Genomic DNA, 115,080 nt, shown 5'->3' with positions numbered 1-115,080 from the left:
GCGGAATACCGGCTTGTCCGCCGCGAGCAGCGCCGAGGCGAGCATCTCGCCGGGCAAGGCGATAACCTCCGCGCCATCCACGAGGATCAGGATCGGCCCGGGATGCTGCGATGCGACGCGGCGGCTCATCCCATGAACCCGTTGAGATGATCGAACCGATCGGGACTGAACAGGGCAAGGCCGCTGTCGCCGTCGCGCTCGCCCGCCATTTCGGCAGCAAGCAATCGCGCGAAGGTCGGCCCCAGCGTGAAGCCCGATCCGCCTGCCGCGACATAGAGGCCAGGCGCACGGCTCACCGCGCCGACGAGCGGCAGCTGATCCGCAGTCAATGCGACGATTCCGGTCCAGCTGCGGATGATGTTGAGCGCGGCAACGCCGGGCACCGTATCGGCTGCCGCGCGCAAATTGGCCTGGAGTGCATCCGGATCGATGGTGGCCGGGCAGGAAAGGTCGAAGCTGGTCGCGCCGCGCTGGAGCTTCGACGCCCATCCGCCTCCGATCAGGATATTGCCGCTTTCGGTCTGTTTCATCGACAGCCGCCGCCCGACATGCTGCACCAGATGGCCGATCATCGGTGCGGTCCGCTCGGTCGCGGTCATCGTCAGGCCTGCGGGGAAGACCGGAAGGTGCAGGTTGAACAGCACACCGGTCGCCATGGTCGCGGCTCCTGTGGCGAGCAGCACGCGGTCTGCACGGATTTGTTCGCGCGCCTCGCCGCTCTCCAGCGTCAGGTGAAAGCCCCTGGCCGAGCGGCTGACATCGGCCAGCCGGGTGCGCGAGCGCACTGTCGCCCCGGATTCGATGGCACGCGCAGCCAGCAATCGGGTGATGGTGCGCGGGTTGGCATGGCCCTCATCTGCCAGCCATGCGGCAGCGCGGATGTCCGGCGAAAGATAGGGTGCGATCTTCGCAACGCCGGTAGCATCGAGCAATTCGGTCGGCACGCCGAACTCGGCCTCGCGCGCAGCCTTGCGCTCGAGCAGCGCAACCTCGGCATCGCTGTGCGCGACCATCAGGCCGCCATGCATCACGATTTCCATCGCCGGGCCGAACTGCTGGTCGAGGATGCGCCAGTCTTCGATCGCAAGCCGGTTGAGCGCAAGCACCCGGCTGGCCTGATCGGCAAGAGCAGGGCCGTTTTCGAGAAACCGCCGTTCGATCTGAAAATGCAGCGAGCCTGCATTCTGGCCCGATGCGCCGCCATTGAGTTCGCCCGCCTCGATCAGCAGCACCCTTGCGCCGCGTTCGGCGAGGTGCCAGGCGGTGGCACAGCCGGTCAATCCGCCGCCGACGATGAGAACATCGACTGCGTTCATCCGCTCACAGCTTGCCTATCTGGCGCAGGGTGGCTTCGACCTGAGCGCGTCCATGCGCATCGACATCGATCAGCGGCGCGCGCACGCCGCCCAGCGGCATCCCGAGCACGTCGAATGCGGCCTTCAGCACCGCAGGACCGGACCCGAACCGTCCGACCAGATCGGGCGTGTACCACTGGTCCAGGATCATCCGGTCCTTCGCGCCGCAAGCACGCGCGGCATCGAGATTTCCGGCCCAGAGATGGTTGTAGAAATCGGGCTGGTCACGGCCCAGAACGCCGCCCGCCCCCATCGTGCCATCGCCGCCGGCGCCGTTCAGCAGGGTGAGTCCATGTTCGTCCATCGCAAAGCCGAAGATACGCACAGTTTCGCGCAACATGAAGAAGGTCTTCACGAAAAGATCGAGCCTGCCGGTGGACTGCTTCAACGCCACTACGCCGTCCAGCACGGCAATGCGCGCCAGCAGTTCGGGCGGCATGTCGATGCCCGTACCGGGCGGCCAGTTATAGACACAGACCGGCAGCACATTGGCATCCGACACGGACTTGTAGAAGCGGAACAGTTCCTCTTCCGACGGGCGCACATAAGGCGGCGGGGTCAGCAATATGCCATCGAAGCCGCAGTCACGCGCGTGACGTGCAAGGTCGATGCTCTCGTGCGGCGTGAAGCTGGTGCAGCCGGCGATGATGGGCAGCCGCCCCTTCATCTGCGCGCCCACCATCGAGAACAGATCGCGCCGCTCGGCAGGCGAAAGGCTGGTCCACTCGCCCGTGGTGCCGCCGATCACCAGACCGTGCATGCCTGCGGCCAGCAGCCATTCGAGATAGGTTCCCAGGCGCTGCGGATCGAGCGCACCGTCATCGCTGAACGGCGTCACGATGGCGGGCAGATACCCGCGCCAGTTCACCCTTGACCGCTTGTCTGCCACGTCCGGCAACTCCCCCTGCACTATTGAGCATTTCACCCTGCGCCGATGTCTTGTGCTTCATCAATAGCAACGCAGGCCAATTGTCATTGCGTAATAGGCAACACTAAGCGACAAGCCCTGTTATACGCGCGACCCGTATGGAGGTGTCCATGTCCGATATAGCTCTGCGCTACCTTTATGAGACCGTGCAGGCCGGTTCGATGCGCGCCGCTGGCGATCGCCTGGGGATTGCCGCCTCGTCGATCAGTCGCCAGGTCGCCCAGCTCGAGCAGGAATATGGCATGCCGCTGTTCGAGCGGGGTCGCCGCACGATCCAGCTCACCCAGGCAGGTGAGCTGGCCATCGAGCATTATCGCTCGCTGATGGCCAATCGCGAGTCGCTGGCGATGCGCATGGAGGAGCTGCGCGAGGCGCGAACCGGTACCGTCAGCCTTGGTGTCGGCGAGGGTTTTCTGGGTCCGTTCTTCAACCAGCTGATCGATCGCTTCCACCTCGAGCATCCGCAGGTGCAGGTGCTCAGCACGGTGACCTCTTCCACCGCGATCGTGCGCAGCGTGCTGGCCGACGAGGCGCATTTCGGCCTGGTGCTGTATACGCCGGCCGAGCCGAATATCCGCGTTCGCATATCGGTGAACGAACCGCTGCGCGTGATGGTCGCTCCGGGGCATCCGCTCGCCGACAAGACCCGGGTCTCGCTCGCCGATCTGGTCGAGCATCCCATATGCCTGGGGCCCGAAGAGTTCCTGATCCGCCAGCTGATGCGGACGGCCGAGGCGCGGCAGCGGCTGTTTCTGGAGCCGGTGATCGTCATCAATTCGATCCAGGCAATGCGCGATCTCGCCGCTTCCGGAAGCGTCACGACGGTTCTGCCGGAGTTTTCCGCGCGGCCCGAAATTGCCGATGGCAGGCTGGTCGCCATTCCGTTCGACGAGACCATCGAAACGGTGACCGTCAGCCTGATCACCCGCATCGGGCGACAACTGGAAAGCGCGCCGCGCCGTCTGCTGACCGCATTCGAATCAGGCATGGCCCGCTGGGCGGCAACGACCAGCCGCTAGGGCACTTGCCGACCATGCGGCGGCGGCGCCTTACGCCTCAGGCTCGTCCACGAGATTGCCGTGCAACTGGCCGAGCAGCACCAGCAGCGTGTTGAAATCCGCTTCGGACAGGCCCCGGATCACCTGATGATAGACCGGTGAGGTCGCCTTTCGCGCCTGCACCAGCTTGTCCTCGCCCGCCTGAGCCAGCAGCACCTCGGTCACCCTGCCGTCGGCTGCGCTCGGGCGGGAGAAAACGAGACCCGCCTGCGCCATGCGCTGGATGATCCGGGTCATGGTGGAAAGCGGGATGACGGCCGCGTCGGCAATGTCGCGCACGCCGCGCGGGCTGCGTTCGCCCAGGATCATCAGCACCCGCCAGCTCGGAATATCGATCCCGATCGCGCGCAGATGCGTCTCGATCACCGCATTATACCGGCTGACCAGACGGTTGAGCTGAAAGAAAGGGTAGCGCTCCAACTGGAAGGCGGGCGTCCCCGGATCGCCCAGGATGCGATTGTCGGTGCTGTCCATGTCCAGCCGCATAAGGCCAACCGATCGGCTCGGCAACGCATCGCGCAATATTAGTTGCATATGCACGTTTTTTCAGGCAGCTTTCGATTCGTCTCCCGCTCCAGCCTGAAAGGAAGGGCATGTCCAGCACGCTTCTCGAACAGTTTGCCTCGGCGATCGCCGCTGGCACCATCCGGACGATCGATCTCACGCAGACTCTGTCGGAAGACACGCCGCTGCTGGTGCTGCCACCCGAATTCGGTCAGACTGCTGGCTTCAGCCGCCAGGAAATCTCCCGCTATGACGATCGCGGCGTAGCCTGGTACTGGAACAACTTCACCGTGGGTGAGCATACCGGAACGCATTTCGATGCACCGGTGCACTGGGTGACGGGCAAGGATCTCGCCGACAACACGGTCGACGCCGTGCCCCCAGCCGATTTCATCGCACCCGCCGTGGTGATCGACATTTCCGCGCAATGTGCCGCCGATGCCGATTATCTGCTGACCGTCGCCGATATCGAGGCCTTCGAAGCCGAGCATGGCCGCATTCCGCCCCGCAGTTGGGTGATGCTGCGGACCGACTGGTCGAAGCGCGATACCGATGCCTATACCAACCGCCGCGAGGATGGAGCGCACACGCCGGGACCATCGGCGGAAGCCGTCCGGTTTCTGGTCGATGATCGTCAGGCGCATGGCCTGGGTGTGGAGACCATCGGCACCGATGCCGGACAGGCGCATCTGCTGGATCCTGCCTATCCGGCCCATACCCTGTTCCATGGAGCCGGTCGCTATGGCCTGCAGTGCCTGACCAATCTCGACCAGCTGCCACCGACCGGTGTCGTGATCGTTGCGGCGCCGCTCAAGATCGAGGGCGGTTCGGGCAGTCCGCTGCGCGTGCTGGCGCTCGTGGCGGACTGACACGATGGCCGAGCGTTCGTTCAAGAAGGAAGTCGAGCAATTGCGTCTGGGCGAAGGCGCAGTGTTCAGCGGCGAAGGCATCCTCGCCGTCACCAAGGCGCTGCTTCAGGCGGGCGTTGCCTATGTCGGCGGCTATCAGGGTTCCCCCATCAGCCATTTGATGGACGTGTTCGCCGATGCCGATCCGCTGCTGCGCGAACTGGGCGTCCATTTTGAATCGAACGCCAGCGAAGCGGCGGCAGGTGCCATGCTGGCCGCATCGGTCAATTATCCGCTGCGCGGTGCCGTTGCGTGGAAGTCGGTGGTCGGCACCAACGTCGCTTCGGACGCGCTTTCCAATCTGGCCAGCGGCGGGGTTACCGGTGGTGCGCTGATCATCATCGGCGAGGATTACGGCGAAGGCTCCTCGATCATGCAGGAGCGGACGCACGCCTTTGCCATGAAATCGCAGATGTGGCTGCTCGATCCGCGGCCGCATCTGCCGACCATCGTCGACATGGTGGAAGCAGGCTTCGACCTGTCCGAGGCGTCGCAGACCCCGGTGATGCTCGAACTGCGGGTGCGCAGCTGCCACATGACCGGCCAGTTCGTCGCCCGCGAGAACAAGAGGCCGGCGATGACGGTGGGGGAAGCCGCTGCCAGCCCTCGCCGCGACGTCAACCGCATTGTCCTGCCGCCAGCCAATTTCGTGCACGAGATCGAAAAGGTCGAGCACCGCTGGCCCGCTGCGCTCAAGTTCATCGCCGAACGCCGGCTTAACGAACATTTCGGGCCGGAGCAGGACCGCATCGGCATCATCGTCCAGGGCGGGCTGTTCAACACGCTCAATCGCGCACTGGAAATGGCGGGTCTGTCGGATGTTCACGGGGCGACACGGATCCCGGTCTATTGCCTCAACGTCACCTATCCGCTGATCCCGGAAGAGATCACCCGGTTCTGTGCAGGCAAGGACGCGGTGCTGGTCGTCGAGGAAGGTCAGCCCGAATTCATCGAGCATGAACTCAACACGCTGATGCGCCGGGCGGATCTGAACACCCGCATCATCGGCAAGGACATCCTGCCGCGCGCCGGCGAATATTCGGGCACAGTGCTGCGCGACGGGCTGGCGGCGTTCCTGCGCATCCACGCTCCCGAACGCGCGCCCACGCAGATGGTGTCGGTTGCGCCAGAGCCGGACCTGGCCACGACCGTGCCACCGCGCCCCGCAGGCTTTTGCACCGGCTGCCCCGAGCGACCGATCTTTTCGGCGATGAAGCTGGTACAGCGCGAACTGGGCGAATTGCACGTCTCGGCCGATATCGGCTGCCATCTGTTCTCGATCCTGCCGCCCTTTCATATCGGCAACACCACCATGGGCTATGGTCTGGGCACGGCGGGTGCATCCGCCTTCAAGCCCGAAGGCAAGCGCGCGGTCGCGATGATGGGTGATGGCGGATTCTGGCACAATGGCCTGACGTCGGGCATCGGCAGTGCGGTATTCAACCAGGACGATACCGTGACCATCGTCGTCGACAACGGCTATTCCGCGGCAACCGGGGGCCAGGACATTCTCTCCTCCCGTGCGGAGAATGCAACGCGCCGAACCAACAATCCCATCGAAAAGGCGGCGCGGGGCCTGGGCATCACCTGGGCGCGGACGCTGACCCGCACCTATGACGTCGCCCGCATGCGCGATACGCTCAAGGAGGCGCTGACCAGTCCGGAAACGGGCCCGAAACTGATTGTCGCCCAGTCCGAATGCATGCTCAACCGCCAGCGCCGGATCAAGCCGCTGATGGCCCAGGCGGTGCGCGAGGGCAAGCGTGTCGAACGCGAACGCTTCGGCGTCGACCCCGATACCTGCACCGGCGACCACGCATGCATCCGCCTATCGGGATGCCCGTCGCTCAGCATCCGTCCCAATCCCGATCCGCTGCGCAGCCACCCCGTGACGCATATCGACAACAGCTGTGTCGGCTGCGGCAATTGCGGTGAAGTGGCCCATGCGGCGATCCTGTGCCCATCCTTCTACAAGGTGCGCGTGGTCACCCATCCCACGCGCTGGGAACGCCTGCGCACATCGTTCCGGCGGCGCGTCATCGGCTGGTTCCAGCAGCGCCACGCGCGCGCACTCGCAGCAAGGGCATTCTGACCATGGCAACGCACAACCCCCTTGCCGCAAGCAGCCTTCCCGATGAGCGCGGGCGGATCACCATCGCTATCCTCGCGCTCGGCGGCGAAGGCGGCGGCGTGCTGGCCGACTGGATCGTCACCATGGCCGAGGAGCAGGGCTATGTCGCCCAGGGCACATCGGTGCCCGGCGTCGCACAGCGCACCGGATCGACCATCTATTATGTCGAAATGGTGCCCCGCAACGCACCCGGCCAGAACCGGCCCGAACCCGTGCTGGCGCAAATGCCCGTGCCGGGTGATGTCGATATCGTCATCGCATCCGAACTGATGGAAGCAGGCCGCGCCATCCTTCGCGGGTTCGTCAGCGAGGACCGGACGACACTGATCGGCTCGACCCATCGCGTCTATGCCATTTCCGAAAAATCGATGCTCGGCGATGGCCGCGCCGCCAGCCAGCGCATTCTGGACGCTGCAGAACGGCGGGCGAAGCGCTTCATCGGGTTCGACATGGCCCAGGCCGCAGGCGAGGCTGGCAGCGTGATCAGCGCGATCATGCTCGGCGCGCTGGCAGGCAGCCAGGCATTGCCTTTCCCTCGCGAAGCATTCGAGGCCACCATCCGTCGCGGCGGCAAGGCAGTGCCGAGCAACCTTGCAGGCTTTGCCCTGGGCGAGAGCCAAGCCCAGGGCCTCGCCGCCAGCGCCCCGGAAATACAGCCTGCAAGCGGACCGACCACGGCCGCAGGCCGCGCGCTGCATCAGCGCATCACGGATCGCCTGCCGGCGCCCGCCCATGCGATGGCGCTGGAAGGGGTGCGCCGGCTGATGGACTATCAGGACCGTGCGCTGGCCGAACTCTATCTGGACCGGCTCGAGACGATGGCCGCCCTGGACGATGCGGAGCATGGATGGACGCTGACCAGCGAGACCGCCCGGCATCTTGCCCTGTGGATGGCGTATGAGGACATCATCCGCGTCGCCGATCTGAAGGTGCGCGCCACGCGCGTGGCCCGTGTCGAGCAGGAGATACGGCCCGGCAGCGCCGATATCTACAGCGTCACTGAATATATGCATCCACGGCTGCAGGAACTGTGCGAGATCATGCCGACAGCGCTGGGCAGGCGCGTGCTGGCCAGTCCCGGCCTGCAACGCCGCCTTTCACCGCTGTTCCGCCGTGGCCGGCTGGTCGAGACGACCAGATTGCGCTGGTTCGTGCTGTTGCGCGCGCTCGCAGGAATGCGGCGCTTCCGGCGATCGACGCTACGATGGGGGCATGAGCAGCAACGGATTGCTGACTGGCTGGCGCTGGCGATCGAGGTGGCCCGCACCGACCTGGCCGCCGCGACCGAAATCATCCGCTGCCAAGGCGTGCTCAAGGGCTATTCGGACACCTGGGAGCGCAGTTGCACCAATTTCGCGACCCTGATGGAAGCCGCGCGTTCGCTCGCCGGAAAGCCTGGCGCCGCGCAGCGTATTGCCGAACTGCGCGAAGCAGCCCTGGCCGATGAAAAGGGTGACGCGCTGGCCTGCGCGGTTAAGGCGGTGGCCTGACGGCGCGCCTGCGCGCTATTCCACCGTCACCGATTTGGCGAGATTGCGCGGCTGATCGACATCGGTGCCCTTGGCAACCGCGACATGATAGGCGAGCAGCTGGACCGGCACGGCATAGACCAGCGGTGCGATCAGCGGGTGGACCTGCGGCATCTCGATCGTCGCGAGGCACCCCTCGCCCGCTTCGGCGAGGCCCTCGGTATCCGAGATCAGCACCACCTTGCCGCCGCGTGCACGCACCTCCTGCATGTTGCTTACCGTCTTCTCGAACAGCGGACCTGAGGGTGCGATGACGATGATGGGCACCGCCTCGTCGATCAGCGCGATGGGGCCGTGCTTCATCTCGCCGGCGGCATAGCCTTCGGCATGAATATAGCTGATTTCCTTGAGCTTGAGCGCGCCTTCCAGCGCCAGGGCATAATCGGGGCCGCGACCCAGATAGAGCACGTCGCGCGCCTGGGCGATGGTATGCGCCATCGCCTCGATCTCGGCATCGTGCGCCAGCGCGGCATTGATGGCGGCCGGAGCCTCGATCAGGTGACGGACGATTTCGGCCTCTTCCGACGCATCGAGCCGCCCCTTGGCGCGGGCGAGATTGACCGCGAGCGCAGCCATCACCGCGAGCTGGCAGGTGAATGCCTTGGTCGAGGCGACCCCGATCTCCGGCCCGGCATGGGTGGGTAGCAGCAGATCGACCTCGCGCGCCATCGAGCTGGTGGGCACGTTGATGATCCCGGCGGTGGTCACCCCGCCCGCCTTCATATGGCGCAGCGCGGCGAGCGTGTCCGCCGTCTCGCCCGATTGCGAGACGACCACGCCCAGCATGTTCGGCGTCAGCACGGGGTCGCGATAGCGGAACTCGGAGGCCACATCGACCTCGACCGGCACCCGCGCCAGCTGCTCGATCCAGTATTTGCCGATCAGCCCGACATAGGAAGCGGTGCCGCAAGCGATGATCGTCACCCGCTCGATCACCGAAAGCGCGAAGTCCATCTGCGGCAGCGCGACCTGCTGCTCGACCGAGCGGATATAGCTTTGCAACGTCTGCGCCACGACCACCGGCTGCTCGAAGATTTCCTTCTGCATGAAGTGCCGGTGATTGCCCTTGTCGATCAGCGCGCCGGTGACGCCCGACAGCGTGATTTCGCGCGTCACAGGCTGGTTGTCGGCATCATAGACCTGCGCGCCTTCGCGGGTCAGCACCACCCAGTCGCCCTCTTCCAGATAGGCTATGCGCTGGGTCAGCGGCGCGAGCGCCAGCGCATCCGAGCCGAGATAGGTCTCATCGTCGCCATAGCCCAGCACCAGCGGCGAACCCAGCCGCGCACCGATCAGCAGATCAGGATGCTGGCGAAAGGCAATGGCGAGCGCGAACGCGCCGCGCAGCTGCGGGAGGACGGCTTTCACCGCGTCCTCGGGGCTGTCCCCGGCCTCGATCCGCTCACTGACCAGATGCGCGACCACCTCGCTGTCGGTCTCGCTCTCGAACCGGCGGCCGCGTGCGATCAGCGCGTCACGAAGCGTCTTGAAATTCTCGATGATGCCGTTGTGGACCAGCGCGACTTCGGCCGTGGCATGCGGGTGGGCATTAGCGGTGGTCGGGGCGCCGTGCGTCGCCCAGCGGGTGTGCGCGATGCCGACATGGCCAGGCGCGGGATCACGCGCCAACACCTCGGTCAGGTTGCGCAGCTTGCCTTCTGCGCGGCGGCGGACCAGCTGGCCGTCGTGCACGGTGCAGACCCCGGCCGAGTCATAGCCGCGATATTCCATTCGCTTCAGCCCATCGACCAGATCGCCCACGACATCGCGACGGGCGAGAATTCCAACGATACCGCACATTTACGGGGGGCCTTTCAAAGCAGATAGGGAACGCGGATGCCCGGCATCTCTGCCGGAAAATCCTTGGTATTTCGTGTAATCAGGATCGCCCCGTTCACCTGCGCGGTGGCCAGGATATAGGCGTCCATCAGCTTCATCCTGGTGCGAAAGCGGATATCGGCTGCGGCCGAGGCGATGCGCTGGTCGATTTCGACCACGTCGAACGGCGACAGAAGGTGACGAACGGTATCGCGCTTTTCCAGCGGTTCGCCAGCAAGCACTTCGGTCCAGACGATCCTGCTGATCCGGTGATGGCGATAACGCGACAGCTCCGAAATGGCTGGCGCTCGGTCCTTCAACCAGTCGATCAGGATGTTCGTGTCGAAAAAGGGATCGGACACGGATCAGATATCATCGTAGCTGCGGCGGTCCTCGCGCATGGCGCGCTGATATTCGACGGCGTCCCCGATATCATCGCGATCCTTCCAATAGCCCGCACCGCGCTGAATCCAGCTGCGGTCGTCGCCGTTCTGGACCAGATACAGCTTCACGGCTTCGCGAATGGTTGCGGCCCGCGATGTGTTGCTCTTCGCCGCGATGGCATCGAGCTTCTCGATATCTTCATCCGGGATTTCGGTCAGTATGCGCATGATGTCATCATCCTGAGTGGCGATGATATACTGATATCATATCATGATATCATGTCAAGTTCGAGTGCGTCTCACTTCCCCTCGCGCTTCTTCTTGCGCATTGCGTCGTGGAATCGGTCGGCCCAACCGGGCTTGACCAGCTGCTCGGCGCGCACCAGGCGGAGTTCGCCATCGGCGACATCGCGTGACACCGCGCTGCCTGCTGCCACGATCGCGTCCCGGCCGATCCTCACCGGGGCAATCAGCGCGCTGTTCGATCCGATAAAGGCGTTGTCTCCGATGACCGTCTGGTATTTGAAATAGCCGTCATAATTGCAGGTAATCGTGCCCGCGCCGATATTGGCGTTTGCCCCGACCGTGGCATCGCCCAGATAGGTCAGGTGGTTGGCCTTGGCCCCCGGCCCCAGCACTGCCTTTTTCATCTCGACGAAATTGCCGACCTTGGCGCCTTCCTTCATTTCAGCACCGGGCCGCAGCCGCGCGAACGGCCCGACCGAACAGCCGCTTGCGATCGTGGCGCCCTCGACATGACTGAACGCATGGATGACCACATTGTCGGCGATGGTGACGCCGGGACCGAAAACGACATTGGGCTCGATCACCACATCGCGGCCGACCACCGTGTCATGCGCAAACCACACCGTTTCCGGCGCGACCAACGTCGCGCCATCGGCCATGGCCTGCGCCCGGCGGCGCTGTTGCCAGATATGTTCGGCCTCGGCGAGTTCGGCGCGGCTGTTGATGCCGATCAGTTCGTCGGCATCCGTTTCCACGACCACGGCCTTGTCGCCATCGGCCAGGGCCAGCATGATGATGTCCGGCAGATAATATTCGCCCGCCGCATTGTCGTTGCCGACGCGCTCGAGCAGCGGCCACAGATCGGCGGTGCGAACGGCGGTCACGCCCGAATTGCACAGCCTGACGGCACGTTCGGCCTCGCTGGCATCCTTGTATTCGACCATCTTTGCGATCGAGCCGGCGGCGTCGGCGATGATCCGGCCATAGGCCTTGGCATCATCAGGCACGAAACCCAGCACCGAGACACGCGGCGCGTCTTCAGCCATCAGCCGGTCGCGCAGTCGTGCGATGGTGTCGGGCTTCAGGAACGGCGTATCGCCAAAGCACACGATCGCGATGCCGTCGAACCCGGCCAGCGCATCCCTGGCCTGCAGGGCAGCATGCGCCGTCCCGAGCTGTTCCGCCTGGTGCGCGATTGTCACGCCGCGCGGCGCTACCGAGGCCTCCACCTGTTCGCGACGCGCTCCTGCCACGACCACCTGGCGTGCGGCCCCCGCCGCCTCCAGGCTGCCCAGCAGATGATGCAGCATGGGCAGGCCCGCCACCGGATGGAGCACCTTGTGCAGTTCCGATTTCATGCGCGTGCCCTGGCCCGCTGCCAGAATGATTGCTGCCAGCGGCTGCTCAGCCATTTCGTAACGTTCTCCGCGTTTCCCAAAGCAGATCGTAAACACCATTGGCACGAACTGCTTGCATCCGCCACCTTTTTCGGGCGATGCCTTGGTTCATGACAGGCTTTCCCTACCAAATCATTGGCTTCGATCTTGATGGCACGCTGCTCGACACCAGCCCGGAACTGACCGCCTCGGTCAACCATACGCTGGGCCTGGCGGGCCTGCCGCCGCTGACCCAGGAAGAGATCAAGCCCATGGTGGGCCTTGGCGCCAAGCACATGCTGCAGGTCGGCCTGGAACGCGCCGGGAACACCGATCCGCAGGCACTGCGCGAGTACCTCCCGATCCTGCTTGACCATTATGGCGACAATCTGGGAAGCGGCTCGCCGCCCTATCCGGGCCTGCTCGATGCGATGGCGCGCTTCGACTCGATGGGCGTGAAACTCGCCATCGTCACCAACAAGTACGAGCGGTTCGCCATCAAGCTGCTCACCGAGGTGGGGCTGATCGACCGGTTCGCCTGCGTCATCGGCGGCGACACCATGGGCAAGGGCAAGTCCAAGCCGGATCGCGCGCCGATCGACGAGATGATCCGCCGCTGCGGCGGCCAACCGGGGACGACGCCGGCGGCGTTCATCGGCGACAGCATCTATGACGTGATGGCCGCGCACAATGCCGGCATCCCGTGCGTCGCCGTGAGCTTCGGGTTCCTGCACCAGCCGGTAGACGAACTCGGTGCCGATGCGATCATCGACCATTATGACGAGTTCATCCCCACGCTGGAACGGATTGCGGCGAAGTAGGCCACAGGGGATTTGATAGTTCCCGTGTGTCCCGAGCGAAGTCGAGGGACGTAATCGCAACCGTTCGGACATGGGTCCCTCGACTTCGCTCGGGACAAGCGGAGATTTTTGCCTACTCGCGGAGGCGCAGTCTACCCCCGATGCCCCTTGCGCCACTTTGTCCACAAATGGCGCGCCAGCATTGCAGGCGGCATGCGCAGCAGGTGCGATCGGATATAGAAACCCTGGCGCGTCAGCTTGCGCGTCTTGCGGCCCCAGCCGTCGATGGCCGTGATACGGCGCAGGTACAGGGCATCGCTCACAGCCGGACGGATCGGCCAGATGGCGGGCGTACCGAACAGGCGATAGCACAGCCGCAACGCCCGCTCGACAGGCTCGCCCAGCCCGTGCAGTGCCGCCCGCTCCGCCAGCCTGTCGGGAAAGCCAGCATCTTCGGCGACGAACTGCCGCACCAGCCGGTCGATGTCCCACAGGTTGCGCATGCCGCCTGACAGGTCGCCATCAGCGATCAGATGCGCCGCAGCGTGACAGATCATGTCCGCAGGCGACAGGACATGCAGGCCCGACGGCAGTGCCCGTGCATCGGCGATCAGGGCAGCAGCGTCGGGCTTCGGCCGAGCCGTCAGAGGCAGGATCGTGTGGTGCACGTCGATCATGCGGTCGCGCTCGGCATGGATCATCGGCGGCAGCTCGTGCATCCATTGTCGGTAATAGGCGTCGTCATAGGGATCGGGCTTCACCCATTCCCAGCCTGCCTTCAGCAGCAGCGCCTCGACCTGATCGAGCCCCTCGCGTGCGACCAGTATATCCAGATCGCCGATCGATCGCCCCTGCGCCGCGTCCAGTCCTGCTGCAGCAAAGGCCGTGCCCTTGAGCAGAACGACCTTGCCAGCATAGTCCGCGAGAGCCAACCGCGCGCATTCTGCCTCCCACAAGGCCTGGCGCAGGCCTGTCTGATTGGAAAGGCGCACATCCGCCAGAACGCGGGCTGCAGGATATGGAACGGGCCGATCGGCCATCAGCTCGGCCAGGGTCCCGATAAGCGATGCAGCGCGCGCCGCAGACAGCAATTGCGTCCATGCGCCTGCATCCAGCCTGGTTACCGATGCAGGATCGGTCAGTGCGCGTGCAACCGACCAGCCGTCGATCATGCCGCTGCGGCCCTGTCTCCTGCGCCGGCACCCGTTTCGGACCAGAGCCGCTCGACCAGTTCGGCGCCCTCGTCGCCTGTGGCATAGTCGATCGCGCAGGCCGGAACCGATCGGACAAAGCCGGTCAACGCATCAAAGCCGCGCTCGCCCAGCGCGACGTAATTGGTCGACGCCTGGGTCAGCCGGACAAAGCTCTCCGCCTCGTCCATGCGCCGCACTGCGCGCGGAAAGCCGAAGCGCGGAAAAAGCAACAGGCCGGGCCGGGTTTCGCGTGCCATCTGCTCGATCCATTCGGTGCGCGGACGCAAATGGCGGATCGTCCCCTTGGGCGTGTCGCGAAGCACCGGGCCGAACCGGGAATCGTCGTCGATTTCGTGCTCCATGGCGGCAACCGCAGCATTCTTGAGACTGATCGGGCGCGGAAAGGGCGCAATGTTGCCGGTTTCCGGGTCCAGCAGCACAAACTCGTCGCCCAGAAAGCGCCAGCCGCGCTCGGCAAGCAATGCCGAAAGCGTCGATTTGCCCGCACCCGAGACCCCGGTCATCACGACCGCGCGGCCCTGGCGCGACACGGCGCTGGCATGCAGCAGCAGGTGCCGCCGCCAGCCCAGCGCCATTTGCAGGTTCATCGCCATTTCGGCCGCGAGCAGACCATGGTGCAGCGGCAAGGGCACTGCATCAGGCAATGTGAAATCGCCCGCGATGGCCACCTGAGGCCGGACGAACCGTCTGAGTGCAGACGTCGCCTGCAGCCGCACGGTGAAATCGGGGACCACCTCGTCCATCGGGTAATCGCTGTAGAGCGCACGCAGTTGATCGATCGGCGCGCGCCAGTCACTGCCGATGCGGAATCGGGCCGGACCAACAGTGAGGAAACAGGCGTGGCGCATGGGTCGCGCCATATCGGCTGCGGGCTTGCGGACAAAATGGAAACAGAGGCTTGGCGAACCCGAAGATGCAGTTTTACATCGCGATGATGCAAGCGTGTCACGCCTGCCCGTGCATCCGGACCAGTCCCAATGCGGCGAGCTCGCAAAGCCGTTCGCAAACCACCCGTTCCGGCGCCTCGTCGGGGCTGTCGGCAAGCAGCTCGAATCGATCCGACATGCCCGAAACGATCTCGGCGGAAGTCGCAAAGCGGCCCGGCGCCAGACGCATCAACGCATCGAGCAGATCGGGAAGAGGTTCGGCCAGCAGATGCGTGATCCCCGATGGCGCGTGATAGGCCGCTTCCAGCCCGCCCAGCGTGACGCGCTTGAGCGCATGGCCAGGCAGGGCGGCGAAGGCAGGCTCTGCCATGCCGGTCGGCCCGCGATCAGCGGCGCGGCATCTGCAGCGAGGCGTAGCAGGTAAAGCCGCTCTGTCCGTTCTGCAGCTTGCGGATATAGTTGAGATAGGCCTGCGATTGTTCGCGCGTGGTGCCGGGAAGATTGCGTCCCTGCAGCGCCTGACGCACCTCTTCGCCGGTAAAGTCGCGTGGCGATGGCGGGAAGGCGCCCGGGGTGTCGGGTGCCACCAGCTTGCCGGCCGGATCGATATACATGCCCTTGCCGCGCTCCGGCACCGGGATCTGGCAGTTGAGCACGGAGCCGGCCGTCTGGGCCAGCGCCGGACGGATGCTTACAACCGCTGATGTTGCCACGGCACCGATCAGCAGCGTGCGACGAGCGGCATTGGCAGGAGTATCGATCGGCCGCGAATCATCGGTGGTGCCACCGTCCATGTTGCTGTCGTCAGCGTTCATTGTTGCATGTCCCTGGCGCGCGCATCTGCTGGCGCTGCTGTCCCACAAACTGACTAAAGAACCTTCAACCCGGCAAGGCAAGCCATTTGATCGTCTGTCCTGCTGCGGGACAGGCGGCAAGGCACCCGTAAAACTGCGCAAGCCCGGCGATGACAGATAGCGTGTCCCGGCCAAGGCTGGTATAGCCCGGCGACAATGGGACAGGCCAGCGGATCGGGACTGAATGGCGGTCGTTTTCTCCTTGCAACCGCCGTGCTCGGCGCAGGGGTAGCGATCAGCCAGTTCGGCACAAACGGCATCGAGCAGGCGATGATCTGCTTTGCCGCAGGCATCGTCGCGATCGTGATCATGGCGGACCTGTCGAGCCCGGCCAAGCACAATCCCCAGGCTGCTGCCCCCATTCGCGAGCCCGAGATCAAGCCGATCAGCCAGCACCGCGATTTCACCAGTTTCATCGATGGCCTGGCCGATCCCGTGCTGGTGCTGACCGGAACCAATGTCCGCCGCGCCAACAGCGCCGCGCGCAAGCTGCTCGGTGAATATTGCGTGGGCGAGGATATCCGTCTGGTCATCCGCCACCCGGCTGCCGCCGACCTGCTGGCCGACCCTGCCACCGCGCATGAAGGCCCGATCCAGCTCGTCGGCATCGGCAGCCGCGACCAGCGCTGGGAAATGCTGGTGCGCGACATGCCCGGCGGCGAGCGCATCCTGCACCTCTGGGACCGATCGGGGGTCTATGCGGTAGAGCGGATGCGCACCGATTTCGTCGCCAATGCCAGCCACGAGCTGCGCACCCCGCTCGCCTCGATCAAGGGCTTTATCGAGACGCTCGAGGACAAGGAGGCAGGCGACGATCCCGAGATTCGCGCGCGCTTCCTGAATGTGATGTTCCGCGAAGCCAACCGCATGCAGAAGCTGATCGACGACCTCATCTCGCTGTCGCGGATCGAGGCCGAAAAGTTCCGCGTACCCGACACGCCGGTCGACCTGCCCGAACTGATGCGCGAGGTGCAATCGGTACTGCGCCAGAGCCAGCCGGAACGCGGCGCGGACATCGTGGTCGATATCGGGCCGGACCTGCCGCCCTTGCGCGGCGACCGGGCCCAGCTGTCGCAGCTGCTGCACAATCTGGTATCGAACAGCATGAAATACGGCCAGGCGGGCACGCCAGTCACGATGCGGCTGCGCACCTCACGCAATGGCGCGCTGCTCAGGCTCTCGGTCAGCGATTGCGGCGAGGGCATTGCGCCGGAACATCTGCCGAGGCTCACCGAGCGCTTCTATCGGGTCGATTCGAGCCGCAGCCGCGCGATCGGAGGCACTGGGCTTGGCCTGTCGATTGTCAAGCACATCGTCGAGCGGCACCGCGGGCGGCTGGAAATCGACAGCGAAGTGCACAAGGGCACGACGATCACCATCACCCTGCCAGCCGATCCGCGTGGTCCCCAGGGCGATGCCGCCGCACCCGCTGGCGAGCCCGCGCTGCCCGCCTGACCGCCAGCCGGCCAGTGCGCCAGGGGCGATGTCATAAAATCGTCACCTGATTGTCATCTTCGGGCAACCGCCCCTGCCTAACGGCCTCAACCAAGGGGGCCGACCACGGACATGCAGCGCGCCAAGCGATTCTTTCCCGTCCACTGCCACCGCCATCTTGGCCGGACATGCGGCTGCAGTTTTCGCCCAGAGAGGGGTTGAAGTGTTGATCAGGAAGCTTGCCTATGCCTGCCTTCCAGCGCTTTTGCTGGCGGGTTGCCAGGACCCGGCATCCACGAACGAGGGCAGCAGCCGCAGCGAGATCCGCATTGTCGGATCGTCCACGGTCTTCCCCTTTGCCAAGAAAGTGGCGGAAGAATTCGTCAATTTCGACCCTGAGCGGCGCTCGCCCATTCTCGAATCCACCGGCACGGGCGGCGGCGTGGAACTGTTCTGCGCAGGCGTCGGGGCAAATACGCCCGATATCGTCAATGCGTCGCGCCGGATGAAGAAGAGCGAGTTCGAACGCTGTCAGGCCAACGGCGTCGATGGCATCATCGAGATCGTGATCGGTTTTGACGGCATCGCGCTGGCCCAGGCCAAGAACGGCCCGAGGATCACCCTCACGGTCGAGGAATTCTACTCGGCCCTCGCTGCACAGCCGTTCGGCAAGGGGCCCAACAAGGCCATCCGCTGGCCCGATATCAACCCGGCTCTGCCCGATACGCGCATCAACATCTTCGGCCCGCCCGCGACCTCCGGCACGCGCGATGCGCTGGAAGAGATCATCATGGAAAAGGGCTGCAAGGCTGATCCGGCGATCAAGGCGCTATCGGACAGCAACAAGGAAAAGTTCGAGGACATCTGCCACTCGATCCGCACCGACCAGGCCTATACCGATACCGGCGAAAACGATAACCTGATCGTGCAGAAGCTCTCGACCAATCCCGATGCTGTCGGCATCTTCAGCTACAGCTATCTGGCCGACAATGCCGATACCGTCCGTGGCGTGCCGATCGGCGGGGTGGAGCCCAGCTATGCGACCATCGAGAGCGGCGAATATCCCGGCGCGCGTACGCTGTATTTCTATGTGAAGAAAAAGCATGTCGATGTGATCCCGGGTCTGCGCGAATATGTTGCGGAGTTTCTGCGCGGCGGCGAACACGAAGGATATCTCACCCGCATCGGCCTGATTGCCGCGCCCGAAAAGGTGCGCGCCGAGATGCTCGGCCGCATCAAGTCGCTCACCGTGCTCGATGGCACGGAACTGAAATAAGCCCGCCATGACCACGACAGCCATCTTCTTTCTGATTGCGGGCCTGGGCCTCATCACCTGGGTGTTCGCCCGTGCGCGTGCTGGCCGGTTCATCCAGTCGGGCGTCGCAAGCGTCCATTCGCTGCCCAGCTATCATGGCTGGTATGCCGCGATGTGGGCCGTTGTTCCTGCTGTCCTGTTCCTGCTGGTATGGAGCACCGTCGCGCCAGCCCTGGGCAGCTACCAGGTGCTGGAAAGCCCGCTGGCAGCGCAGCTGCCGACCGATGCATTCGAACGCGCCGCGATCCTGTCCGAGGCACGCGCGCTGTCACGCAACCCGGACCTGAAGGTATTCAACGACGCCGCAGTGCAGCTTGCGCCGCTCTATTCGGCAGCGGACAGCCGTTATGCGATGATCGGCGCTCTGGCCGCATTCCTGCTCTGCTTTGCCGGTGGCGCCTTTGCCTTCACCCGGATCCGTCCTGATTTTCGCGCCCGTACCCAGGTTGAACGTACCGTTATGCTGGGCCTGCTGCTCGCCTCGCTGATCGCCATTCTGGCAACGCTGGGCATCGTTGCCTCACTGATCTTCGAGACGGTCCGCTTCTTCAACCTCGTCTCCCCGTTCGAGTTCCTTTTCGGCCTGCAATGGAACCCGTCGGACAAGATTGTCGACGGTCAGGCCACTGGCTTTGGCGCGGTGCCGCTGTTCTGGGGCACGGTCTTCATTGGCGCGATCATCGCGATGCTGGTGGCCATCCCGCTCGGGCTGATGAGCGCGGTGTACCTGACCCAATATGCCAGCGCCAATGTCCGCAAGTGGATGAAGCCGATTCTCGAGATTCTCGCGGGCGTGCCGACCGTGGTCTATGGCTATTTTGCCGCACTGACCGTCGCGCCTGCGCTGCGCAGCTTTGCGGTCTCGATCGGCATTACCGACGCTTCCTCGGAATCGGCGCTCGCCGCTGGCCTCGTGATGGGCGTCATGATCATACCGTTCGTGTCCTCGATGGCCGATGACAGCATCGCGGCGGTCCCGGGCAGCATGCGCGACGGGTCGCTCGCCATGGGCGCGACCAAGAGCGAGACGATCAAGCAGGTGCTCATCCCTGCTGCTCTTCCCGGCGTGGTCGGCGGCGTTCTGCTGGCGGTCAGCCGTGCGATCGGCGAGACGATGATCGTAGTGATGGCCGCTGGCCTGGCCGCGAACCTCACCGCCAACCCGTTTGCCAGCGTGACAACCGTCACCACCCAGATCGTGCAACTGCTGACCGGCGATACCGATTTCAACAGCCCGATGACGCTTGCCGCCTTTGCCCTGGGCCTGACTCTGTTCGTCGTGACCCTGCTGCTCAACATCGTCGCGCTGCAGATCGTCAAGAAATATCGGGAAGCGTATGACTGAGGCCGCCATCATGTCCGCAAGCAACCCGCCCGCCGCCACGGCCAGCCGCAAGACCGACTGGATGGGCGATGCCATGCAGAGGCGCATCGCGCGCCGCTATGCTGCCGAACGCCGGTTCAAGTTCTTCGGGCTGGCCGCGGTTGCGATTTCCTCGCTGTTCCTGGCGTTCCTGCTGGTCGTGATGGTCGGCAATGGCGCCAAGGGCTTCATCACCACCGAGGCGACGCTGACCGTCGATCTTCCCGCCGCGACCGGCAGCATCTCGCCCGATCAGCTGACCGGCCCGCGCCTGTCGGCGACCATGGCGTCCATCGACGTGCGCCGCATCTTCGACCAGGCGGTGCAGGCGCAATATGGCAAGGACGGCGCACGCTATTTCGCCACGACCGCCTGGACCGCACTGCGCGACCAGCTGATCGACAATCCCAATCTGGTCATGGGCAAGACCCGCTTCTGGCTGCCCACGTCGAGCGATATCGACCGGGCCGCCAAGGACCGGTCGACGCCTGAGGCCGAAGCCGATTATGCCGTGCTGACGCAAAAGGGCGATGTCCGCCAGAGCTTCAACATGCAGTTCCTGACTGGCTCCGACGGCACCGATCCTGCGCGGGTCGGCATCTGGGGCGCGCTCAAGGGATCGCTGATCACCATGGTCGTGACCCTGTTCCTCGCCTTTCCCGTCGGCGTTCTGGCTGCGGTCTATCTCGAGGAATATGCGCCCAAGAACCGCTTTACCGATCTGATCGAGGTTTCGATCAACAATCTGGCAGCGGTGCCTTCGATCATCTTCGGCCTGCTCGGTCTTGCGGTATTCCTGCAGTTCCTGTCGATGCCGCGATCGGCAGCCCTGGTCGGCGGTCTGACGCTCGCGCTGATGACCATGCCCGTCATCGTGATCGCCGCACGCAATGCCATCAAGGCCGTGCCGCCCTCGATCCGCGAAGCGGCGATGGGCGTCGGCGCAAGCCCTGTCCAGGTCGTGTTCCACCATGTCCTGCCGCTCGCCATTCCCGGCATCATGACCGGCACGATCATCGGTATGGCGCGCGCGCTGGGTGAGACCGCACCACTGCTGATGATCGGCATGCGCGCCTTCACCACCACGCCACCCGATGGCCTGACCGATCCCGCCACCGTGCTGCCGGTACAGATCTTCCTGTGGTCGGACGAGGTCAATCGCGGGTTCGTGGAGAAGACCTCCGCCGCGATCATCGTCCTGCTCGTCTTCCTTCTCTCCATGAACGCGATTGCCGTCTATCTGCGCAACCGCTTCGAAACGCGATGGTAACCCGATCCATGCTCGACAACACGGCCACCACCTCCACGAAATCCAAGATGTCCGCGCGCGACGTCAAGGTCTTCTATGGCGAGAAACAGGCGATCAAGGGTGTGTCTATCGATATCGACATGGACAATGTCGTCGCCTTCATCGGCCCTTCGGGTTGCGGCAAATCGACCTTCCTGCGCACGCTCAACCGGATGAACGACACCATCCCGATCGCGCGGGTGGAAGGCGACATCACGCTGGATGGCGAGAATATCTATTCGAGCAGCATGGACGTGGTGCAGTTGCGCGCTCGCGTCGGAATGGTTTTCCAGAAGCCCAACCCCTTCCCCAAGTCGATATACGACAATGTCGCCTATGGCCCGCGCATCCATGGCCTGGCCCCCAACAAGGCGGAGCTCGACCAGATCGTCGAGAACTCGCTGGTCCGCGCAGGCCTTTGGAACGAGGTCAAGGACCGGCTGCAGGACAGCGGCACCGCGCTGTCCGGCGGCCAGCAGCAGCGCCTGTGCATCGCGCGCGCCATTGCGGTCGACCCTGAGGTGATCCTGATGGACGAGCCGTGCTCGGCGCTCGACCCGATCGCCACCGCCAAGATCGAGGAACTGATCCATGAACTGCGCGGCCGCTATGCCATCGTCATCGTCACGCACAACATGCAGCAGGCCGCTCGCGTCTCGCAGAAGACCGCGTTCTTCCACCTGGGCACCATGGTGGAATATGGCGACACTTCGGATATCTTCACCAATCCGCGCGAGGAACGGACGCGCGACTATATTACTGGCCGTTACGGCTGACGGACACCACATGCTTAAGCGACCCGGTTTGGCGGCAAGGGGATAAGGGCGGCCCCGCCAAGCCAGGCATCGCAAAGATCGGAACAACTTGATGAACCATAGCCTGAACGAACACACCCTGAAGGCCTTTGACGGCGACCTCACTACCCTGCGCGGGCTGATCGCGGAGATCGGCGGACGCGCGGAGAAGGCCGTCGAAGGCGCGATGACCGCGCTGGGCACCAACGATCACGATCTGGCCCGCCAGGTCGTCGAGGGCGACAAGCGCATCGATGCGCTGGAAGAGCAGATCGATCGCATGGTCATCCAGACGATCGCACTGCGCGCACCGATGGCCGACGACCTGCGCGAACTCGTCGCCGCGCTCAAGATTTCCGGCGTGGTCGAACGCATCGGCGATTATGCCAAGAACATCGCCAAACGGGTGCTGCTGATCGATTCAGGCCAGGAGATCGACGCCGCCCGGCTGCTCCCCGCCATGGCCGACGCCACCCGCCAGCTGGTCGACGATGCCTTTACCGCCTTTGCGAGGCGCGATGCCGATCTGGCCGTCGCCGTGTGCGCGCAGGACAAGACCGTAGACGATTTCTACAACAGCATCTTCCGCGCGCTGATCGCCCACATGATCGACAATCCCGAACATGTCGGCGCGGGCACGCACCTGATGTTCATCGCCAAGAATCTGGAAAGGATCGGCGATCACGCGACCAATGTCGCCGAGATGGTCTATTTCGCGGTCATGGGCCAGTCGATGAACGAACGCGAGCGCGGCGATGATGCGCTTGCTCCAGACGGCGAATGATCCGGTACTTTTGAAACAGAAGGCACGAAATCGATGACGACCCCGCATCTGCTTCTGGTTGAGGACGACATGGCACTGGCCGAGCTGGTATCGTGGCATTTCGACAAACAGGGCTTTCGTGTCAGCCAGACCGCCGATGGCGAGGAAGCGATGCTGATCGCGCGCGAGGAAAGGCCCGATATCGTGCTGCTCGACTGGATGATCGAAAATCTATCCGGCATCGAGGTCTGCCGCCGTCTGCGCCGCGACAACGACACATCGAACATCCCGATCATCATGATGTCGGCGCGCGGCGAAGAGGAAGACCGGGTCCGCGGGCTCGATATCGGCGCGGATGATTACGTCACCAAGCCCTTCTCCCCGCGCGAGCTGATCGCGCGGGTCAATGCGGTGCTGCGCCGCGTACGCCCAGCCCTCGCAGGCGAAGCGCTGAGCTTTGCCGATATCGAGATGGACACCGTGGGCTACAAGGTGAAGCGCGCCGGGCAGACCATTCCGCTGGGCCCCACCGAGTTCCGGCTCCTGCGCCATTTCCTCGAGCATCCCGGCTGGGTGTTCTCGCGCGAGCGCCTGCTCGACAGCGTCTGGGGGCATGACAGCGATATCGAGATTCGCACCGTGGACGTGCATATCCGCCGCTTGCGCAAGGCGCTCAACGCCAATGGCCAGCCCGATATCATCCGCACCGTGCGCTCTGCCGGCTATGCGCTGGACAGCGAACTGGCCTGATCGCCGTAGCGTCAGCCCTGGTTGACGGACGCGTAAAGTTGCAAGGGCTCCGCTTGGCGCTTGCCAAGCGCATCAACATGGCTAAAACCCGCGCCATTCCGCGTGGCCAAGCCGCGCATTCAGCAAAAGGGATGCTTGTCATGACCATCAGTTTCAAGGACCGCGTTGCCATCGTCACCGGTGCAGGCGGCGGCCTGGGCCGTGCCTATGCGCTTGATCTTGCCGCCCGCGGCGCCAAGGTTGTCGTCAACGATCTGGGCGGGGCCCGCGACGGCACCGGCACCTCGGACGCGGCTGCGCAGGTCGTCGAGGAGATCAAGGCCGCTGGCGGCGAAGCCATGGCCAATGGCGGATCGGTCACCGAATACGAGCAGATGGTCGAAATGGTCGCCAAGGCCAAGGAGGCCTGGGGCGGCGTGCACGTGCTCATCAACAATGCCGGCATCCTGCGCGACAAGAGCTTCGCCAAGATGGACCCTGCCGATTTCGATCTGGTGGTGAAGGTTCATCTGCTGGGATCGGCCAACTGCACCAAGGCCGTGTGGGAAACGATGCGCGAGCAGAATTACGGCCGAATCCTGATGACCGCGTCGTCGACCGGCCTGTACGGCAATTTCGGCCAGGCCAATTATGGCGCGGCCAAGCTGGGCCTCGCCGGCCTCACCAAGACGCTGTACCTGGAAGGTGCAAAGAACAACATCAAGGTCAACACCCTGGCGCCGGTTGCCGGCACCCGCATGACCGAAGACATCTTCCCGCCTGAAGCCTTTGCCCAGTTCAAGCCCGAGAATGTCGTGCCTGCTGCGATCTATCTGGTGTCGGAAGACGCACCGACCAACATGATCATCGGCGCAGGCGCAGGCGCGTTCCACGCGGCCTATGTCACGATGACCCAGGGCGCGGCGCTGCCCGAGGGCGAGCGGACCGCCGAAGGCGTGGCACGCATCTTCGACAAGATCATCGACCGCACCGGCGAAACAGTGCCGCAGTCGGGCAGCGAACAGGCGATGACGATCATGCGCCTGCTGCAGGGCTGATCCGCAGGGTTCGATAGACTTCACCTCGTCACCCCCGCGAAAGCGGGATTCCCGCGTTCGCGGGAATGACGATTGAAATGCGCGAGAGTAACGAGAAAGGGGCGCGGCGAGCGATCGTCGCGCCCCTTTTCGTGCGCGTCTATTCGGCCCAGTCGCTGCGCGGGATGCCCAGCGCATGCAGCAGCACGGTCCAGTCGCCATGCGCTATATGCGCGTCTGCAGCGGCGATTGCGGCGGGCTTGGCATGATAGGCAATGCCTGAACCCGCCACCTTGAGCATCGGTATGTCGTTTGCGCCATCACCCAGCGCGATGATCTGCGCCGACTCGAGCCCCTGTCCGCCCGCCTGCTCCTGAAGGATCGCCGCCTTGCGCGCGGCGTCGACGATTCCACCTTCCAGCGCACCCGTCATATGGCCATGTTCGATCACCAGCCGGTTGGCATACACGGCATTGAACCCCAGTTCCGCACCGATGACATCGGCAAAGCTGTGAAATCCTCCGGATACCAGCACGCAATCCACCCCGCGCGAGCGAAGGGTCCGCACCAGCCTGCGGGCGCCCGGCATCGGCTGGATGCGATGGCCCAGACAGTCGCCGATCACATGCTCGCTCAGGCCCTTCAGCAGCGCCACGCGCTCGCGCAGGGCCGCCTCGAAATCGAGCTCGCCCTGCATGGCGCGCTCGGTAATCTCGGCCACCTGCGGCTTGACCCCGGCATAGTCGGCGAGCTCGTCGATGCATTCGTTGGCGATCATCGTGCTGTCCATGTCGGATACCAGCAATCTCGCCTCCCGTGCGCCGTCATCCAGCACCAGCACGTCAGCACGGTCCCGCCAGTCCGCGAATGCGGCATCGGCGGCGGCGCGGTTTCCGGCAAAGTGCAATTCGCCAACCTGTCCGGGCTCGACCCATCGGCTTTCCCCGACTACCAGGCCTGCCTGATGCAATCGGTCGGCAGCAGCGTTTAGCTCTCCCGCTGGCAAGGTTTCTGCTGCTATCAGCGTGGCGATGGGCACGAACACTTCCCCCGAGACCGCCGGAGACTCCCGTCCGGCGCTGGCGCTTATTGCCGGACCCACCGCCAGCGGCAAGAGCGGATTGGCGGTGCGCTATGCCCGGTGGCTGGCAGAGCGCGGCCAGCGCGCGGTAATCATCAACGCCGACAGCGCGCAGGTCTATGCCGATCTTGCAGTGCTTTCCGCGCGCCCGACCGAAGACGAGATGGCTGGCATCGAACACCGGCTGTTCGGCTATATCGACGGAGCGGAAGCCTGTTCTGCGGCGCGCTGGGCCGATGATGCCAAGGCGCAGATCGCAGCAGCGCATGCCGCCGGAGCACTCCCCATTCTGGTGGGTGGCACCGGCCTGTACCTGCGTACCCTGCTCGACGGCATTTCGCCCGTGCCCGCCATCGATCCGGCCATCCGCAGCGCGGTGCGGGCGCTGCCTGTTTCTGTTGCCTATGGCGCATTGCAGGCGGAAGATCCGGTCGCTGCCGCCCGGCTCAACGCGGCCGATACGACCCGCGTCGCGCGCGCGCTTGAAGTGGTGCGGTCGACCGGCAAGCCGCTGGGCGAGTGGCATGCGCACAAGCAGGGCGGCATCGGCGAACAGATACGGCTGTGCGCCCTGGTGCTGCTTCCGCCGCGAGAATGGCTGTTCGAGCGGTGCGATCGCAGATTTGCGACGATGCTGGACACCGGCGCCAGGCAGGAGGTGGAAGCGTTGCTGGCGCGGGGGCTGCACCCCGATCTTCCGGTGATGCGCGCCATCGGCGTGCCGGAAATTGCAGGCCTGTTGCGGGGCCAGCTGTCGGCACAGCAAGCCCGTGACGCGGGTCAGCTCGCCACGCGTCAATATGCCAAGCGCCAGTTCACATGGTTCCGGAACCAGCCTCCGGCCAGCTGGAAACGGTATACGGAACCATATAGTGATAACGCGCGATCAGATTTTGATATTTTATTTCGCTTTTAGCTGTTGACACAGCATTTTGTGTCTTTTAGAGCGGCCTCGTCAGGCGTTGCTGCCAGCGCCCCAGTGACACGTCGCATTCAGACCCTGCCCGGCGCGGCCCTTCTGCGCCGGGTTATTTTTTCGCCCTGCGGGGTGATGCGGCACCCCCGGCAGCATATGGTTTTGCAACATCGGCTCGGCTTGTCTAAGCGGGCTGCGGTTTAATGACGAAGTAAGGCTTGCATCATGGCCGAATTGAGCGGCGCGCAGATATTGGTTGAAACGCTGGTTGAACAGGGCGTCGAAGTGATCTTCGGCTATCCTGGCGGGGCGGTGCTGCCGATTTACGACGCGATCTTCGGCCATCCGTCGCTGCGCCATATTCTCGTCCGTCACGAACAGGCCGCCGCGCATGCTGCAGAAGGCTATGCCCGCGCCACCGGCAAGCCGGGTGTCGTACTCGTCACCTCAGGACCCGGCGCGACCAATGCGGTTACCGGCATCACCGATGCGCTGATGGATTCGATCCCGATGGTCGTCATCACCGGCCAGGTCGCGACGACGCTGATCGGCACCGATGCGTTTCAGGAAGCCGATACCATCGGCATCACCCGCCACTGCACCAAGCACAATTATCTGGTGAAGGACCCTGCGCGGCTGGCTTCGACGGTGCGCGAGGCCTTCCATATCGCAACGCAGGGCCGCCCCGGTCCGGTGCTGATCGACATCCCCAAGGACGTCCAGGTCGCCACCGCCGCGCATGACAGCGAGGCCCCTGCCCGCCCGAACATGCGCTATGCGCCGGTCAAGGCGGGCACGGCCTACGATATCGCGACGGCTGCACGGATGATCGCCGAGGCCGAGGCACCGGTCATCTATTCGGGCGGCGGAGTCATCAATGCCGGGCCGGAAGCGAGCAAACTGCTGCGCCAGCTCCAGGCGATGACCGATGCACCGGTGACCTCGACGCTGATGGGCCTGGGAGCCTTTCCGTCCGAGCATCCCGACTGGCTGGGCATGCTGGGGATGCACGGCACCTATGAAGCCAACATGACGATGAACCGCGCGGACCTGATCATCTGTGTCGGCGCGCGGTTCGACGACCGCGTCACCGGCAGGCTCGATGCGTTCGCGCCGAATTCGAAGAAGATTCATATCGATATCGACCGCTCGTCGATCAACAAGACCGTCCGGGTCGATCTCGGCATCGTCGGCGATTGCGCCACCGTGCTGCAGCAGATCATCGACCAGTTGAACGCGATCGGCCATGCCCCGCGCGATTTTTCCGAATGGAAGGCGCGGATCGCGGGATGGCGCACGCGCGAGTGCCTGGCCTATCCTGCCAACAAATCCGAGATCATGCCACAGCTGGCGATCGAGCGGCTCTATGCGCTGACGAAGGACCAGAGCCCGATCATCTCGACCGAGGTCGGCCAGCACCAGATGTGGGCAGCGCAATATTTCCGCTTCGAACAGCCGAACAAATGGCTGACCTCGGGCGGTCTCGGCACCATGGGCTATGGCCTGCCCGCCGCGATCGGCGCGCAGCTCGGCTGCCCGGATGCGCTGTGCATCGACATTGCGGGCGAAGCCTCGATCCAGATGAACATTCAGGAACTGGGCACCGCGACGCAATATCGCCTGCCGGTGAAGATCTTCATCCTCAACAATGAATATATGGGCATGGTGCGCCAGTGGCAGCAGCTGACCTATGAAAGCCGCTATTCGGAAAGCTATTCCGACGCGCTGCCCGATTTCGTTGCGCTCGCCGAGGCCTATGGCTGGAAGGGCATCCGCATTTCGGACGAAAGCGAGCTCGACAGCGGCATCCAGGCGATGATCGATCATCCCGGCCCCGTTATGGTTGATTGCCGCGTCGCCAAGCTCGCCAACTGCCTGCCGATGATCCCATCGGGCGCGGCGCATACCGACATGATCCTCTACGGCGATGAAGTCGCCGGCACGATGGAAGACGAAGCAAAGGCGCTGGTCTGATGCATATCCGTGAAGCCGCGTCCGAGCGGCACGTCCTGACCGTCACGGTCGACAACGAGGCGGGTATCCTCGCCAAGATCGCCGGCATGTTCACCGCCCGCGGCTACAATATCGAAAGCCTCACGGTGGCCGATATCAGCGAGGACCATGCGGTCAGCCGCATTACCATCGTGACGGTGAGCCCGCCTGCGGTGATCGACCAGATCATCGCCCAGCTCGACCGGCTGGTGGCGGTGCACCGCGTCGCGGACCTCACCGAGCTCGGCCCGCATGTCGAGCGCGAGCTGGCGCTGATCAAGGTCGCGGGCGTGGGCGAGCATCGCATCGAGGCGCTGCGGCTGGCGGACATCTTCCGTGCCCGCCCTGTCGATACCAGCACCAACAGCTTCGTCTTCGAGATTTCCGGATCGGTCGAGAAGATCAACCAGTTCATCGCGCTGATGCGCGAGGTCGGGCTGGTCGAAGTCGCCCGCACCGGCGTGGTCGCCATGACCCGGGGGGCCGTGGCGGGGTAGCGAGTTTTTGCAACACATCGTCACCTCCGCGCAGGCGGGGGTCCCGCTTCTGCACTGAACAAGCGGGATTCCCGCTTTCGCGGGAATGACGAGCCAGATTGAAAATGGGGAAAGAATATGCGCGTTTATTATGATTCCGACTGCGATCTGAAGCTGATCCAGGACAAGAAGATCGTCATTGTCGGCTATGGCAGCCAGGGCCATGCCCATGCGCAGAACCTGCGCGACAGCGGCGTCAAGGACGTTGCGATCGCGCTTCGTCCCGGCAGCGCCACCGCCGCCAAGGCCGAAGGCGCGGGCTTCAAGGTGCTGAGCAACGCTGAAGCCGCCGCCTGGGCCGATATCGTCATGATCCTGGCGCCCGACGAGCATCAGGCCGCGATCTATGCCGCCGATTATCACGACAACATGAAGCCCGGTGCGGCACTCGCCTTTGCCCATGGCCTCAACATCCATTTCGGCCTGATCGAGGCACGCGAGGACCTGGACGTGATCATGATCGCGCCCAAGGGCCCCGGCCATACCGTGCGCAGCGAATATGTGCGCGGCGGCGGCGTGCCCTGCCTGATCGCGGTCGATCGCGACGTGTCGGGCAACGCGCATGACATCGCGCTCGCCTATGCAAGCGGCGTCGGCGGCGGCCGCAGCGGCATCATCGAGACCAATTTCCGCGAAGAGTGCGAAACCGATCTGTTCGGCGAGCAGGCGGTGCTGTGCGGCGGCCTGACACACCTGATCCAGGCCGGGTTCGAGACGCTGACCGAAGCCGGCTACGCGCCCGAAATGGCCTATTTCGAGTGCCTGCACGAGGTGAAGCTGATCGTCGACCTGATGTATGAAGGCGGCATCGCCAACATGCGCTATTCGATCAGCAACACCGCCGAATATGGCGACATCACCACCGGCCCGCGCATCATCACCAGCGAGACCAAGGCCGAGATGAAGCGCGTGCTCGAGGACATCCAGCAGGGCCGTTTCGTCAAGAACTTCGTTCTCGACAACCGCGCCGGCCAGCCCGAGCTCAAGGCCGCGCGCAAGCTCGCTGCCGCGCATCCGATCGAGAAGACCGGTGCCCAGCTGCGCGCGATGATGCCATGGATCGGCGCGAACAAGCTGGTGGACAAGGCCAAGAACTGAGCCCTTGCCCATCAACGCGTTTTTCGAGGAACAGGCTGCACAGCTCGACTCGCTGAAAAGGGGGTCGAGGCTGCGCAGCCTTGCGCCGCGTTCGGGCAAGGACTTCGCCTCGAACGATTATCTCGGGCTGGCGGGCTCCACCCTGCTCCACGACGCCCTGCGCGAGGGCATGGCACTCGGCCTGCCGGCAGGATCGGGCGGGTCGCGGTTGCTGCGCGGCAACCATGCGGCGCACGAAGCCCTGGAGGCCGAGGCAGCGGCGCATTACGGCACCGAGGCGGCGCTGTTCATGGCCACGGGCTTTGTCGCCAACACGGCGCTGTTCGCGACGCTGCCACAGCGCGGCGACCTGCTGGTGCACGACGCGCTGATCCATGCATCGGTGCATGACGGAATGAAGCTGGGTCGCGCCGAGACGCGCGCCGCTGCCCATAATGATCCGCAGGCGTTCGATGAAGCCATCACCGCCTGGCGCGCTTGCGGAGGCACCGGCCGCGCCTGGATCGCGGTCGAAAGCCTGTACAGCATGGACGGCGACCGCGCGCCGCTGGCCGATCTGGCGCAGGTTGCCGCACGGCACGATGCCATCCTGCTGATCGACGAGGCGCATGCGACCGGCGTGTTCGGCACCGGCGGGCGCGGGCTGGCCGAGGCTCTGGCGGGCCAGCCCAATGTGATCACGCTGCACACCTGCGGCAAGGCTTTGGGCTGTGAGGGCGCGCTGCTGTGCGGCCCGAAAGTGGCCATCGACTTCATCGTCAATCGGGGCCGCCCCTTCATCTTTTCGACCGCGCCCTCGCCGCTCGTCGCACATATGGTTCGCAAGGCGATCGGCATGCTGGCGAGCCATGACGACTGGCGCGAGGACCTGTTCGATCGAATCGCGCATGCCCGCGCCCTGCTGGCACCCCGGCTGGGCGCGACACCATCGGATACGCAGATCCTGCCCGTTGTCATCGGCGACGATGCACGCACCATGCGCATCGCCTCTGCGCTGCAGCGGCAGGGCTTCGACATTCGGGGCATCCGCCCGCCAACGGTGCCAGCCGGGACTGCGCGCCTGAGAATTTCGATTACCCGAAACGTGACAAAGGGTGATATCGGCGCGCTCTCCGAATCACTCGACAGGATCATGATCCCCGCATGAAACCGCGATTTGTTGTGACAGGCACCGACACCGGAATCGGCAAGTCGGTGTTCAGTGCAGCGCTCACCCAGACGCTTTCCGCCCGTTACTGGAAGCCCGTGCAATCGGGCATCGAGGACGAGACCGACACCCAGTTCGTCGAGCGCATGGCGCCTGGCTCCACCCTGCCCGAAGCCTGGCGGCTGGTGAGCCCGCTCTCCCCGCACCGTTCGGCCGAGATCGACGGCGTGGAGATCGACACCGACGCGCTGAACCCTCCGCAAGTCGATGCGCCTTTGGTGATCGAGGGTGCAGGCGGCGCGCTGGTGCCGGTGACGCGATCGGTGCTTTATGCCGACATTTTTGCGCGCTGGCAGATCCCGGTGATCGTCTGCGCGCGCACGGCATTGGGCACGATCAACCACAGCCTCATGACGGTCGAGGTGCTGAGGGCGCGCGGCGTGCCGATCCACGGCATCGCGTTCATCGGCGAGGCCATGCCCGACAGCGAGGAGACGATCGCGCAAATGTCCGGCATCCGCCGCCTGGGCCGGCTCGATATGCTTCCTAAGATCACGCCCGATGCCTTGCGCACCGCCTTCGCCGCCGGTTTCGACATCGCCGATTTCGCATGAGCAGTTCACCCGTCTGGCACCCCTTCACCCAGCATGGGCTGGGCGAGGAAATTCCGTTGATCGCGCGGGGCGAAGGCGCGGTGCTGCACGGTGCCGATGGCCGCCAGTGGATTGATGCGATCTCGAGCTGGTGGGTGACGACGCACGGCCATGCCCATCCGCGCATCATGGCCGCGATCGCCGCGCAGACGCAGAAGCTTGACCAGATCATCTTTGCCGGATGGACGCACGAACCCGCCGAAACGCTGGCGCGTGGGCTGACCGCGATCATGCCGGAGGCGCTCACCCGGGTATTCTTCAGCGATTCCGGGTCGACCGCCGTCGAAGTCGCGCTGAAGATGGCGCTAGGCTATTTCCATAACCGGAAGGAACCGCGCCAGGGCATCATCGTGATGGAGCACAGCTATCATGGCGATACCATCGGCGCGATGTCGGTGGGGGAACGCGGCGTATTCAACCGGCCCTATGCGCCGCTGCTGTTCGACGTGACCACGGTGCCCTTCCCCGCCGCCGGTGCCGAACAGGCGACGCTCGATGCGCTGGAAGCGGCGTGCAAGGCGGGATCGGCCGCGTTCATCGTCGAGCCGCTGATCCTGGGATCGGGCGGGATGCTGATCTATCCGCCGCACGTGCTGGCCGAGATGGCAGCAATCTGCGCGCGCCATGGCGTGCTGTTCATTGCCGACGAGGTGATGACCGCCTGGGGCCGCACGGGGACGCTGCTCGCCTGCGAACAGGCGAGCGTTGTCCCGGATATCCTCTGCCTGTCCAAGGGCCTGACTGGCGGCGCGGTACCGCTGGCCGTCACCATGGCGCGCGACGAGATTTTCATGGCGCATTGGTCTCAGGACCGTGCCGACTGCTTCTTCCACTCGAGCAGCTATACCGCCAACCCGATCGCCTGCGCGGCGGCTGTCGAAAATCTCGCCATCTGGAGCGACGAGCCGGTCCGGCAGCGCATTGACAGCCTGGCAGCGATGCAGGCGCGCGAACTGGCGGCGATATCCGACCACGCTATCGTCACGAGCACGCGCCAGTGCGGCACGATCGCCGCTTTCGATCTTGAGACCGATGCCGGCGGCTATCTCTCGAACTGGGCGGTGCATCTTAACCGCTTCGGCAAGGCGCGTGGCGTGCTGATCCGGCCGCTGGGCAATACCGTCTATGTCATGCCGCCTTATTGCATCACGCAAGAGCAGCTGGGCCAGGTCTATGCCGTGGTGCGCGATGGCCTGGATGCCAAAACGTAAACGCTGCGTTGCGCGGATCAAAGATTGACTTGGGACGTTGCGGGACACAGTTTCGGCATTCCTCTCCCCCCTCCTCAAGGAGTTCGTCATGCGCAAGACCCTCGCTATCCTCGCCTTTGCCGCCGCAGCCGCCGCCACCCCGCTGATCGGCCAGGGCGTGCAACTGCCCGGTCAGAAGGACGCTTCGCGCGTTACCGCCGGCGTCTACAAGGCCGATCCCGGCCACTCGCTGATCGGCTGGGAAGTCAACCATTTCGGCTTCAACGACTATTACGGCCTGTTCGGTGACGTCGCGGGAACGCTGACCATCGACCCCGCCAATCTGAACGCTGCCAAGGTCGATGTGACCATTCCCGTCGGCAAGGTCACCACCGCCAGTGCCGGCCTGACCAGCCACCTGCTGCGTGCAGGCAAGGATGGCGGCAAGCCCGATTTCTTCGGGCCGAATCCGGCTGATGCGCGCTTCGTGTCGACCAAGGTCGTCGCCAGCGGCACCACCGCCAAGATTACCGGCGACCTGACGCTGAACGGCATCACCAAGCCGGTGACCTTCGACGCTGAATTCACCGGCGCGGGCGCAAACCCGTTCAACAAGAAGCTGACCGTCGGTTTCGAAGCCGAAACCAGCATCAAGCGCAGCGATTTCGGGATCAACTACGCGCTACCGATGGTGAGCGACGAGGTCGAGCTCGACATCAGCGTGGCGTTCGAGAAGCAGTAAGCTCCGAGCTCCGTTCAGCCTGAGCAGCGGGCGAAGCCCGCGTCCGTCGAAGGCCCCGCGCCCGCTCAAACGGGTTTGCGGGGCCTTTGGATTAGCCGTCACCCCCGCGAAGACGGAGGTCCCGCTATCCCCTTCGGCTTGGCAAACAAGCGGGATTCCCGCGTTCGCGGGAGTGACGCAAGGGGTGTTGGCGGGCCCTTAGCCTCCGAATTTCGCGTCATCGGGAAAGCCTGGCCAGTTCTTGTCGGCACTGGCGATGAAGCCGGGAATGTCCTGCAGCCACTTGGCCTTCACCTCGGCGTTGAAGTTGAGATACAGCTTGCCGTCTACCACGCGCGATTGCAGCGGATCGCCGGGCGCGAGATATCCGCGCGCCATCGCCCAGGCGCAATGCCCGCCATATTGCGGCGTGTAATGCGCCGGATCGGCCTGGAATTTCGCGGCATTTTCGGCATTGGCGAAATGATAGACGGCATTGCCGTGGCGCACCGCAAATTCGGGCGAGCCCATGACCGGGGTGCCGTCGCCGGTGAAATAGGACACGGCGTCATAGCCGCCGACCGCGACATCGCCCTGAAGGCCGGTATAGACCGGTCCGGCCAGGGCCGCGCTGCCCATCGCGAGGCCGGTGGCAGAAAGCGCCAGGGCGAGCGCCGTCAACATGTGTTTCATCGCTGGGATACCTTTCGAGGGAGGGAATGGTCTGCGGTTCGACCGCCGCACCCTCCTGGTTTCAGAACATGGCAAATGATTTTTTTATTGCGCAGCGCGGCCAATTGCCGCAATGACGCATCCGAAATGAAGCCCTGCGCCCTCCTTCTCGGACTGCGACTTACGCGCCCTTAGGCGCGGTCGACCTTGTGCGCGCATGACCTGCGTGCCTCGCGCCTAAGGGCTTTTCCACTTCTGAAACACCCGCAAAGCCGGTTGCGCTCATCGCCCGGCCTGCCTATCGCACAGCCATTCAGACAGGGCGCTCTTCTCATGCCGATGCTCACCGATCCTTCGCAAAAATACCGACCGTTCCCGCGCGTCGACCTGCCGAACCGAACCTGGCCCGATGCCATCATCACCGCGCCGCCGCGCTGGCTTTCCACCGACATGCGCGACGGCAACCAGGCGCTGATCGATCCGATGGACGGCGCGAAGAAGCAGCGCTTCTTCGACCTGCTGGTCAAGATCGGCCTCAAGGAGATCGAGGTCGGCTTTCCGTCCGCAGGCGAGACCGAATTCAATTTCATCCGCGGGCTGGTCGATGGCGGAAAAATCCCTGAGGATGTCACCGTGCAGGTGCTCACCCAGTCGCGCCGCGACCTGATCGAGCGCAGCTTCGAGAGCCTGGCGGGCGTCCACCGCGCAATCGTCCACCTTTACAACGCCGTATCGCCTGCATGGCGCGAGATCGTGTTCGGACTGGATCGTGCGGGCGTGAAGGCGATCGCGGTCGAGGGCGCGAACATTCTGAAGGAACAAGCGGCGAAATACCCGCAAACCGACTGGCATTTCGAATACAGCCCCGAAACCTTCTCCACCGCAGAACTCGACTTCAGCCTGGAAGTATGCGAGGCGGTCATGGAGGTGCTGCAGCCGACGCCCGAAAAGCCGCTGATCCTCAACCTGCCCGCGACGGTCGAGGCCGCAGGACCGCATATCTATGCCGACCAGATCGAATGGATGTGCCGCCATATCAGCAAGCGCGATTGCGTGGTCATCAGCCTGCACCCGCATAACGACCGAGGATCGGGCATTGCCGCTGCCGAACTCGGCCTGATGGCGGGCGCAGACCGGATCGAAGGCTGTCTGTTCGGCAATGGCGAGCGCACCGGCAATGTCGATCTCGTGGCCCTGGGCCTCAACATGTACACGCAAGGGTTACACCCGGGCCTCGACTTTTCGGACATGGACGAGATCGTCAAGACGGTCGAATATTGCAACCAGCTGAAGGTGCCCGAGCGGCATCCCTATGCGGGCGAGCTGGTGTTCACAGCATTCTCGGGCAGCCATCAGGACGCGATCAAGAAGGGCTTTGCCGCGCAGGACAAGCGCAACGACCAGATCTGGGCCGTGCCCTATCTGCCGCTCGACCCGGCCGATATCGGTCGATCTTACGAGGCGGTGATCCGGGTCAATTCGCAAAGCGGCAAGGGTGGCGTCGCCTGGGTGCTCGAACAGGACCAGGGGCTGAAGCTGCCCAAGCGGCTCCAGGCCGATTTCAGCAAGACCGTGCAGGCGCTCGCCGATGCGAAGAGCGTCGAGCTGAGCTCGGCCGACATCTGGCAGGCCTTCCAGCAGCGCTATCACCTTGATGGCACCGGCAAGTACCGGTTGGTCGATTATGAGGAGCGCAAGGCAGGGGCCGACCGCCTGTTCGTGGGGCGCATCCTGGCGGATGGCCAGGAAATCCCGGTCAGCGGGCGCGGCAACGGGTTGATCTCGGGCGTGGTAGACGCGCTGTCCGCCGCGCTCGGCATCGCGATCGACATTGCCGATTATCGCGAGCACGCGATCGGTTCGGGCTCCAAGGCGCGCGCGGCGGCCTATGTCGAATGCGCGATCGACGGCCGTTCGCCCTGTTTCGGTGTCGGCGTGGACGAGGATGTCGCCACGGCCTCGATCAAGGCCGTGCTGAGCGCGCTTGAGGAGATTTGAGCAACGTCAAATCCTCCCCGAGCTCGTCTGGGGGAGGATTTTGTCCTTCCAACCCCATCCCCAATCAAAACTTAATTGCCCACTTAATTGCCTCTGGACAGCCTTGGAACGATGGCTAATGTCGCCGCCATGACCATGCCATCTCCGCTTTGCGACAACCTGCGCCTGCCCGTCATCGGGTCGCCGCTGTTCATCATTTCCGGCCCGGAGCTCGTCATTGCCCAGTGCAAGGCGGGCGTGATCGGCTCGTTTCCGGCGCTCAACGCGCGGCCTCAAGCGCAACTCGACGAATGGCTGCACCAGATCACCGAAGAGCTGGCCGAGTATAACCGCGCCAACCCGGACAAGCCCGCCGCACCGTTCGCGGTCAACCAGATCGTCCACAAGTCGAACGACCGGCTGGAAGCCGACCTTGCCACCTGCGCCAAGTGGCAGGTGCCGATGATCATCACGTCGCTCGGCGCGCGCGAGGACCTGAACAAGGCGGTGCACGACTGGGGCGGCATCACCATGCACGACGTGATCGACGACCGCTTCGCGCGCAAGGCGATCGAAAAGGGCGCCGACGGCCTGATCCCCGTTGCTGCCGGCGCAGGCGGCCATGCCGGCACGATCTCGCCCTTCGCGCTGATGCAGGAAATCCGCAGCTGGTTCACTGGCCCCGTTGCCCTGTCGGGCTCGATCGCCTGCGGTGCATCAATTCTGGCGGCCCAGGCCATGGGCGCGGATTTTGCCTATATCGGATCGGCGTTCATCGCCACCGAAGAGGCGCGGGCGACCGACGGCTACAAGAACGGCATTGTCGAAGGCAAGGCGTCGGACATCGTCTATTCCGACCTGTTTACCGGCGTGTCAGGCAATTACCTGCGCCAGTCGATCGTCAATGCAGGGCTCGACCCCGACAATCTGCCCAAGGGCGATTACAGCACGATGAACTTCGGATCGGGCGGCAATACCGAAGCCAAGGCGTGGCGCGATATCTGGGGCAGCGGCCAGGGCATTGGTGCGGTCGACAAGGTCGGGACCGTCGCGGAAATGGTCGCACGCCTGACAACGGAATATCAGGCCGCCAAGGCATCGCTGCTGACCCGCTCGGCCTATTGAGATCGCAGTCCGGCAGGAGCAATCCTGCCGCCGTCAGACCGGCCCGACCAGCGGCATCAACCCGGGGTTGAGTGCCGCGCGGGCATGGCGGCGCATCAGCTGTTCGGCCTCTTCGGCGCGCCCTGACAGGATCGCGTCGGCCACCGCGACATGCTCTTCATGCGCAGCTTGCAGGTGCTTGTGCGCATTGGCGAGATCGTCCCAGTCAAGCGCAAGCGCTGCTGCCGATGCGAGCGGCAGATGATTGTTGCGCGACAGCGCCACGCCGATCGCACGGTTCCCGCTGGCATCGAGCAGCAGGTCGTGAAAGGCGAGATTGTAGCTGTAGAACCGATCGACCTGCTCGGGACCAAAGCCCTCGCCGCCGAACAGGGCATCGCCGTCGGCCAGACAGGCCTTCAGCTTGCGCGCAAAAGCCGATGCGATGGGTCGTGACGCGATCAACCGAACCGCCAGCCCTTCCAGCACGCCGCGCACCTCGATCGCATCGTCGATCTGGCCGGGCGTGACCCCGCGCGCGGCATAACCACGGCGTCCGAGCCTGGCGACCAGTCCTTCCTGCTCCAGAGTACGCAACGCGGTGCGCACCGGCATGCGCGAAACCCCGAATCGCTCGGCGGTCGCTATCTCGGCAATGCGCTCGCCATCGGGAATCTCGCCCGAAACGATCATCTTGCGCAGGGCGAACAGCACGCGCTGGCCGGGCTTCATCGGGGCGGTCATGGGCTCTGTTTAACCTGCGCGTCCTTTCCGGCAAGCCCCCTGATCGAGCTTGCACCCCCCATCAAACTGCATTATTGGATCCAATAATGCCAAAAGGGAGAGATAGTGATGGCCACCGCCCCCGATCTTGAGGACCGCAGCGCCGTACGCGCCACCGCGCCCTGGCCGCGCAACGCCTGGTATGTCGCGTGCACCCCTGATGAGATCGAGGGCAAGCCGCTGGGCCGCAAGATCTGCGGCGAGCCGATGGTGTTCTTTCGCGGGCGCGAGGGCAAGGTCGCCGCGCTCGAGGATTTCTGTCCGCATCGCGGTGCGCCGCTGTCATTGGGTTTCGTGCGCGATGGCGCGCTCGTCTGCGGCTATCATGGCCTCGCCATGGGCTGTCATGGCAAGACCGAGGGCATGCCGGGCCAGCGCGTCGGCGGCTTCCCGCCGATCCGCACCTATCCGGTGATCGAGCGCTATGGCTTTATCTGGGTCTGGCCGGGAGACGCTGATGCGGCCGATCCCGCCAAATTGCGGCACCTGGAATGGGCCGAGGACGAAGGCTGGGCCTATGGCGGCGGGCTGTACCATATCCAGTGCGACTATCGGCTGATGATCGACAATCTGATGGACCTGACGCACGAGACCTATGTCCATTCGACCAGCATCGGCCAGAAGGAGATCGACGAGGCCCCGGTCAAGACCCGGCTGGTCGGCGAGCGCGTGGTGACCAGCCGCTTCATGGACGCGATCGACCCTCCGCCCTTCTGGGCGATGGCGCTGCGCGGCGCGGGGCTGCCCGATAGCGGCCCGGTCGACCGCTGGCAGCTGTGCCATTTCCACCTGCCCAGCAGCGTCGAGATCGAGGTCGGCGTCGCGCCGGTCGGTGAAGGCGGCTACGAGGCGCCGCTCGACCGCAAGGCCTATTCGGTGGTGGTCGATTTCATGACACCGGAGACCGAAGGCTCGCACTGGTATTTCTGGGGCATGGCCCGGCGTTTTGCCGTCGACGATGCCGAGCTCACCACCACCATCCGCGACGGCCAGGGCCGGATCTTCGCAGAGGACATGGAAATGCTCGAGCGCCAGCAGAAGAATCTCGACCTTTATCCCGACCGCCGCCTGTTGCTGCTCAATATCGATGCCGGCGGCGTGCGCTCGCGTCGGCTGATCGAGCAGGCGATCGCGGCGGAGGCCAACTGAAACGGCGACCGACTTTCTACGCCATATCGAGGCCAATTCTGCTCTTCATTTGACCCGGTGCTTCGAAGCGCTGCATGAACGACGAAAGTGTTCGTCGCGATAGAGGCCGGTTCATGAAGCGCACAGTTCGATGCTTGATCGTCAGCCTGGCATTGGCATGGCCGCTGGCGCTACAGGCTGAGCCATTCAGCTTCCCCGGGCTCGATGACCCCAAGCTTGCCAAGGCAATCGAGCAGGCGATGGCGCGCCCCGATCCGCGATACTGTGACGAACTGGCACCGCTCTGGGCCGAGGCGTTCCAGCGCTCGAAAACGCGTCCCACCCCGCTATTGCTGATGTCGGCGAACACCGCTGTGATGTGCGCGCTCGAGCGGGAGCGTTATGAGGACGCATCGAGCCTGATCGTCCGCACCGAGGCCAAGTTCGGGCAGCTTGAGGTGTTCGACCAGCTCGCCCTTGCGCTGCACTCGCACCTGCAAGAACATGATCTCGCCGCCGCGCGGCTCGCCACCATCGCCGGAAGGGGCGAGGACTCGGTGCTGGACGAGATCGATCCCGCCGTGATCTTCCAGCTCAACAACAGCCTGATCCGCGCACAACGCGATGACTTGCGCGAGAAGATGTGGTCGGCAATTCAGGCATCGCCGAAATTTGCTGGGCTCGATCCGGACCTGCGCGGCGGGTCGGCGATCAACCTGCTCGACATCAAGGCGGATTCTGCAAAGCTGAGCGAAGCGGATACAGCGCTGGTCGATCTGGTCACGAATACCAGCGCCTATGCGCGCATGCTTGCCGACCGCCGTTTTGCTTCCCTCTGGCCCTATATGGAGGAACGGGCAGGCGACGGTCTGGTTAGGCTGATCGAAGCCGATCTCAAGCTCAACCGCGAGCGTTATGATGCCGCGCCCGAGGATCCGGAGCGATTGTCCGATCTTGGCTATGCCCTGCTCCAAGCGGGACAGATCGGCCAGTTGCTCGACATGACCGCGCGGTTTCGCGCCAAGGATGCAGATTATGCCGCGCTGAGCGAGGACGGAGCCTGGATCGTCAACTATTTGGCAATTGGCCTGAAGGCGAGCGGACGACAGCAGGAAGGCATTGCGGTGATCGACCGGCTGGCCTCGCTCAAGCCCGAAACCCATCCCTGGGTTGTAAACTATGTCATCAACCATGCGATTGCACTGGCCGAGGACGAACAGCACGCAGCGGCGCTCAAGGCGCTCGACCGTGCCGCGCCCGTTGCAGAAAAGCATGGTTCGCCCTACGCACGCGCGCTGGTCGCGGGGCAGCGCGCCTGTTCGCACCACAAGCTGGGCCATGCCAGGCAGATGGAAGAGCAAATTGCGCTGATGCAAGGGCTGAGGGAAGACGCGCCCGGCCCGGCGGTCGTCTATGCCATGTGTGCGGGTCGCGAGGATCTGGCCATTGCCTGGGCGCGCGAGGCGCTGGCCAGCGACAATTCGCGCGCCACGATGATGAGCGAGTTGCAGCCCGCCTATATGGAAAGCATGCCGACCTCGGTCACCGACCAGGATCCCTATCTGCTGCTCGCCAGGAGCCCCGAACTGGCCGCCGAGTTCGACAAGCTGGCCCGCATCGTGCCGGAACGTTTCGCGCCGCTGGGCGGCCGGATACGCATCGTGCCGACCCAGGGGGCCAAGGCGAAATAGCCCGGTGCGATGAGCCGTCATCCTACCTACAGCATTGTCAGTAGACGCGGACGGATTGGTTGATAAGGTGCGCGCCATGCGTGTGCTCAAACGTCTGGCGCTCAGCCTCCTCGTCCTTGTTGCCGTAACGGCGATCGCCCTGGCCCTATGGGAACCGCTGGTTGCCGAATCGGGCAAGGCCCCGCCTCCCCGCACATATGATGTCGAGATCGTCCGCGACGATTTCGGCGTGCCGCACATCTTCGGCAAGACCGATGCCGATGTGGCCTATGGCGTGGCCTGGGCGCATAGCGAGGACGATTTCTCGACAATCCAGGAAGTCGCTGCGATGACCCGCGCGCGCACCGGGGCGCTGACCGGGCAGGATGGTGCCAAGGTCGATTTCGCCGCGCATCTGCTCGACATTCGAGGCACCGTCGATCGCAAGTACGATACGCTTCCCGCCGATATCCGCGCGCTGCTCGATGCCTATGCGGCGGGCCTCAACCATTATGCCGACAAGCATCCCGAAGAGGTAGCGCTGACCGGCCTGTTCCCGCTGGAAGGGCGGGACATTGCTGCCGGCTTCGTGCTGCGCTCGCCCTTTTTCTTCGGCCTCGATTCGGTGCTCGGCGCGCTGGTCGAGGGCAAGGACCTGCCGATCGAGGGCGGACCGAAGCTCTCCGGTAAAGAAGTCGCGCGCGTCACCCCGATCGGCCCCGAACCCGACATGAACGGATCGAACGCCTTTGCAGTGGCTCCGGCGCGTTCGACCGACAATGTCACGCGGCTGATTTCCAACTCGCACCAGCCCTGGCGCGGCGGGGTCGCCTGGTACGAGCTGGTGGTGCATTCGGAAGAAGGCTGGGATTTTGCGGGCGCGACCTTCCCCGGATCGCCCTATCCGTTCCTGGGCCACAACAAGACGCTCGGCTGGACCAACACGGTCAACCGGCCCGACCTGATCGATGTCTACAAGCTCGAACTCAACGACGACAGGACCCAGTACCGGCTCGACGGAAAGTGGCGCGACCTGGAATCGAAGCGCGTCTGGCTCAAGGTCAAGATGGGTCCGTTTACCCTGCCCGTGCCGCAGACCGTCTATCGTTCGGTCCATGGCCCGGTGATCCTGAACGATAAGGGCGCCTTCGCGATCCGCTATGCCGGGATCGACGAATTGAAGATGCTCGAACAATATTTCCGCATCAACAAGGCGCGCGATTTTGCCGAATGGCAGCAAGCAATGGCGATCCAGGGCGTGCCCGCGACCAATTTCATCTATGCCGATGCCAAGGGCAATATCGCGTTTGCCTATAATGCGCTGTTCCCGGCGCGCAAACCCGGCGCCAACTGGCGCGGCGTGCTGCCCGGCGACCGCAGTGACCTGATCTGGAAGACGCACCTGCCCTGGGACCGGGTGCCGCTGCTGGTCAATCCGGCCTCCGGTTACATCATGAACGCCAACAACACGCCGTTCGTCGCGGCAGGTCCGGGTGACGAGCTTGATCGCGCCAGCTTTTCGGCCCTGATGGGCATCGAAGACGATATGACCAACCGTGCCCGCCAGGCGATCAAGCTGTTCGAGGCGGCGGGGCAGATCGACGCGGCGATGCTGGCGCAGATCAAGTATGATGTCGGTTACGACAAGTCCGATTATGCCACCGGCTGGATCGACGCCCTGCTCGCGGTCGAGGCTGATGGCGACAAGCGCATTCCGCAAGCGCAGAAACTGCTGCGTGCCTGGGACTGGCAGATGGACGGCAAGGGCAAGGGCGATGCGCTCGCGCTGATGCTGATGCGTCCGGCGATGCGGCAGAGCTATCGCCGCCTGCCGCTGCCCGATGCGCGCGAGGAGCTGGTCGCGGCGATCGATCATCTGGAAAAGCATTTCAAGACGCTGAACCCGAAGCTCGGCACCGTGCTGCGGCTGCGCCAGGGCAAGGTCGACCTGCCGATGGATGGCGGATCGGACACGCTGCGCGCCGCGACGCTCTGGGACGTCGACGAGACGGACGGCCGATTTGCCGTGCGCCATGGCGACAGCTTCATCCAGTTCGTCGAATGGGATGCGGATGGCAATGTGAGCTCGCGCTCGATCCAGCCTTTCGGCGCTGCGACGACCCGGCCTGAAAGCCCGCATTATGCCGACCAGGCCAAGCTGTTCGTCGAACACCAGACGAAGCCCGTCTATTTCACGCGGGAACAGCTGATGCCGCATGCCAAGCGGCGCTATCGCCCGTGATTGCGCTTGAAACGGAGCCCGCAACGCTTATGGTTTCAAACAGCAACCAAGACGGCACCGGTACTGCTTCGCCCTACTGGTGACATCCAATAGAACAGACAAACTTGCTCCCAAGAGAGGTTCACTTTCCATGCTGAAACCCTTCCGCTCGCTGATCGCCGTTTCTTCGCTGGCCCTGGCCGTGGCGCTTTCCCCCGCCCAGGCGCAGCAGGCCGCCCCCGTCGCCGATCTCGTCAAGACGGTGAACATTCCCTATCAGCAGTTCACGCTTGCCAATGGCCTCACCGTAATCGTCCATGAAGACCGCAAGGCGCCGATCGTCGCGGTATCGATCTGGTATGATGTCGGCTCCAAGCACGAGCCCAAGGGCAAGACCGGCTATGCCCATCTGTTCGAGCACATCATGTTCAACGGATCGGAAAACGCGCCGGGCGACTATTTCGAATATCTGAAAAAGCTGGGCGCGACCGACTATAACGGCACCACCTGGTTCGATCGCACCAATTATTTCCAGACCGTGCCCAAGGCCGGGCTGGAAGGCGCGCTGTTCCTGGAAAGCGACCGCATGGGCCATCTGCTCAACGGCATCACCCAGGAAAAGCTGACCAATCAGATCGGCGTGGTGCAGAACGAGAAGCGCCAGGGCGACAACCAGCCCTATGGCCTGGTCGAATACAAGCAGATCGAGATGCTCACTCCGCCCGAGCATCCCTATGGCCATTCGACCATCGGTTCGATGGAGGACCTGCAGGCCGCTTCGCTCGACGACATGAAGAAGTGGTTCACCGACCATTATGGCCCCAACAATGCCATTCTGGTGCTGGCCGGCGACATCAATGTCGCCGAAGCCAAGCCGCTGGTGGAGAAATATTTCGGCGACATCGCCAAGGGTCCCGAAGTGGCCAGGCTGAACCCGCCGCTGCCGACGCTCGACAAGGAGAAGGTCGCGGAGATGAAGGACAAGGTGCCGACCGCGCGCCTCTATCGCTTCTGGACCGTGCCGGGCCTCAATGACCCTGATTATGCCGCGCTCGATGTGGCCGCGACCGTTCTGGGCGGCCTTGCCAGCTCGCGGCTCGACAATATCCTGGTGCGCGATGAGCAGACCGCCGTCGCCGTTACCGCATCGGCCCAGCCGTTCGTGCATGGCAGCATTTTCGAGACCTATGTCGATGTGAAGCCCGGCGCGGACGTCGCGGCGGTCTCGAAGCGGCTCGACGAAATCCTCGCCGATTTCATCGCCAAGGGCCCGACCGCCGATGAAGTGCAGCGCGTCGCCACGCGCGAGGCTGCCCAGCGGATCAACGGGCTGGAGCAGGTTGGCGGCTTTACCGGCAAGGCGGTGACGCTGGCCGAGGGCGCGCTCTATTCGGACGATCCGGCCTTTTACAAGAAGCAGCTCGACATGCTGGCCGGCATGACGCCCGCCAAGGTGACCGCTGCAATGCAGAAATGGCTGACGCGCCCCGTCGCCAAGCTGCACGTGCTGCCCGGCGAGCGCGACGCCTATCAGGAAGTCGCAGGCGGCAGCGGCAAGGCAACCGGCAATGGGCCGGCGATGCGCACGGGCGTTCTCAATGCACCCGCGTTCTATTCGAGCATGGCCGAAGACGCGATGGCTGCAGGCGCTGCGAGCAAGCAGCCGCTCGCTGCGGTCGACCGTTCGACCTTCCCCGAGGCTGGCGCGGTGCCCGATTTGGACTTCCCCGATGTCGAGGAAGCGACGCTGTCCAACGGCATCAAGGTGCGCTTCGCGAAGCGGACCGCCGTACCTGTGGTGCGCGTAGCGGTCAGCTTCGATGCGGGCTATGCCAGCGACCCCAAGGACGCACTGGGCACCAACAGCCTGATGATCGCGCTGCTGCAGGAAGGCACGCAGAAGCTCAACTCGGTGCAGCTTGCCGAGGCGCAGGAGCGGCTGGGCACCAATATCAACGCCTCGTCCGATCTTGACCGCACGATCGTTTCGATGAGCGCGATGAAGGCCAATCTGGGCGCGTCGCTCGATCTGCTCGCCGATGTCATCCGCACCCCCGCCTTCGATGCCAAGGAGCTCGAGCGCGTGCGCGTGCAGCAGCTCACCCGCATCCAGGCGGAGTTCACCCAGCCTCAGGGCATCGCGCTGCGCAACCTGCCGCCGCTGCTCTATGGCACTGCCCACCCCTATGGCGTGCCGCTGACCGGCACCGGTGATCCGGCGGTCGTCGCCAAGCTGACCCGCGACCAGCTCGCCGCCTATCACAGCCAGTGGATGCGGCCCGAGCGAGCGTCGATCTTCGTCGTGGGCGATACCAGCCTCAAGGACATCATGCCGATGCTGGAAGAGCGCTTCGGCAAATGGCCGTCGAACCGCATGGCGTTGATGCAGAAGGATTTCAGCGCGGCGATCCCCGAAGGCCAGGGCCGCATCATCCTGATCGACCGGCCCAATTCGCCGCAGTCGCTGATCCTCGCGGGTCAGGTGCTGAAGGCCAAGGGCACTGACAACCTGCTGGCGCTGGAAACCGCCAACGACATTCTGGGCGGCGATTTCCTCTCGCGCATCAACATGGACCTGCGCGAGACCAAGGGCTGGTCGTACGGCACCCGCACGCTGATCCAGCGGCCCAAGAACGACGTGCCGTTCCTGGCCTTTGCGCCTGTGCAGACCAACCAGACCGGCCCCTCGGTTCAGGCGATCATCGACCAGATGAACGATTTCATCGGCAGCAAGGGGGTAACGCCGGAAGAGCTGGACCGCACCGTCAAGGGCAGCAGCCTGGAGCTGGCGGGCACCTATGAGCGCTCCGCCGCCGTATTGTCGCAGATGCAGTCGGACGCGCTTTATGGCCGCCCGACCAACTATGCCGAAAGCCTGGCCGCGCAATATCGCAGCATGGATGCCGAGAAGCTCAACGGAGCGATGCGCAGCGCACTGAACCCCAAGGCGCTGACCTGGGTGATCGTGGGCGATGCCGCCAAGGTCGAAGAGCAGCTCAAGGCGTTGGGCATGCCCGTAGAAGTTCGCCGCGCGGCACCTGCCGCAGGAGACAAATAAGCCACCTACCCTTCAACCAACCACCAAGAGAGGACGAATACCATGTCAGTTGCTGGACAATATGATTGCGTGACCAAATCGCCAATGGGCGACCAGAAGTCGGTGCTGACCGTCAATGTCGACGGCGACAGCTGGACCGGATCGAATGCCGGCCAGATGGGCTCGCTCGACATCACCGACGGCAAGGTCGACGGCAACACGCTGACCTGGACGATGGATATGAAGGTGCCGATGCCGATGAAGCTCGAAGGCACCGCCACCGTCGACGGAGACACCATCACCGGCCAGATCAAGGCAGGTGCGTTCGGCACCATGGCGATGAGCGGCACCCGCAAGGCGTAAGCTTTCGCCGTAATTTCGACAGACCCTCCCCGTGCTCGTGATGGGGAGGGTTTTTTATGGACGATGCGCGGCCACTGGGTCGTTCGGATCGGGCGTTTCGCTGGACGACACATGGTTGAGCGCAATCACCCAGCGACCGCCGACTTTCCGCATCAGCCGCGTGTTGATGCCATATTGTGGGTTTTCGGCGCGATCGAGATGATAGCGGCTGATCAGCTGTGCCGCATCGGGGGCGAGCAATTCCACCTTGATGTCGTAGAAATGCAGGGTCCCCCGCCGCTCGGGCGCCCCGCCATAATCGCGGACATAATGGTCTAACGTCCCCTGCCAGTCGCGCTGGAACTGCCCGCGCGAGACGAACACCACGCCGGGGTTGAGGAAGCCGCGCATATAGCCCTGGAAATCGCTGCGATTCCACGCCGCTTCCATGTCGGCGATGACAGCGCGGATCTCTGCCTCGGGTGCGGGCGTTTCCGCATGCACGGGCGCTGCGGCGATGAATGCAAGGGCAGCCAAAGCCGTTCTCCGGCGAAAGCCGGAGCCCAGAGCGACCTTGTGCGCAACGCCCCTGGATTCCGGCTTTCGCCGGAAAACGGCCCCTGCGATTGATATGTTGCCGCACCCTCCCCCGTCATTCCCGCGAACGCGGGAATCCCGCTTCTGCGCGACGGGTTGAAAAGATAGCGGGACCCCCGCCTTCGCGGGGGTGACGGATGCGTTGCGGCGGGGGAAGCTCACTTCCCCGCCTTGGCGAGCTTCGCCTTTTCGGCCGCGATGAACTCTTCCATCTTCTGCTCCATCACCGGCAGCGGCACCGAGCCCAGCATCAGGAAGGTATCGTGGAAGGGCCGCTGGTCGAACGCCGCGCCAAGTTCGGCTTCCGCCTTCGCGCGCATCTTGCGCAGGCTCAGTTCGCCCAGCTTGTACGCCAGCGCCTGGGCGGGCCAGGAGATATAGCGATCCACCTCGGTCTCGACATCGCGCGGAGCAAGCGCGGTATGGCTGGCGAGATAGTCGATCGCCTGTTGACGGGTCCAGCCCTTGGTGTGCACCCCGGTATCGATCACCAGTCGCGCCGCGCGCCACATCTCGAAGGTCTGGCGGCCGAACTCCTCGTAAGGCGTCTCGTAGATGCCGATCTTCGATCCCAGCCATTCGGTGTACAGCCCCCAGCCCTCGCCATAGCCGGAGAAATAGGTCTGGCGGCGGAAGTCGGGCCGGTCGGGCGCTTCCAGCGCGACCGCTGCCTGGAAGCTGTGGCCGGGATTGCACTCGTGCAGCGCCAGCGCGGGAATGTTGTAGAGCGGTCGCTGCGGCAGGTCATAGGTGTTGAACAGGCAGCTATCGAGCCCGCCGCGCCCCGAGGTGTAGATCGGTGCGATAACATCGGGCACCGGCAACACGGTGAAGCGATAGCGCGGCAGGAAGTTGAACGTGTCCTTGAGCTTGCCGTCCATCTTCTTGACCGTATAGGCCGCAGCGCCCAGCAGCTCGCGCGGGGTCTTGGCGTAGAATTGCGGGTCGGTGCGCAGGAACTGGAGGAATTCGGGGAACGTGCCCTTGAACCCGGTCTCGCGCATCGTCTTCTGCATGTCGGCATCGATCCGCGCGACCTCTTTAAGGCCGATCTCGTGAATCTCCTCGGGCGTCAGGTCGAGCGTGGTGAAGACCTTGATCATGTCCTGATAGAAGGCCTTGCCATCGGGGAGCGCATAGGCGGCGATCGTCGTGCGCGCCTTGGGCATGTACTCGGTCCGCATGAAGCTGAGCAGCTTCGTGTACGCAGGCACGACCGATGTCTCGATCGCCTTCAAGGCCTCGGCGCGCATCGCCGCCTGTTCTGCCGGCGGAATGCTCTGCGGCATCACGCGGAAGGCGTCGTAGAACGGGTTGGCCTCGCCCGGCACGGTATAGGCCTCGATCGTAGTGTCGCGCCCCTCGATGCCGACGCGCGGCACGGTGTAACCGCGCTTGAGCCCTGCGCGCATGTTGACGATATTCTCGTCGAAATAGCGCGGAATATCGCGCATCCGCCCCAGATAGCGCTTGTAGCCCGTCGCGTTGCCAAAGCCCTGGCGCGGGTTCAGCCCGCCCCAGAAAAAGGTGTCGCTGTTGAACGGTGCTTCATAGGTCTTGTATTCCAGCCACTTGGCATTTTCCCAGACCGACTGGCGGAACACCGCGGCATTGACCTGCTCCTCGGGCGAAAGCTGGTCCATCGGGATGGCATCGAGCTGTTTGAGCACATCCTGCCAATAGGCCAGCCTGCGCGCCTGCGCTGCGGCAGTCTCGTCCGAGAAGCGATCGCCCTGCACCCAGCGATTGCCCTCCTTGACCTGGGCATTTTCCTTCTGCCGCCATTCCCATTCGGCATCATAGAGCGCGCGCAGCTTCGCATCAATCGGGCCAGGCGCGGGCTTGGCCGCGGTGGGCGCGGGTGAAGGCGCTGCATCCTGCGCCATGGCGGGAACGCTCGCCACGCCGAGCAGCAGCGTTGCGAGGATGACGGATGCGCGCATGGTAAAGGCCCCTCTGAAATGCCGTAAGCTGTTGTCCGGCATTAGAATGAGGGGCGGCGGGCAGGTCAAGCGATCAGTATACGAAATGCGGCAGGTGCTTGATGTGCCTGCTCTTATCGTCACCCCCGCGAAGGCGGGGGTCCCGCTTGTCCGCGACGGCTGAAGAGAAAGCGGGATTCCCGCGTTCGCGGGAATGACGGGATCAGGTGCCCTTCTTCTTGATCAACGCCGACCTGAGGCACCGGCACACCACCTCGTCGCGCTGGTTGATCAGCTCGTGCGTGAAGGTGACGATCCCGGCATTGGGCCGCGATTTCGACTCCTTGAGCTCCACCACCTCGCTGGTCGCGCGCATGGTATCGCCGATGAACACGGGCTTGGGCATGACGAGCTTGTCATAGCCCAGATTCGCCACCAAAGTGCCCAAGGTCGTATCGCCCACCGACATCCCGACCATCAGCGAGAAAGTGAAGGTGCCGTTGACGAGGATCTGCCCGAACTCACTCGCCTTGGCCGCCTCGACATCAAGATGCAGCGGCTGCGGATTGTGCGTCATCGTGCTGAACAGCAGATTGTCGGTCTCGGTCACCGTCCGGCGGATCTCATGCTCGATCCGGTCACCGATGTTCCACTCGTCGAAATATCGTCCTGCCATTGCACCCTCGTCCTTCTGATGTCCCCCCTCTCCCCCACGAGGGAGAGGGTTGCGAAGACTTGGCAGCTTGCTGCCTAGTCGAAGCTGGGAGAGGGGGCAGCAACGCCAGCGTGGTGCGCACACCGCATCACCCTCATCCAACTGCGCCTAGCCTCGCTGCGCTCCGCAAGGCTCCGTATCCTTCTCCCTGGACAGGGAGAAGGACCGCATCACTCCGCCGCCTCAATCCGCACCAGCAGCGCCTCGACCTGCACCTGCGCGCCCTCGCTGGCGTTCAACTCCGCCACCACGCCATCGAACGGCGCGACGAGCGAATGCTCCATCTTCATCGCTTCCAGCGTCAGCAATTTCTGCCCCTTGGTGACCGACTGCCCCGCAGTCACATCCACCGCAATCACCTTGCCCGGCATGGGGGAGAGGATGGAGCCACTTCCTGCACTATGCGAACCACCACCATCAGCGCGCGGAAGAGATATTTCGAGCAGGTGCCCCGAAATAGAAATGAATTTGGCATCATGCGCAATGCTATCTCGAAAACCGTGCTCGAAATACTGACCCTTCGGTGTTGGACTGTACTGAAATGTCTTTAATTCACCATTCACAGCAAGCTGAAATTCACGCTGGGGCGTTCCATTCAGACGAAACCCCAACAGGGGTTCGGCTTTCTGGTCAAAGTCGGTGCTGTCACGAACGAACCAATTGAGCGCATCGCTCAATGCGCGGTCACTCAGTTCTGGCGACTGGGTCAACGAATCCTGCTTGCGCTCGATGAGCCCGGTATCAATCTCGGCAAGGCGAAATTGCGGATCACGCAACAGGCTCGCGAGGAAACCTAAATTTGTCCTGACAGGCCAAACCGCGGAGGACTCAAGCTCGCCTACGAGCAGATCGATCGCTTCTTGTCGCGATTCCCCATGCGATACCACTTTGGCGATCATCGGATCATAGAATGGCGAGATGTCTGAGCCCTCTTCGACGCCTGTATCGATGCGGGCGTCGCCACAGAAATCCAATAGTTCGAGACGCCCTATACTCGGCAAAAACCCCTTCGCCGGGTCCTCCGCATACAGCCGCGCTTCCATCGCCCAGCCGTTGATGCTGAGCTCTTCCTGCTTGAGCGGGATAGGCTCGCCGCTGGCCACGCGCAGCTGCCATTCGACCAGATCGACCCCGGTAATCTCCTCGGTCACCGGATGTTCGACCTGCAGCCGCGTGTTCATTTCCATGAACCAGATGCGGTCGGCGCGCAGGCCTTCCGACCCATCGGCGATGAACTCGATCGTGCCAGCGCCCTGATAATCCACCGCCTTGGCCGCGCGCACCGCCGCGCCGCACACCGCCGCGCGCGTCACCTCGTCCATGCCGGGCGCAGGCGCTTCCTCGATCACCTTCTGGTGGCGGCGTTGCAGCGAGCAATCGCGCTCGAACAGATGCACGACATTGCCATGGGCATCGCCGAACACCTGCACCTCGATATGGCGCGGGCTTTCGATCCATTTTTCGAGCAGCACGACATCATTGCTGAAGCTCGCCGCCGCCTCACGCTTGCACGAAACCAGCGCGTCGGCAAAACCGGCGGGGTCGTCGACCTTGCGCATCCCCTTGCCGCCGCCGCCCGCGACCGCCTTGATCAGCACCGGATAGCCGATGCGCTCTGCCTCTGCCGCGAGCCGCTCGGGGCTCTGGTCCTCGCCCAGATAGCCGGGCGTGGTGGGGACGCCCGCTGCGTCCATCAGCTTCTTTGCGGCGTCCTTGAGGCCCATGGCGCGGATCGAATCCGGCTTGGGGCCGACCCAGATCAGCCCGGCATCGATCACGGCCTGCGCGAATTCGGCGTTTTCCGAGAGGAAACCATAGCCCGGATGGATCGCCTCCGCGCCGGTCTGCTTCGCGGCGGCAATGATCTTCTCACCCACCAGATAGGATTCGCGCGCCGGCGACGGCCCGATATGCACGGCTTCATCGGCCTGACGCACATGCAGCGCTTTCGCGTCGGCGTCCGAATACACCGCGACGGTGCGGATGCCCAAGGCGCGCGCGGTGCGGATGATCCGGCAGGCGATCTCGCCACGATTGGCGATGAGGAGGGATTTCAGCATGGGAGATAACCTCTTCCGTCACCCTGAACTTGTTTCAGGGTCCATGGTGCGGCATTGCTGGGAGCGTGATGGACCGGGAACCTTGCGTCTACATCCTGGCGAGCGACGCCTATGGGACGTTGTACATCGGCGTCACTTCGAACTTGGTCGGACGGCTGCATCAGCACCGCACCGAAGAAATCAAGAGCTTTACGTCGCGCTATCATGTCCACCGGCTTGTCCGTTTCGAACTGTTCGACACCATGGAGGGGGCAATCGAACGCGAAAAGCAAATCAAGCGTTGGCACCGGCAATGGAAGATCAACCTGATCGAGAGCGACAACCCAAATTGGGCGGACCTGGCGGTGGGTCTGGGTTTTGATCCTCTCCCGCCGCGCGGCAGGAAGAATGGACCCTGAAACAAGTTCAGGGTGACGGGTAAGTGCGCGCTCTCCCTCCCCGAGACAAGCTCGGGGAGGATTTGGGTGACGGGAGTGGTGCGTGGCCTCCCCCCTCACATCCGGAACACCCCGAACCGGGGGGCCTCCTCAACCGGCGCGTTGAGGCACGCCGCGAACGCCAGGCCCAGCACGTCGCGCGTCTGCGCGGGATCGATGATGCCGTCGTCCCACAGCCGCGAGGTCGCGTAATAGGGATTGCCCTCGTCCTCGTATTTCTGGCGGATCGGGGCCTTGAACGCCTCGGCTTCGCGCTCGTCCCACTTGTCCGCGTCGCGGTGGACGGTCGCCAGCACGCTCGCCGCCTGTTCGCCGCCCATCACGCTGATGCGCGCATTGGGCCAGGTGAACAGGAAGCGGGGCGAATAGGCGCGGCCGCACATGCCGTAATTGCCCGCGCCGAAGCTGCCGCCGATCAGCACGGTCACCTTGGGCACGCTCGCCGTGGCGACCGCCGTCACCAGCTTGGCGCCATGCTTGGCAATGCCTTCCGCCTCGTACTTGCCGCCAACCATGAAGCCGCTGATATTCTGCAAGAACAACAGCGGAATGCGCCGCTGGCAGGCGAGCTCGATGAAATGCGCGCCCTTGACCGCGCTCTCGCTGAACAGCACGCCATTGTTGGCCAGAATCGCCACCGGCATGCCCCAGATATGCGCGAAGCCACACACCAAGGAGCTGCCATAGAGCGCCTTGAACTCGTGGAACTCGCTGCCATCGACCAGCCGCGCGATCACCTCGTGCACGTCGTACGGCGCGCGGACGTCCGAGGGGATGATGCCGTAGAGCTCTTCCGCGTCGAATTTCGGCGCGCGCGGAACACGCACGTCGATATTCGGCTTGGGGATCGGCCCGAGGTGCGAGACGATGTCGCGCACGATGGTGAGCGCGTGCTCGTCATTCTCCGCGACATGATCGACCACGCCCGATTTGCGCCCGTGCAGGTCGCCGCCGCCCAGGTCCTCGGCGCTGATTTCCTCGCCCGTCGCGGCCTTGACCAGCGGGGGGCCTGCGAGGAAGATCGTGCCCTGGTTGCGCACGATCACCGTCTCGTCCGACATGGCGGGAACGTACGCGCCGCCTGCGGTGCAGCTGCCCATCACGCAGGCGATCTGCGGAATGCCCTTCGCGGACATGTTCGCCTGGTTGAAGAAAATGCGGCCGAAATGCTCGCGATCGGGGAAGACCTCCGCCTGATGCGGCAGGTTCGCGCCGCCGCTATCGACCAGATAGATGCACGGCAGCCGGTTCGCCTCGGCGATTTCCTGCGCGCGAAGATGCTTCTTCACCGTCATCGGATAATAGGTGCCGCCCTTCACCGTGGCATCGTTGCACACGATCATGCACTGGCGGCCCGAGACGCGGCCAATCCCGGCGATCATGCCCCCGCCGGGGATTTCGCCGTCATATTGATCACAGGCCGCAAGCTGGCCGATCTCGAGAAACGGCGAGCCGGGATCGAGCAACCGCTCGACGCGATCGCGCGGCAGCAGCTTTCCGCGCGCGGTGTGCCGCTCGCGCGACTTGGCATTGCCGCCCAATGCGGCCTCGGCGACCTTCGCCCACAGCTCGTCACGCAGCGCGCTGTTGTGTGCGAAAGCGGCGCGGTAGGCGTCTGAATTCGTGTCGACCTTGGTATCGAGAACGGGAGCGGTCATTGCATAACTCCGTCATGCTGAACTTGTTTCAGCATCCATCGTGCCCGATGAGCCGAAGCCGCGTAGGGAGAAATGGACCCTGAAACAAGTTCAGGGTGACGGCTAAAGCATGAAGCCGACCAAATTCGCATCACCGCGCTCCAATCAATTCACGCGCGATCAGGAAGCGGCGGATTTCGTTCGTCCCGGCACCAATGTCATACAGCTTGGCATCGCGCAGGAAGCGCTCGACCGGCCAGTCGGTCGTGTACCCCGCCCCGCCCAGCGCCTGGATTGCCTCGAGCGAGCATTTCACCGCATTCTCGCTCGCCAGCAAAATCGCCCCCGCCGCATCGAAGCGCGTCGTCTTGCCGGCATCACAGGCGCGCGCCACCGCATAGACATAGGCGCGCGCGCTGTTGAGCGCGACATACATGTCAGCGACCTTCGCCTGCACCATCTGGAACGCGCCGATCGGTTGGCCGAACTGCTTGCGCTCGCGCACATAGGGCAGCACCACGTCGAGACACGCCTGCATGATGCCCAGCGGCCCTGCGGCGAGCACCGCGCGCTCGTAATCCAGCCCGCTCATCAGCACGCCGACCCCGCCGTTCAAGGGACCCATCACGTTTTCATCCGGCACGAAACAGTCGTTGAACACCAGCTCTGCCGTGGGGCTCCCGCGCATCCCCATCTTCTGGATTTTCTGGCCGATGCTGAAACCGGGCATTCCCTTTTCGATGATGAACGCGGTGATCCCGCCCGATCCCTCACCCGTCTTGGCATAGACGATCAGCGTCTCGGCGTAGGCCGAGTTGGTGATCCAGAACTTGGTGCCGTTGAGCCGGTAACCGCCCGATACAGCATCGGCCTTGAGCTTCATCGACACGACGTCTGAGCCTGCGCCGACTTCGGACATGGCCAGCGATCCGACATGCTCGCCCGAGATCAGGCCGGGCAAATATTTCGCCTTCTGCTCAGCATTGCCCCAGCGGCGCAGCTGGTTGACGCACAGGTTGGAATGCGCGCCATAGCTGAGGCCGAGCGACGCGCTCGCGCGGCTCACCTCCTCCATCGCGATGACATGCTCGAGATAGCCAAGGCCGAGCCCGCCATCCTCTTCGCTCACCGTGATGCCGTGCAGCCCGAGCTCGCCCATTTGTGGCCACAGATCGACCGGGAACCAGTCCTCGGCATCGATTCTGGCGGCGATCGGCGCGATCCTGTCGCTGGCAAAGCGCCGCGTGGTGTCGCGGATCATCTCGGCAGCTTCGCCCAGGGCGAAGTCGAAATCGGGCATCATGGACATTATGGCATCCTCTCCTGGATCTCTGATCGCACCGGTTCTAGCTTCCTAAGTCAACCAATGAAAATTGATATTGAAAGGGGTTTATCCTAGACGCTGTCTATGATCGAACGCTATCTGCTGCGCTATTTCCTCGCCGTGGTCGAACATGGCAATTTCACCCGGGCGGCGGAAAGCTGCAACGTCACCCAGCCGACGCTCTCGGTCGGCATCGCGCGGCTGGAGGAAAGCGTCGGCGCACGGCTGTTCCACCGCTCCAACCGGCGAGTGGACTTGACGCCGACGGGAGCGCAATTCGCCGAGCACGCGCGGCGGATCGAGGCGCAGTTCAACCTGGCCGAGGCCGCAATGAAGCACCACCGGCCCGAGGCGATAATGCGGCTGGGCGTGCTCTCCACGCTCCCCACCGCGATCGTCGCCGCGATGGCCGCCGCGCTCGCCGAGCTCGACGGCATCCGCACCGAGTTCGTCGAGGGACGGGCGAGCGAGCTGACCGACCGACTGGAGGCGGCCCGGATCGACCTGGCGATCACGATGGAGCCACAGGGCCGCCTGCGCGCCGATTTCGAGCCGGTGGTGACCGAAGGCTACAGCCTCGCGCTCCCCGCCAGCCACCCGCTGGCGCAGCGCACCGCCATCGCCGCACCCGAGCTGGCGCGCGACGTGATGCTGGTGCGCCGCCATTGCGAACTGCTTGGCCAGACCAGCCAGCATTTCACCGCACGCGGCGTCCGCCCCTTCTTCGCCGCTCGCTCGCGCAGCGACGACCGCATCCTGGCGCTGGTCGCAGCCGGCGTCGGCGTGACGGTAATGCCGGATTGTTTTGCAGCGCCAGGGGTCGCGCGGGTGCGGATGGAGGATTTCGCGCATGTGCGCACGCTGGGATTGCTGGTGCGCGAGAGCGACTCAGTGCCTGACGCGGTTGTTGAACGCGTGCGCGGGGTGCTGAGAGAGAAGATCGGAGGGGATTGGGCAGACCGGTGAACGCGGGTGCGCTTTCCGATCAATCGTCGCGAACCACGCCATAGCCCTGTGCCATCAAATTGGCGATCGTCACTATCGCCATAAGGTCCACTTGCACCGCCGGGTGAAGCTCGTCGCGCGCATAGCCGCGTGCGAGATAGGACTGGCCGCAGATGCGGATCGAAACCCCTGCCGCTGCCAGTTCCTCCAGGAGGGCAAGACTGGGGTTGGGCTTGCCGAACCGCTTCATATGCGCGGCATCGGTCAACAGGTTCGCATCCGGTGCGCCATGTACGACTATCGCGACCGCTCCTGCTTCCGGCTTGACGCCATTGGCCGCCATTGCGTTCAACAGGCTGCCTGCGCGGCGCAATGTCTGGTGCGGCTGATCCTTGTCGCGGTTGGGCTCCGACACGTCGAAGAGGACGCGGTACTGGAGCGACCGGTCAGGCTTTTCCATAGCCGCCGGGATGTCCTGAGGTACTCCGGCCGATGGCACGGCCTTGGGATAGGCCTGCCCCCAGGCAGGAGCGGCGACGAGAAGGGCAAGTGCCCCAACTGCAATGCGCATGGCAGTTCCTTTTACAAAAACGATGACCGCAGATTGGGGAATTCCGAGAACGCTACACCAAATCTCACCCCCTCCAAACCGCGGCGACACTGGTGCGCGTCGTCAGCTGATAGCGCAGGTTGTGCACGGACTGCAGATCCAGATGCCATTCGTCGGGATCGGTCGCGCCTGCGAGCAGGCTCAACTGCGTGTTCACGAACGGCAAGGTCGGTGTCGGCGCCGATTCAGGTATCGCTGTTGTCGACCACCGGCGCTTCGGGGCCGTTCTTCTTGATCGATTCGATCGCGTTCCTGGCCGATGCCTTGCTGGCATAGCCTTCGGTCGAGAACATCGTTTCCGAATTGTACTTGAACCGAACCCGGAATTCGCCGGCCTTGTCCTTGTAGATTTCAAAGCTGTGCGCCATCGACTCGACTCCCCTGTGTTTATGCGTCGAGGATATAAAATCGGCAGCGATGCTGCCAGCGTCGTCAGCCCAGCCGCGCGGGATTATACAATTGCGCGTCCACCTGGCTCAGCATGGCATCGGGGGTCAGGCCGAGCAGCACGCTTGCGGCCAGACGCGCGGCGGCAGGCGCGGTCTGGATTCCGAAACCGCCCTGGCCTGCGAACCAGAAGAACGCCGGTTGATCAGTAGCATAGCCGATCAACGGCAGCCGGTCGGGCGCGAAGCTGCGCTGGCCTGCCCAGCGATGCTCGACCGCCTCGATGGTCCAGTCGACGACCTGCGAGAATCGGTCGATCGCGATCGCCATGTCCATCTCGTCCGGCGCGGTGTCGCCGGGGTCCTCGGGCGTCTCGTCATGCGGGCTGAGCCACAGTTTTCCGGCCTCGGGCTTGAAATAATAGTCACCCTTTATGCCCAGGGTCAGCGGCAGACGCGCGACGGGAGCCGGGCTGGTGCGCAACTGCACAACCGTGCGGCGATAGGGCTGCACGCCGAGCGGTCGAACCCCGCACCGCTCGGCCACCGGATCGGCCCAGGCGCCGGCGGCATCGACCAGCCGTGTCGCGGTTACCTGTTGCCCGCCCAGCTGCAGCGTCCATCGTCCGTCACGATGGTCCGCCCGCTCCAGCGGAGCCTTGAGCGCGATCTGCGCGCCTGCGCGCCTTGCGACGGAAAGAAATGCATGATGCAGGCCGCCGACATCGATGTCCTGGCAATCGGGCTCGTATACCGCTTGCGTGATATCCGGCGCCAGCCCCGGCAACAGTGCGGCGATCCGATCCCGCCCCCAGCGCTCCATGCGCACGCCGGTGCCCGCAAACTCCGCCTCGAACGCATCGAGCAGTGGTTCCTCACCTGTCCGCGCTAATGTGAGCGCGCCGCGCGGGGCGAGGAAGCTGCGCTCGCCATAGCCGCCCGGCGGCGAATGCAGCCAGGGGCCGGACGCGGTCGTCAGCGGCTGGACCTTCGGCCCGCCATAGCTTTCTGCCCAGAAGGCGGCCGAACGCCCGGTCGAATGATAGCCGGGCCGTTCCTCGGCCTCTGCAACGAGAACGCGCGCGTGCGGCGCGACTTCGGCAGCAAGGCTGGCCCCGGCAATCCCTGCGCCGATAATGACAACGTCGTACTCGGCCATCAGGCGGCGGCCCCGGCCTTTTCGGTCTGCGCCGCCGGAGCCTTGCGCGCGAGAAAATCGTCGATGGCAGCGAGAATCCGGTCGCGGATCGGATCAACCTCGCGCAACACCTCGTGCCGCGCCTCGCGCCCGAAGCTGAGCAGCTCCGCACCCGGAATGCGCCCGGCGGCGGCGACCACCGCCTTGTTGTCGACCAGCTGGTCGGCGCTGGTGCCGATCAGCAGCACCGGCACGGTGAGCTTCTCCCACTGGCCGGGCGCGTTCATGCGAATGATCGATTCATAGGCGCGCTCGACCCAGTGCCAGCTCGCCGGACCCATGACCAGCTCGGGCCGCCTTGCCCACCACCACAGCTCGTCCTGATAGCGGTCATTGTCATGCGTCAGCAGCGTCTGGCGGATGGCGAGCGGCGAGGCAGGCTTTTCGCTCACCTTCCAGGCAGGGCGCTCGGGCCTGCCGAAGCTACGCATCAGCTTGGTGACCATATGGCCGACGGACAAGGGCAGACCGAGGCCCTTCAATCCCAGCATCGGCGCGCTCAGCACCATCGCATCGGGGGTGATGCGCTTTTCCTGAATGGCGCGGGCGATCAGATGCCCGCCCATCGAATGACCGACTACGACATAGGGCCCGGGACGCGAAACCACCCAGTCCGCCCAGAAGCTGGCAATGTCGTCGATCCACTGGCTGAAATCGTTGATATGGCCAACATATTGATGCTCGCTCATCCGGCCGCTGCCGCCCTGCCCGCGCCAGTCGGCCGACGTGACGTTCCAGCCGGCCGCCTGCCAGTGCGCCAGCGTCTCCAGATATTTTTCGTAAATGTCGCCGCGGCCGGGCATGAACAGGATCGAACCCCGGGCCGGACCATCGGCCATCCAGTCGATGCGGCGCAACGGCCAGCCATCGGCAGCATTCCAGCGGCTTTCGACCGCGCCTGGCGGAATTGCGCGCCGGTCAATGGTTACTTTTTGGTAAGTCATGCCCGCTATACGCCAGACCCCATGGAAAACGGTCCCCTCGTCTACGGTCTGCTGGCTGCCTTGGCAATCGCGCTGTTGCACGCGGCCTATACCGACATCAAGCGACGAGAGATCGAGGACTGGCTGAACGCAGCCATCGCGCTTGCCGCGCCGGTCTTCTGGTGGGCCTGCGGACTCTCCTTCTGGCCGGACATGGCCATGCAGCTGGCGGTCGGCGCAGCCGTGTTCCTGTTCTTTGCGCTGATGTTCGCGATCGGCGCGATGGGCGGTGGTGACGTGAAGCTGCTGGGGGCGATCGCCCTGTGGTTTCCATGGACCGAAATGGCGCGGATCACGATCATCATGTCGCTGATCGGGGCAGCGCTTACCCTGATCGTTCTGGCCGAGCACAAATGGAAGAAAAAGCCCGGCCAGCCCGAGGTTCCCTATGGGGTCGCGATCGCCATGGCGACGCTTTGGCCCGTTGGCGAACGGTTTTTTAACCAGTTTGCGTGAAATTAAGAGCATTCTGAAGGACTTTGGGGGCTGTCGACGCCATGGATAAACGGAAAGTCATCCTGCTTGTAGGAGCGCTCGTAATCGCGCTCTGCACAGCCTTTCTTGCCAGAAGCCTTTTCACCGGATCGGCTGCACCCGAGGTGACGGCAGCGCCCCAAATGACGGCGCCTGCGGGGCCGCGCGTGCTGGTGGCGAACCGGTCGCTGCCGGTCGGCACGATCATCACGCCCGATAGCGTCGCCTTCCAGCCCTGGCCCAGCGAGCTGGTCGACAACGCCTATTTCCTCGAAGCCGATGCCAAGATCGATTCGCTGCTGGGCACGGTGGTGCGCAATCCCATCACCGCTGGCCAGCCCGTGACCCAGGGATCGCTGGTCAAGCCTGGAGATCGAGGTTTCCTTGCTGCAGCGCTCGGCCCCGGCATGCGCGCCGTGACCGTGCCCGTCTCTGCCCGCACCGGCGTGGCAGGCTTCGTGTTCCCCGGCGACCGCGTTGACCTGGTGCTGACCCAGAAGGTCGGCGGCGATGATGGCCCGGCGCTCAGTGCTTCCGAGACGATCATCCGCAACCTGCGCGTCCTGGCGACAGACCAGCGCGTGAACGCGGAGAATGCGGAGGGCAAGACCGAGGTCATCGCCTTCTCGACCGTCACGGTCGAAGCGACGCCCAAGCTGGCCGAGAAGATCGCAGTGGCGCAGACCATCGGGACGCTCAGCCTGTCGCTGCGCTCGATCGCGGACAATGAGGCCGAGCTCGAACGTTCCATGGCCGCTGGCGACATCAAGCTGCCTGCTGGAGCCGATCGCCGGACCGAAGACAAGTTGCTCAAGGCCCTGGCCACCCGCCCGGTCGATACCGATGTCACCTTCGTCACCGGCGGAGACGTGTCGCGCTTCCAGCGCCGTTCGGTCCCGGCAATCGGCGGCAGCCGCCGGCAGAACGATTATTCCGGCCCCATCGCCCCCGGCGGTGCACCGCAACAGGTCATCGCACCGGCTGCTGCGGCTCCGATCGGCCCGGTCGTGCGCGTCGCCCGTGGAAATACAGTGACCGAAGTTCCGGTCGGAGGGAAATGACCATGCGTTCTTCCAAGATGATCAAGGGCGCCCTGCTCGGCTGCGCCATTGCGGCGACCACCGCGCTGACGGGGCTGGTCCCAGCTCTGGATGGCGTCGCCAAGGCGCAATCCGCCGTGCAGCGGCCGACCGAAACGCTGGTCCTCTCGATTGGCCGGGGCCAGCTGATCCAGTTGCCCGGCACGATGACCGACCTGTTCGTGGCCGATACCAGCGTCGCCGATGTGCAGGTCAAATCATCGAAACAGCTTTACGTGTTCGGCAAGGCCGGTGGCGAGACCACGCTCTACGCCAGCAATTCAGCGGGACAGGTGGTCTACTCGGCCACGGTCCGGGTGGGGTCGAACATCGATTCGATCGATCAGATGCTGTTGCTTGCCATGCCCGATGCCAAGGTCCGCGTGAGCACCCTCAATGGCGTTGTCCTGCTGACGGGCACCGTCGGCGCGCCCGAGGACAGCGCGGAAGCAGCGCGGCTGGTCCAGGCCTTTGTCGGTGACAATGTGAAGGTTATCAGCCGTCTGGCCACGGCAACGCCGATGCAGGTGAACCTGCAGGTCCGCATCGCCGAGGTCAGCCGCTCGCTGGTCAAGGAAATCGGCGCCAATCTACTGACCCGCGACCTGACGGGCGGCTTCCAGTTCGGCATCGGCCGTGCATCGCGCAATTTTGCGACGATCCAGGACACCCTGAACGTGAGCACGCTTCCGCGGCTCGACGCATCGGCGCAGTTCGGGCTGCCGGCAGGATCGCTGACCTTGCCGTTCAACCCCGTGACCGGCCAGTTCGTCGCCGGCGGAACTACCACCACCTTCAACAACGGCATTGACGGCAAGACCGCCATCCAGGCCGCGGGCCGGCTGTTCGGCCTCGACATCGCCAGCGCCTTCGATCTGGCTGAGCAGGTTGGCCTAGTGACCACGCTGTCGCAGCCCAATCTGACCGCGCTTTCGGGCGAAACCGCAGACTTCCTGGCAGGCGGCGAGTTCCCCATCCCGATCAACCAGGGCCTGGGAGCGACCAGTATCGAATACAAGCGCTTCGGTGTCAGCCTGGCCTACACGCCCACGGTGCTGGCCAATGGCCGCATCTCGATGCGCGTTCGCCCCGAAGTATCGGAACTTTCGTCGGCAGGCTCTGTGACGCTGGGCGGCTTCCAGGTCCCGGCGCTTACCACCCGCCGCGCCGAAACCACGGTGGAACTGGGGTCGGGCGAGAGTTTCATGATCGCAGGACTGCTCAGCAACAACTCGCAGGATCTGGTCGACAAGGCGCCGGGGCTTGGCGACATGCCTGTGCTTGGCAACCTGTTCAAGTCGTCCAATTTCCGCAAGGGCGAGACCGAACTGGTCATCGTGGTGACGCCCTATCTGGTGAACCCGGTCAACGCCAATGACATCAAGCTGCCCACCGATGCGTTCCGCACGCCGGACGAGCTGCAGCGGCTGATCAACAATCAGCAGTCTGACGGCATCACCGGAGGTGACCGGCCCAAGCCGAGTGTTGCCCCTGCCGAAAGTGGCAGCGGCGGACCGGAATTCGGCGCCCTTCCTGCCGAGCCGCGTGCGATGCCCTCTTCGGGCGCCAAACCGCAGCGTGATGCGCGAAAGGCCAGGGCCAGACAGGGTGACAAGCCCGCCGACATCGCCGCAGCACCCGGCTTTTCGTTCGACTGACGCCAGCGACCCGCTCTGAGGAGAATTTCAATGCGCGCTTATCATGCAGCCATCGCAGCAGCGGCCGTCCTGACCTTGTCGGGGTGCGGCAACATGGCCAGCAATCGCAGCCTGGAAAGCGTACACCAGCCCGTGGTGTCGCGAAGCAACTACACGCTGGATCTGAATGCCCAGGGCGGATCGCTGCCTGCGCAGGAGCAGCGCCGACTGGTCGAGTGGTTTCAGGCGATGGACCTGGGCTATGGCGATCGCGTCGCGATCGATGACCCGGCCGGACGCAATGTCGTCGTAAAGTCGGCCATCGAAGCTGCCGCTTCGCGTCACGGCCTGCTGGTCAATGATGTGGCACCGGTGACCAATGGCGAGATTGCGCCGGGGACCGTGCGCGTCGTGGTGACCCGCAGCACCGCCGAAGTGCCCGGCTGCCCCGACTGGAAGACCAAGCTGGAAATGAACTATCGCAACGCGACCAGCAGCAATTACGGCTGCGCGGTCAACGGCAACATGGCAGCCATGGTCGCCAACAAGGAAGACCTGGTGCGCGGCGAGCCGGGTAGCCCGACCACGGCAACCCAGCGTTCGGATACCGCCATCAAGCAGTATCGCGAAGCTCCACCCACCGGCGCACAAGGCCTGAAGCAGAGCTCCACCCAGGGAGGATCGCAGTGAACGCACCCTGGAAACCTGGCATGGCTGCCACCCGCGACCAGTTCGCGGCGTTTATCTGCGACGAGCCGACGCTCGACATCGTGCGCGCCACGGCCATCAACATGGGCTGGCCACCCGAAAAGTGCATGAAGGGCGGGCTCCGCAATGCGGTGCAGTCGCTCTCGATCACCGCGAGCCCCAATATCCTGCTGGTCGACCTGTCGGAATCGGGTGACCCACTGAACGACATCAATGCGCTGGCTGAAGTCTGCGAGCCCGGTACCGTCGTGATCGCGATGGGGCAGGTCAATGACGTGCGCCTGTATCGTGACCTGATCGCCAGCGGTCTGCACGACTATCTGCTCAAGCCCGTTGGGCCGGACCAGATTCGCGACACCATCCTTCAGGCGCAGGCCATGCTGAATGCGCCCAAGGCGGGTGAAGCTGCGGTCGAGCGAGCGCATGTCGGCATCATGGTCATCGGAACGCGCGGCGGGGTCGGCGCTTCGACCGTAGCTACCTCTCTTGCCTGGCAGATCAGCAAGAATGCGGGGCGCATGACCGCCCTTCTCGACCTTGACCTGCATTTCGGCACCGGCGCGCTGACCATGGACCTGGAACCGGGGCGCGGCCTGACCGATGCGATCGACAATCCCAGCCGTATCGACGGCCTCTTCATCGAGCGCGCGATGATCAAGGCCAATGACAAGCTGTCGATCCTGTCGGCCGAGGCACCGATCAGCGCACCGCTGATCACCGATGGAACTGCGTTCTTCCAGCTGCAGGAAGAGTTCCGTCACGCCTTTGAAAACACCGTGGTCGATCTGCCGCGTCAGATGCTGATCGATTATCCGCATCTGGTGGCCGAAACCAATATCGCGGTGCTGGTGACCGAACTCACCCTCGCCTCGGCGCGCGATGCGATCCGTCTGCTGGCCTGGCTCAAGTCCAACGCGCCAGCCGCGCGGGTCCTGGTGGTCGCCAACAAGGTGCAGCCGGCAGCACTGGAAATCAGCCGTGCAGACTTCGAGACAACGATCGAGCGCAAGATCGATTTCCTGATCCCCGCGGACCCGAAGACCGCAGCCCAGGCTGCAAAACTCGGTCAGCCGTTCTGCGAGGCGGGAAAATCGACCAAGGCCGGCGCGGTGATTAAGTCGCTGACCGACCGGTGCCTGGGCCTCGCGGAAGAAGATGCTGTGGCCGAGAAGGACAGCGGCGGCGCAAAGAAGTCGCTGCTCGGCAAGTTTGGCGATTTCAAGTCGCTGTTGCCGAGCAAGCCGGCCAAGGCAGCCAAGAAGTAACCGGATCCTCCGCGCTCATGTCGGGCGCAGCGGATCAACATTGCGGGTGAAGAGCGGATGGAGATGGTGAAGACATTGCTGTTGGCCGCAGGTATCGCGAGCGTGCTCGGCCTGCTGGTCATGGCATTTTCCGGGCCGTCTGCGCGCAAGGAGCTGCAGCGCCGCATCCTCACCGTGCGTGAGCGCTACAGCGAAAATGCCAATGCCAAGGTCGAGGCGCAGATGCGCAAGGCCATTGCCAACCGCAAGCCCCGGTTCAACCAGACCGGTGAAGAGCTGACCAAGGTCCAGATGCTGGCACGGCGTCTGGCGATGACCGGCAAGAGCTGGACCGTCGCGCAGTTCGGCCAGACCGTGGTCGGCCTTGGCCTGATCGTGGCGCTGGCGGTCTATTTCCGGTCGGGCCATCTGATGATGAGCCTGTTCATCGGCTCCGCGCTCGGCTTTGGCCTTCCGCACATGGTGGTGGGGCATTTCATCAAGCGCCGGCTCAACCAGTTTACCGCCCGTTTTCCTGACGCCATCGATCTGCTGGTGCGCGGCCTGCGCTCGGGTCTGCCGGTGACCGAGACGCTCCAGGTTGTCGCCAAGGAAATTCCGGGCCCGGTGGGCGAGGAGTTCAAGCTGGTGACCGAGCGGATCAAGATCGGCCGGTCGATGGAAGACGCGCTGCAGGAAAGCGCCAACAGGCTGCAGACACCGGAGTTCAACTTCTTCTGCATAACCCTCGCGATCCAGCGCGAAACCGGCGGCAATCTGGCCGAGACGCTGTCGAATCTCGGCGCCGTGCTTCGCTCGCGCGCGCAAATGAAGCTCAAGATCCGGGCGCTGTCGTCCGAATCCAAGGCTTCTGCCTATATCGTCGGCTCGCTGCCGTTTCTGGTCTTCCTGATGATCTGGTGGGTCAATCCCGGCTATCTTGGAGGCTTTTTCGTCCAGGAACGGCTGATGATCGCCGGCATTGGCGGGCTTGTGTGGATGGGCATCGGCGTCTTCATCATGGCCAAGATGGTCAGCTTCGAAATCTGATCGGGGGAACAGGGATATGCAGGAAGCAGCCAACCCTACCCTGATGGGGGTCGATGTGATCTTCGTGGCGACGCTGCTCGCCGCTGTGGCCACGCTGGCAGTGCTCATCGCCATCTATGCCGCGACGACGGTGCGCGATCCGATGGCCAAGCGCGTCAAGGCGCTGAACGAGCGGCGCGAGCAGCTCAAGGCCGGGATTACCGCGTCCACCGCCAAGAAGCGCGCCAAGATCGTTCACAAGAACGACACCACCGACAAGATGCGCAGCACGCTGCAATCGCTGCGCGTGCTGCAGGATGAACAGCTCAAGGCGGCGCAGCAGAAACTGGCTCAGGCCGGGATCCGCTCCAAGGACATCGCGGTTGCCATCATCTTCGGCCGCCTGGTGCTTCCGGTCGCTCTGGGTGGCCTTGCCGCTCTGCTGATCTATGGCCTGGGCGTGCTGGTGCCCGACTGGACCCCGATCAAGAAGTTCGGCCTGTTCGCAGCCATCCTGATCGGCAGCTACAAGGCGCCCGATCTGTTCGTGCAGAACATGATCGCCAAGCGCACCGATGCGATCCGCAAGGGCCTGCCCGATGCGCTCGATCTGCTGGTTATCTGCGCCGAAGCTGGTCTCACCGTCGATGCCGCCTTCAACCGCGTCGCCAAGGAACTGGGCCGGGCCTATCCCGAACTGGGTGACGAATTTGCGCTGACCGCGATCGAACTCGCCTTTCTCACCGAACGGCGTCAGGCGTTCGAGAACCTTGCCTATCGCGTGGCGCTGGATTCCGTGCGCGGGGTGGTCACGACCATGATCCAGACCGAGAAATACGGGACGCCGCTGGCGTCGGCCCTGCGCGTGCTTTCCGCCGAATTCCGCAATGAACGCATGATGCGCGCGGAAGAGAAAGCCGCGCGGCTGCCCGCCATCATGACCGTGCCGCTGATCCTGTTCATTCTGCCGACCCTGTTCATCGTCATCCTCGGTCCGGCGGCCTGTTCGATCGCCGATGCCTTTGGCAGCAAGTGATCGGCGCAACCCCTCCCGCAGACTGACCGCAAAAAAAGGGGCGGCCGCCGTATCCGGTGCCGCCCCAGGTCACTGATGTTCACCGCCTGATGGTGTCCGATCAGGCAGTGTCCCCCATCAATTCCTCGATCAGTATTTCGCCCGCAGCGTGATGCCGTACATGCGCGGCTCCTCGACAAAGGCGATGCGCGAACGGGTACCGGCGCCGCCGCGCAGCGGGGTGTTGGCCGTGATGCCGCGCGTGATTTCGTTGTTCAGGTTGGTGCCCCAGAACTCGAACGAGAACCGGTCATCGGGCGTGGTAAAGCCAAGCCGCGCATTCATCTTGAAGAAAGCCGGCTGGATATCAAGCGGATTGGGCAGGCCGTTGGTATCGAGTGCCGAGGTGGCAGTGCGACGGCTGCTCGAATAGTTGATGTTGAAATTGGCGAGCATCTTCCAGCCGGAATCGGTGATCTCGTTGTCATAAGTGATCCCCGCAACGCCGGTGAACTTCGGCGCGTTGGTCAGATCCTGGCCGCAGAGCGCACGGATGGTCACCAGGGTCGGCGCCGAGGCGACGACACCGTCGGCGCAGTTGCCGGGATAGCGCGCGTCGGCATAGGTCATGGCAAGGTTGACCGAAATGCCCGATTCAAACTGACCGAAAAGCTCAAGTTCTGCACCGGTCGACTTCGCGGCCGCGACGTTGAAGGTCTGGAACTGGACGCCGGTGAAATCGAGCACCTGGAAGTCGCTCATGTCCATATGGAACACGGCGAGATTGGCGCGAATGCGACCATTGGCAAATTCCGTCTTGATCCCCGCCTCATAGGCGTCGACCTTTTCCGAATTGAACCGCGGGTCCGCACCCAGCGCGGCGGCTGCCGGGTCAAGATTGAAGCCGCCCGACTTGAAGCCGCGGCTGAACCCGGCATAGGCAAGGAAGCCGTTGTTGCTGTTATAGGCCAGCTGCGCCGTGTAGGTCAGTTCGTCATCCTTGAAGACCAGATCATATTCGCGCGGCAGCGGCAGGCCGGGTATGGTGTTGGCAAGGACCGTTCCGCCCGTGCCCGGCACGGTGATGCGTGCCGAGGTTGCGAAGGGGAAGCAGGTCAGGCCAAGGGCCCCGGCCCTGAGCGCTGCCGGGATGGCCCCCGTGATTACCCCGTTGACGATGGCCTGACAGGCCGGGGAATTGGCGGCCAGCTGATTGAAGCTGCCGTCCTTGGTCTCCTCGACATAACGAGCACCCAGGGTCAGGCTGATATTGTCGGTGAAGTTGATGACATTGTGGGTGAAGATCGAGAAGCTTTCCGCATCCTGACGGAAGCGGTTGACGGCAAAATTGCCGGCGGCGTTGACCGGCACCCCGCCATTGCCGAGCGCGGTCAGCGCAAACAGCGGATTGACCCCGGCCACGTTGCCGAAGTTTCCGGCGCTGACGGCGCGCTGGAAATCGGTCCCGAGGGTCAGAGACTGGATTTCGTCGATCTTTTCATCCGAATAATAGGCGCCAACCAGGAAATCGAGCGCATCGTTGAAGGCGCTGCCCTGGAAACGCAGTTCGTGCGTCATCGTCTTGATCGGGCCGCCATTGCTGGGCGTGGTCGGCGCTGCGGTCGAACCTGCGCCGGAGCTGAAGATGTTCAGCCCGACGAAATCCGATTCCTGGTCCGACGATGCCTCGAAGTGACGATACGAGCCGATATAGGTCATCTGCACCGGGCCGATGTCCCACTTCAATTCGCCCGAGAAGCCATATTGTTCGGTATCATTGTTGAACAGCTGGCTGTTGGTCTGCAACCGCCTCAGCGCCTGCGGACCGGAAGCCGCGACCCCACCATTGGCAGGCAGGCCCTGGAAGGCGAAGAACGGCAGCAATTCGGTTTCGCGGACGATGACCGCGTCGCAGCAATTCTCGTCGGCCTTGGCATAATCGCCGATCAGGCGGATGCTGACATCGGGTGAAGGCTCCCAAAGCAGCTGCGCGCGCAGAATGTAGCGATCGCGATTGCCGCTTCGCGCACCCGGAACGGTTACGCTGCGCAGATACCCGTCGCGCTTGCGATAGGCGCCCGAAATGCGCAGGCCCAGCGAATCCGTGACGATGGGCACGCTGACACCGGCCTGGACGTTGAAGAAATCATAATTGCCGTAGGTGACATTGCCGAAGGCCTTGACCTCGGTAAGGTCAGGACGCTGGGTGGTAATGTTGAGCGCGCCGGCAGAGGTGTTGCGCCCGAACAGGGTACCCTGCGGACCGCGCAGGATTTCGAGACGTTCAAGATCAAGCAGGTCGCCCAGCGCGATACCGGGGCGTGACTGGTAGACGCCGTCGATGAACACACCGACCGAGCTTTCCAGACCGGTATTGTTGCCGGTGGTGCCGACGCCGCGAATGCGAATCGACGTTCCCTGGCTCTCGGTCTGCGAGGACTGGATGCTGAAGCTGGGCGAGATCGAGGTCAGCGCCTTGATGTCCTGCACGTTCTGACGGTCGAGTTCGGCCGGGCTGACGGCGGTCACCGCGAGCGGGATGTCCTGCACGTCTGCAGCGCGGAGCGTCGCGGTGACGATGATGACATCGCGCTCGGGCGCCTGATCATCCTTCTGGACGTCCTGCGCCTGAGCCATGGACGTCATCGAGATCGATGTCATTGAGACAGTGCAAAGCAAGCCCAGAACGGGCTTCGACAAAGTGCGCATCCTCTTCTCCCACAAGCAACCTGCTGGTTGTGCTTTTGCCCCCGTCACTCTTTGGATGACGTTGGGCATGGATCGAAAGCTGTCACAATGAATGACCGAATGCAATTCAATTTAACCTAGCGATTAATCTTTTGCAGTGCGGCAGGAATGGCGCAAATCCTGACCTTTTTAATTGTTGCAATGCAGCATGGTCTTTCCGTTACGGGAAGACGGCAAGCATTCGGCGTTTCCGCTCTTCCATATCGCAGCAGCACAATGGGTGCTGGACGTACCATCCAGGTGCCTTGTCAAATCTGACTTGCAATGGACGCTCCCGACGTTAGCTTGCGCCCTTTAATCGATCAGTTAAACAAGGTGGAGAGACATGGCGGGTGCACTGGCAGGCGTGACGATCATCGAACTGGCGGGAATCGGGCCCGGTCCTTTTGCCGCGATGATGCTGGCCGATCATGGTGCAAGGGTCATTCGGATCGAGCGCGCCAGTGGCCGGGCGACCATGGGCAATTCCGGCAATCGCGATATCCTCAACCGCAACCGTGAAGTGATCGCGGTCGATCTCAAGTCCCCTGAAGGCATCGCCCAGGTCCGCGAACTGGTGCGCACCGCCGACGGCCTGATCGAGGGCTTCCGTCCTGGCGTGATGGAGCGGCTGGGCCTGGGTCCCGACGTGCTGCTCGCCGACAATCCGAAGCTTGTCTATGGCCGCATGACCGGATGGGGGCAGACCGGCCCCTATGCCCCCTGCGCCGGGCACGACATCAACTATATCGCGCTGTCGGGCGCGCTCCACAGCTATGGCCGCGCGGGCGAGAAACCGACTCCGCCGGTCAACGCCGTGGGCGATTTCGGCGGCGGCGGCATGTTCATGGCGTTCGGCATGGTCGCTGGCATCCTGTCCGCACGCAGTACCGGCAAGGGCCAGGTGATCGACTGCGCGATGACCGATGGCGCAGCGGTGCTATCGGCGATGACCTATACATTCCTCGCCAACGGCCAGTGGCGCGACGAGCGCGGGGTCAATCTGCTCGATACCGGTGCGCATTTCTACGACACCTATGAGTGCGCCGACGGCAAGTTCATCTCGATCGGGTCGATCGAACCGCAATTCTACGCGCTGCTGCGCGAGAAGGCCGGCCTTGCCGATCCTGCCTTCGACCTGCAGATGGACCCGCGGCAATGGGGTCCGCTCAAGGAAAAGCTCACCGCGCTGTTCCTGACGAAGACACGCGACCAATGGTGCGCGATCATGGAGCATACCGATATCTGCTTCGCCCCGGTGCTGAGCCTTACCGAAGCGCCCGAACACCCGCACAACAAGCAGCGCGGCACGTTCATCGAAGTCGACGGCATATTGCAGCCCGCCCCCGCGCCCAAGTTCAGCGAGACCCCTGCCCCTTCGGTGCGGATGGGTTAGTTTGGCTGGAAGAAGCGAGAGAGGCGCAAAGATTCGCAAGCCGCGAGTCGAGGCTCTGGACTGCCGACCTCAGAAACTTGAGCTTTTCAGCCGCCGCCTCCCGATCAATGAACAGTTGCGAGGTAACAATTTCGGAACCAGTCAGTTGAACCAGCTTTAGCTCGACTAGCCAGTTGCCATCCCTGCTCAAGAAGAGAGTCGACGCCCCATGACAGACACTGTTCCGCAAATCGGCAAAAGGCTGAAAACGGTCAAGTGCCTGAATCGTGGATCGTGCTCGTTTCACATCGCTTTCGACCAAATTGTTCAAGGTGTCCCGCAGCAATTGTAGCTTATGGCCGAAAAGATGTGCTTTTCCAATCGCCACAGCGTCGGGAAAGCTCTGCGCGAGCACCAACAGCGCTTCGCAAACCTTGCTTTCCGCCGCGGTAAAGCTCTCGATGCAACGCCCCAGCCATAGATGCAATTCTTCCTGAGCCTGGTCCCAACCGGGCAATGGAGCGATAGTGCCAAGGCTTGTCAGAGCGTTCATCGCTACAAAACTAACAGTCTCCCCTTTACCAATGATTGCGCCACATTGGTTCAAACAAACACACTCCACCCCGTCGCCTCGACCAGTTCCTCGAGCGCGATCGCGCCGACCATCGAGGTGCCCGAGGCGTTGAGCCCGGGAGACCAGACCGCGATCGCGCCATGCCCGGGCGCAATGCACAGGATGCCGCCACCGACGCCACTCTTGCCCGGCAGGCCGATGCGATAGGCGAAATCGCCGCTATTGTCGTAATGCCCGCAGCTCATCATCACCGCGTTGATGCGGCGGCAATTCTCGCGGCTCACCAGCCGTTCGCGGTTGATCGGGTCGCATCCGTCGAATGCCAGGAACAGCGCCGCGCGTGCCAGCTGGCGGCAGCTCATGCGGACTGCGCATTGGCGGAAATAGGCCTGCAGGCTTTCTTCGACCGGATTGGCCATATTGCCGAATGCCGCCATGAAATGGGCGAGCGCGCGATTGCGCGATCCGGTGGCGGATTCCGATTCCGCCACCTCCTCGTCCACGGATATGCTGTCGTCGCCTGACAGACGATGGAAGCGCGCCATCAGCTCCGCCTCGAAAGCGGCGCTTCCGCCCTGGGCAACCAGCATGTCGGTCACAACGATCGCGCCTGCATTGATCAGCGGATTGCGCGGGATGCCCTTTTCGTTTTCCAGTTGCACGATGGAATTGAACGCGCTGCCTGAAGGCTCGCGCCCGACCCGGTCCCACACCTTCTCGTCATAATGCCGCAGTGCCATCGACAGGGTGAACACCTTGGAGATCGACTGGATCGAAAAGGGTTCGTGGCTGTCGCCCAGCGTGACCATCGTGCCATCACCCAGCACGATCGCCATGCCGAACTTGCAGGGATCGACCCGTGCCAGAGCCGGGATATAGTCGGCGACCTTGCCGGTGCCGATATGCGGCGCGACAGCCACCTCGATCCGCTGCGTGATCGCCTGCCAGTCCATCCCCGCCCCCATTTTGTGCGCCGCATCATCCAGGCCGTTGCGCCTCGGGGCGAAACATAGCAGGGGGAAGCGGCATGTCGATTCTTACGCGCCTCGTTCCCGACCGGTTCGTGCTGATGCTGTTGCTGACCGTGGCGGTCGCCGCAGTGCTGCCCGTAACCGGCGAGGCGGCGTTTTATGCAGGCTATGGGGTATCGGTCGCGATCTTCCTTCTGTTCTTCCTCCACGGCCTGCGCCTGCCGCGTGCCGAGGTGATCGTGGCGATGAAGAACTGGCGGCTGCAGGGCTTGATCTTTGCCTTCACCTTCGCCTTCATGCCGGTCCTGGGGCTGGCAGCAGCCTATGCCCCTTCAGGCCTGCTTCCGCACGGACTGGTCGTCGGCCTGCTGTTTCTGGGCATCCTGCCATCCACGGTGCAATCGGCGATCAGCTACTCCTCGCTCGCCGGCGGCAATATCGCCGCATCGGTCATGGCCTCCGCGCTGCTCAACCTGGCAGGCATCTTAATGACACCCCTGCTGGTCGTGCTGCTCATCGGCGCGGGCGGCGGTGCCGCGATCAGCAGCGATACGGTGATCAAGATCCTCTCGATCCTGCTTCTGCCCTTTGCCCTAGGCCAGATCGCGCAAGGCTGGCTCGGCGCCTGGGCGCTGCGCAACAAGCCGCTGCTCACCATGCTCGATCGCACGGCGATTGCCCTGGCTGTCTATGTCGCCTTCAGCTCTGCCGTGGCCGGCGGCAAGATGCAGGCGCTGGGCTGGGGCGTGATCGCCTTGCTGTGCGCGGTCATCCTGGTCATGCTGGTACTGGCGATGATCGCCGCCTGGGGCCTGGGCGGGATGATCGGCCTGCCGCGCGCCGACCGCATCAGCCTGCTGTTTGCCGGATCGCACAAGAGCATCGCCACGGGCGCACCGCTCGCCGCGATCCTGTTTGCAGGGCCCCAGGCGGGCATCGTGATCCTGCCCGCGCTGATCTATCACCAGTTGCAGCTCGTCCTATCGGCTCCGCTGGCGTCCAGACTGGCGCGCGCCACCGACAGCTGAGGCTTTTTTTGGCTTGGCCGAAACCCTGCTCCGGGCGATATGTCCCCGTCATGGACATTGCCACCGCCAGCCCCTTCGCCATCCCTGACGCGCCGCCGCTCAACCCGGCGAAGTTCCGCGATCCGCTGGTCACCGCCAAGGGCGAACCGCGTGCCAGCGTCGCGATGACCACGCTGGAAACCCTGTGGTTCAACACCGGCACGCTGTGCAATCTTGCCTGCAAGAGCTGCTATATCGAAAGCTCGCCGCGCAACGATGCCCTGGTCTATCTGACACTGGCCGAAGTGACGGGCTATCTCGACGAGATCGCTCTGTCCCGCCTGCCGACGCGCGAGATCGGGCTGACGGGCGGTGAACCGTTCATGAATCCGGACATCATGCCGATCCTCGAACTGTGTCTGGCGCGCGGTTTCGAGACGCTGGTCCTGTCCAATGCGATGCGCCCGATGCGGCGGCATGAGGCGGCCTTGCTCGACCTAAAGACCCGATACGGCGACCGGCTGACCATCCGGGTGAGCCTCGATCACCATAGCCAGGCGGTGCACGAGGCGGAGCGCGGCGCGAACAGTTGGGACAAGGCCTTGTCCGGCCTGCAATGGCTGGCGCAGCATGGCTTCCGCATCGCCGTCGCCGGGCGGCATCTGGCGCACGAAAGCGATGCCGAGGCGCGCGCAGGCTTTGCCGCGCTGTTCGCCAGGCTGGGCCTCGCCATCAATACCGGCGACCCGCGCGAGTTCGTGATGTTTCCGGAAATGGACGCAGGCGCGGACATTGCAGAGATCAGCACCGCCTGCTGGGACATATTGGGCAAGAGCCCGGATGCGATGATGTGTGCGACCAGCCGCATGGTGGTCAAGCACAAGGGCGCGGATCGCCCGACGATCGCGGCCTGCACGCTACTGCCTTATGCCCCGGGCTTCGACATGGGCACAACACTGGCCGAAGCCTCGCGTCCGGTTTCGCTCAATCACCCGCATTGTGCCCGCTTCTGCGTATTGGGCGGGGCAAGTTGCAGCTAGGCGGGCGCGCACCTACATAGCGCTCATGCGAGCTACCTATTCCGGTGCCGCCACGCTGACAGGCTGACGACCCCGCATGCTTCCTCCCCGATCGCGTTCTTCCGGCCAGGCCGTCCCCAGCGGCCGCCTCTCCCGCTTTGCAAGCTTTGGCACTCTGGTCGGCGGCGTTGCCGGATCGATGCTGGTCGACGGCACCAAACAGCTGGCGCAGGGCCGTCGTCCGTCGATCGGCGACCTGCTGCTGACCCCGGCCAACGCCCGCAAGATTGCCGATCGTCTGGCGACCATGCGCGGCGCGGCAATGAAGCTCGGCCAGCTGATGTCGATGGACACCGGTGATTTCCTGCCGCCGGAGCTTTCCGACATTCTTGCCCGTCTGCGCGCTGACGCCCAGCATATGCCGCAAGGCCAGCTGCGCAACGTGCTCAACCAGAACTGGGGCCGCGGCTGGGAAAAGCGCTTTGCCAGTTTCGACTTCAAGCCGGTCGCCGCCGCCTCGATCGGCCAGGTGCACCGCGCACGGACGCTCGACGGGCGCGACCTGGCGATCAAGGTGCAATATCCCGGGGTGCGGCAGAGCATCGACAGCGATGTCGACAATGTCGCGGCGCTGATCAAGCTCACCGGCTTGCTGCCGCCTGAGCTCGATATCGACCCGATGCTGGCCGATGCCAAGGCCCAGTTGCACGAAGAGGCTGACTATGCGCACGAGGCCGGCCACCTTGCCCGGTTCGGCGAACTGCTTGCGGGGCATGACGACTTTCGCGTGCCTGCGCTGCACCCGGACCTGACCACCACCGACATCCTCGCGATGGACTATATCGAAAGCATTGCGGTCGAGGACACGGTGAGCATGGACCAGGCGACACGCGACGGCATCGTTCAGCGGCTGGTCGGACTGCTGCTGCGCGAGCTGTTCGAATTCCAGCTGATGCAGACCGACCCCAATTTTGCCAATTACCGCTTCGATCCTGTCAGCGGCAAGCTGGTGCTGCTCGACTTCGGTGCGACCCGCGCCGTGAAGGATCGGGTGTCCAATGCCTATCGCACGCTGCTGCGCGGCGGACTGACGAGCGATATGGCGCTGATGCGCGAGGGCGGCCTGACCCTGGGCATGCTGCACCCCGATGCGCCCGAAAGCCACAAGGTGGCGGTGCTGGGGATGTTCGACACGGCGTTCGAGCCGCTTCGCATCGACGGGCCATTCGACTTTTCATCCAATGAGATGACAACCGAATTGCGCGATGAAGGCATGGCCTTCGCCAAGGAGCGGACGTTCTGGCAGGTTCCGCCGGTCGATACGCTGTTCATCCAGCGCAAGATCGGCGGGGTGTTCCTGCTCGGCAGCCGGCTGAAGGCCAATACCAATGTTCACCGGCTGATCCGCGCTGCCGTGTCCTGATCGCGCGGATCATTTGCCGAGCGCGGTCACTTCCTGCCCTTCGGAGCTGGTGAAGGGAAAGCCCGACAGCTTGTTCTTGGCCAGCGTGTTGACAAAGGCCTGCGCCTCGTCGGAGCTCTTGAACGGACCGGTCAGCAGCCGATTGGTGGCATTGAGCGGTGTCCACCAGCCCTGCTTGCCCTTGAACAGCGCAGGCGATGTGGTGGTCAGCCGCTTCCATTCCTTGGACAGATCGGCCCGGTTGGCGCCGCCTGCCACCTGCACCCAATAGCGCTTGGGATGCTTGGGCGCTGCCTTTTTGGCAGCAGCTGCCTTTTTCTCGGCCGCCTTCTTTTCGGCCAGCTTCTTCTCGTCCGCCGCCTTCCTTTCGGCGAGCTTCCTGTCCGCCAGCTTCTTCTCTTCTGCGGCCTTCGCTTCGGCCAGCTTCCTGTCTTCTTCCGCCTTTTTCGCGGCCAGTGCCTTTTCATCCGGCAGCTTGGGCATGGGCTGCAACTTGGTGACATCCACCGCATCCTCGGCCAGCGCCAGTTCGCTTGGCGGAACCGAGATGCTGGCAATGACCGATGCGAGCGTCACGCGCGCGGGCTCCGGTTCTGCCGGGACGGGCTGTCCACTGGCGGCACTGGCAAGGGCGGCCGGGCCAGAGCTCGCCGGTGCGGGGGATGTAGGCTGGATTGTGCCGGGCGCCGGTGATTGCGTCCCTGCTGGGGTGTCCGTCGTCCGTCCGGTTACCTGAGCAAGGTCGAAACCCTGGCCCGGACCCTGAACCGGCGTCGCAGCTGTAGCCAGTCCGCTTACGGCGGCGGCAGGAACCGAGGAAAAGCCGGGACGGGGTAGCTCGTTCACACCCGATAGCAGAACCGGCCTGTCACCGGCACCGATCATCGGCGTTGAAGGATTGACGGCCGATTGCGCCAGAGCCTCGGCCTGGCCGCCAGTCGGCTGTGCAACCGCCGCTGCTGCCTGCACGGGCGAATCTGCCGGCGGAAGCAGCGATTGCGGCGAGGGAAGGCTGGTCTGGCCACCATTGGTCCGCGATACCGATGGGGGCGCCGACACCACCCGCACGGGCGCGGCAGGCGTGGGCGAAGGGCTGGACATGGAACCCCGCGGGCGGGCGGAAACCAGATCGGACGATTGGCCCTGAACGGTCGCCCTGGAAGGTGCCGACGCGGTCTGACCGGGCAATGGCTGCACCGTGGCCCGTGCAGTCTGCACGGTCGAAGCGGCAGGCGATGGTGTTGGACCACCACGGCCCGGAATCAGCAGATCGGGCGGCGGAACAGGACCAGGCGCGCGCGCCTGAACCGGCACCGGCTTGGCCGCAGCCTCGGCCTGGGCCAGCGCAATGGCTTCGCGCTCCTTCTTGCTCAGCTTGCCCGGCCTGCGCCGCTGAGACTTGTCGACCTTGGCAAGCTTGCGGCTCTTGGTATCGGTCGCCGGTCCAAGCGGATCGCCCGCCGGGATCAGTCCGGCATCGGCACGGCCAGGCCGCGGACGCTGCGTGCCGAGCGCAGCATATTGCCGGTTGCGCGGATCGTCCTTGCCCATCGCAGCCGCCGCCGGAAACTGGCCGAAATGCGCAGCCGCAGCCTGCTGCGCCGGGGTCAGCCGTCCCATGAAGCGAAAGAACGGCTCGATCGAGGCGGCCATCCGCTTGGGCATAGTTGCATCGGCGATCGCGATTGCCCCATCCGCATCGCCCGCTATGGCGAGCACGAAGGCGCGGGTTCGCCAGGCGGCGGCATCGCGCTTGCGCAGCAGCGGATCGAGCTGAGCCTCTGCCCCCGCCCGGTCCCCCGAAATGCCCAGCGACAGGGCATAGCGGCGGATCGTCTCATCATCGCCGCCGCGCCGAAGCGCCAGTTCGTAATCATCCTGGGCCGCGTTGAAATTGCCGACCAGATCATAGGCCAGACCGCGGTCGGCGGCATAGACGGTCTCAGGAACGCCCAGCTTCTTGGCCTCGTCGAACAGGCGCAGCGCCTCATAGGGATTTTCGTTGAGCAGCAGCGCCGATCCCAGGCCGGCCTTGATCCGGCCATTGCCGGGTGACATCTCCTCGGCTCGCGCGAAAAAGCCGATCGCGGCCTGCGGGTCCTGCAGCAGCAGCGCAGCATTGCCGGCATCGATCAGTGCATCGACATCGCCCGGGTAAACGGCCAGCCGCTGCAAGGCATTCTGCAGCTCGCGCGTGCCTTTGGGCTGTGCGACCTCGAGCGAATTATACCCGGTATCGGGCGCATCGGGCCCTTCTTCCTGCGCATGGGCAGGGGTGAGCGAGACGCTGGCGGCCGCGCAAAGCAAGGCGGCAAGACGCATTTTCCGGGTACGCAAAAGCGGGTTGAAAGCCATATGCCCCTGTCAGTCGCGGTTTGCAGGGGCGATTGCAAGCATGTCCCGTGCACGCACACGGCAGGGCGTGTGCCGTATTCGATAGCTTGCGGGAACCAAATGCCCGCCGCTGCTAGTGCCAGCGGCGGGCAAAGGGATTACTGGTTGTTCTGGCGGCCCAGAAAGCGCGGGATGTTGAGCGGCGGTGCATCTGCACTGTCGTCCTCACCCTCGTCATCGCTGCGCGCGCCACCGCGCGAAAGGCTCGACATCCGCTCGAACAGGGTTCCGCCTCCGGTGGCTACGCGCGGGGCCTTTGCCACGGGATCGGCCGTCTGCGCAGGCGGAGCGACGAATGCAGCGGGGGCCGGTTCTTCGGGCATCTGTGCGCTTGCAGGATCGAGCAGCAGTTCGTCTCCACCCGTATCGTCATCGAGCGACTGCGCAGCGACGCCCAGATCCAGCGCTTCGGGTTCGGCAGCGGCCACCGGAGCGGGGGCCGGTGCGGGACGCGGCGCAGCGGCGAAGCTCGGTGCGGGCGCGGGAGCCGGTGCAGCAAAGGCGCGCGGCGCAGCCTGGTTCAGCGAAAACGGGCGAGCCTCTTCGACAGGCTGCTGGACCGCATCGCCGTCGATGCCAGTGGCCACGACCGAGACCCGGATCTTGCCTTCCAGTTCCGGATTGAAGGCGCTGCCCCAGATGATGTTGGCATCGGGGTCGACCAGTTCCTTGATGTGGTTGGCCGCTTCGTCGACTTCCATCAGACGCATGTCGTCGCCGCCGGTGATCGAGACGATCACGCCCTTGGCGCCCTTCATCGACACGCCATCGAGCAGCGGGTTGGCAATCGCGCGTTCGGCGGCCTCCAGCGCACGGCCATCGCCCTCGGCTTCGCCCGTGCCCATCATCGCCTTGCCCATTTCGCGCATCACCGAACGGATATCGGCAAAGTCGAGGTTGATCAGGCCGGGATTGACGATGAGGTCGGTGATCGAGCGCACGCCCTGCTGCAGCACTTCGTCAGCCAGCTGGAACGCTTCCTTGAAGGTCGTGTTGGGGTTGGCGACCAGGAACAGGTTCTGGTTCGGGATGACGATCAGCGTGTCGACATTCTTCTGCAGCTCGGCGATCCCGGCTTCGGCAGAGCGCATGCGGCGCGTGCCTTCGAATGTGAAAGGCTTGGTGACGACGCCGACGGTCAGGATACCGCGATCGCGTGCAGCCTTGGCGATGACCGGGGCCGCACCGGTGCCGGTGCCGCCGCCCATGCCGGCAGCGATGAAGCACATGTGCGTGCCTTCGAGGATCGCCTCGATATCGCCAACGGTTTCTTCCGCCGCCGCACGACCGACTTCGGGCCGCGAACCGGCACCCAGGCCCTGGGTCACATCCGGCCCAAGCTGGATGCGCTGCTCGGCAGTCGAGCTGTTCAGCGCCTGCGCGTCGGTGTTGGCGACGATGAAATCGACGCCCTCGACATTGGCCGCGATCATGTTGGCGATAGCGTTTCCGCCAGCGCCGCCGATCCCGATCACAGCAATGCGCGGGCGCAGTTCGTCGACGGTCGGCGGTCCGATGGTGATGCTCATGCCTTAATTCTCCCCTGCTTCATTATTCTGAAGCAAATACCAAAACCCACATTGCACAGATTGATTCGCGAATTCACCCAAAAAATCGGGTTTTTCCACTGGTTCCTGCAGCCTGAGCGACGAAAGGCGCTGCATGGTCAGAAATTTCCGACCAGCGCGCGCCACAAACGCTGCAGCACAGCCGCGCCCGAATGGCGGTGGACCTGCTGATAGCTCGAGGCAATGCTGCGGATATCGACCGGCTCATCGGCAGCAAACAGCGCCAAGCCCGCCAGGGTCGAGAATGCCGGCCCCGCATGGGCATCGGGCAGCCCGGCAATTCCGGTGGGCCGGCCGATCCGCACCGTACGGCCCAGCGCCACCTGCATGTGATCGGCCAGGCCGCGCAGCTCTGCGCAGCCACCGGTCAGCACGATGCGCTGGCCCTGTGCCCCGGTAAAGCCCAGTTCCTTCAGGCCCTTGGTGATTTCCCCGATCAGATAATCGAGCGGCTGACGGATGACCGACACGAGTTGCGCCCGGCTGATCGAATGCTTGTCGTCGGTGCGCCCGCCTGCGCCGACCAGCTTGCTGTCCTCTTCGGGCAGGCGCAGGTCGATCATGTCGTGATTGTCGCGCGGCGAGGATGTCGCGGCACCATGGAAGCATTTGATCCGCTCGGCTTCGGCGCGGCGCAGGCCAAAGGCGGAGGCAATGGCATCGGTAATGTCTGCGCCGCCGAACGGAATCGTGAACAGCCCGACAAGCATGCCGCCGGCATAAAGCGAGATATTGGTGACCGCCGCCCCCATCTCGACCAGCGCGACGCCCAGTTCGCGCTCCTCTTCGCCCAGAACTGCGGTGCCGGCAGCGATCGGCGCGGCCACTATGCCGCTGACGCCGAGATAGGCCGCCGCCACCGTCTGGTCGATATTGCGCACCGGCGCTCCGTCGGCAAAGATCACGTGGATATCGACGCCCAGCCGCTCGGCATGCAGCCCGATGGGTTTCTTCACCCCAGTCGCGCCATCGAGCGTATAGAGCGCGGGCTGCGCGTGCAGCACCATGCGTCCGCCCGGCTGGATCGTCTCGCGTCCGGCGGCCAGCAGATGATCGACATCGTCCTCGTCGATGCGACCGCCGCCCAGGTCGATCTCGACCCGTGCGATCGTGCTGGTAAGCCCGCCCGAGGTGCAGCCGACATGGACATGGTCGATGTTGAGCCCCGCGATCCGCTCGGCCTGTTCCACCGCCTCGCGCACTGCCAGTTCGGTCGCCGCCATGTCGGTGATATAGCCGCGCTTGACGCCCTCGCTGGCACGCTGGCCGGTGCCCAGCACCAGGAGCTCGCCCGCATCGGTGCGCCCGATGATCATCGCGCACACCTTGGACGAGCCGATATCGAGCGCGCCATAGGTCTTTTCGATCCGGGGGACGGCCGCGCCGCCCTTGCGGGCCTTGCCACCGCTCATTGGTCAGCTGCCGATGCCAGAGCATCGCCTCCAGGCTTGGCGGGGCTACGCGGGCGTCGCAGATAGGCGCGTTCGGGATCGCGCAGGTCGAAATAGGTCACGCCCTTGCCGAGCAGCCGATTGACCCCGTCCATCCGCGCGAAATTGACCAGCGCAGCCTGCGACAGCTCCTCGCCTTCGGGCAGCGCGAGCACCTCGCCGGTATGGAAGCTGAGGTTCCAGCGCCGGTTGCCGACCCATTCGGCTTCCTTCACCTGCGGGGTCAGCGCCGGCGCGGCGTCGAGCAGCTTGGTGAGATCGCCGATCCGGGTGTTGGCGCGCTTGCCGACGATGCGCAGCATCTTGGGATCGATCTGGCCAGGGCTGGGCTCAAGCGCGACGCCCTCGGCATCGACCAGCATCACGCGCCCGCGATCCTCCCATACCGCCAGCGGCTCGCGCTCGACGATATCGACGATCAGCGTGTCGGGCAGCTGGCGCGAAATGCGCGCATCGGCGATCCAGCTGAACCGCGTCAGCTGGCGGCGCAGCTCTTCCAGATCGACCTGCGGCATCGACCGGTCCTTCTGCGCGAGCACGATCTCATAGACCTTGAGCTCGTTCATCTTGTCGACGTTGCGGACCTCGACCTTCTTGACCTCGAACCCGGCGCGTCCGGCGGCGAGCGCCATCTCTTCCTGCACCATGCCGGGCACGCCCATGAACTGCGCGGTGATGACGCCGCCCAGCGCGAGAATGCCCAGTATGCCGATGGTCGCGGCTTTCTGCATCTGCTCTTCGCTAAACGGCAGACGCGCGAGCAGCGCATTGGTGCGCGAACGCTGCGCCGTGCGCGGCTTGGGCCGCGTCGCACCCTTTTTCGCCGATGTGCCGCGCTTAATCCGTGTCGCCATGCCGGGTGCCCCCCAATGCCTGTTCAACGATGATCTCGACCAGATCGGCATAGCTGATGCCGATCGCTGCCGCCTGTTCCGGAACGAGGCTGAGCGGGGTCATGCCCGGCTGGGTGTTGACCTCCAGCAGGTACAGCCCGTCCAGCCCCTTTTCGTCGTCCCAGCGGAAGTCCGATCGCGACGCGCCCTTGCAGCCGAGAATGTCATGCGCCTTGAGCGCCAGCTCCAGGCAGCGCTGCGCGATCTCTTCGGGGATTTCCGCCGGGCAGATATGCGTCGTCAGCCCGTCGGTATATTTGGCGTCATAGTCGTAAAAGCCCGACTTGGTGCGGAGCTCGGTGACACCCAGCGCACGGTCGCCGAGCACGGCGGTGGTCAGTTCGCGGCCCTTGATGAAGGGTTCGGCGAGCAGCTCCTCGAATTCCTGCCAGGGTCCGATGGCATCGCGCGCAATCGGATCACCGTAGTTGCTGTCGGCCTTGACGATGGCGACGCCGACCGACGAGCCTTCGTTGACGGGCTTCAGCACATAGGGGCGTGGCAGCGGATCGCCCGCATACAGGCTTTCCGACCGCACGATATGCCCGCCAGGCATCGGAATGCCATGCGGCACCAAGGCCTGCTTGGTCAGCACCTTGTCGATCGCGATGACCGAGGTCGCCATGCCCGAGTGGGTATAGGGGATCTGCATCAGGTCGAGCATGCCCTGCACGCTGCCATCCTCGCCCGGCGTGCCGTGCAGCGCGTTGAACACGATATCGGGACGGATGCCCGCCAACACCGCAGCGACATTGCGGTCCATGTCGACCCGCGTCACCTGATGCCCGCGCGATTCCAGCGCCTTGGCCACGCCCTCGCCGCTCATCAGCGACACCTCGCGCTCGGCCGACCAGCCGCCCATCAGCACGGCAATATGGAGCTTGGGCAGGGTCATGAATTCGGCTTTCCTATCCGCTGGATTTCCCATTCCAGCGCGACGCCCGATTGGGCGAGGACGCGGGCGCGGACCTCCTCACCCAGCGCTTCGATGTCCGCGCTGGTGGCGGTGCCGGTGTTGATCAGGAAATTGGTGTGCTTCTCGCTGACCTGCGCGCCGCCGAGCATGAGACCGCGACAGCCGGCCGCATCGACGAGTTGCCAGGCCTTGTGCCCTTCAGGGTTCTTGAAGGTCGATCCGCCGGTCTTGCTGCGCAGCGGCTGGCTAGCCTCGCGCGAGGCGGCGATCCGGTCCATCTCGGCCTGGATCGCTTCCGGGGCATCGGGGTGACCGCGAAAGGTCGCCGCGATGACGATCGCACCTTCGGGCAGCTCGGAATGGCGATAGGTGTAGTGCAGGTCTGTGAGTTGCAGTGTCCGCCGCGTGCCATCGCGCAGCACGACCTCGCAATCGATCAGGATATCCTTGACCTCGCGGCCATAGGCCCCACCGTTCATCCGCACGAAGCCGCCGACCGTGCCGGGGATCGAGCGCAGGAATTCGAGGCCACCGATGCCCGCGTCGCGCGCGGTCGAGGACACGAGAATGCCCGACGCACCTGCCCCGCAGCTCAGCGTCACGTCATCGATCCGCTCGACCCTGGCGAACGCCTTGCCGAGGCGCACCACGACGCCGGGCACGCCGCCATCGCGCACGATGAGGTTAGAGCCGAGGCCGAGTGCCATGACCGGAACTGAGGGGTCAAGATCTGCGAGGAACTGCGCGAGGTCATCGGCGTCCTTCGGCTCGAACAGCCATTGCGCCGCGCCGCCGGTCTTGAACCAGACGAGGGGTGCGAGGGGGGCATTGGGGGTCAGTTTTCCACGCACTCCAATCGGATTGTCTACAGACATACCCACACCCGTTTGTCCCGAGCGCAGTCGAGGGACCTTACGCAACCCATCGGGATTACGTCCCTCGACTTCGCTCGGGACAAACGGAGATTGGGATAGGCTCACGCAGCCACCTTCCGCTGCGTGATCGCATCAGCGAGACCCGCTGCCCATTTGGTGATGTCGCCAGCGCCGAGGCAGATGACCATGTCGCCATCCTGCGCATCTGCTGCAAGCAGGTCTGCCAGCTCGTCCGGCCCGGTGATGGTGCGTGCCTGGCGATGGCCGCGCTGTTTGAGGCCGCTCGCCAGCGCCTCGGCGCTCACGCCCTCGACCGGCTCCTCGCCCGCTGCATAGACCGGCGCGACATAGACGATATCGGCATCGTTGAACGCCTGCTGGAACTCGTCCATCAGATCGCCGAGGCGCGAATAGCGGTGCGGCTGGACCACGGCGATGATGCGGTTCTTGACGCCCTCGCGCGCCGCCGCCAGCACCGCGCGGATTTCCACCGGGTGATGGCCGTAATCGTCGATGATCGTGATGCCGTCCACTTCACCCACCTTGGTGAAGCGGCGCTTTACCCCGCCGAACTTGGCAAAACCGGTGACGATGTCGGCATCCGCCATCCCCATCTGCAGACCGACCGCGATCGCGGCGATGGCGTTCTGCACATTGTGGCGGCCCGGCATGGGCAGTTCGATCCCGGCAATCTGGCGCGTCGAACCATCGCGCTCGCGCACAGTCACGTCGAAGCGGTTGCCGCCGGGGATCGAGACGACATTGTCGCCGCGCACATCGGCCTGCGCGCTGAAACCATAGGTCACCACACGCCGGTCCTTGACGCGCGGCAGGATCGCCTGGACCTCGGGATGATCGAGACACAGGATCGCCGCGCCATAAAAGGGCACGTTCTGGACGAACTCGACGAAAGCGTCCTTGACCCGGTCGAAGCTGCCATAATGGTCGAGATGCTCGGGATCGATATTGGTGACGACCGCGATCGTTCCGTCGAGCCGCAGGAAACTGCCGTCGCTCTCGTCGGCCTCGACCACCATCCATTCGCTGTCGCCCAGACGCGCGTTCGAGCCGTAATTGTTGATGATGCCGCCGTTGATCACGGTGGGATCGATGCCGCCCGCATCGAGCATCGCCGCGATCATCGAGGTTGTGGTGGTCTTGCCGTGCGTGCCCGCCACTGCAACGGTGGACTTGAGGCGCATCAACTCGGCCAGCATCTCGGCGCGCCGGACGACAGGCACGCGGTTCTCGAGCGCAAGGTCGACCTCGGGATTGCCGCGCTTGATCGCGGTCGAGGTGACGACCACTGCGGCGTCGCCCAGATTTTCCGCCTTGTGGCCGATCATCACCTTGATGCCGCGCTTGCGCAGACCCTCGACGACATAGCTCTCCGCAATGTCCGAACCCTGCACCTTGTAGCCCAGATTGTGCATCACCTCGGCAATGCCGGACATGCCGATTCCACCAATGCCGATGAAATGGATGGTCCCGATGTCGATTCCGACGCCCTTCATGCTTCCTGTCCTTCGGCTTCGCGCGCCAGAGCTTCGCCGCCCCGGGCCTGACCCTTGGCGGCAGGGGCCACGCGAATAATGCCTGTCAGCGGTGCGGCACCGAAGCTCTCGACCAGGTCGGCCAGATCGCGCACCGCATTGGGGTAACCGCATTTGTGCGCAGCAAGCGCTGCGTTTTCCAGCGCATGCGGGTCGAGCGCCATCTTCTGGATCTGCTTGGCGAGTTCCTTGGGCGTGAACGCCTCCTGCCGAATCGAGCGCGCGCCCCCCGCCTTGACCATCTCGCGCGCATTGGCAGTCTGATGGTCGTCGGTCGCGATGGGGAGCGGCACCAGGATGGCGGGGCGGCCCGCCACGGTCAGCTCGGCGATGGTCGATGCGCCCGCCCGGCCGATGAACAGGTGCGACCAGCCCAGCTTTTCTGGAATGTCGTTCATGTACGTGGCGAGCTCTGCCGGAATGCCGTGCTCGGCATATTTGGCGCGGACGCCCTCGATATCCTCCTCGCGGCACTGCTGCACGACCTGAAGGCGACGGCGCAGATTGACCGGCAGCATGGCGAGGCCATCGGGCACGACTTCGGACAGGACCCGCGCGCCCTGGCTGCCGCCGGTGACGAGCACGCGGAACACGCCGTCTTCAAGCAGCGGCGGGTAATTCTCACCGCGCAGCGACAAGATGGCATCGCGGACCGGATTGCCGACCAGATGGACTCGGTCCTTGAGCTTGGGGTTCAGCCGGTCGACCTGCTTGTAGGCCGTGGCGATGGCATCGACCCGGCCTGCCATGAAGCGGTTGACCCGGCCGAGCACCGCATTCTGTTCGTGGATGATCGTCGGGATGCGCGCCTTTTGCGCCGCGAGCAGCGTCGGCAGCGCAGGATAGCCGCCAAAGCCGATGACCGCACTCGGCTGGAAATTCTCGAACAGGTTGAGCGCCATCGCCCGCCCTGCCCAGATGCCCTTCATGCCGCGAAGCCAGCCGATCGGCCCGCCGGCGATCCGTCCGGGCGGCAGAATGTGCACCTGATCGCCCTCGAAAATCCCCGGAATCTTTGCGCCGCGCTCGTCGGTGACGAGCGCGATATGGTGCCCGCGCTGCTGCAATTCGCGCGCGAGCGCATAGGCCGGAATCAAATGTCCGCCGGTGCCGCCGGCGGCGAGCACATAATGGCGTGAAATGGTCATCAGTTCTTCCAGTCCGATCCGAGCAGGCTGCGGTCCTCGAACGGGTTACGCCGGGTGAGCGACAGCAGCAAGCCCGCGCCGATGCCCAATGCGATCATCGACGAACCGCCATAGCTGATGAACGGAAGGGTCATGCCCTTGGACGGAAAGAGCTGCAGGTTCACCGCAATGTTGATGAACGCCTGCCCCCCGAGCTGCGCGGTCAGACCCGTCACCGCGAGAATCGTGAACAGATCGCGTTCGTCGAGCAAGCGCATGCAGATGCGCACGATGATCGCGAAATAGACCAGCGCGATCGCCGCACAGGCGAGCAGGCCGAATTCCTCGCCGATCACCGAAAAGATATAGTCGGTATGGGCCTCGGGCAGGTTGAACTTGTGGACGCCGAGGCCCGGCCCGGTGCCGATCAGCCCGCCGCCGGTCAGCGTCTTGTGCGCGAACATCACATGGTCATATTCGCCCGCGCCGAACAGCCAGCCGTTGATGCGCTGCGTCGCCACCGGGTAGAAGAAATAGGCGAGCGTCATGCCGACCGCACCCGCGCCGACGCCAAGGCCCACGACCTGCATCGGCAGACCAGCCAGCAGCATCAGCGTGAACCAGATGCCGATGAACATGATCGTCTGGCCAAGATCGGGCTGCCGCATCAGCAGAAACGCGATGCACGCCGTTATCGCCATCGACAGCTTGAGCACCGGCAGGCTGGGGTCCTTCACCCGCAGCGAAATGATCCAGCCCATCGTGACCGCATAAGCGGGCTTGAGAAATTCGGACGGCTGGATGCCGATGCCATAGCCGATCCAGCGCTTCGACCCGTTGACCGTGTTGCCCAGAATCGGAACCAGCGCCAGCAGCACGAAGAAGACGCACGCCATGATGATCGCAAGCCTGCGTGCTTCGCGCTTTGGCAGCATCGACACCACGAACATGAAGCCCAGACTGACGATGACCCAGCCGAGCTGACGATAGAAGAAGTAGAGCGGGCTCAATGTCTCTGTCGCCGTGGAGAGGCGGCGCGCGGTTGCTGGCGATGCCGCCTGAACTGCGATGAGGCCGATGGCGATGAGCATCAGGATCATCGCGAGCAGAACGCGGTCCAGTTCCCAGAACCAGATCGCCAGCTGCGACCGGTCGCTGCGACCCAGCCTGCGCCCAAGATTGCGGGGCAGCTTGTACGCGCGCTTGCCCGAAAGGCCGGCGGCGGGGACGGTGGCGGCCAGATCATTCATCTTTTGGCATCCTCCTGATGGGTCGCATCCTCGCCAATCAGCGCATCGACGATCTTGCGGAAGCTGTCGCCCCGCGCCTCGAAATCCCGGAACTGGTCGAACGAGGCACAGGCCGGCGACAGCAGCACCACCTCGCCTGCTTTCGCATTGGTCATCGCGCTGCGCACGGCATTCGCCATCAGTTCGGCGCGCGTGACGGGCATCAACGGTTCAAGCTGGTCGGCAAAAGCCGGTCCCGCCTCGCCAATGGTATAGGCATGGACAACATGGCCGAAATGCGGAGCGCACTCATCGAGACTGTCGCCCTTTGGCAGGCCGCCGACAATCCAGTGGATTCGGGGATAGGCAGCCAGCGCCGGAGCAGTCGATGCAGGGTTGGTCGCCTTGCTGTCGTTAACATAAAGCACGCCGCGATGCTCGGCGGTGCGTTCCATGCGATGCGGCAGGCTGGAAAAGGTCGCGAGCGACGCACGGCTGCGTGCCCTGTCGAGCCCCAGCGCGTCGACCGCGGCCAGCGCCACCGCGACATTCTGGGCGTTATGGGGACCCTGCAATGCGGGCCAGGCGCGCTGGTCTTCGGCAGAGATATCGGAGGCGTGCACCTCGATCGGCGCGCTCAAGCTCGCGGCGATCGTCCGGGTCGGTTCGTCATCCGTGGCGATGACCGCAACATGCGCAGCGTCCTGCTGCATGCTGAAGAGTCGCGCCTTCGCCGCGCAATAACCGGGAAACCCGTCATAGCGGTCCAGATGATCCGGCGTGATGTTGAGTAGCACCGCGACGTCGCAATCGAGGCTGAAGGTCAGGTCGATCTGATAGCTCGACAATTCCAGCACATAGATGCCGGTGCCGGCATCATTGGGGGAAAGTGGCGGCTGCGACAGGATGGGCAGGCCGATATTGCCACCCATGATCGTGGGCACTCCAGCCTCGCGGATGATGTGATGGATCAGTGCGGTGGTGGTCGACTTGCCATTGGTACCGGTGATGCCGATCACGCGGTGTGGCGGCAGGCTTGCACGGGCGAGCGCAAACAGTTCTATATCGCCGATGATCGGCACGCTCGCCGCGCGGGCACGGTCTGCGACCGGATGGCGGTTGAGCGGGACGCCGGGCGAAACGATCAACCCATCGAAACCCGCCAGATCAATCTCCATCGGATCGCCGATCTGCACATCGGGGTGGTTCGCCACCGCCGTCTCGCGGGCTTCCTCGCGATTGTCCCAGACGGTGCATTGGGCGCCCGAAGCCATCAAGGCATCGAGCGTCGCGAGCCCTGAGCGCGCGAGGCCCAGGATGCAATAGCGTTTCGCGGCAAAGGCAGGAGAGGTAATCACCGGATCTTCAGCGTCGCAAGGCCGGCCAGTGCCAGCACCAGCGATATGATCCAGAACCGAACGACCACGGTCGATTCCGCCCAGCCCAGCTGTTCGAAATGGTGGTGGATCGGCGCCATGCGGAACACGCGCTTGCCGGTGCGCTTGAAGAAGAAGACCTGGATGATCACCGACATCGCCTCGACCACGAACAGGCCGCCGACGATGCCGAGCACGATCTCGTGATGCGCAGCCACGGCGATGGCACCCAGCGCGCCACCGAGCGCCAGCGAGCCGGTATCGCCCATGAACACTGCGGCAGGCGGTGCGTTGAACCACAGAAAGGCGAGGCATGCGCCGATGATGCAGCCGCAATAGATGGCAAGCTCACCCGCGCCGGGCACGTGCGGGATACCGAGATAGGCGGCGAACTTGGCATTGCCGACCATGTAGACGATCAGCAGGAAGGCGAGGCTGGCAATGACCACCGGGAAGGTGGCGAGGCCGTCGAGCCCGTCGGTCAGGTTCACCGCATTGCCGAACGCGACGATCGTGAAGGCCGCAAAGGGGATGTAGAAAAAGCCGAGGTCGAACGGCGGGTAGTTGATGAACGGCACGTAGAGCAAGGTGCCGGTCTGGCCCAGGATAACCCAGCTCGCTATCCCGGCGATCAGGAACTCGCCCATCAGCCGGACCTTGCCGGAAACGCCCTTGTGGCTCGCCTTGCGCACCTTGTCGAAATCATCGAGGAATCCGATCAACCCGAAGCCCAGCGTCACGCAAAGGCACGCCCACACGAAGACGTTGGTCAGGTCCATCCACAGCAACACAGAAATGGTGAGCGAAATCAGGATCATCAGCCCGCCCATGGTGGGCGTTCCGCGCTTGGCGAGGTGCGTCTGCGGGCCATCAAGGCGGATCGGCTGGCCCTTGCCCTGGCGCATGCGCAGCATCAGGATGAACCGTGGGCCGATGATCAACCCGATGAAGAGCGCCGTGACGATCGCCGCACCCGAGCGGAAGCTCAGATAGCGGATCAGGTTCAGCGGGCCTTCAAAATCCAGATATTGCGCCAGCAGATACAGCATCAAACCCCCTCCCGCGACATGGCGGATGCGGCCGGCCGAGCTGCCAGCGCGCGCACCAGTGCGGACAATCCCACGGAATTGGACCCCTTGACGAGCAGTGCATCGCCATCGCCCAGAACGGCCAGCAGCGCAGGCAGCGCCGCATCGGCGGCGGGCACATGCGCGATTGTGCCCTGCCACTCAAGCGATTTGGCGAGCGCATCGGCCAAGGGTGCCATTTCGTCGCCGACCAGAATGACATGATCGACCCGGGCGGCCATGATCGGGGCTGAAAGCCCGGCATGATAGCTGTCCGAGGTCTCGCCCAGCTCCTTCATCGCCCCCAGCACCGCTATCCGGTGATTGGCCCTTTCCTGGCCGAGCAGCGCAAGGGTCGCCGCCATCGAGGCGGGGTTGGCGTTATAGGCCTCGTCGATCAGCAGTGCAGCACCGCCATCGGGCGTTGCCACCTGCATCCGCTCGCCACGCCCCGACATGCCCGGCAGATCGGCCAGGGCAAGGCCCGCAATTGCCAGGTCGCCGCCCGCCGCATCGACGGCGGTCATCACCGCCAGCGCGTTCATCACCCAATGCTCTCCAGGCGCGGACACGCGGAAGCACAGCCGCGCATCGCCGATCTGCGCCGTAATCAGGGACCCCCCTTCGGGCGCGGGGATCGCATCGATCAGCCGGGTTTCGCTGTCGCTCTGGCTGCCGAAGCGGCGGATGACATGCGCATGCGCCTGGGCGGCGGCATAGAGGCGCGGATAATGACGGTTGTTGTGCGGCACGATCGCGGTACCACCCGGCTCAAGCCCCTGGAAGATTTCGGCCTTGGCATCGGCAATGCCTTCTTCGCCATTGCTGAAATTGCCGATATGCGCGGGTGCGATCGTGGTGATCAGCGCAACGTGGGGGCGGACGATCCGGGTCAGTTCGGCCAGTTCGCCTGCATGGTTCATGCCCATTTCGAACACGCCGAACTTCGCATCCCGTGGCATGCGGGCAAGGCTCAGCGGCACGCCGACATGGTTGTTGTAGCTCTTGACCGAGCGGTGCACCGTACCGGGCACCATCCGGTCGAGCGCGTGGAACAGGGCCTCCTTGGTCCCGGTCTTGCCCGCCGAGCCAGTCACCCCGACGATCGTCGCGCTGCTGCGCGCGCGCGCCGCATGGCCGAGCGCCGTCAGCGCGGCGGCACTGTCGGCAACCAGCACGTGCGGGTGATCGACCGGCCGTTCGCAGATAACGCCCGCTGCGCCTGCGGCCATGGCACGGTCGATGAACAGATGCCCGTCGGTCGCCTCGCCGCGCATCGCTATGAACAGGTCGCCGGGCTCGATCTCGCGCGAATCGAACGCGACGCCGCTGACCGCGAAGTCGGTCGAGGCGGTGCCGCCGGTGGCGTCAGCAAGTTCGGATGCAGTCCAGAGGCTCATGCCGCGCACTCTCGCGCAACCTGCACATCGTCGAACGGCAGGACCCGGTCGCCGACAATCTGACCCTGTTCATGGCCCTTGCCCGCCAGCAGCACGATATCGTCCTTGCCCGCCATCCGGATGGCAGCGGCGATCGCCTCGCGCCGTCCACCGATCTCCGTGGCATCGGGCGCTGCCGCCATGATCGCCGCGCGGATACTGGCCGGATCCTCCGAACGGGGATTGTCGTCGGTGACGATCACGACATCGGACAGGTCACTTGCGACCTTGCCCATTTGCGGACGCTTGCCGGTGTCACGATCACCGCCCGCACCGAACAGCGTGATCAGCCTGCCCGAGACATGCGGGCGCAAGGCGGCAATGGCGGCGACCAGACCATCGGGGGTGTGGGCATAATCGACATAGACCGGCGCGCCTTCGCGGGTAATCACCGCGCGCTCTAGCCGCCCACGCACCGGCTGCAGCCGCGCCATATGGTCGAACACCTGGGCAGGCGCCCCGCCTGCGGCGATGACGATCCCGGCGGAAACCAGAGCATTGGCAGCCTGATAGGCGCCGATCAGCGGCAGATTGACCTTCACCTGGGAACCGGCGTGCTCGAGCACCAGCTGCTGCCCGAGCTGGGTCGGGGTGCGGCTCACCAGACGGATCGCCTCGCCCGCCTCGCCGACGGTCATCAGGCTGAGGCCGCGCGCCTTGACGCGGTCGATCACGGCTTGCGACCATTCGTCATCGGACCAGACGACGAAATGGCCGTCATCGGCGACGACCTCGTCGATCAGCCGCATCTTGGCCTCGAAATAGGCCTCCATCGTGCCGTGATAGTCGAGATGGTCGCGGCTCAGATTGGTGAACGCGCCGACCTGGACGGGCAGTCCTTCGGTGCGGAACTGCGACAGGCCGTGGCTCGACGCCTCGAAGATCGCATGGGTCACGCCCTCGCGCGCGAGGCCCGACATGTTGCCGAGAAAGGTCACGATGTCGGGCGTGGTAAGCCCGGTGCTCGCCTGATCGACCGAGGTGGTGACGCCCAGCGTCCCGATCGAGGCGGCATTATGGCCGGCCATGCGCCAGAGCTGGCGCGTCATCTCGGCGGTCGAGGTCTTGCCGTTGGTGCCGGTAACGGCAGCGACATGCGCGGGCACGGGGGTAAAGAAGCGCGCAGCGGCCAGCGCGAAGGTGCGGCGAGGGTTGGCATCGGCGATATGGACCGCACCCTCCACCTTCGCCTCCGGCCTGGCGACAACGGCAATCGCGCCGGCAGCGACGGCATCGGCGATGAAATCCTCGCCGTTGAAACGCGCACCCTTGAAGGCCCCGAAAACCGTACCGGGCGCAACCTTGCGGTGATCAATGGCAAAGCCGGTGACTGTCTGCGCCGATGCGTCGCCCGACAGCCCTGATGCCAGTTCACCCAGTCTCATTGTGCGTCCCTTTTACCGACCCAGAAAATTCCCGCCTCCTCTATTTTTCGCCGCTTCAGATGCAACCCCCTGCATCATGGGCCTGTGCATAACTGCCTATACCGGATCGTCCGATTTCGTGCCCGGCGCCTTCCAAAGCAGCGGCATAAGTTCGGATACGTCGACATCGCGCCGGTCATCGGGAATGACACCCAGCATCGGGCCGATCCGCGGCACCAGCTTGGCGACCACCGGGGCGGCAGTCCAGCCAGCGGTGCGCTGGAACGAAGACGCCTGGTTGCCCGAGGGCTCGTCGATCATGACGATCACCACATAGCGCGGCTTGTCCATCGGGAAGGCAGCAGCGAAGGTTGCCACCACCGAGCTGCGCCTGTAGCCGCCGGCGCCCGGCTTTTCTGCCGAGCCCGTCTTGCCGCCCACGCGGAAACCCGGAGCTTCTGCCTTGCGGCCGGTGCCGTCGCGCACGATCATGCGCAGCAGCTGGTTCATGCGCGCGCTGGTCGAGGCCTTGAACACGCGCTCGCCGCGCGGCACGTCCGCCGGGTTGAGCTTGAGCAGCGTCGCCGGGCGGTAGAGGCCGCCATTGACCATCGCGGCATAGGCCGAAGCAAGATGCAGCGGCGTCACCGCGATGCCATGGCCATAGCCCACTGTCATGTTGGTGAGCCTGCCCCATTGGGCCGGCCAGAGCGGCTTGGCACGCTCACGAAGGTTGATTTCGGCCTGACGATCGAAATGCAGCTTGCGCATCACCGCCTGCAGCCGTTCCGGTCCCAGTTCATCCGCAATCTGCGCGGTCACGATGTTGGAGCTGTGCACCAGCGTTTCGGGCACGTTGAGCCAGCGCCCCGACGAATGGGAATCGCGGATCTGGAAGCCTGCGACCTTGAGCGGGCGACTGGCATCATAGCGACGTGCCATGCTGGTCACCGTGCCTGCATCGATCGCCGCAGCGACGGTCAGCGGCTTGAACGTCGATCCCAGTTCGAAGAAGCGATAAGTGACCTGATTTGCCTCGAAGGCGATGCTGTCAGCATCGAACTGGTTGGGGTTGAAGCTGGGCAGCGAGGTCATGGCCATGACTTCGCCGGTTTCGACGTCGAGCACGATTCCCGCTGCAGCCTTGGCGTCATAGGCCTTCATGCCCTTGCCGAGTTCATCCTCCAGCGCCGCCTGGACGCGGATGTCGATCGACAGCGCCGATGGGGTCAGCCGCTTTTTCGGATCGATGAGCTCTGCGTCCATCGCCCGCTCCATGCCCGAGACGCCATGGCCATCGGGATGAACATAGCCGAGCACGTGCGCAGCCAGCTGCAGCTGCGGATAGAAGCGTTCCTTCTCGCGCGGGAATTCGATACCGACCTCGCCCAGGGCATGGACGCGGTTGACCTCTTCGGGCACCGCGCGATGGCGAAGATACGTGGGCTTGGTACGACTGAGCAGCTTGAGGAAACGCTCTTCGGACGTGTCGGGGAAGATTTCCGCCAGCTTGCGGGCAAGCACCCGGCGGTCGCCGATCAGCCGGTCCGGCACGACGCGAATGGCATAGCCGTCGATGGTGCGCGCCAGCGGCACGCCGTTGCGGTCGACAATGTCCCCCCGGCCGGGATCGACCAGAGCAGAGCGCGTCGCTGCCTGGGCCTGCTCGCCGAAGACACCGATAAAGGTCAGCCGCAACAGGATGGCGCCGACACCCAGCGCGAAAAGCGCAAGCACCGCCACCAGACGAACCTGGGCGGTGAGCGTGAGATGCTGGCGCTTGCTGGCCAGACGGACCCTGTGACTTCCAGACGCAAGCGCAGTCATTGACCCCCCGTCTTCTTCAATTCGGCATCGGCCTGCTGATTGATGCGATCGAGCAGCCGATCGTCGAGCAGGCGGCGCCCCGCACTCTTGTCGTCACCGGCTCTGGCCGCCTTGGGTGCGGTTGCGGCGGTTGCCGCCCGTGCCGGGCTGATGATCGCGACACTGGCCGAAACCGAGAGCGGCTCGGGCGTCTTGACCGTGTTGGCGGCCAGTTCAGACGGCTTGATCGGCGCCGGCTCGGCCTGCGGCTTGATCGTCATCGCGGCAACCCGCACCGGCTCATCGAGCGGCTTGTCGATCTCGCCCAGATTTGCCAGTTCGCGCTCGCCATCAAGATATTGCGCGGCGCTGGGCGCTTCATAGCCATATTCCAGGTCGTTCCACATCGCGAGCTGGGCAAGGCTGGCACGGGTAGCGAATTCGGTTTCCAGATAGCGGATCTCGGCGCGTGTGCGCAGAATGTCGCGTTCGGTGCGCGTGAGGTCGCTGCGCAGCGTCGCAACGCTGAGCGACAGCGGATAGAGCGCGATCGCGACGATGAAGATGAGCGCGATCCAGCCGATGGTCTTGAGGCGCTTGACTGCGAGGATCATGCCGCCCGCCTTTCCGCATCGTCGAATGCACCCCAGGCCGGAGCGCTGCTGCGTACCGCCACCCGCAAGGTGGCCGAACGCGCGCGGGGGTTACGCGCGCATTCGGCCTCGCCCGCCCGGGTCGGTCTGGCGGGTTTCTCGAAACTGGGGACCCGGCGCTGGCCGGACGTGTCAGGCAGGTGACGCGACCCCGCGCCCTCGCTGCCCGATCGCGCCTTGAGGAAGCGCTTGACGATGCGGTCCTCGAGGCTGTGAAAGCTGACCACGGCGAGGCGTCCGCCCGGCGCGAGCATCGCCTCGGCGGCGACCAGCCCTTCGCGCAGCTCGTCCAGCTCTCCGTTCACATGGATGCGGATCGCCTGGAAGGTGCGCGTGGCCGGGTCCTTCGGCGCACCGGGGCGATAGCCCAGAGCCTTACGCACCACCGTCGCCAGCTCGAGCGTCCTCTGCAACGGACGGGCGGCGACGATGGCGCGGGCGATCCTGCGCGACTGGCGCTCCTCGCCGTAAAGATACAGAATGTCTGCAATATCGCCTTCGTCGGCAGTATTGACGAAATCGGCTGCGCTCAGGCCATCCTGGCCCATCCGCATGTCGAGCGGGCCGTCCGACTGGAACGAGAAACCACGCTCGGCCTGATCGAGCTGCATCGAAGAGACGCCGATATCGAACACGATGCCATCGACCTGGGTCACACCTGCGGCGCGCAGCATCTGCGCGAGCTGCGAAAAGCGCCCGGCATGAAAGCTGAACCGACCTTCGCTCTGCTCCACCAGCGCCTGGCCGGTGGCGGCAGCATCGGGATCGCGATCAAAGCCGTGGACGTTCGCCCCCGCTGCCAGCATGGCACGGCTGTACCCGCCAGCACCGAAGGTCGCATCGACATGCACTTCGCCCGGCTGGATCGCCAGCCCGTCCAGCACCTCTTCAAGCAGCACGGGAACGTGCGGCGCATTGTGCGGCGTCTTGCTGGTTTCGGGTGCGGCCATCAGCGCTTGCCCCCCAGCTCTTCCATCAGGAAACGTGCGTTGAACTGCTGCGATGCCAGGCGCGGGTCATCGAGCGACATCAGATGCTCATAGCCCCAGACGCTGAAATCGGTGCCGTTGCCGCTGAAGAACACGTGCTTTTCGATCCTCGCCATGGCCACCAGCATCTTGGGCAGGATCAGACGGCCGCTGCCGTCGAAGCTGATTGTGGCCGTGCTGTTGAACCGGGGACCGCCGAACAGTTCGGTGCGGAATTCCTCGCCCGTCTCGCTGGCGATCTGCTCGCGGCGACGCATCTGTTCGATCAGCGCGTTCAGCCGCTCGGTGCCATAGCCCTGCAGGCACTGGCCCTGCGCATTGAACGAGAAGACGACGGAGCTTTCGCCATTCGAGTTTGCGATGATGGGATTGCGGAACGCAGCCGGGATGGCCATCCGCCCCTTGGGGTCGATGGTGGTCAATGCAGAACCAAGAAAGGCACTGATTTCCGCCACTTGGTCAATTCACCCCTTTGCCGCGCCCGTTGCGTATCCCTGACTGTCCGGGGGTGCTGACCGGTGATGCCCTGGCCGAATGGCGAGCCCACCCGCCTGTCAGCGGATAAAGTTCGCAAGCTCCCGCACCGCATGGGCGCCGCAGGTCGGCAAGGAATCACGAATGGTTGAACCCCGATTAAGGGAGTCCATACCAAGGGAAACTTGGGGATGGAAGGGGTTTTTTGGGCCTAGAACGGTAACATTGGGGCTGACGTTCCGGATTTGGGGTGAGCCGAACATGGCCCGTGCTGTCGCTTCATCCGCCGCCCTCCTGGCCCAGCTCTGTCAGCAGATCATGCACGAACCGCCGGGTGGCACGCCCGGATTCATCGGTGTTGCGGAGGATCTCCGGGTCAAGCAGATCGGCATCGGCAACAAGGATCACCCTTCCGGCCCCCACCCGGCAGCGCGCCGACAGCCCGTCATCATCGACACGGCATTGCGCGTCCCCAGATTTCCCCGGCAAAACCCCGAACTGCCCCGGATGGACCAGTAACGCGCCCGATTTACCCCCCCGCCGCGATTCGATCCCGGGGTTCAGCAGCTCGATTCCCCAATGCTTGAGCAGGGGTGACATCAGCGAAGACCGCACCGGGCCTTGCGGATCGACGAGGCTGGCCCCGCGGGGCCATTCGAGCATGGGATCGACGAAGAGCAGCAATCGCCCGCCAGTGCGCACGAACGTGTCCAGCGCCACGAATTCGCCTGGTGCAAGCGCGCGCGGCTGGACCAAGATGGCAAGGCGCACCCCTTCGAGTGTGCGCGCGTCCAGCGCATCGGGCAGGACCAGATCGTGCCCAGCTGCCAGAGCCTGATGCAGCGGATGCGGATCAGCCTTGCCTGCGATGACGCCTTCCATATCCACCCCGGCGCCATAGACCAGCGGCAGGCTGCTCATCAGCGCGATCCGCTGACGTGGCATATCGGGGATTATCGGGGAAAGCGCCTCGGTCTTGCGCCTGTGATCCGGCTGTTCCGCAGCCATCGGCGTGCAGGCTGCGGCCGCCAGACTCGCCAGCGTCAGCGCAAGCCATGCACGCATCACTGTTGTGGCTGGCTGGGTGAACCCGATTGAGGTGCATCCTGCAGTTCGCCCACCACTGGCGTCTGCCCACCTACACTGTGCTGCGTCCCTTCAGCGGGAAGGTCGGGGACCACTCCCAGATCGACCAGCGGTTCGCTGGCTGCGGGCGGTTGCACCACGGGCGGCACAGCCGCTGCATCGACGCCCGGCTCGGCCACAACGGCGGTATCGACAGGCCTTTCGGTCCCGGCACGCTGCAGCAGCATGTCAGCGAGCGCGACCATCACCAGCACCGCGAAGATACCGCCGATGCCGATCTGCAGCCGGTGCATGATGGGGTTGCCCCCTGTGTTGCGGGCTTTTTCAGCGACCATGGTCAGGAATATAGGTCAACCGGCCAGCCAGGGGAAGACAGGCAGTCCCTTGGCACGCAGCCATTCGGGATTGTACAGCGTCGAAAGATACCGGAAGCCCGTATCGCACAGGATCGTTACGACGCGCGATCCCGGCCCAAGCGTCCGCCCCAGTTCGACCGCGCCTGCGACGTTGATACCCGAGGACAGGCCAAGGCACAGCCCCTCCTCCTTGAGCAGTCTTTGCACCCAGTATAGTCCGACCTCGTCCGAGATGCGGAATTGCGTGTCGATCGGCGCATCTTCCAGGTTGCCGGTGATGCGCCCCTGGCCGATGCCTTCTGCGACGGACGAGCCTTCTGCCTTCAACTCGCCATTGGCGTAATAGTTGAACAGCGCGGCACCGTGCGGATCGGTCAACGCAATCGTGGCCTTGGGGTCGCGCGCCTTCAGGCCCATTCCGACGCCCGCGATGGTGCCGCCGGTGCCTGCCGCGCAGGTAAAGCCGTCGATCCGCCCGTCCATCTGCGCCCAGATTTCCTCCGCCGTGCCTTCGATATGCGCGCGGCGGTTGGCGATGTTGTCGAACTGCTGCGCCCAGACCGCACCCGTTGTCTCTTCTGCGAGGCGGCGGGAGGTGTGCACGAAATGGCCGGGATTGGCATAGGGCGCCGCCGGGACCAGAACCAGTTCCGCCCCCAGCGCGCGCAGTGTGTCCATCTTCTCCTTGGACTGGGTCTCGGGCATGACGATGATCGTCTTGTAGCCCTTGGCATTGGCGACCAGAGCCAGGCCGATACCGGTATTGCCCGCCGTGCCCTCGACGATCGTGCCGCCGGGCTGGAGCGTGCCGCGCTCCTCTGCATCACGCACGATGTAGAGCGCAGCCCGGTCCTTCACCGATGCGCCGGGATTTGCATATTCGCACTTGCCGTAGATGTCGCAGCCCGCGGCCTCGCTGGGCCCGTGGAGCCGCACGAGCGGAGTGTTGCCAATCAGGTCGAGCGTGGTCGGTGCAATGGTCATCGCCGCTAGATAGACACGGCCTGCGGGGGCGGCAAGGCACTAGCTGCCGCACAGGCAAGCGGTGAGCGGTTCGCATCCCTTTGACAGGATCTCTGCACCTACCGAAACGCCATCTGCGTTATCAAGAAACATCAAGTCGATTGCCATCCCGGAGGCGAGAAATAAGCGCATTTGCCATGATTATACACAAATCAAAATTCGTCTACAGCAATCATCCATTATGGACATATTATCATGACATTGATTTTCTCCCGCCCCTTCCATAGCCTTGAATCACGGCCCGATTTCTGTAGTTTCATTACAAGAAATATGATCATTCAAGTGTGCTGGGGGAGAATGCTTGAAATGAGCTCTGTTGCTGAGTTGATACATCGCATTCTGCCAAACGGAACTCGGGAGACATCCAAGGGCTCTTCTCGTTCCTGGGATGACATTCCCAATTGGCCGCCTGACGTTTTTGCGGTTGTTGCGACGCTGCTCGACCGGGCGAGCGGTTATCGGCAGATTATCGAGCCCTCTTTGAACGGCAATGATCGCTCTGATCGTCTGGGAATATTCGACCCGGACTATCGGGGCAGGCTGGAAGCTGCCGGACGATGCTGGGCGTGGACCATGCTGAGCGATCCGGAACCGGAAGTTGTGGGCAAGGTCAGGCTTTTCGATCAATCGCTTGCCGACATCATCCAGAAGAACGATGTCGCGATCATCCATGATTGCTGGAAAAAGCTGGTGCAGGATTACGGCGATCATTCGGTCGCATCGTATCATTCGACCGAAACCCAGGTCTGGTGGCTTCCTGCCCTTTCGTTACTGATTGCATCGGATATTGCCAGTTCGGGCCTAGGGTTCCGTGTTGCCCCAACGATTCGGGACGGCCTGCCCACCAAGGTCCAGTATGTTCTGCTGCAGAATATCAGCGAACGACAGGACGAGGCAAAGCGCAACAATTCAACCTTTGATCGCGGCATCAGCACGCTGACCACCGAGCAGATCAACCAGTCCATGGTCGCTGTCCTTCCCAAGACTCGCACGTCGTCCTTGGGGTGCACGATACGCAACCTGACCCATAACCTGGCGCTGCTTCCCCCCATCAGCCAGGTCGAGGCGCGATGGTACGTGCCCGGGGCCAGACCCTGGCCCGCAGTGTCGAAGGATCATTCGCATGACCAGGCAAAGCCGCTGAATTTGCTGCTCATCCCCTTTCCGTATCGAATTAACCCCTCGTCCTTCCATGTGGAGCAAGAAATTGGCCAGCAACGATGGGGGTTTTTCAAGCTGAAACAGGACTGGCTGCACTGCGGCGACAGGGAAGCCTCCGTGACCCAGATCGTAGCCTTTGTGCAGAATCTTGTGAACCTTGCAGTGAGTGAACTGGGGGAAGTGCACGGGGTCATCTTCCCGGAATATGCGCTCAATGCGGAAACCTTTGGTGCCGTGGCGATCGCACTGAAGAACAGCTTCTCCAAGACAGGTTTCGAGTTCATCATTTCTGGCACAAGTGAGGAGCCGATTAGCGACAAGGCCGGAACGCGCCATGGCAATTACGCGGTGTTCAGCAGCGTCGACAAGGAAAGCGGCTCCGAATGGGGGATAAGAGGGTGCCGCGAGAAGCATCACCGCTGGAAGATCAACAAGCCGCAGATCCAGCGCTATGGTCTCAGCTATCGGATGTCGCCCGATTCAAACTGGTGGGAAGGTATTCCGCTTTCCCGCCGCATAATTGAGTTTTTCGAGGTACGAGCAGGTACCAGCCTGACCGTACTGATCTGCGAGGACCTTGCGCGCGCTGATCCGTGCCAGTCAGTCGTGCGCGCGATCGGACCGAACCTCCTCATCGCCTTGCTGATGGACGGACCGCAATTGCCATCACGATGGCCGGGGCATTATGCAGGCGTGCTCGCAGACGATCCGGGATCGTCGGTGCTGACACTGACATCGCTTGGCCTGATCGAGCGGGGGGCCGTCATGGACGCCGCCCAAAGCCGTAGCGTCGCGCTTTTCCGGGACAAGGGCGGAAATCAGCGAATGCTCCAACTGCCTCAGGGCTCTCATGCGCTGGCGGTAAGGTTGACGGCATCGATGGAAGAGGAGCATACTCTCGACGGCAGAGGTGATGGCAAAACCGCCTATGTCTGGAAGCTGGATGAGGTGGTGGCCTTGCGCGCCGATGCCGAATTCGCTCGCCCATGGATTGTGGGACAAGGTCGATCATTGTCGTAACGCTTTGTTGTTCCTATTTGCTTATCACTCGACGCAGTCCCGCGCTGCGCTCGACTTAGGAGGTTGAAATGGCTTTTGGCATGAGAGGCGACTCCGACCGTGATGCATTCATTCATTACGTCGAGGAACTGGCTGTGCCGGAAGGCTGGAAACAGGAAGCGAAAATGGTCAAGCTGGCGACCAATCCCATGACGGATCACGCTGACGGGTCCGCTGCGGCTCGATCCGGAATGCGTGCATCAGTCCGGGGCCCTCGTTCCAGAAAGTCTGATTGACCTTACCACCGACCGAAATCCGGCCCTAGCGGTTCCGACAACAGGCAGGTTCCGTGGTAGCTGATACAGCACTGGGGACTGGCGCCTCTTGGGTCTGGGCGCTGTAGACTTCAAACCGGCCGCTCGGCCAGAAGGCTGCGCACCAGCGGCTGCATTTTCTCGTCGAAACGGGCCAGCATCACATGCTCGTCGGCCGTCTCGTAATGCGTGATCAGCTCGCGTCCATTCCACCAATGCAGGGCAAACGCCGGCGGGTCGGCGATGATCATGTTGCGGCCATCGGGACGGTCGGGATCGATCGGCGCAAGTTCGAGCGCCACCTGCGGCGCGCTGGACGGACAGATGGCCACCGGAAAACCGTTCCACTGGCTGACGATAGCGCGATGGACATGGCCGCAGACCATGCCAATGACATTGGGCCGGTTGGCAAGGCAGTTGCGCAGGCGCTGCACCCAGGGCTCTTCGGGATGGGTGTTCATCCATTCGATGCCCACTTCGATCGGCGGATGATGTTGCACGATCAGCGTCGGGCGGGCGGTCTGCTCGGCAAGCCGTGCGTTGAGCCAGTTCGCCCGGACCTCGCAAAAGGCACCGCCATGCCGCCCCTCTTCAAGGGTATCGAGCACCAGCAACCGGATCGGGCCTGCATCCACCTCATATTGCACGAAGCCGTCGGCCACCGGCACATCGGGGAATTGCGACAGGAAGGTATCACGCTGGTCGTGATTGCCCATGCACATGTGAACGGGGAATGGGCAGACGGAAAATGCATTCCTGAGCCGACGATAGCTGTCCTCGTCGCCCCGGTCGATCAGGTCGCCGGTCGCCAGCAGCATGTCGGGCACGGGGTCGAGCTCGCGCAGCATGGCGATGACCTGGTCGAGCCGCTTGCGGTTGAACTCCGCCGGATTGTCGGGATCAAAGCCCAGATGAATATCGGTGATCTGAGCAATGAGCATCCCGCGACCCGGTCCCTTGTTGTTCGTTGGCTTGAGGGAAGAGGCTATCGTCGCAATCGCGCCGCTGCCCCTCCCGGATGTGCCATGGAGGCCGTAATCTCTGGCCGCTTTTTCTTTTTGTCTTGCTCGCGAAGCAGCCATGGCGCCCCCTTATCGGCATGGTAATCGTGGCACATTGCACAAGTGGATTCGACCGGTTTCTTCACCTTGACCAGTGATGCGCCGCTTTCCCCGACATGACAGGTGCGGCAATCCTTGATCCCGGGCAGTAACAGATCGGAAGCATCGCTCGATTTTTCAGCGAGATGGCAGCTGGTGCACTCTTCCTTGTCGTGCGCATCATGCGTGAACCAGCCCTTTTGCATGTAACGGCTGGTCTGGGCGACCGGCGCGATGCGGAAATCGAGCCCGCCCGACGATGAGGGCGGCACCACGACATGACAATCATAGCAGGCGCCGCCGCGGCTGAAGACCTGGCGGATCGCCTGGTCGGCTCGGCCGCCGCGGAAATTGACCGCGCGGGCATAGTCCGCTGCAGTGCGGCGCGAATTGACGACACCGGGGCGCTGCCGCGCCAGGCTGCCCAGGTTGATCGGGCGGGCGGGCGGCGTGGAGCGATAGAAGGCGCGCAGATCCGCCTTGACCTGCTCTGGCTGGCCGTGGCGCAGCGTGCGATAGGTGTCGCCGATCTTGTCGAAGGCGAGGCTGTGGCACATGGCACAGCTCTTCTCCATGTCGACCTCGACAAAGCCGACATTGTTCTTGTCCGGCTCGTGACAGTCCTTGCACTCCAGCGCATCGCCAAAGTCGTATTTGGCCGCAAGCCTGCGCCCCATCTGCGCGACACCGCCTGTCTTGTTCAGGTGCAGGTCGTGCGGGAACTTGAGGCCGTTATTCTCTTTGGGCTTCTTGTCGAGCGAGATCCGCTTGCGCGGCGCCTTGGCATCGTCACCGACCAGCGGACGCACCAGCACCGCCGCCTGGAACTGTGGGTGCGCCTTGCCGAAATCGGCGGCGTTTCCGAGTTTGGTGTCGGTCAAGCGCGTATCCATCCCGTCATGACACTCCGCACAGAAGCGTTGCTGAGTCGGTTCCATAGCACCGGCACCCTCATGCTCGGTGTGACATTCGACACAGCGTCCCGCCGGTTTGTTGAAACTGGCCGCAACGAATCGGGTAAAAGCGGCAAATCCGGTAGGGTCGCCGCGTGCTTCCAACTGGCGCGGCATCGGCGCGTGCGGGCCGGCATCCTTCTGATGGCAGGTCATGCAGGCATTGTCGCGCACCGAGACAAACGCATCGACATGACAGGCCTGGCAGTCGTTCTTGAGCGTCTTGTGCGCGAGGCTGAGCTTGCCCGACGACCATAGGGTATCGGCATGGAAGCCGGCGGGGCGCGAGATTTTTTCCTTGTAGGCCAGATCCTTGTAGCTCGACCAGGTATAGACCGGCCAGGCAAGGCACGCGATCAGCACGAGCAACGCAAAGCCCCAGGCGCTCATCCGCTTGCCGGGCAGCAGCCCTTTCAGCGAATAGATCGCCGCCTCGTCCTTGTCCTCGGCGCTGTCAGACACCGCCTCGACGCGGCGGACGGTCAGCGTCACCGCATCGCCTTCGGTCCCGAGCGCAACGATATGTCCGCCAAAACGCAGTTCCGCGCCGCGCGCCATGTCGATCTTGGTCGATTCGACGCTGCGGCCGTCGACATCGAAAGGCTGGGCCGATTCGGCGGTGATGATCAGCTCGCGTTCGCGCCGCACCATGCGGGCATGAACCGGATTCACCGCGAGGTCGGGCAGATGCACGCCATTGCTGGCGTTGCGGCCGATGAAAATCTCATCGCCCGCCACTTCGGTCTGGCGGACAATCTCGCTGCCATCTGCCTTCAAGGCCACCTGGCGGACGATAAACATCATTCAACTGCCCCCAAACTTGCCGACACCCCGCCCCCGGGACTTTCGATCACCAGTAGAAAAACACGCTGAAAATATGCGCCGACAGCGCGGCGAGCAGCGCGAACGTCATGGGTACATGCACATAGAGCCAGACCTGCAGCATCGACTTGATCTGCAAATGCCGCCGCAGCCGAGCCAGCGTCGATTCCTTGCGCTGCAACAGGCCGTCGACCTTGTCGAGCGGATCATCACCCATCCTCGGCTGATAGGCACGCATCCGGCGCAATTCGGCGATCGCGGCGCGCGTTTCGCAGCCCGAATAGCTGTTGGTGATGCGCTGAAGAAAATTGCCGTCGAACGGGTCCTGTTCCAGCGAGGCCTGGACCAGCGCAGCCTGGCCAGGCTCAAGCGGCTGGGCCGCATCGTGCAACTGACGGTCGAGCGAGCGCAGCTGCTCGATCATCATCCGTTCGGTCACCGCGCCATCGGCATCGGCCCGGTTGCTGGACAGATTGTCAGGCAGGGTCGCGTAGAAATAGATGCCGACAATGCCGGAAATGATGACAATCATCATCAGCGCCCAGGCCAGGGTATGGACGTTCCAGCCCAGCTGGAAGCCGGTGTGCAGCGTGCCGATGACGATGAGGCTGAGCCCGAGATAGACATGCGCACTGGTCCATGCCTTGAGCGACCAGCCGCCGGGCGTGATCGCCCGCTTGCGCAGGCCAAGACAGGTCAGCCAGAAGATGAGACCCGCACCGATCGTCCCGAGGGTATAGCCATACCACGAGCCGCCATTGTGCCGCGGCTGCACGTCGATCAGAAAATAGCTGGCGAGGCACGTGATGCTCAGCACCATCGCGATCTTCAACCAGCGGAAATTCTTGTGGCGCAGAAAACCGTCGTGCATCGAGCTCCGCTCGCGGCCTACGGTCTTCTTGCGCACGGCGGGCGCTGCGGGCTGAGCCTGGCTTGCCATGGTCAGGCCTCCTCCTGCTCGAGCCGCGCAACGGTCAGGAATTCGTCAGGCGCGACGCGGATGGCAGCGCCGGTCGGGCATGCGCGCACGCAGCTGGGCCCGCCCTCGATCCCGGCGCACATGTCGCACTTGATCGCCTTTTTGGGCTTTTCCACGCTGTGATCGCTATTGGCATAGGCCCATTTCTTGCTCGGTTCGCCAGGTCCCGGACCAAAGCCGAAGAACAGCCAGGAAAGCAGGCTGGGTTTCTTGGGCGGCACCTTGTCCATGCGGATCACGCCATAAGGGCAGTTGCGCTGGCAGTTACCGCAGCCGATGCACGTGTCGTTGATATAGACCTCGCCATCCGGGCCGCGATTGATCGCATTGGGCGGGCAATCTGCCATGCAGTGCGGATGCTCGCAATGGCGGCAGCTGGTCGGCACGTGCAGATGCGCATAGGTGCGCCCCGCCTCGCGGTCGAGCCGGGAGAGACCGTCATGGCTGTCCGCGCACGCCTTTTCGCAATTGTCGCAGCCCACGCACAGCGTCTCGTCGATCAGCAGCACGTCGGTCGCCTCGCCGATGCCGTTTTCGACGAGGAAGTTGGCGACACCCGAATACATGTCGACCACACCCGAGAAACTGTCCTTCTTCGCCTCGATAAAGGCGTTGATGTCCTGGCGGCTGGCCATGTCGCGCTTGGCGCGCTTGAGCAGTTCGGGATTGGCGTCGAGCACCTTCTTGAATGCGTCGCCGTCGATCTGGATGACTTCTGACTTGATCGCCGCCTTCACGGTTGCCGTCCGCCGGCCTCCCGCGATCAGCGCCATTTCACCGACATAGGACCCGGCCGGCAGATACGAAAGGAACACCGGCTTGCCGCCGATTTCCTTCTCGACGATCATCGATCCGACGCGGATCACATAGATTTCCGTGCCCTCGTCGCCTTCCTTGAGGATCGCTTCGCCCGGCTTGATCTGGCGGATGCGGCTGGTGTCGACGACCTCGCGGATATCGTCGGGCTTCAGCCCCGATCCGAACATCTGAAGCAGCAGGCGTTCGGTGGAAATGCGCTCGATCGCCTTTTTCGCGGTCGGCACCTGGCTCTGCAGCTTGAGCGCGGCATTGCGCGAGATCTCGACGCAGATGGTATCCTCCGCCGCTACGACGGTGGCACCCCGGCGGCGCCCGGAAATCAGGCCGACCTCGCCGAAGATCGATCCCTGCCCGATCGGCACGGTCTTCGATGGATCATTGGGGTCGATCTGTACCGCGACCGAACCTTGCGCAATCGCGAACAGCGACGATCCGGGCGCCGCGCGTTCGAAGATCACATCGCCCCTGCGGTAGAATTTCGCGTCCGAATCGAGCATGAACTCGCGCATCTGAAGCGGGTTCATGCCGTTGAGAATCGTCACGTTCTCGCGCAGCAGGTCGAGCCATTCGGCCACCGACTTGCGGCCTGGCAGGTCCTTGAACTTGCCCTCCAGGATCGGTTCGTCCGCAGGCTTCAGTTCGGTATTGCCGTTGATGAACTCGATGACGTCATAGCCCTGGTTCATGCAGTGCTTGATCAGCGGATAGCCTGCCAGCGCGCCGATGACGAAAATACCCGGCGCGGTGGATTCGAACACGGGCGAAAGCTGGGGAAAGGCCAGACGATCGGCGCTGGTGAACGCGATGCCGCATTCCTCGATAAAGGCACGTGGCGGGGCCGAGCCGATACGGGCGATGATGCGGTCGCAGCGCACCCTTTCCTCGCCATCGCGGGTGTTGAACGTGATCCAGCCCGGCTCGACGCTGGCGGTATCGGTCTCGAAGCGAATCTGCAGCTTGCCGGCGTTGCGGTCCGCCAGCAGCGCCAGCGCGTTCGCCTCTTTGGCGGTCGGGAAGGATTCCTTCGGGCTCGGCGCCTCGGGCCCGCGGCTCACGATCGTGACGACATTGCCCTGCGCCGCATCTTCGGCGAGGCCCCGCGCATTCTCGATGCCCGCATCGCCAGCGCCGATGACGACGATATGCTCGTCGACATATTCGGTCGGGTCGTCCAGCTGATACTGGACGTGCGGCAGGTCTCCCCCCGGGCAGCGCATGCGGTTGGGGTTGCCCTGGGTCCCGATGGCGAGCACGACGTTTTCGGCGATGATCTTCTCGCCATTGGTCAGCTCAAGCTCATAGGGCGGGGCGTAGCGCTGGATTTCCTTCTTGGTGATCGATCCGTCGCGCGCGCGCTGTTCGATCACATGAACGCTGCCCTCGATCGCGGGGCCGGTGCCCCTGATCGCCTTCACCTCGGCGTTGAACTTCACATTGACGTTCAACTCCCTGGTCCGGGCGTTCCATTTTTCCAGAATCGCCTCGCGCTTGCCCGCGTCGAACTCGTGGTCAGAGCGAAGCACCAGTTGCGATGGCGTGGCCATCACATGCTTGCCCTTCTGATATTTGTAGATGGTGTCGGAGAGGTGATCGGTCTTTTCGAGCAGGACATGGCTCATGCCCAGGCTCGCAGCGCGTGCTGCCGCGCTCTTGCCGGCCGGGCCCGATCCGATGATTGCAACGCGGTAGATTTCGCTCACAGGTTCGCGTCCCCCAAATGCGGACGCTCTTCCGTCCGCGCTTGCGTGCACACCTGTCAGTCCCGCGCCGCGCTGCCCGATTTCTCCCCGATCGGTGCCGCCATCGCCAGAATGCCTCGCTGCCGCAAGAACTTGCCCAAAATTCGGTTGCGAACCCTATGCCCATATTTCTAGCAAAGAATGTGATCTTTACCACTTAGAAATTGGAAAATTTGGGCGATCGGCTAGCCTTGCATCCGGACGCGACAGAGAGACACGCAACATGACCGATCCCATGACCGATACCCCGCCTGCCGCCACCCCATCCCCGCGCGGCACGGGAAGCGGCTTCGGCCTCGGCAAGGCGGCGCTGGCCGCAGCGGCGCTGATTGCCGCCAGCGCGGTGGGCTACAAGGTGTACAGCGACCAGAAGCCTGCCCCGGTCGCACCGACCGCCCCGCTCAATGCCCAGGGCCAGCCCGCCTCGGTGGATGAAGTGATCACTGCGCTGGAGGCCCGGCTGCGCGACAATCCGGACGATGCCGAAGGCTGGCGCATGCTGGGCTGGAGCTATTTCGAGACGCAGCGCTTCGCCGAATCGGCCACGGCCATGCGGCGCGCGATCCAGCTTGCCCCCGGTAATTCGGAATATCACTCGATGCTGGGCGAGGCGCTGGTGATGGCGAGCAAGGACGAGGCGATCAGCCAGGACGCACGTGCCGCCTTCGCCAAGGCGGTCGAGATTGACCCCAAGGACGCCCGCGCCCGCTATTTCCTCGCTGCCGCCAAGGATATCGATGGAAAGCACGCCGAAGCGATCGAGGACTGGTTTGCGCTGCTTGCCGAGACGCCAGCCGATGCACCCTATGCCAAGGACATTCGCGACGTCATCCGCAATGTCGGCAAGGAACGCGGGATCGAGGTTGAAAAGCGCCTCGCCTCTGCAAAGTTCGCTCCGCCGACCGCAGGCTTCCGCACGGATGGTGCAGAAGCCGCGACCGCCGGGATCCCCGGACCGACGCGCGACCAGATGGCCGCCGCAGCCGCCCTGCCGCAGGGCCAGCAGGACATGATGATCAAGCAGATGGTCGATGGCCTCGCCGAACGCCTGAAGCGCGAGCCTGGCGATACCGATGGCTGGATCATGCTGTTGCGCAGCCGCATGCAACTGGGCGAAACCGGCAAGGCCGAGGCGGCCTTGCGCGATGCAATGGCGGCGCTCAAGAACAAGGCTGCAGATCAGCGCCGCGTCCGCGAGGCAGCCTCTGCTCTGGGCGTGCCCGGCGCCTGACGATTGGCTGTTGCTGCATATGGATGCCGCCAACCCGACCTGTTGACCGGTACCGCATCTATTGCCGGCTCTTTGTCGGCAAGCTGAGCGCGACGGAAACAATCTAGGGAACATCTTGCACAATTAATTATGTTACTCGCAGATGATTTCCTGCTATTGCGAGTGCCTTGCACCAATCGGAAGCAGATCAGGCTCATGCCGGAATTCGACCATGTTGAACGTGCGTCCAGAGCGCTAGAAGACGTCTCGACGCTGGAAGATCTATTGGCCGTCCTGGCCGATGCAGCCGCGCCATTCGGCTTTGCCCATGCTGCGCTTGCGCGGCACGTCCATCTGCAGTCGGGGTTGATGGAGCCGGAAATGGTGACCAACTATCCGAAGGCCTGGCACGATCTGTTCGAGCGCCGCGACTATGGGTTGACCAGCCCCGTGCTCGCTGCCTGTCAGCGGCATGGCGGCGCCATCCGCTGGACCGATCTTGAAACGATCATTCCCCTGACGCGCATCCAGCGCGAATATCTGGACGAGATGCGCAAGCTTGGACTGGGATCAGGCTGCACCATTGCCAGCCACATGCCCGACCGGCCGACCATTTCGGTGCATTTCGTGGTGAAGGACGGCGCGCCGCTCGAACCGCGCCCCTTCATGCTCGCCATCCTGCTCGGCATCGCTGCGGGGCAGCAGGCCCGAACCTTGTGGCAATCGCAACTGCCTCAGGCCCAGGTTGCGAATGACGAGCGCCTTTCGCCACGCCAGGTCGATTGCGTGAAGCTGGTCGCCCGGGGCATGACGAGCTGGGAAATCGCTGCCGTGCTGGGCATATCCGATCAGACGGTCAGCGAATATCTGACCGATGCCCGTCGCCGCCTCGGCGTTTCCAACCGCGCCCAATTGGTGCTCAAGTCCCTGAAGCTGGGCTATTTCACGCTCGACGACGTCACCGAATAAGGCCTCTGGCCCACGCCCTCACGGCAGCCGGGCGCTTTGGGCAATGCGGCGATAATCTTCGATGTTCCGGTCGAAATAATGCAGCCGCGGCGCATCGAAGCTGATCATGTACAACCGACCCGAGATGATCGCGGCATGCGCCTCGCCCTTGCGGGTCAGCTCATCTGGGTCGACATATTCGTAGCGGAACAGAACGCCGTCGCGCTCCAGAAAGCGGGTGGGCTGCACTTCGGTCACGCGGAAATCGGCCAGTTCCTTGGCACTGCGATAAGTCGCTTCGAACAGCTCGGGCAGTTCGACGAGAAGGGTGCTGGCGCTGAACCTGGGCAACGGCTCGCGCTTCTTGCTGCGTTCGCGCACCAGTGGCTTGCCCGGCTCGATCCCGGCGAAGAAGGTGAGATCGTTGAGCTGCCCACCATCGAGCGTCCAGGTCTCGACATGCTTGCCGATATTCCCGTCGAGCCGGTTCCAGTCCCGCGGGGGCGCAACGGTGAGCGCGGAATCGGCGATGGTCACCACGACACCCTGTTCCCGAAGCTTGTGTGCCGTGGCTGCAGAGGGCAGCAGCGCGACGACAAGCAGCGCTGCAATCGCGGAAAAGGTGCGGGGAATCATGGTTCGGACATCTCCTGAGGGATCATCAGGCCGATCATCCGCGCGTCCGGTGCATCGGGCTTCAGCGTCAGATAGCGGCGCAGCGCCTGTTGCCCCGGAGCCCGTTGTCCGGTCTTGAGCAGCGAAAGACCCAACCCGCGATGCGCCTCGGCATGGACTGGATCCAGCGCGATCGCCTGGCCGTAGAATTCAGCGGCGTTGACCAGATCGCGCGGCGCACCGCGCATCCGGTAGAGCTCCCCGCGCGCATGCCAGAGCGGCGCGGTCCAGCCAGTTTCGGCCAGGGACTGGATGATATATTCGCTCGCCCCGAAATCGTTGAGCTTGATCTGGTCGGCGAGCAACTGCGGCAGCCAGGGCGCGAGGGCGGCGCGATAGCGCTCCGCCCCGTCATCACGCGTCGCGCCATCCGGCCGGGCGAGAAGCGCGAGCGTGGTCGCACGCTCGACCTGTGGCGGATGCGTCGCATAGAATGCCACCCGGTCCAGGCGCGGCTTTTTCAATCCCTTGGAAAGCGCGTCTGCCTGATACTCGCCGATCAGCCTTTCCCAGACTTGCGCTGCTGCCTGCGGTCGCAATGTGCTTGTGTTCAGATAGGCGATGCCGAGCGCATCGGCTTCGCGCTCCTGGTCACGGCTGAAGCGAAAATAATTGCCGATGATGGTCAACTGCAGGTCGCGATAGGTGCGCACCACGTCGTACGTCGGGGCCAGATTGGCGAGAACGAAGGCCCAGGCCATCGCATCGCCGCCAGAACGCCGGGCCATCAGGCCCTTGAGCGAGTGCCGGGCCTCAAAATGTCCGAACTCATGGCCAAGTACGGCTCCCAGTTCCGCCTCGCTGCGGACGCGAAGCAGCAGACCGGAAAAGACCTCCATCATTCCATTGGGATACATGCCAGCATTGAACACCGGCGCGCGCACCACATACACTCGGGTTGCCCCGCAGCGATCATGCCCCACCGTGTCGCAAAGGACCTTGCGCACATAGGCGTTCAGCGCCTGGTCCCGGATCATGATATCGGACTGGGAATAGCGGCGCTCCTCCTCGTCCATCTCGCGCCACAAGCCCTGCTCATCCACGCCCTGCGGCTGATAGGCCCCGGCATAAGGCGGGGGCAATGCGGGCTCGGCCTGGACGGACGATGCCAGCGCCAATGCCAGCGAGGCCAATGCGAGCCGGTATCGCGCGATCACGGCTTCGCCTCGGGCCCGGCCTCAGCCACCGCAACCTCTTTCGGGATCGCGCTGCCCGGAAAATCCTCCAGCAGCTGGCGCACGCGCTTCATCGCCCCGTCAGGCTCGCGCACATCGCCGCCCATCTGGCCGTCGGCATTCAGCCAGAGCAGATCGCCAGTCTTGAGATCGACCAACCCGGCATATCCGGCATGCACGCCCGATGTGACCCCGACGCCAGCGACCAGCCCGACGATCTGAAGCATCTTGCGCCCGGTCGATCCATAATGGTCATTGGTGAGGAGGAAGAGCCCATAATCCGCCTGATCCGCGCCGGGCAGCTTGCCCACATCGGGTCCCAGCGACCAGTCGAACTGTCCGGCCTTGTTGTCGCGTTTCTTGGTGGGCAGGCGGTTGCCGACAAAGAACTGATATTCGATCACCGCCCGCGATACCGCAGCAAACAGCGCCTGATGCTCCGCCACACGGCGCGCATCCTCGCCATAGGCTTCGGGGGCAGCGATCACGGTATTGCCGAGTTGCCGCTGCAATTCGGCCAGCGCCGCGTCGATATTCTCACGCGCCTGATCGGTCCATTCGGCGCGCGGCTCGGCCATGCCGCCGGTCGATTGCTCCGCCACCCTGACCGAGGGACGCAGCAGCAGAATTTTCTTGCCGCTTTGCGGAGGAAGAACAAATCCCGGGCGCACTGCCGAGCGCTCCTGCGCCTGTGCCGGCACCGAAATGATTGCCCCGCACAGTACAGCCGCAGCCATAAGGCCGAATAACGCACGCATCCCCTACCCCCCGTTCGTAACCGGGATAATAGGATCATCCTGTCATTTTCTTCTACGGGAAAACGCGTTATCGCTTCATATTGAATGCGATAGTCGGCGTCGGTCCGAATTGCTTAGCGCGAGCCGAACAATGCCGAGCCGACGCGCACATGGGTCGCACCGATCCTGACCGCATTTTCATAATCGCCTGACATGCCCATGCTCAGCTGATCAAGCCCATGTGCGCGCGCCAGCTTGGCGAGCAGCGCAAAATAGGGAGAGGGTTCCAGATCAGCAGGCGGTACCGCCATCAGGCCGACAACGGGCAGGTCCAGCGCCCGGACCTGATCGAGGAATTGCGGCAGATCGGCGATCGCGCAGCCACCCTTCTGCTCTTCCTCGCCGATATTGACCTGAACGAAGCACGGCACCCGCCTGCCCGCCTTGTCCATCGCCGCCGCCAGAGCCCTGGCCAGCGACATGCGGTCGAGCGAGTGGATGCAATCGAACAGCGCGACGGCATCCTCGGCCTTGTTCGATTGCAGCTGGCCGACCATGTGCAATTGCAGATCGGGGTAACGCGCGCGCAGCGCCGGGAATTTTAGCGCGGCTTCCTGCACCCGGTTTTCGCCGAAGACCCTGTGCCCCTCTTCGATCAACGCCTCAATGGCCTCGACCGGCTTGGTCTTCGAGATGGCGATCAGCGTGGTCGATCCGGCGGGGCGTCCGGCGATCCTTTCCGATCGGGCGATGGCATCACGCACGGTGGAGAGCGCAGTGGCGGGGGCGTCGCTTTGTATATCCATGGCGCGCGGCTATAAGCCCGGACATGCGCCGCCGCCAGCCCGGAAAAAACCTGCCCACACTGTGGCTGATCAGCGACGCTCGCAACGATGCGGTGCTCGAGCGGGCGATCAAGCGACTGCCGCGCGGATCGGGGCTGGTGTTCCGGCATTATCATCTTCCCCCGGAGCAGCGCCGCCAGCGATTCGTGCAACTGGCCAAGCGCATCCGCAACCGCGGCGGGGTGATCGTGCTGGCAGGCGATACCGCGATGGCGCGACGTTGGCGGGCGGACGGCTGTTACGGCGCACCGGGCGGCGGTGCGGCGGGCGAGCTGATCCAGTTGCTGACGGTGCACGACCTGCGCGAGCTCGCCCGCGCGAATGCGACGCGAGGCCAAGCGCAGGCGCTGATCTCGCCTGTGTTTGCCACGCGAACGCATCCCGGCGGCGCAACATTGGGTGTCGCAAGATTTACCAGCCTCACGAGATTGTCTCGCCTGCCGGTGATCGCATTGGGTGGCATGACGCGGCCAAGGGCACGGCAGATCACGGCGGTGATCAACGGCTGGGCGGCGATTGACGGCCTGTCAGGATAATTGCCCGCGCCGCCACACTCCTGCGGAAGCCTTGCTCATCTGTCGGCGGACATACAGCGAGACACCACGCATTTTTGCCGACTGGCTCCACCCCAGGCATGTCCGCTTCCAGGCGCTTTAGAGGGCTCCGGGAATGGCGGGAATTGGTGGTTTGCTGCCGTGTCTGACAAAGCAATGGTTAATCAGAACAAGCTAGGCTTGCTGCCAGAAATTTGGAGACTGCGTAATGGCTCTTGCTGGGTTGGTGCGTCCGGGGTGACGTGGCCCCCAGCTTTCCTCCAGCGGGGATTAGAGCCGGGCGGTTATTTCGCGCATCAGCGCGGTTGAAGCAATGGGCTGCGTAGCGGAGCC

The 115,080-nt window shown here is 63.9% G+C and carries 101 protein-coding genes (1 of these 101 only partly in view); 45 read left to right on the top strand and 56 right to left on the bottom strand.

Going from position 1 to position 115,080, the window contains the following annotated elements:
* The 3 genes in view from C7451_RS11590 to C7451_RS11580 are tightly spaced (at most 4 nt apart) and all read right to left on the bottom strand, a layout consistent with a single transcriptional unit that may run on beyond the window.
* Positions 1-129 carry the 5' portion of a (2Fe-2S)-binding protein gene (locus C7451_RS11590; RefSeq protein WP_110299245.1) on the bottom strand. The gene continues 153 nt to the left of window position 1, outside the view, so 129 of the gene's 282 nt are visible here — the first part of the coding sequence; the start codon lies at positions 127-129; its stop codon lies beyond the left edge, outside the window.
* Positions 126-1,316: an NAD(P)/FAD-dependent oxidoreductase gene (locus C7451_RS11585; protein WP_110299128.1), complete on the bottom strand. Its 1,191-nt coding sequence runs from the start codon at positions 1,314-1,316 to the stop codon at positions 126-128. Before C7451_RS11585 ends, C7451_RS11590 begins: the two co-directional genes overlap by 4 nt.
* A gap of 4 nt (positions 1,317-1,320) precedes the next feature.
* The gene (locus C7451_RS11580; protein WP_110299127.1) at positions 1,321-2,244 is read right to left on the bottom strand and encodes a dihydrodipicolinate synthase family protein; all 924 of its coding nucleotides are present in this window, start codon (positions 2,242-2,244) and stop codon (positions 1,321-1,323) included.
* A gap of 149 nt (positions 2,245-2,393) precedes the next feature.
* Between C7451_RS11580 and C7451_RS11575 the strand changes: the two genes are divergently transcribed.
* Positions 2,394-3,302 carry a LysR family transcriptional regulator gene (locus C7451_RS11575; protein ID WP_167398514.1) on the top strand — a complete coding sequence of 303 codons (909 nt, stop codon included), beginning with the start codon at positions 2,394-2,396 and terminating at the stop codon, positions 3,300-3,302.
* A 30-nt stretch (positions 3,303-3,332) separates the two neighbouring features.
* Here C7451_RS11575 and C7451_RS11570 read toward each other — a convergent pair whose 3' ends face one another.
* Complete coding sequence (locus tag C7451_RS11570; protein WP_110299244.1) at positions 3,333-3,815, bottom strand: MarR family winged helix-turn-helix transcriptional regulator; 483 nt, start codon at positions 3,813-3,815, stop codon at positions 3,333-3,335.
* A 119-nt stretch (positions 3,816-3,934) separates the two neighbouring features.
* On the opposite strand from C7451_RS11570, the gene C7451_RS11565 reads away from it, so the two are divergent.
* The 3 genes from C7451_RS11565 to C7451_RS11555 are packed head-to-tail and all read left to right on the top strand — an operon-like array spanning position 3,935 to position 8,374.
* Complete coding sequence (locus C7451_RS11565; RefSeq protein WP_110299125.1) at positions 3,935-4,714, top strand: cyclase family protein; 780 nt, start codon at positions 3,935-3,937, stop codon at positions 4,712-4,714.
* Positions 4,715-4,718: 4 nt separating this feature from the next.
* Complete coding sequence (locus C7451_RS11560) at positions 4,719-6,845, top strand: indolepyruvate ferredoxin oxidoreductase subunit alpha (RefSeq protein ID WP_110299124.1); 2,127 nt, start codon at positions 4,719-4,721, stop codon at positions 6,843-6,845.
* Between the two features lie 2 nt (positions 6,846-6,847).
* Positions 6,848-8,374 (top strand): indolepyruvate oxidoreductase subunit beta family protein, encoded by a 1,527-nt coding sequence (locus tag C7451_RS11555; protein ID WP_110299123.1) that lies wholly within the window; start codon positions 6,848-6,850, stop codon positions 8,372-8,374.
* 15 nt (positions 8,375-8,389) lie between these two features.
* Here C7451_RS11555 and glmS read toward each other — a convergent pair whose 3' ends face one another.
* The 4 genes from glmS to glmU form a co-directional block, all read right to left on the bottom strand.
* Positions 8,390-10,213 (bottom strand): glutamine--fructose-6-phosphate transaminase (isomerizing), encoded by a 1,824-nt coding sequence (gene glmS / locus C7451_RS11550; protein ID WP_110299122.1) that lies wholly within the window; start codon positions 10,211-10,213, stop codon positions 8,390-8,392.
* A 14-nt stretch (positions 10,214-10,227) separates the two neighbouring features.
* Positions 10,228-10,593: a type II toxin-antitoxin system VapC family toxin gene (locus C7451_RS11545; protein ID WP_110299121.1), complete on the bottom strand. Its 366-nt coding sequence runs from the start codon at positions 10,591-10,593 to the stop codon at positions 10,228-10,230.
* A gap of 3 nt (positions 10,594-10,596) precedes the next feature.
* Positions 10,597-10,842 (bottom strand): ribbon-helix-helix domain-containing protein, encoded by a 246-nt coding sequence (locus C7451_RS11540; protein ID WP_110299120.1) that lies wholly within the window; start codon positions 10,840-10,842, stop codon positions 10,597-10,599.
* 71 nt (positions 10,843-10,913) lie between these two features.
* On the bottom strand, positions 10,914-12,272 hold the full coding sequence (gene glmU, locus C7451_RS11535) for a bifunctional UDP-N-acetylglucosamine diphosphorylase/glucosamine-1-phosphate N-acetyltransferase GlmU (protein ID WP_110299119.1): 1,359 nt from the start codon (positions 12,270-12,272) through the stop codon (positions 10,914-10,916).
* A gap of 95 nt (positions 12,273-12,367) precedes the next feature.
* On the opposite strand from glmU, the gene C7451_RS11530 reads away from it, so the two are divergent.
* Entirely contained in the window at positions 12,368-13,057 is a 690-nt protein-coding gene (locus C7451_RS11530) for an HAD hydrolase-like protein (protein ID WP_110299118.1), read from the top strand.
* A gap of 131 nt (positions 13,058-13,188) precedes the next feature.
* Here the strand turns inward: C7451_RS11530 and C7451_RS11525 are convergent, their stop codons facing one another.
* The 4 genes from C7451_RS11525 to C7451_RS11510 form a co-directional block, all read right to left on the bottom strand.
* Positions 13,189-14,208: a nucleotidyltransferase domain-containing protein gene (locus tag C7451_RS11525; protein WP_110299117.1), complete on the bottom strand. Its 1,020-nt coding sequence runs from the start codon at positions 14,206-14,208 to the stop codon at positions 13,189-13,191.
* Positions 14,205-15,098 (bottom strand): HprK-related kinase A, encoded by an 894-nt coding sequence (locus tag C7451_RS11520; RefSeq protein ID WP_110299116.1) that lies wholly within the window; start codon positions 15,096-15,098, stop codon positions 14,205-14,207. Before C7451_RS11520 ends, C7451_RS11525 begins: the two co-directional genes overlap by 4 nt.
* Before the next feature lie 97 nt (positions 15,099-15,195).
* Positions 15,196-15,507, bottom strand: a complete 312-nt coding sequence (locus C7451_RS11515; protein ID WP_110299115.1) for a hypothetical protein — start codon at positions 15,505-15,507, stop codon at positions 15,196-15,198.
* A 16-nt stretch (positions 15,508-15,523) separates the two neighbouring features.
* Complete coding sequence (locus C7451_RS11510; protein WP_110299114.1) at positions 15,524-15,952, bottom strand: hypothetical protein; 429 nt, start codon at positions 15,950-15,952, stop codon at positions 15,524-15,526.
* Between the two features lie 195 nt (positions 15,953-16,147).
* Here C7451_RS11510 and C7451_RS11505 point away from each other — a divergent pair, with 195 nt between their 5' ends.
* The 8 genes from C7451_RS11505 to C7451_RS11470 all read left to right on the top strand — a co-directional run bounded on the left by C7451_RS11505 (position 16,148) and on the right by C7451_RS11470 (position 24,735).
* Positions 16,148-17,446, top strand: coding sequence for an ATP-binding protein (locus C7451_RS11505; protein WP_110299113.1), 1,299 nt, complete (start codon positions 16,148-16,150; stop codon positions 17,444-17,446).
* Between the two features lie 205 nt (positions 17,447-17,651).
* Positions 17,652-18,701: a substrate-binding domain-containing protein gene (locus C7451_RS11500; protein WP_244181832.1), complete on the top strand. Its 1,050-nt coding sequence runs from the start codon at positions 17,652-17,654 to the stop codon at positions 18,699-18,701.
* Positions 18,702-18,708: 7 nt separating this feature from the next.
* Positions 18,709-20,085, top strand: a complete 1,377-nt coding sequence (pstC, locus tag C7451_RS11495; protein WP_110299111.1) for a phosphate ABC transporter permease subunit PstC — start codon at positions 18,709-18,711, stop codon at positions 20,083-20,085.
* Between the two features lie 10 nt (positions 20,086-20,095).
* The gene (gene pstA, locus C7451_RS11490) at positions 20,096-21,373 is read left to right on the top strand and encodes a phosphate ABC transporter permease PstA (protein ID WP_244181830.1); all 1,278 of its coding nucleotides are present in this window, start codon (positions 20,096-20,098) and stop codon (positions 21,371-21,373) included.
* 8 nt (positions 21,374-21,381) lie between these two features.
* Positions 21,382-22,167, top strand: a complete 786-nt coding sequence (gene pstB, locus C7451_RS11485) for a phosphate ABC transporter ATP-binding protein PstB (protein WP_110299109.1) — start codon at positions 21,382-21,384, stop codon at positions 22,165-22,167.
* A gap of 91 nt (positions 22,168-22,258) precedes the next feature.
* Positions 22,259-22,969: a phosphate signaling complex protein PhoU gene (gene phoU, locus C7451_RS11480; protein WP_244181828.1), complete on the top strand. Its 711-nt coding sequence runs from the start codon at positions 22,259-22,261 to the stop codon at positions 22,967-22,969.
* A 33-nt stretch (positions 22,970-23,002) separates the two neighbouring features.
* Positions 23,003-23,698, top strand: a complete 696-nt coding sequence (gene phoB / locus C7451_RS11475; RefSeq protein WP_023838588.1) for a phosphate regulon transcriptional regulator PhoB — start codon at positions 23,003-23,005, stop codon at positions 23,696-23,698.
* 140 nt (positions 23,699-23,838) lie between these two features.
* A complete protein-coding gene (locus C7451_RS11470; RefSeq protein ID WP_110299242.1) occupies positions 23,839-24,735 on the top strand; it encodes an SDR family oxidoreductase in 897 nt (298 codons plus the stop codon).
* Between the two features lie 139 nt (positions 24,736-24,874).
* On the opposite strand, the gene serB is transcribed toward C7451_RS11470, so the two are convergent.
* Positions 24,875-25,753, bottom strand: coding sequence for a phosphoserine phosphatase SerB (serB, locus tag C7451_RS11465; protein ID WP_110299241.1), 879 nt, complete (start codon positions 25,751-25,753; stop codon positions 24,875-24,877).
* On the opposite strand from serB, the gene miaA reads away from it, so the two are divergent.
* The 8 genes from miaA to C7451_RS11425 all read left to right on the top strand — a co-directional run bounded on the left by miaA (position 25,746) and on the right by C7451_RS11425 (position 34,069).
* On the top strand, positions 25,746-26,711 hold the full coding sequence (gene miaA, locus C7451_RS11460; RefSeq protein ID WP_110299108.1) for a tRNA (adenosine(37)-N6)-dimethylallyltransferase MiaA: 966 nt from the start codon (positions 25,746-25,748) through the stop codon (positions 26,709-26,711). The two genes, serB and miaA, sit on opposite strands and share 8 nt — an antisense overlap.
* Before the next feature lie 225 nt (positions 26,712-26,936).
* Positions 26,937-28,685, top strand: a complete 1,749-nt coding sequence (gene ilvB, locus C7451_RS11455) for a biosynthetic-type acetolactate synthase large subunit (protein WP_208625203.1) — start codon at positions 26,937-26,939, stop codon at positions 28,683-28,685.
* Positions 28,685-29,200: an acetolactate synthase small subunit gene (gene ilvN / locus C7451_RS11450; RefSeq protein ID WP_110299106.1), complete on the top strand. Its 516-nt coding sequence runs from the start codon at positions 28,685-28,687 to the stop codon at positions 29,198-29,200. Before ilvB ends, ilvN begins: the two co-directional genes overlap by 1 nt.
* A gap of 117 nt (positions 29,201-29,317) precedes the next feature.
* Positions 29,318-30,337, top strand: a complete 1,020-nt coding sequence (ilvC, locus tag C7451_RS11445) for a ketol-acid reductoisomerase (RefSeq protein WP_066285042.1) — start codon at positions 29,318-29,320, stop codon at positions 30,335-30,337.
* A gap of 4 nt (positions 30,338-30,341) precedes the next feature.
* On the top strand, positions 30,342-31,484 hold the full coding sequence (locus C7451_RS11440; RefSeq protein WP_110299105.1) for an 8-amino-7-oxononanoate synthase: 1,143 nt from the start codon (positions 30,342-30,344) through the stop codon (positions 31,482-31,484).
* A complete protein-coding gene (gene bioD / locus C7451_RS11435) occupies positions 31,481-32,098 on the top strand; it encodes a dethiobiotin synthase (RefSeq protein ID WP_110299104.1) in 618 nt (205 codons plus the stop codon). Before C7451_RS11440 ends, bioD begins: the two co-directional genes overlap by 4 nt.
* Entirely contained in the window at positions 32,095-33,348 is a 1,254-nt protein-coding gene (locus C7451_RS11430; protein WP_110299103.1) for an adenosylmethionine--8-amino-7-oxononanoate transaminase, read from the top strand. Before bioD ends, C7451_RS11430 begins: the two co-directional genes overlap by 4 nt.
* An 88-nt stretch (positions 33,349-33,436) precedes the next feature.
* The gene (locus tag C7451_RS11425; protein ID WP_110299102.1) at positions 33,437-34,069 is read left to right on the top strand and encodes a YceI family protein; all 633 of its coding nucleotides are present in this window, start codon (positions 33,437-33,439) and stop codon (positions 34,067-34,069) included.
* 198 nt (positions 34,070-34,267) lie between these two features.
* Here the strand turns inward: C7451_RS11425 and C7451_RS11420 are convergent, their stop codons facing one another.
* Positions 34,268-34,741: a YHS domain-containing (seleno)protein gene (locus C7451_RS11420; protein ID WP_110299101.1), complete on the bottom strand. Its 474-nt coding sequence runs from the start codon at positions 34,739-34,741 to the stop codon at positions 34,268-34,270.
* Positions 34,742-35,053: 312 nt separating this feature from the next.
* Here C7451_RS11420 and leuA point away from each other — a divergent pair, with 312 nt between their 5' ends.
* The gene (leuA, locus tag C7451_RS11415; RefSeq protein WP_110299100.1) at positions 35,054-36,718 is read left to right on the top strand and encodes a 2-isopropylmalate synthase; all 1,665 of its coding nucleotides are present in this window, start codon (positions 35,054-35,056) and stop codon (positions 36,716-36,718) included.
* Positions 36,719-36,847: 129 nt separating this feature from the next.
* Positions 36,848-37,822 (top strand): NAD(P)H-dependent flavin oxidoreductase, encoded by a 975-nt coding sequence (locus C7451_RS11410; RefSeq protein WP_110299240.1) that lies wholly within the window; start codon positions 36,848-36,850, stop codon positions 37,820-37,822.
* 33 nt (positions 37,823-37,855) lie between these two features.
* Here C7451_RS11410 and C7451_RS11405 read toward each other — a convergent pair whose 3' ends face one another.
* Positions 37,856-38,545 (bottom strand): GntR family transcriptional regulator, encoded by a 690-nt coding sequence (locus C7451_RS11405; RefSeq protein WP_110299099.1) that lies wholly within the window; start codon positions 38,543-38,545, stop codon positions 37,856-37,858.
* Between the two features lie 108 nt (positions 38,546-38,653).
* Between C7451_RS11405 and C7451_RS11400 the strand changes: the two genes are divergently transcribed.
* The 5 genes from C7451_RS11400 to C7451_RS11380 all read left to right on the top strand — a co-directional run bounded on the left by C7451_RS11400 (position 38,654) and on the right by C7451_RS11380 (position 47,003).
* Positions 38,654-39,733 carry an aromatic ring-hydroxylating oxygenase subunit alpha gene (locus tag C7451_RS11400; RefSeq protein ID WP_110299098.1) on the top strand — a complete coding sequence of 360 codons (1,080 nt, stop codon included), beginning with the start codon at positions 38,654-38,656 and terminating at the stop codon, positions 39,731-39,733.
* A 113-nt stretch (positions 39,734-39,846) separates the two neighbouring features.
* Positions 39,847-41,403 (top strand): tetratricopeptide repeat protein, encoded by a 1,557-nt coding sequence (locus tag C7451_RS11395; RefSeq protein WP_146215355.1) that lies wholly within the window; start codon positions 39,847-39,849, stop codon positions 41,401-41,403.
* A 76-nt stretch (positions 41,404-41,479) separates the two neighbouring features.
* Positions 41,480-43,624 carry an acylase gene (locus C7451_RS11390; protein WP_110299096.1) on the top strand — a complete coding sequence of 715 codons (2,145 nt, stop codon included), beginning with the start codon at positions 41,480-41,482 and terminating at the stop codon, positions 43,622-43,624.
* Positions 43,625-43,754: 130 nt separating this feature from the next.
* On the top strand, positions 43,755-46,661 hold the full coding sequence (locus C7451_RS11385) for a M16 family metallopeptidase (RefSeq protein ID WP_110299095.1): 2,907 nt from the start codon (positions 43,755-43,757) through the stop codon (positions 46,659-46,661).
* A gap of 42 nt (positions 46,662-46,703) precedes the next feature.
* Positions 46,704-47,003: a hypothetical protein gene (locus C7451_RS11380; RefSeq protein WP_023838966.1), complete on the top strand. Its 300-nt coding sequence runs from the start codon at positions 46,704-46,706 to the stop codon at positions 47,001-47,003.
* A gap of 54 nt (positions 47,004-47,057) precedes the next feature.
* On the opposite strand, the gene C7451_RS11375 is transcribed toward C7451_RS11380, so the two are convergent.
* The 4 genes from C7451_RS11375 to C7451_RS11355 form a co-directional block, all read right to left on the bottom strand.
* Positions 47,058-47,519 (bottom strand): nuclear transport factor 2 family protein, encoded by a 462-nt coding sequence (locus C7451_RS11375; RefSeq protein ID WP_244181825.1) that lies wholly within the window; start codon positions 47,517-47,519, stop codon positions 47,058-47,060.
* Between the two features lie 218 nt (positions 47,520-47,737).
* Positions 47,738-49,522, bottom strand: a complete 1,785-nt coding sequence (locus C7451_RS11370; protein WP_110299094.1) for a DUF885 domain-containing protein — start codon at positions 49,520-49,522, stop codon at positions 47,738-47,740.
* A gap of 202 nt (positions 49,523-49,724) precedes the next feature.
* Positions 49,725-50,177: a MaoC family dehydratase gene (locus C7451_RS11360; RefSeq protein WP_110299092.1), complete on the bottom strand. Its 453-nt coding sequence runs from the start codon at positions 50,175-50,177 to the stop codon at positions 49,725-49,727.
* 209 nt (positions 50,178-50,386) lie between these two features.
* On the bottom strand, positions 50,387-52,276 hold the full coding sequence (locus C7451_RS11355; protein WP_110299091.1) for an acetyl-CoA carboxylase biotin carboxylase subunit: 1,890 nt from the start codon (positions 52,274-52,276) through the stop codon (positions 50,387-50,389).
* Positions 52,277-52,344: 68 nt separating this feature from the next.
* Here C7451_RS11355 and C7451_RS11350 point away from each other — a divergent pair, with 68 nt between their 5' ends.
* A complete protein-coding gene (locus C7451_RS11350; RefSeq protein ID WP_110299090.1) occupies positions 52,345-52,674 on the top strand; it encodes a GIY-YIG nuclease family protein in 330 nt (109 codons plus the stop codon).
* Between the two features lie 95 nt (positions 52,675-52,769).
* Here the strand turns inward: C7451_RS11350 and C7451_RS11345 are convergent, their stop codons facing one another.
* Both C7451_RS11345 and C7451_RS11340 read right to left on the bottom strand, forming a co-directional pair.
* A complete protein-coding gene (locus C7451_RS11345) occupies positions 52,770-54,371 on the bottom strand; it encodes a carboxyl transferase domain-containing protein (RefSeq protein WP_110299089.1) in 1,602 nt (533 codons plus the stop codon).
* Between the two features lie 130 nt (positions 54,372-54,501).
* On the bottom strand, positions 54,502-55,650 hold the full coding sequence (locus C7451_RS11340) for an isovaleryl-CoA dehydrogenase (RefSeq protein ID WP_208625205.1): 1,149 nt from the start codon (positions 55,648-55,650) through the stop codon (positions 54,502-54,504).
* A 108-nt stretch (positions 55,651-55,758) separates the two neighbouring features.
* Here C7451_RS11340 and C7451_RS11335 point away from each other — a divergent pair, with 108 nt between their 5' ends.
* A complete protein-coding gene (locus tag C7451_RS11335; RefSeq protein WP_110299087.1) occupies positions 55,759-56,640 on the top strand; it encodes a LysR family transcriptional regulator in 882 nt (293 codons plus the stop codon).
* A 19-nt stretch (positions 56,641-56,659) separates the two neighbouring features.
* Here the strand turns inward: C7451_RS11335 and C7451_RS11330 are convergent, their stop codons facing one another.
* The 4 genes from C7451_RS11330 to C7451_RS11315 all read right to left on the bottom strand — a co-directional run bounded on the left by C7451_RS11330 (position 56,660) and on the right by C7451_RS11315 (position 59,757).
* Positions 56,660-57,190: a DsrE family protein gene (locus tag C7451_RS11330; RefSeq protein WP_110299086.1), complete on the bottom strand. Its 531-nt coding sequence runs from the start codon at positions 57,188-57,190 to the stop codon at positions 56,660-56,662.
* A 224-nt stretch (positions 57,191-57,414) separates the two neighbouring features.
* A complete protein-coding gene (locus C7451_RS11325; protein WP_110299085.1) occupies positions 57,415-57,597 on the bottom strand; it encodes a YegP family protein in 183 nt (60 codons plus the stop codon).
* A 64-nt stretch (positions 57,598-57,661) separates the two neighbouring features.
* Positions 57,662-58,774 (bottom strand): NAD(P)/FAD-dependent oxidoreductase, encoded by a 1,113-nt coding sequence (locus C7451_RS11320; protein WP_208625202.1) that lies wholly within the window; start codon positions 58,772-58,774, stop codon positions 57,662-57,664.
* Positions 58,774-59,757: an alpha/beta hydrolase gene (locus tag C7451_RS11315; RefSeq protein ID WP_110299083.1), complete on the bottom strand. Its 984-nt coding sequence runs from the start codon at positions 59,755-59,757 to the stop codon at positions 58,774-58,776. Before C7451_RS11315 ends, C7451_RS11320 begins: the two co-directional genes overlap by 1 nt.
* 21 nt (positions 59,758-59,778) lie before the next feature.
* On the opposite strand from C7451_RS11315, the gene C7451_RS11310 reads away from it, so the two are divergent.
* From C7451_RS11310 to C7451_RS11280, 7 genes are read left to right on the top strand one after another with little or no spacing between them, the layout of a single operon-like run.
* Entirely contained in the window at positions 59,779-60,252 is a 474-nt protein-coding gene (locus C7451_RS11310) for an A24 family peptidase (protein ID WP_110299082.1), read from the top strand.
* A gap of 41 nt (positions 60,253-60,293) precedes the next feature.
* Positions 60,294-61,331: a Flp pilus assembly protein CpaB gene (gene cpaB, locus C7451_RS11305; RefSeq protein WP_110299081.1), complete on the top strand. Its 1,038-nt coding sequence runs from the start codon at positions 60,294-60,296 to the stop codon at positions 61,329-61,331.
* Positions 61,328-63,007, top strand: a complete 1,680-nt coding sequence (locus tag C7451_RS11300; RefSeq protein WP_110299080.1) for a type II and III secretion system protein family protein — start codon at positions 61,328-61,330, stop codon at positions 63,005-63,007. Before cpaB ends, C7451_RS11300 begins: the two co-directional genes overlap by 4 nt.
* Positions 63,008-63,037: 30 nt before the next feature.
* On the top strand, positions 63,038-63,676 hold the full coding sequence (locus C7451_RS11295) for a CpaD family pilus assembly protein (protein ID WP_110299079.1): 639 nt from the start codon (positions 63,038-63,040) through the stop codon (positions 63,674-63,676).
* A complete protein-coding gene (locus C7451_RS11290; protein WP_110299078.1) occupies positions 63,673-64,959 on the top strand; it encodes a CpaE/TadZ family protein in 1,287 nt (428 codons plus the stop codon). Before C7451_RS11295 ends, C7451_RS11290 begins: the two co-directional genes overlap by 4 nt.
* Positions 64,960-65,016: 57 nt before the next feature.
* Positions 65,017-65,988, top strand: coding sequence for a type II secretion system F family protein (locus C7451_RS11285; protein WP_110299077.1), 972 nt, complete (start codon positions 65,017-65,019; stop codon positions 65,986-65,988).
* A gap of 16 nt (positions 65,989-66,004) precedes the next feature.
* Positions 66,005-67,003 (top strand): type II secretion system F family protein, encoded by a 999-nt coding sequence (locus C7451_RS11280; RefSeq protein WP_110299076.1) that lies wholly within the window; start codon positions 66,005-66,007, stop codon positions 67,001-67,003.
* 129 nt (positions 67,004-67,132) lie between these two features.
* Here C7451_RS11280 and C7451_RS11275 read toward each other — a convergent pair whose 3' ends face one another.
* Positions 67,133-69,628 carry a TonB-dependent receptor gene (locus tag C7451_RS11275; protein WP_167398513.1) on the bottom strand — a complete coding sequence of 832 codons (2,496 nt, stop codon included), beginning with the start codon at positions 69,626-69,628 and terminating at the stop codon, positions 67,133-67,135.
* A gap of 427 nt (positions 69,629-70,055) precedes the next feature.
* Here C7451_RS11275 and C7451_RS11270 point away from each other — a divergent pair, with 427 nt between their 5' ends.
* Positions 70,056-71,105: a CaiB/BaiF CoA transferase family protein gene (locus tag C7451_RS11270; RefSeq protein WP_110299074.1), complete on the top strand. Its 1,050-nt coding sequence runs from the start codon at positions 70,056-70,058 to the stop codon at positions 71,103-71,105.
* On the opposite strand, the gene C7451_RS11265 is transcribed toward C7451_RS11270, so the two are convergent.
* Positions 71,068-71,691, bottom strand: coding sequence for a hypothetical protein (locus C7451_RS11265; RefSeq protein WP_146215354.1), 624 nt, complete (start codon positions 71,689-71,691; stop codon positions 71,068-71,070). The genes C7451_RS11270 and C7451_RS11265 overlap by 38 nt on opposite strands.
* On the bottom strand, positions 71,688-72,611 hold the full coding sequence (locus C7451_RS11260) for a glutaminase (protein ID WP_110299072.1): 924 nt from the start codon (positions 72,609-72,611) through the stop codon (positions 71,688-71,690). Before C7451_RS11260 ends, C7451_RS11265 begins: the two co-directional genes overlap by 4 nt.
* A gap of 74 nt (positions 72,612-72,685) precedes the next feature.
* Between C7451_RS11260 and C7451_RS11255 the strand changes: the two genes are divergently transcribed.
* The 3 genes from C7451_RS11255 to C7451_RS11245 all read left to right on the top strand — a co-directional run bounded on the left by C7451_RS11255 (position 72,686) and on the right by C7451_RS11245 (position 76,078).
* Entirely contained in the window at positions 72,686-73,657 is a 972-nt protein-coding gene (locus C7451_RS11255; RefSeq protein ID WP_110299071.1) for a bile acid:sodium symporter family protein, read from the top strand.
* A gap of 50 nt (positions 73,658-73,707) precedes the next feature.
* On the top strand, positions 73,708-74,676 hold the full coding sequence (locus tag C7451_RS11250; protein ID WP_110299070.1) for a radical SAM protein: 969 nt from the start codon (positions 73,708-73,710) through the stop codon (positions 74,674-74,676).
* Between the two features lie 76 nt (positions 74,677-74,752).
* Positions 74,753-76,078 carry an ABC1 kinase family protein gene (locus C7451_RS11245; RefSeq protein WP_167398512.1) on the top strand — a complete coding sequence of 442 codons (1,326 nt, stop codon included), beginning with the start codon at positions 74,753-74,755 and terminating at the stop codon, positions 76,076-76,078.
* 9 nt (positions 76,079-76,087) lie between these two features.
* On the opposite strand, the gene C7451_RS11240 is transcribed toward C7451_RS11245, so the two are convergent.
* From C7451_RS11240 to C7451_RS11145, 20 genes are all read right to left on the bottom strand, one after another.
* Positions 76,088-78,433, bottom strand: a complete 2,346-nt coding sequence (locus C7451_RS11240) for an SPOR domain-containing protein (protein WP_146215353.1) — start codon at positions 78,431-78,433, stop codon at positions 76,088-76,090.
* 137 nt (positions 78,434-78,570) lie between these two features.
* Entirely contained in the window at positions 78,571-80,001 is a 1,431-nt protein-coding gene (gene ftsZ / locus C7451_RS11235; protein ID WP_110299068.1) for a cell division protein FtsZ, read from the bottom strand.
* 137 nt (positions 80,002-80,138) lie between these two features.
* Positions 80,139-81,452, bottom strand: a complete 1,314-nt coding sequence (ftsA, locus tag C7451_RS11230; protein WP_208625201.1) for a cell division protein FtsA — start codon at positions 81,450-81,452, stop codon at positions 80,139-80,141.
* The gene (locus C7451_RS11225) at positions 81,449-82,345 is read right to left on the bottom strand and encodes a cell division protein FtsQ/DivIB (protein WP_110299067.1); all 897 of its coding nucleotides are present in this window, start codon (positions 82,343-82,345) and stop codon (positions 81,449-81,451) included. The genes ftsA and C7451_RS11225 overlap by 4 nt, the downstream gene beginning before the upstream one ends.
* Positions 82,329-83,279 (bottom strand): D-alanine--D-alanine ligase, encoded by a 951-nt coding sequence (locus tag C7451_RS11220; protein ID WP_110299066.1) that lies wholly within the window; start codon positions 83,277-83,279, stop codon positions 82,329-82,331. The genes C7451_RS11225 and C7451_RS11220 overlap by 17 nt, the downstream gene beginning before the upstream one ends.
* Positions 83,276-84,175, bottom strand: coding sequence for a UDP-N-acetylmuramate dehydrogenase (gene murB, locus C7451_RS11215; RefSeq protein WP_110299065.1), 900 nt, complete (start codon positions 84,173-84,175; stop codon positions 83,276-83,278). The genes C7451_RS11220 and murB overlap by 4 nt, the downstream gene beginning before the upstream one ends.
* A 101-nt stretch (positions 84,176-84,276) precedes the next feature.
* Positions 84,277-85,689, bottom strand: coding sequence for a UDP-N-acetylmuramate--L-alanine ligase (murC, locus tag C7451_RS11210; RefSeq protein ID WP_110299064.1), 1,413 nt, complete (start codon positions 85,687-85,689; stop codon positions 84,277-84,279).
* Complete coding sequence (gene murG / locus C7451_RS11205; RefSeq protein WP_208625200.1) at positions 85,686-86,876, bottom strand: undecaprenyldiphospho-muramoylpentapeptide beta-N-acetylglucosaminyltransferase; 1,191 nt, start codon at positions 86,874-86,876, stop codon at positions 85,686-85,688. Before murG ends, murC begins: the two co-directional genes overlap by 4 nt.
* Positions 86,876-88,105: an FtsW/RodA/SpoVE family cell cycle protein gene (locus tag C7451_RS11200; protein WP_208625199.1), complete on the bottom strand. Its 1,230-nt coding sequence runs from the start codon at positions 88,103-88,105 to the stop codon at positions 86,876-86,878. The genes murG and C7451_RS11200 overlap by 1 nt, the downstream gene beginning before the upstream one ends.
* Positions 88,102-89,442, bottom strand: a complete 1,341-nt coding sequence (gene murD / locus C7451_RS11195) for a UDP-N-acetylmuramoyl-L-alanine--D-glutamate ligase (RefSeq protein WP_110299062.1) — start codon at positions 89,440-89,442, stop codon at positions 88,102-88,104. The genes C7451_RS11200 and murD overlap by 4 nt, the downstream gene beginning before the upstream one ends.
* On the bottom strand, positions 89,439-90,509 hold the full coding sequence (mraY, locus tag C7451_RS11190) for a phospho-N-acetylmuramoyl-pentapeptide-transferase (protein WP_110299061.1): 1,071 nt from the start codon (positions 90,507-90,509) through the stop codon (positions 89,439-89,441). Before mraY ends, murD begins: the two co-directional genes overlap by 4 nt.
* Positions 90,509-91,927: a UDP-N-acetylmuramoyl-tripeptide--D-alanyl-D-alanine ligase gene (locus C7451_RS11185; protein ID WP_110299060.1), complete on the bottom strand. Its 1,419-nt coding sequence runs from the start codon at positions 91,925-91,927 to the stop codon at positions 90,509-90,511. Before C7451_RS11185 ends, mraY begins: the two co-directional genes overlap by 1 nt.
* Positions 91,924-93,351, bottom strand: a complete 1,428-nt coding sequence (locus C7451_RS11180; RefSeq protein WP_110299059.1) for a UDP-N-acetylmuramoyl-L-alanyl-D-glutamate--2,6-diaminopimelate ligase — start codon at positions 93,349-93,351, stop codon at positions 91,924-91,926. Before C7451_RS11180 ends, C7451_RS11185 begins: the two co-directional genes overlap by 4 nt.
* 96 nt (positions 93,352-93,447) lie before the next feature.
* A complete protein-coding gene (locus C7451_RS11175) occupies positions 93,448-95,157 on the bottom strand; it encodes a peptidoglycan D,D-transpeptidase FtsI family protein (RefSeq protein ID WP_110299058.1) in 1,710 nt (569 codons plus the stop codon).
* Complete coding sequence (locus C7451_RS11170) at positions 95,154-95,750, bottom strand: hypothetical protein (protein WP_110299057.1); 597 nt, start codon at positions 95,748-95,750, stop codon at positions 95,154-95,156. Before C7451_RS11170 ends, C7451_RS11175 begins: the two co-directional genes overlap by 4 nt.
* The gene (gene rsmH, locus C7451_RS11165) at positions 95,747-96,739 is read right to left on the bottom strand and encodes a 16S rRNA (cytosine(1402)-N(4))-methyltransferase RsmH (protein WP_110299056.1); all 993 of its coding nucleotides are present in this window, start codon (positions 96,737-96,739) and stop codon (positions 95,747-95,749) included. Before rsmH ends, C7451_RS11170 begins: the two co-directional genes overlap by 4 nt.
* Positions 96,739-97,233: a division/cell wall cluster transcriptional repressor MraZ gene (locus C7451_RS11160; protein ID WP_146215352.1), complete on the bottom strand. Its 495-nt coding sequence runs from the start codon at positions 97,231-97,233 to the stop codon at positions 96,739-96,741. Before C7451_RS11160 ends, rsmH begins: the two co-directional genes overlap by 1 nt.
* Before the next feature lie 298 nt (positions 97,234-97,531).
* Complete coding sequence (locus C7451_RS11155; protein WP_110299054.1) at positions 97,532-98,317, bottom strand: Gldg family protein; 786 nt, start codon at positions 98,315-98,317, stop codon at positions 97,532-97,534.
* A complete protein-coding gene (locus C7451_RS11150; RefSeq protein ID WP_146215351.1) occupies positions 98,317-98,631 on the bottom strand; it encodes a hypothetical protein in 315 nt (104 codons plus the stop codon). The genes C7451_RS11155 and C7451_RS11150 overlap by 1 nt, the downstream gene beginning before the upstream one ends.
* A 57-nt stretch (positions 98,632-98,688) precedes the next feature.
* Positions 98,689-99,678 carry a cysteine synthase A gene (locus C7451_RS11145; RefSeq protein ID WP_110299052.1) on the bottom strand — a complete coding sequence of 330 codons (990 nt, stop codon included), beginning with the start codon at positions 99,676-99,678 and terminating at the stop codon, positions 98,689-98,691.
* A 234-nt stretch (positions 99,679-99,912) separates the two neighbouring features.
* On the opposite strand from C7451_RS11145, the gene C7451_RS11140 reads away from it, so the two are divergent.
* Positions 99,913-101,898, top strand: a complete 1,986-nt coding sequence (locus tag C7451_RS11140; RefSeq protein ID WP_146215350.1) for a hypothetical protein — start codon at positions 99,913-99,915, stop codon at positions 101,896-101,898.
* A gap of 385 nt (positions 101,899-102,283) precedes the next feature.
* Here C7451_RS11140 and C7451_RS11135 read toward each other — a convergent pair whose 3' ends face one another.
* From C7451_RS11135 to C7451_RS11120, 4 genes are read right to left on the bottom strand one after another with little or no spacing between them, the layout of a single operon-like run.
* Positions 102,284-103,132, bottom strand: a complete 849-nt coding sequence (locus C7451_RS11135; protein WP_110299050.1) for a phosphodiesterase — start codon at positions 103,130-103,132, stop codon at positions 102,284-102,286.
* A 44-nt stretch (positions 103,133-103,176) separates the two neighbouring features.
* Positions 103,177-105,048, bottom strand: coding sequence for a cytochrome c3 family protein (locus C7451_RS11130; protein ID WP_110299049.1), 1,872 nt, complete (start codon positions 105,046-105,048; stop codon positions 103,177-103,179).
* Positions 105,049-105,094: 46 nt separating this feature from the next.
* Positions 105,095-106,006 carry a hypothetical protein gene (locus C7451_RS11125; protein WP_110299048.1) on the bottom strand — a complete coding sequence of 304 codons (912 nt, stop codon included), beginning with the start codon at positions 106,004-106,006 and terminating at the stop codon, positions 105,095-105,097.
* Positions 106,007-106,008: 2 nt separating this feature from the next.
* On the bottom strand, positions 106,009-108,564 hold the full coding sequence (locus C7451_RS11120; protein WP_110299047.1) for a cyclic nucleotide-binding domain-containing protein: 2,556 nt from the start codon (positions 108,562-108,564) through the stop codon (positions 106,009-106,011).
* A gap of 262 nt (positions 108,565-108,826) precedes the next feature.
* On the opposite strand from C7451_RS11120, the gene C7451_RS11115 reads away from it, so the two are divergent.
* Both C7451_RS11115 and C7451_RS11110 read left to right on the top strand, forming a co-directional pair.
* Complete coding sequence (locus tag C7451_RS11115) at positions 108,827-109,834, top strand: tetratricopeptide repeat protein (RefSeq protein WP_110299046.1); 1,008 nt, start codon at positions 108,827-108,829, stop codon at positions 109,832-109,834.
* A gap of 195 nt (positions 109,835-110,029) precedes the next feature.
* Entirely contained in the window at positions 110,030-110,782 is a 753-nt protein-coding gene (locus C7451_RS11110; RefSeq protein ID WP_167398511.1) for a helix-turn-helix transcriptional regulator, read from the top strand.
* An 18-nt stretch (positions 110,783-110,800) separates the two neighbouring features.
* Here C7451_RS11110 and C7451_RS11105 read toward each other — a convergent pair whose 3' ends face one another.
* The 4 genes from C7451_RS11105 to C7451_RS11090 form a co-directional block, all read right to left on the bottom strand.
* Positions 110,801-111,397 carry a hypothetical protein gene (locus C7451_RS11105; protein WP_110299044.1) on the bottom strand — a complete coding sequence of 199 codons (597 nt, stop codon included), beginning with the start codon at positions 111,395-111,397 and terminating at the stop codon, positions 110,801-110,803.
* Complete coding sequence (locus C7451_RS11100; RefSeq protein ID WP_110299043.1) at positions 111,394-112,593, bottom strand: M48 family metallopeptidase; 1,200 nt, start codon at positions 112,591-112,593, stop codon at positions 111,394-111,396. The genes C7451_RS11105 and C7451_RS11100 overlap by 4 nt, the downstream gene beginning before the upstream one ends.
* A complete protein-coding gene (locus C7451_RS11095; protein ID WP_110299042.1) occupies positions 112,590-113,369 on the bottom strand; it encodes a hypothetical protein in 780 nt (259 codons plus the stop codon). Before C7451_RS11095 ends, C7451_RS11100 begins: the two co-directional genes overlap by 4 nt.
* Positions 113,370-113,482: 113 nt before the next feature.
* Positions 113,483-114,154 carry a YggS family pyridoxal phosphate-dependent enzyme gene (locus C7451_RS11090; protein WP_110299041.1) on the bottom strand — a complete coding sequence of 224 codons (672 nt, stop codon included), beginning with the start codon at positions 114,152-114,154 and terminating at the stop codon, positions 113,483-113,485.
* A gap of 23 nt (positions 114,155-114,177) precedes the next feature.
* On the opposite strand from C7451_RS11090, the gene C7451_RS11085 reads away from it, so the two are divergent.
* The gene (locus tag C7451_RS11085; RefSeq protein ID WP_110299040.1) at positions 114,178-114,729 is read left to right on the top strand and encodes a thiamine phosphate synthase; all 552 of its coding nucleotides are present in this window, start codon (positions 114,178-114,180) and stop codon (positions 114,727-114,729) included.
* Positions 114,730-115,080 lie beyond the last annotated feature (351 nt).

It is taken from the genome of Blastomonas natatoria (genome assembly GCF_003201955.1).
GTDB classification, from domain to species: domain Bacteria; phylum Pseudomonadota; class Alphaproteobacteria; order Sphingomonadales; family Sphingomonadaceae; genus Blastomonas; species Blastomonas natatoria.
The sequence above is the reverse complement of the archived record's forward strand: the minus strand, read 5'-3'. Positions and strand labels throughout refer to the sequence as shown.

Bases quoted from the DNA above. Each gene is read 5' to 3' on its own strand.
- C7451_RS11145 (WP_110299052.1), bottom strand. From the start codon at position 99,678: ATGACCATTGCACCGACCACGCTCGACCTGATTGGCAACACTCCGCTC.
- C7451_RS11155 (WP_110299054.1), bottom strand. From the start codon at position 98,317: ATGCGTGCATGGCTTGCGCTGACGCTGGCGAGTCTGGCGGCCGCAGCC.
- ilvN (WP_110299106.1), top strand. From the start codon at position 28,685: ATGCATATCCGTGAAGCCGCGTCCGAGCGGCACGTCCTGACCGTCACG.
- C7451_RS11515 (WP_110299115.1), bottom strand. From the start codon at position 15,507: ATGGCAGAGCCTGCCTTCGCCGCCCTGCCTGGCCATGCGCTCAAGCGC.
- C7451_RS11330 (WP_110299086.1), bottom strand. From the start codon at position 57,190: ATGCGCATTGCAGTTGGGGCACTTGCCCTTCTCGTCGCCGCTCCTGCC.
- C7451_RS11370 (WP_110299094.1), bottom strand. From the start codon at position 49,522: ATGCGCGCATCCGTCATCCTCGCAACGCTGCTGCTCGGCGTGGCGAGC.
- glmU (WP_110299119.1), bottom strand. From the start codon at position 12,272: ATGGCTGAGCAGCCGCTGGCAGCAATCATTCTGGCAGCGGGCCAGGGC.
- C7451_RS11170 (WP_110299057.1), bottom strand. From the start codon at position 95,750: ATGATCCTCGCAGTCAAGCGCCTCAAGACCATCGGCTGGATCGCGCTC.
- C7451_RS11350 (WP_110299090.1), top strand. From the start codon at position 52,345: ATGGACCGGGAACCTTGCGTCTACATCCTGGCGAGCGACGCCTATGGG.
- C7451_RS11510 (WP_110299114.1), bottom strand. From the start codon at position 15,952: ATGAACGCTGACGACAGCAACATGGACGGTGGCACCACCGATGATTCG.
- C7451_RS11380 (WP_023838966.1), top strand. From the start codon at position 46,704: ATGTCAGTTGCTGGACAATATGATTGCGTGACCAAATCGCCAATGGGC.
- pstC (WP_110299111.1), top strand. From the start codon at position 18,709: ATGACCACGACAGCCATCTTCTTTCTGATTGCGGGCCTGGGCCTCATC.
- C7451_RS11295 (WP_110299079.1), top strand. From the start codon at position 63,038: ATGCGCGCTTATCATGCAGCCATCGCAGCAGCGGCCGTCCTGACCTTG.
- C7451_RS11140 (WP_146215350.1), top strand. From the start codon at position 99,913: ATGACATTGATTTTCTCCCGCCCCTTCCATAGCCTTGAATCACGGCCC.
- C7451_RS11260 (WP_110299072.1), bottom strand. From the start codon at position 72,611: ATGGACTGGCAGGCGATCACGCAGCGGATCGAGGTGGCTGTCGCGCCG.
- C7451_RS11280 (WP_110299076.1), top strand. From the start codon at position 66,005: ATGCAGGAAGCAGCCAACCCTACCCTGATGGGGGTCGATGTGATCTTC.
- bioD (WP_110299104.1), top strand. From the start codon at position 31,481: ATGAAACCGCGATTTGTTGTGACAGGCACCGACACCGGAATCGGCAAG.
- pstA (WP_244181830.1), top strand. From the start codon at position 20,096: ATGTCCGCAAGCAACCCGCCCGCCGCCACGGCCAGCCGCAAGACCGAC.
- ilvB (WP_208625203.1), top strand. From the start codon at position 26,937: ATGGCCGAATTGAGCGGCGCGCAGATATTGGTTGAAACGCTGGTTGAA.
- C7451_RS11540 (WP_110299120.1), bottom strand. From the start codon at position 10,842: ATGCGCATACTGACCGAAATCCCGGATGAAGATATCGAGAAGCTCGAT.
- C7451_RS11340 (WP_208625205.1), bottom strand. From the start codon at position 55,650: ATGCCCGATTTCGACTTCGCCCTGGGCGAAGCTGCCGAGATGATCCGC.
- murB (WP_110299065.1), bottom strand. From the start codon at position 84,175: ATGTCTGTAGACAATCCGATTGGAGTGCGTGGAAAACTGACCCCCAAT.
- C7451_RS11285 (WP_110299077.1), top strand. From the start codon at position 65,017: ATGGAGATGGTGAAGACATTGCTGTTGGCCGCAGGTATCGCGAGCGTG.
- miaA (WP_110299108.1), top strand. From the start codon at position 25,746: ATGGGCACGAACACTTCCCCCGAGACCGCCGGAGACTCCCGTCCGGCG.
- C7451_RS11405 (WP_110299099.1), bottom strand. From the start codon at position 38,545: ATGACCGCCCCGATGAAGCCCGGCCAGCGCGTGCTGTTCGCCCTGCGC.
- C7451_RS11185 (WP_110299060.1), bottom strand. From the start codon at position 91,927: ATGAGCCTCTGGACTGCATCCGAACTTGCTGACGCCACCGGCGGCACC.
- C7451_RS11130 (WP_110299049.1), bottom strand. From the start codon at position 105,048: ATGATGTTTATCGTCCGCCAGGTGGCCTTGAAGGCAGATGGCAGCGAG.
- C7451_RS11430 (WP_110299103.1), top strand. From the start codon at position 32,095: ATGAGCAGTTCACCCGTCTGGCACCCCTTCACCCAGCATGGGCTGGGC.
- C7451_RS11345 (WP_110299089.1), bottom strand. From the start codon at position 54,371: ATGACCGCTCCCGTTCTCGATACCAAGGTCGACACGAATTCAGACGCC.
- C7451_RS11520 (WP_110299116.1), bottom strand. From the start codon at position 15,098: ATGCGCCACGCCTGTTTCCTCACTGTTGGTCCGGCCCGATTCCGCATC.
- C7451_RS11200 (WP_208625199.1), bottom strand. From the start codon at position 88,105: ATGAATGATCTGGCCGCCACCGTCCCCGCCGCCGGCCTTTCGGGCAAG.
- ilvC (WP_066285042.1), top strand. From the start codon at position 29,318: ATGCGCGTTTATTATGATTCCGACTGCGATCTGAAGCTGATCCAGGAC.
- ftsZ (WP_110299068.1), bottom strand. From the start codon at position 80,001: ATGAGCATCACCATCGGACCGCCGACCGTCGACGAACTGCGCCCGCGC.
- C7451_RS11505 (WP_110299113.1), top strand. From the start codon at position 16,148: ATGGGACAGGCCAGCGGATCGGGACTGAATGGCGGTCGTTTTCTCCTT.
- C7451_RS11390 (WP_110299096.1), top strand. From the start codon at position 41,480: ATGCGTGTGCTCAAACGTCTGGCGCTCAGCCTCCTCGTCCTTGTTGCC.
- C7451_RS11310 (WP_110299082.1), top strand. From the start codon at position 59,779: ATGGAAAACGGTCCCCTCGTCTACGGTCTGCTGGCTGCCTTGGCAATC.
- ftsA (WP_208625201.1), bottom strand. From the start codon at position 81,452: ATGAGCGGTGGCAAGGCCCGCAAGGGCGGCGCGGCCGTCCCCCGGATC.
- C7451_RS11530 (WP_110299118.1), top strand. From the start codon at position 12,368: ATGACAGGCTTTCCCTACCAAATCATTGGCTTCGATCTTGATGGCACG.
- C7451_RS11420 (WP_110299101.1), bottom strand. From the start codon at position 34,741: ATGAAACACATGTTGACGGCGCTCGCCCTGGCGCTTTCTGCCACCGGC.
- rsmH (WP_110299056.1), bottom strand. From the start codon at position 96,739: ATGGCCGCACCCGAAACCAGCAAGACGCCGCACAATGCGCCGCACGTT.
- C7451_RS11525 (WP_110299117.1), bottom strand. From the start codon at position 14,208: ATGATCGACGGCTGGTCGGTTGCACGCGCACTGACCGATCCTGCATCG.
- C7451_RS11240 (WP_146215353.1), bottom strand. From the start codon at position 78,433: ATGGCTTTCAACCCGCTTTTGCGTACCCGGAAAATGCGTCTTGCCGCC.
- C7451_RS11115 (WP_110299046.1), top strand. From the start codon at position 108,827: ATGACCGATCCCATGACCGATACCCCGCCTGCCGCCACCCCATCCCCG.
- C7451_RS11560 (WP_110299124.1), top strand. From the start codon at position 4,719: ATGGCCGAGCGTTCGTTCAAGAAGGAAGTCGAGCAATTGCGTCTGGGC.
- C7451_RS11300 (WP_110299080.1), top strand. From the start codon at position 61,328: ATGACCATGCGTTCTTCCAAGATGATCAAGGGCGCCCTGCTCGGCTGC.
- C7451_RS11410 (WP_110299240.1), top strand. From the start codon at position 36,848: ATGACCATGCCATCTCCGCTTTGCGACAACCTGCGCCTGCCCGTCATC.
- C7451_RS11395 (WP_146215355.1), top strand. From the start codon at position 39,847: ATGAAGCGCACAGTTCGATGCTTGATCGTCAGCCTGGCATTGGCATGG.
- leuA (WP_110299100.1), top strand. From the start codon at position 35,054: ATGCCGATGCTCACCGATCCTTCGCAAAAATACCGACCGTTCCCGCGC.
- C7451_RS11175 (WP_110299058.1), bottom strand. From the start codon at position 95,157: ATGACTGCGCTTGCGTCTGGAAGTCACAGGGTCCGTCTGGCCAGCAAG.
- C7451_RS11125 (WP_110299048.1), bottom strand. From the start codon at position 106,006: ATGGCAAGCCAGGCTCAGCCCGCAGCGCCCGCCGTGCGCAAGAAGACC.
- phoB (WP_023838588.1), top strand. From the start codon at position 23,003: ATGACGACCCCGCATCTGCTTCTGGTTGAGGACGACATGGCACTGGCC.
- murC (WP_110299064.1), bottom strand. From the start codon at position 85,689: ATGAAGGGCGTCGGAATCGACATCGGGACCATCCATTTCATCGGCATT.
- C7451_RS11255 (WP_110299071.1), top strand. From the start codon at position 72,686: ATGTCGATTCTTACGCGCCTCGTTCCCGACCGGTTCGTGCTGATGCTG.
- cpaB (WP_110299081.1), top strand. From the start codon at position 60,294: ATGGATAAACGGAAAGTCATCCTGCTTGTAGGAGCGCTCGTAATCGCG.
- phoU (WP_244181828.1), top strand. From the start codon at position 22,259: ATGAACCATAGCCTGAACGAACACACCCTGAAGGCCTTTGACGGCGAC.
- C7451_RS11360 (WP_110299092.1), bottom strand. From the start codon at position 50,177: ATGGCAGGACGATATTTCGACGAGTGGAACATCGGTGACCGGATCGAG.
- C7451_RS11570 (WP_110299244.1), bottom strand. From the start codon at position 3,815: ATGGACAGCACCGACAATCGCATCCTGGGCGATCCGGGGACGCCCGCC.
- C7451_RS11400 (WP_110299098.1), top strand. From the start codon at position 38,654: ATGGCCACCGCCCCCGATCTTGAGGACCGCAGCGCCGTACGCGCCACC.
- C7451_RS11150 (WP_146215351.1), bottom strand. From the start codon at position 98,631: ATGCACCGGCTGCAGATCGGCATCGGCGGTATCTTCGCGGTGCTGGTG.
- C7451_RS11180 (WP_110299059.1), bottom strand. From the start codon at position 93,351: ATGAGACTGGGTGAACTGGCATCAGGGCTGTCGGGCGACGCATCGGCG.
- C7451_RS11245 (WP_167398512.1), top strand. From the start codon at position 74,753: ATGCTTCCTCCCCGATCGCGTTCTTCCGGCCAGGCCGTCCCCAGCGGC.
- C7451_RS11270 (WP_110299074.1), top strand. From the start codon at position 70,056: ATGGCGGGTGCACTGGCAGGCGTGACGATCATCGAACTGGCGGGAATC.
- C7451_RS11250 (WP_110299070.1), top strand. From the start codon at position 73,708: ATGGACATTGCCACCGCCAGCCCCTTCGCCATCCCTGACGCGCCGCCG.
- murG (WP_208625200.1), bottom strand. From the start codon at position 86,876: ATGACCATTTCACGCCATTATGTGCTCGCCGCCGGCGGCACCGGCGGA.
- mraY (WP_110299061.1), bottom strand. From the start codon at position 90,509: ATGCTGTATCTGCTGGCGCAATATCTGGATTTTGAAGGCCCGCTGAAC.
- C7451_RS11555 (WP_110299123.1), top strand. From the start codon at position 6,848: ATGGCAACGCACAACCCCCTTGCCGCAAGCAGCCTTCCCGATGAGCGC.
- C7451_RS11565 (WP_110299125.1), top strand. From the start codon at position 3,935: ATGTCCAGCACGCTTCTCGAACAGTTTGCCTCGGCGATCGCCGCTGGC.
- C7451_RS11220 (WP_110299066.1), bottom strand. From the start codon at position 83,279: ATGACCCTGCCCAAGCTCCATATTGCCGTGCTGATGGGCGGCTGGTCG.
- C7451_RS11110 (WP_167398511.1), top strand. From the start codon at position 110,030: ATGCCGGAATTCGACCATGTTGAACGTGCGTCCAGAGCGCTAGAAGAC.
- C7451_RS11315 (WP_110299083.1), bottom strand. From the start codon at position 59,757: ATGACTTACCAAAAAGTAACCATTGACCGGCGCGCAATTCCGCCAGGC.
- C7451_RS11575 (WP_167398514.1), top strand. From the start codon at position 2,394: ATGTCCGATATAGCTCTGCGCTACCTTTATGAGACCGTGCAGGCCGGT.
- C7451_RS11090 (WP_110299041.1), bottom strand. From the start codon at position 114,154: ATGGATATACAAAGCGACGCCCCCGCCACTGCGCTCTCCACCGTGCGT.
- C7451_RS11585 (WP_110299128.1), bottom strand. From the start codon at position 1,316: ATGAACGCAGTCGATGTTCTCATCGTCGGCGGCGGATTGACCGGCTGT.
- C7451_RS11325 (WP_110299085.1), bottom strand. From the start codon at position 57,597: ATGGCGCACAGCTTTGAAATCTACAAGGACAAGGCCGGCGAATTCCGG.
- C7451_RS11085 (WP_110299040.1), top strand. From the start codon at position 114,178: ATGCGCCGCCGCCAGCCCGGAAAAAACCTGCCCACACTGTGGCTGATC.
- C7451_RS11095 (WP_110299042.1), bottom strand. From the start codon at position 113,369: ATGCGTGCGTTATTCGGCCTTATGGCTGCGGCTGTACTGTGCGGGGCA.
- C7451_RS11105 (WP_110299044.1), bottom strand. From the start codon at position 111,397: ATGATTCCCCGCACCTTTTCCGCGATTGCAGCGCTGCTTGTCGTCGCG.
- C7451_RS11470 (WP_110299242.1), top strand. From the start codon at position 23,839: ATGACCATCAGTTTCAAGGACCGCGTTGCCATCGTCACCGGTGCAGGC.
- pstB (WP_110299109.1), top strand. From the start codon at position 21,382: ATGCTCGACAACACGGCCACCACCTCCACGAAATCCAAGATGTCCGCG.
- C7451_RS11335 (WP_110299087.1), top strand. From the start codon at position 55,759: ATGATCGAACGCTATCTGCTGCGCTATTTCCTCGCCGTGGTCGAACAT.
- C7451_RS11425 (WP_110299102.1), top strand. From the start codon at position 33,437: ATGCGCAAGACCCTCGCTATCCTCGCCTTTGCCGCCGCAGCCGCCGCC.
- C7451_RS11320 (WP_208625202.1), bottom strand. From the start codon at position 58,774: ATGGCCGAGTACGACGTTGTCATTATCGGCGCAGGGATTGCCGGGGCC.
- C7451_RS11385 (WP_110299095.1), top strand. From the start codon at position 43,755: ATGCTGAAACCCTTCCGCTCGCTGATCGCCGTTTCTTCGCTGGCCCTG.
- C7451_RS11275 (WP_167398513.1), bottom strand. From the start codon at position 69,628: ATGACGTCCATGGCTCAGGCGCAGGACGTCCAGAAGGATGATCAGGCG.
- C7451_RS11135 (WP_110299050.1), bottom strand. From the start codon at position 103,132: ATGCTCATTGCTCAGATCACCGATATTCATCTGGGCTTTGATCCCGAC.
- C7451_RS11355 (WP_110299091.1), bottom strand. From the start codon at position 52,276: ATGCTGAAATCCCTCCTCATCGCCAATCGTGGCGAGATCGCCTGCCGG.
- C7451_RS11225 (WP_110299067.1), bottom strand. From the start codon at position 82,345: ATGGCGACACGGATTAAGCGCGGCACATCGGCGAAAAAGGGTGCGACG.
- glmS (WP_110299122.1), bottom strand. From the start codon at position 10,213: ATGTGCGGTATCGTTGGAATTCTCGCCCGTCGCGATGTCGTGGGCGAT.